This window comes from Streptomyces sp. C36, assembly GCF_040932295.1.
GTDB classification, from domain to species: domain Bacteria; phylum Actinomycetota; class Actinomycetes; order Streptomycetales; family Streptomycetaceae; genus Streptomyces; species Streptomyces triculaminicus.
In genome coordinates this window covers 629,888-743,344 of sequence record NZ_JBFQGI010000003.1, presented here as the reverse complement: position 1 = coordinate 743,344, position 113,457 = coordinate 629,888, and the positions used below count along the sequence as shown (strand labels likewise).

Here is a 113,457-nt window from a genome sequence, read left to right as displayed (position 1 = left end):
ACGGCGGCCTCGCCGATCTCGTCGGGCTCGGCGAGGCGCCCGGCGGGCACGGTCCGGGCGACGGCGGCGACGCCGTGTGCGTCGCCGTAGTGCGCGGCGGCGGACTCGGTGCGCACCATGCCCAGGACGAGCGTGTTGACGCGTACGGCCGGGGCCCATTCCACGGCCATGGTGCGCGCGAGGTTCTCCAGGCCGGCCTTGGCCGCGCCGTAGGCGGCGGTGCCGGGCGAGGGGCGGGTGCCGCTCACGCTGCCGACCATCAGGACGCAGCCGCCCCCTCGCCGGCCGCGCATGAGCCGGTGAGCGGCGAGCGAGGCCGTCAGCGCCGCGGTGAGGTTGAGGTCGATGACGCGCAGGTGGCGCTCGGGGTCCGCCTCGTCGAGCCGCCGGTGGGGCGTGCCGCCGGCGTTGTTCACCAGCACGTCCAGCCTTCCGTGGTCTCCGGCCACCTGGTCGAAGAGGGCCTGGACGGCGGCGGGTTCGCGCAGGTCCACCGGCAGGAAGCGGGCCGTGCGGCCGGCCGCCGCGACCGGCCGTCCGGGCGGCCTGCGGGCGCAGACGACGACCTCCGTGCCGGCGCGCAGGAACGCGCGGGCGATGCCCGCGCCGACGCCGCGGGTGCCGCCGGTGACGACGGCGACGCGGCCGTCCGGGCCTGGTGCGCTGACCACTTCGGGTACCTCCCGCGGCCGTGGGTCCGCTGCTACCGTCGCACCTAACAAACGTTTGGTGGAAAGGTAGCCGATGAGCGTCTCCACCGCACGCCCCGAACCGGGCATCGCCGTCGTCACCGTCGACTTCCCGCCGGTCAACGCCCTTCCCGTGCGCGGCTGGTACGAACTGGCCGAGGCCGTCGACGCCGCGGGCGGCGACGCCGGCACCCGCTGCGTGGTCCTCGCCGCCGCCGGGCGCGGCTTCAACGCCGGTGTGGACATCAAGGAACTGCAGCGCGTGCCCGGCCACCGGGCCCTGGTCGGCGCCAACCACGGCTGCTCCGCCGCCTTCTCCGCCGTCTACGACTGCGAGGTCCCGGTCGTGGCCGCCGTGCAGGGCTTCTGCCTCGGCGGCGGTGTCGGCCTGGCCGGCAACGCCGACGCGGTCGTCGCCTCCGACGACGCCACGTTCGGTCTGCCCGAGCTGGACCGGGGCGCCCTGGGCGCCGCCACCCACCTGGCCCGGCTCGTCCCCCAGCACCTGATGCGCACGCTCTACTACACCTCCCGCACCGTCACCGCCCGCGAACTGCACCGGCACGGCGCGGTGTGGCGGGTGGTGCCGCGCGGGGAGCTGATGGCGGCGGCCCTGGTGCTGGCCCGGGAGATCGCGGCCAAGGACGGGTCGTTGCTGCGGCTGGCCAAGGCCGCGCTCAACGGCATCGACCCCGTCGACGTCCGCCGCAGCTACCGCTACGAGCAGGGCTTCACCTTCGAGGCGAGCCTGACCGGCGTCGCCGACCGCCACCGCGACGCGTTCGTCTCCGGCGGAACGGCGACGACCGGAACGGCGACCACCGGCACAGCGACCACCGGAACGGCCACGACCGGCACGGCCACGACCGGCACGGCGCCGGGGAGCACGGGAAGGGAGCGGTCGTGACCGCCGACAAGACGATGACCGCCGACGAGGCCGTCGGCCGGCTGGAGAGCGGCATGACGATAGGCATCGGCGGCTGGGGCTCGCGCCGCAAGCCGATGGCGCTGGTCCGGGCCCTCCTCCGCTCGGACCTCACCGATCTGACCGTGGTCTCCTACGGCGGCCCGGACGTGGGCCTGCTGGCGGCGGCCGGGCGGATCCGCAAGCTCGTCGCCTCCTTCGCCACCCTCGACTCGATCCCCCTCGAACCGCACTTCCGCGCGGCCCGGCAGCGCGGCGAGCTGGAGCTGATGGAGCTGGACGAGGCCATGTTCATGTGGGGGCTCACGGCCGCCGCCCACCGGCTGCCGTTCCTGCCGGTGCGGGCCGGGCTGGGCTCGGACGTGATGCGGGTCAACCCCACGCTGCGGACGGTCACCTCGCCGTACGCGGACGGCGAGGAGCTGGTGGCCGTCCCCGCGCTCACCCTCGACGCGGCCCTCGTCCACCTCAACCGCGCCGACGCGCACGGCAACGCCCAGTACCTGGGCCCGGACCCGTACTTCGACGACCTCTTCTGCGAGGCCGCGCGCGAGGCGTACGTCTCCTGCGAACGCGTCGTGGACACCGAGGAGTTCGCGGCGGCCGGCGGCCCCCAGACGCTGCTGGTGCAGCGGCACTGCGTCACGGGCGTCGTCGAGGCGCCGGGCGGCGCCCATTTCACCTCCTGCGCGCCGGACTACGGACGGGACGAGGCCTTCCAGGCGGCGTACGCCAAGGCCGCGGCCGACCCGGACGCCTGGCGGGAGTTCGCGGAGCGCTTCCTGTCCGGGGACGAGGAGGGCTACCGCGCCGCGGTCGCCGACAGCGTGCGGGAGGCGTCGTGAGCACCGCCGTGGCGACCAGGGCCGAGGTGTGCGTGGTGGCCTGCGCGGAGGCCTGGCGCGGCGACGGCGAGATCCTGGCGAGCCCGATGGGCGGCGTGGTGCCCACGGCCGGCGCCCGGCTGGCCAAGCTCACCTTCGCGCCGGACCTGCTGCTGACGGACGGCGAGGCGATGCTGGCCGCCGACGTCCCCGCGCTGGGGGCGAGGCCGCGGGTGATCGAGGGCTGGCTGCCCTACCGCCGCCACCTGGCGCTGGTCACCGGCGGGAGGCGGCACGTGATGATGGGCGCGAGCCAGCTGGACCGGCACGGCAACCAGAACATCAGCTGCGTCGGCGACTGGCGCCGCCCGGCCCGTCAGCTGATCGGCGTGCGCGGCGCGCCCGCCAACACGCTCAACCACCCGACCAGTTACTGGATCCCCCGGCACTCCCCCCGCGTCCTGGTCGAGCGCGTCGACATGGTCAGCGGCGTCGGCTACGACCGGGCGGCGGCCGCCGGCCCCTCCGCCGCCCGCTTCCACCGCATCCCGCGCGTCGTCACCGACCTCGCCGTGCTCGACTTCGAGACCCCCGACCGGACGATGCGCGTGCGCTCCCTGCACCCCGGCGTCACCGCCGAGGAGGTGCGGGCGGCCACGGGGTTCCCGTTGGACGTCCCCTCGGACGTCCAGCGCACCCGCGACCCCACGGCCGCCGAACTGCGCCTGATCCGCGAGGTCCTCGACCCGGCCGCGCTGCGCGACCGCGAGGTGCCGGCGTGAGGACCGCGCTGACCGAGCTGGTGGGCGTCCGGTACCCGGTCGTGCAGACCGGCATGGGCTGGGTGGCCGGACCCCGCCTGGTGACCGCGGCGGCCGAGGCGGGAGCGCTCGGCATCCTGGGGTCCGCGACCATGTCCCCCGACCGGCTGCGGGCGGCCGTGCGCGAGGTGCGCTCGCGCACGGACCGCCCGTTCGGGGTGAACCTGCGGGCGGACGCGGGCGACGCCGCCGAGCGCGTACGGATCCTCGTCGAGGAGGGGGTGCGGGTCGCGTCGTTCGCGCTGGCGCCCTCCCGGGAGCTGATCGCCCGGCTCAAGGACGCCGGGGTCCTCGTCATCCCGTCGGTCGGGGCCCGGCGGCACGCCGAGAAGGTCGAGGCCTGGGGCGCGGACGCGCTCGTCGTGCAGGGCGGCGAGGGCGGCGGGCACACCGGGCGGGTGGCGACGTCGGTGCTGGTCCCCCAGGTGGTGGACGCGGTCGGGATCCCCGTCGTGGCCGCCGGCGGCTTCCGCGACGGGCGCGGCCTGGTCGCGGCCCTCGCCTACGGCGCCTGCGGCATCGCCATGGGAACCCGCTTCCTGCTCACCTCCGACAGCACCGTCCCGGCGGCGGTGAAGGCCGCCTACCTCGCCGCGTCCGTCACGGACGTCACCGTCACCACCAAGGTCGACGGCCTCCCGCACCGCGTGCTGCGCACACCGTTCGTCGCCTCGCTCGAGCGTACGGGCCGCGTGGGCACGCTGCTGCGGGCCCTGCGGCACGCCGCCGCCTTCCGCCGGCTCTCGGGCATGAGCACGCGGCGCATGCTGCGCGACGGCCTGGCCCTGCGGCGCGGCACGGACCTGGGCTGGGGCCGGGTCCTGCTGGCGGCGAACACGCCGGTGCTGCTCAGGGCCGCGATGGTGGAGGGCCGCACCGACCTCGGCGTGATGTCCGCCGGGCAGGTGGCGGGGGTGATCGAGGACCTGCCCTCGTGCGCCGAGCTGCTCGAGTCGATCATGGCGGAGGCGCACGGGACGCTGCGCCGCCTGGCCGCCCCGTAGGCCTCCGCCGCTCAGATCCGTTCGATGATCGTGACGTTGGCCTGGCCGCCGCCCTGGCACATCACCTGCAGGCCGTAGCGGCCGCCGGTGCGCTCCAGTTCGTGCAGGAGCGTGGTCATCAGCCGGGCGCCGCTCGCGCCCAGCGGGTGGCCGAGGGAGATCGCGCCGCCGTTGACGTTGACCCGGCCGGGGTCGGCGCCGGTCTCGTGGGTCCAGGCCAGCACCACGGAGGCGAACGCCTCGTTGATCTCGACGAGGTCGATGTCGTCGAGCGTCATGCCGGCCCTCTTCAGCGCGTACGCGGTCGCGGGGATCGGCGCGGTCAGCATGCGGATGGGGTCCTCGCCGCGGACGGACAGGTGGTGGATCCGGGCGCGCGGGGTCAGGCCGTGGTCCCGCACGGCGCGCTCGCCCGCCAGCAGCAGGACGGCGGCGCCGTCGGATATCTGGGAGGAGAGGGCGGCCGTCAGCCGCCCGCCGGACACGACGGGCTCGAGGGCGGCCATCCTGTCCAGGGTGGTGTCCCGGCGCGGCCCCTCGTCGGCGGTCATGCCGCCGTAGGGGGCGATCTCGCGGTCGAAGCGGCCCTCGTCGGCGGCGCGCACCGCCCTTCTGTGCGAGGCGAGGGCGAACTCCTCCATCCGCCCTCGGGTGATCCCCCATTTGTGGGCGATGAGTTCGGCGCCGTGGAACTGGTCGACGGGCCGGTCGCCGTAGCGTTCCCGCCAGCCGCGGGAGCCCGCGAACGGGCCCTGTGCCAGGCCCAGCGGCTCGGTGGCCCGGCGGGCGGCGTAGGCGATGGGGATCTGCGACATGTTCTGCACCCCGCCCGCCACGACGAGGTCCTGGGTGCCGGAGAGCACGGCCTGGGCGGCGAAGTGGACGGCCTGCTGGCCCGAACCGCACTGCCGGTCGACGGTGACGCCGGGCACCTCCTCCGGCAGGCCCGCCGCCAGCCAGCTCGTGCGGGCGATGTCGCCGGCCTGCGGCCCGACCGCGTCGAGGCAGCCGAGGACGACGTCCTCCACCGCGGCCGGGTCCACGCCCGTGCGGTCCATCAGCGCCCGCAGCACGTGCGCACCCAGGTCGGCCGGGTGGACGGCGCTCAGGCCGCCGCCCCGCCTGCCGACGGGTGTGCGGACCGCTTCGACGATGTATGCCTCGGCCATGGCCTGCTCCTCGGTGCTCGGTTCGTACGGCTCCGGGTTCGTGCGGCTCTTGGTGCGCGCGGTTTCGGGTGCGTAAGGCTCTAGATGCGCGCGGCTCTAGGTGCGTACGGCGATCCCGTCCAGGACCATCGACAGGTACTGCCGGGCGATCTCCTCGGGGCTGTGCGCGCCGCCCGGCCGGTACCACGACGCCGCCACCCACACCGTGTCGCGCACGAAGCGGTAGGCGAGGCGGACGTCGAGGTCGGCGCGGAACGTCCCGTCGGCGACGCCGCGTTCGAGCGTGCCCAGCCATGCCCGCTCGAACTTCCGCTGGGACTCGGCGAGGTAGCCGAAGCGTGGCCTGCCGGCGAGGTCCTTGGCCTCCCGCTGGTAGATGGCGACGGCCGCGCGGTGCCGGTCGATCTCCCGGAAGGACTCGGTGACCAGCGCCTCGAGGGTCTCGCGGGGCCCGAGCCGGGCGGCGAGCACGGCGTCGTAGCCGGCCCAGAGCTCGTCGAGGAAGGTGGAGAGGATCTCGTCCAGCATCGACTCCTTGGAGTCGAAGTGGTAGTAGAGGCTGCCCGCGAGCAGGCCGGCGGCGTCGGCGATGCGACGGACGGTGGTGGCGGTGTAGCCCTGCGCGGCGAACACCTCGGCCGCCGTCGCGAGCAGTTCCCCGCGCCGCCCGGGGGCCTGCTTGTCGGTGGTGGTCTTCTTGCTGATCGGCACGCTCTCATTGTCGGTCACGTTCTTTCACGATCACGCGCGCTGGCTGCTGACGGCCACGGTCTCGCCCGTCATGTACGAGGAGTAGCCGCTGGCCAGGAAGACGATGACGTTGGCGACCTCCCACGGCTCGGCCGCCCGCCCGAACGCCTCGCGCCGGGCCAGCTCGGCCAGCAGCCCGGGGGCGGCGACCCGGTCCAGGTGGGGGTGGGCGGCCAGGCTGGGCGAGACGGCGTTGACGCGTACGCCGTAGGCGGCGGCCTCCACCGCCGCGCAGCGGGTGAGCGCCATGACGCCGGCCTTGGCGGCGGCGTAGTGGGCCTGCCCGCGCTGGGCGCGCCAGCCCACGACGGAGGCGTTGTTGACGACGATCCCGCCCGCGCCGCTCGCCCGCATGCGGCGCAGGGCGGCGCGGGTGCAGCGGAACGTGCCGTGGAGCGTGACGTCGAGGACCCTGTCCCACTGCTCGTCGGTCATGTCCACGAGCTCGGCGGTGCCGCCCAGGCCGGCGTTGTTGACGAGGATGTCGAGGGGGCCGTGCCGCTCCTCGGCGAGGTCGAGGAGCGCGGCGACCTGCGTCTCGTCGGTGACGTCGCAGACCGTTCCGGCGACGCGCGCCGCGCCGAACTCCCCTGCCAGCGCGGTGACGGTGTGCGTGAGGCGGCGGGCGTGGACGTCGCCGAGGACGACACCGGCGCCCTCCTCGAGGAAGCGGCGGGCGGTGGCCCCTCCGATGCCGGTGCCGGCGGCGGCGGTGATGACCGCGGTGCGGCCGGACAGCAGCTCGTGGGCGGGGGGACGGGGCGGCGGGCCGAAGCTCTCGACGCTGCTCATGACCGTACGTTAACCTACCAAACACTTGTTAGGGAAGGATGGTTGATGACCACTGACCCTGTGAACACCGGCCCCGTGAACACCGGCCCTGCGACCGCCGACCCTGTGACCGCCGATCCCGTGGTGCGCTACGAACGCCTCGGCCCCGTCGCGACGATCACGATGAACCGGCCCCGGTACCGCAACGCCCAGAACTCCCGCATGACGTACGCCCTGGACGACGCCTTCGGCGCGGCCGCGGCCGACGACGGGGTCAGGGTGGTCGTCCTCGCCGGGGAGGGCGACCACTTCTCGGCGGGGCACGACATCGGCACACCGGAGCGGGACGCGCACCTGCCGTTCGCGCGCCGGGCGGGGCTGTGGTGGGACCACACGGCCGCGGCGGGCGCCGAGGGGCGTTTCGCCCGGGAGTCCGAGGTGTACCTGGGCATGTGCCGCCGGTGGCGCGAGCTGCCCAAGCCGGCGATCGCCCGGGTCCAGGGCGCCTGCGTGGCGGGCGGGCTGATGCTGGCGTGGGTGTGCGACCTGATCGTGGCGAGCGAGGACGCCTTCTTCGCCGACCCGGTGGTGCGGATGGGCATCCCCGGCGTCGAGTACTTCGCCCACCCGTGGGTGATGCCCCCGCGCGTGGCGAAGGAGTTCCTCTACACCGGCGACCGGATGAGCGCGCGGCGCGCGTACGAGATCGGCATGGTCAACCGCCTGGTGCCGCGCGGCGAACTGACCGAGCACACCGCCGCGTTGGCCGAGCGGGTGGCGCGCATGCCGCGCATGGGGCTGGCCCTGGCGAAGCGGGCCGTGAACCAGGCCGAGGACCTGCAGGGCCTGCACGCCGGGCTGGACTCGGCGTTCGCCCTGCACCACCTGGCGCACGCGCACAACGCGGAGACCGCCGCCGACCCGCTCGGCGGGATGGACGTGCGCGCCATGAAGGACGCCTGATGGACCCCTGCCTCCCCCCGGGCACGGAGGCCTTCCGCGCCGAGGCCCGCGCCTGGCTGGCAGGGCACGTGCCCCGCGCGCCGCTCGCGTCGCTCGAGACGGAGCGGGGCTTCGACGAGCACCGGGAGTGGGAGCGGACGCTGCACGCGGGGGGCTGGTCGGTGGTCTCCTGGCCCCGGCGCTTCGGCGGCCGGGATCGCTCGCCGGCGGAGTGGCTGGTCTTCGAGGAGGAGTACTGGGCCGCGGGCGCCCCGGCCCGGGTGTCGCAGAACGGCGTATGCCTCCTCGCCCCCACGCTCTTCGAGCACGGCACGGACGAGCAGCGCGAGCGGATCCTGCCGCCGATGGCGAGCGGGGAGACCGTCTGGGCGCAGGCGTGGTCCGAGCCCGGGGCGGGCTCGGACCTCGCCGCGCTGCGGTCGGCGGCCCGGCGCACCGCGGGCGGCTGGCTGCTGAGCGGGCACAAGACGTGGTCGTCGCGGGCGGCCTTCGCCGATCGGGCGTTCGGGCTGTTCCGCAGCCATCCCGCCGGTCCGCGGCCGCAGGACGGGCTGACGTACGCGATGTTCCCGCTGGACACCGACGGCGTGACCGTGCGGCCGATCGGCCGCCTCGACGGCAAGCCGGCCTTCGCCGAGATCTTCCTCGACGACGTCTTCGTGCCGGACGCCGACATCGTCGGCGAGCCGGGCCGGGGCTGGCGCGTCGCGATGAGCACGGCGGGCAGCGAGCGCGGCCTGACCCTGCGCGCCCCCGGCCGCTTCGTCGCCGCCGCCCGGCGGCTCGTGGCGCTGTGGCGTACGGCCGCCGACCCCGGGGACACGGCCCTGCGCGACCGCGTCGCGGACGCGGTGATCCGCGCGCGTGCCTACCAGTTGTACGGCTACGCGCTGGCCGCCCGGCCGGCGGCGGGCGCGACCGCGGCGGAGGCGAGCCTGACCAAGGTCTTCTGGTCCGAGCTGGACCTCGCGCTCCACGAGACGGCCCTGGACCTGCTGGGCCCGCACGGGGAGCTCGCGGACACGGCGGACGAGGCCCCGCGGGGCGGCGGCTGGGCGGAGGGCTGGACCTTCGCCCTCGCCGGGCCGGTGTACGCCGGGACGAACGAGATCCAGCGCGACGTCATCGCGGAGCGGCTGCTGGGGCTGCCGAGGGGACGTCGGGCCGGCGCCGGGCCGGCGGAAGCCGCCCCCCGGCGACGTGGCGCCCCGGGTGGCGGCTTCCGCGTCCCCGCCGGGTTCCCGCTGGATGCCGGCCAGGCGGACTTCTCGCGCACGCTGGACCGGATGTTCGCGGCGTCCGGCACGGCGGCCGCGGTACGGGCCTGGGCGCGCGGCGAGCGGAAGCCGGGGCTCGCGCTGTGGGAACGGGCGGCCGGGGCCGGGGTGTTCGCCCTGGCCGTGCCCGAGGCGTACGGCGGCGTCGGGCCGCTGCCGGTGGAACTGGGCGCGGCCTTCGTGGAGTTGGGCCGTCACTGCGTGCCGGGTCCGCTGGTGGAGACGGTCGCGGCCGCCGTCCTGCTGAGCGGGCTCGCGGAGTCGGGAGAGGCGGCGCCGGCGAAGCGGTGGCTGCCGAGCCTGTGCGCGGGCGACGCGATCGCCACGCTGACGCCGCCGGGCGGAGGCCCGTACGTGCTGGACCCGGACGCGGCGCGGCTGGTGTTCACCGTCACCGGCGACGGGGACGCGCTGCGCCTCGCGGATGACCACGGCCCCGTACAGCCCTCCCTCGACCCCGCCAGGCGGCTCGCCCGGCCGCACGGAGGCGGGGAGCTCGTCGCCGCGGGACCCGCCATGCGAAAGGCGGTGGAGCACGCCGCCGCGTGGGCGGCGTACGCGACGGCCGCCCAGGCCCTCGGGGTGGGGCTGGCGCTGCTGGAGAAGGCGGTCTCCTATGCCGGGGAGCGCCGGCAGTTCGGGGTGGCGATCGGGTCGTTCCAGGCGGTCAAGCACCGGCTGGCAGACACGCTGATCGGCCTGGAGTTCGCCGGACCGCTGCTGCACGGCGCCGCGCGGGCCCTCGCCGCGGGCGACAGCCCGCACGACGGGCCGGCCGGCGACCTGGCCGACGTGGCGGCCGCCAAGGCCGCCGCCTGCGACGCCGCGTACGCGGCCGCGCGCACCGCGCTGCAGGTCCACGGCGCGATCGGCTACACGAGCGAGCTCGATCTGTCGCTGTGGATCGGCAAGGCCAGGGCGCTGAGGACGGCATGGGGGACGCCGGCGGAGTGCCGGAGCAAACTGTTTCACATATAAAACACCTGCTAACGTTCTGGCCATGCCGAAGCTGTCGAAGCCCCTGCCCGCCCGGCCCCTGCCCTTGCCCCTGCGCGGCCTCGTGCGGCTGCGGCCGGCCGCCGACATCTGGCACAAGGCGGCCTTCAGCGCGGCCGTGGCGATGGCGGTGCCCGACCTCGTCCTGCTCGCGCTCGGCCGCCTCGACCTGGTGCTCTACACCGCCGCCGGCGCCCTGTGCGCCCTGTACGGGCACGACCGGCCGTACGCCGCGCGCGCCCGTACCGTGGCCTGGGTGGTGCTGGCGACCGTCGCGGGCGTGGGCGCCGCCCTGACCGGCGCCGCGCTCCTCCCCTCCGCCCCGCTGCTCGTCCTGGGTGCCGCGCTGCTGGCCGCCGTGCACAAGGTGGTGTGCGACGCGACCCGGATCGGGCCGCCCGGCAACGTCGTGCTCACCTTCGTCACCTCGAGCGCCTTCTTCGTCCCCCAGCGGATCGGCGAGGTGCCCGGCCATCTCGGCCTCGTCCTGGCGGCCGGGGCGCTCGCCTGGCTGGTCTGCATGGCGCCCGCGCTGGTGCGGCCGTACGGGCCGGAGCGGATCGCCGCCGCCCGCGCGCTGGAGGCGGCGGCCGGCCTGCTGCGCGCGGAGGCCGCCGACGCGGCGCCGGCCCGCCACGCCACGGCCGCCGCGGTGAGCGCGGCCCGGCGGGCGCTCGGCGGCGACACCACGTCGCGCGACGCACTGCGGCGGGCGGTGGCCCGCGCGGACGCCGCCCTGACGGCCGGACCGGCCGACCCGGCCGAGGCCGAGCGGCTGCTGGCCCAGGCGCGCGGGTTGCGCGGCGGGGGCGCCCTCGGCGCCCGGCTGCGCGCCCACGCCCATCTGGCCCCCGCCGGCGTACGCGTGGCCACGGGCGCGACGCTGGCCGGGTGGGCCTCGCTCGCGCTCGGCAGCCACCACCCCTACTGGGCCGTGGTGACCGCGGCCGCGGTGGTCCAGGCGAACACCACCGCGACATGGCAGCGCGCGGTGCAGCGCGCGCTCGGCAACCTGCTCGGCCTGCTGCTCTTCACGGCCGTGCTCCCCCTCGCCCGGTCGGGAGAGGTCGCGCTGGTGCTCCTGACCCTCCTCCTGCAGATCGGCGCCGAGGCGTTCATCGCCCGGAACTACTGGCTGGGCAGCGTGTGCGTCACCCCGATGGCCCTACTGCTGGGCGAGTTCGGCGGCCCGCACCCGGCCGGGGCGCTGGTCGCCGACCGCTGGACGGACACCCTGGTGGGGGTGGCGCTGGGACTGGCGGTGTGCGCGCTGGTCACCAACCGGCGGGCGGCCGGGCGGGTCCACGAGGCCCTCGGGCGGGCGACGGCCGCGCGGGCGGCCGCCGAGGCCGCGGCGGCCGGCCCGTGCTCCGCCGACGAGGCCCGAGCGGCGCGGGACCGGCTGGGCGCCGCGCTGCTCGCGCTGCGGGAGGCCGTGGACGTCGCGGCGGGCGAGTGGTGGCAGGCCGCGTGGCCGCGGCGGCGGGCGGCCGAGGAGGAACGGGAGGGCTACCGGGCGCTGGCGGCGCTCGGCGCCGGGGCCCGTCCGGCCGCGGACGACGCCGCGCCCCCGCACGGGCGGGGGGCCCGGCGGCCTCTTCACGCCGCGGACGGCAGAATCTGAGGCGGACCGTCGTACGAACCGGAGAGGACCGACACCGTGGCCGAGGACATCGTCGCGCGCGTGCTGCGCCAGTGGCAGCAGGTCCATCCCGGGCTCGACACCGCGCCGATGGCCGTGATCGGCAGGCTCAACCGCTGCGCCGCGCTGCTGCAGCAGGCGGCCGACGCGCCGCTGGTGCGGGAGGGGCTCACGCGGGCCGAGTTCGACATCCTGGGGACGCTGCGCCGCACGGGCCGTGAGCTGACGCCCGGCCAGATCGCACGGGAGACCTTCGCGTCGGGGGCGGCGGTCACCAAGCGGCTGCGGGTGCTGGAGGAGCGGGAGCTCGTCACCCGCCGCCCCGACGACCGCGACCGGCGGATGGCCCACCTCTCGCTCACGGACGCCGGCCGCGAGATGATCGACCGGCTCATCCCCGACCAGCTCGCCTACGAGCAGGCGCTGCTCGCCGGCCTCGGCCAGGACCGCCAGGACGAGCTCGCGGGCACCCTCGCCGAGCTGCTGGTCCTCCTCGAGGGCCGGCTCGGCGGCCTCCAGCCCTGAGCCGCCCGCCCGTACGGGCACGAACCCAACCAGAGAGCCGCATACCCCGCCGGGTATGCGGCTCTCGGTGTTCCCTCCCTCGCCGCGGACACACCCCGGGGGCATAACATCCCTGAGATACTCCCTAGGGGTATAGTCGGCGCCCGACCGGCCCTCCCACTCGAGGTGATCGCCGGAGCCGCCATGGAGTTCTCCTCCGTCTTCGTCGTCGGCAACAGCCTCCGCCGGCGCCGCTACTCCCCCGCCCACTGAGCCCGCGCGGCCGGCTCGCACAGCCCGGGCGTCGTGAAAAGGGCCGTAGGTGGCATATTCCTGCCACCGACGGCCCTTGAGCGACGGCTTCCGCCGCAAGAGGCTGGGACCATGAATGATCTTCTTCGTACCGGTGTCGTGCTTCCCGCTACGGACCGCCGCCCGCCCCACAGCGTGCTGGTGATCGGCACTCACCCCGCGGACATCGCCCTGCACGCCGGCGGCACCCTCGCGCGGTGGGTCGAGCGCGGCACCCGCGCGACCTACTGCGTCCTCACCGGCCCGGACGGCGAGGACGGCACGCCCGCGGAGCTCCGCCGGGCCGGGCAGCGCCTGGCCGCGAAGCTCTGCGGCGTCACGGACGTGCGCTTCCTCGGCCGCGGGGAGCTGGCCGCGGTGGTCCGGGACCTACGCCCCGGGCGGGTGCTCGCGCCGGGGACGGATCCGCTGGAGGAGTGGGCGGAGCTCGAGGCCGTCCCGGAGCTGTGGCTGACGGACGCCCCCGAACCCAACCAGTACACGGACGTCACGGCCGTCCTGGAGCGCAAGCTGGACGCGCTGCGGTCGGACGCCGCCTGGGCCGCGTCCGGTGCGGACCCCGAGGAGCGGCTGCGCGAGCGGCTCGCCGCGCACGCCCGGGCGGGCGGGCTGCCGCAGGGGCGCCTCGCCGAGGCGTTCCAGGTCCTGCGGCCCGTACGGCGCAGGCCCTGACCCGGCGCGGTCAGGGCGCGGAGGTCGGCATGGCCGGGGCCACCGCGGGGGCGTTGTACTTCTTGTCGCACAGCAGGTCCGGGATCTTCTTCCCCGCGCCGACGAGGTCCACCCGGACCTGCTCCGGCCTCAGGCCGCCGGGCACGGTGTTGTGGGCCGCCGTGCACACCAGCTGGGCGCGGGCGACGGGCGAGAGCCGGGTCACGTCCAGGGGCAGGGTGACGGTGACCCTGCCCACGGCGGAGAGGACCTCGAAGCGGCCGCCGATCCGGGGCAGTTCGGAGTAGAGGCCGCGCATCTTCTCGGCCTCGTTGGGGCCGGCCAGCAGCAGCGGCACCGCCTCCTCGGCGCTGACCTCCGCGTCGGCCGGGCGGTTGACCATCTGGACGCCGCCCGGGAAGCCGAAGTAGAGCCGGACCTCCGGGGTCTTCACGCCCGGCCGCCTGACGCCCTGGGCCGGCTGGCCCACCTCCACGACCTCGGTCGGCTCGATGCCGCAGGCGGCCAGCGGCGCGGCGAGCGACCCCAGCAGCAGCGCGGCGGCCGCCGCGCGTCGTGCCTTCACTTCTCGTCGCCTCCTCGCCGCAGCGGGAGGTCGACGGTGAACACCGCTCCGCCCCCGGCCATGTTGGCCGCCCGCACGGTGCCGTCGTGCAGGCGTACGTTCTCCATGGTGATGGCGAGGCCGAGGCCGCTGCCCTCCGAGCGGACGCGGGCGGCGTCCGCCTTGAAGAACCGCTCGAAGACGTGCGGCAGCACCTCGGGGTCGATGCCCTCGCCCCGGTCCGCGATCTCGATCAGCAGCCGCTCGCCCTCGCCGTGCGGCCTGACCCGGACCGCGACGCTCACCGGCTCCCCACCGTGGCGCAGCGCGTTGCCGACGAGGTTGGCGACCACGACGTCGATGCGGCGCGGGTCCAGCCGGGCCCGTACGTCCTCGGGCAGGTCGGCCCGCACCTTGTCCTGCCAGCCGCGGGCCTGGAGGGTCTTGCGGACGGTCTCGGCGACGTCGACCTCGTCCAGGTGCAGGGCGGCGGCGCCCGCGTCGAAGCGGGAGATCTCCATCAGGTCCTCGACCATGCGGGCGAGCTTGCCGGTCTCCTGGCTGATGAGGCGGACGGCGTAGGCGGTGTCGGGGTCGAGGGTGGCGGCGTCCTCGTCGAGGACGTCGACGACGGCGGTCATGGCGGCGAGCGGGGTGCGCAGTTCGTGGGAGACGTCGGCGGCGAAGCGCCGGGAGTTGGCCTCCATGCGGCGCAGTTCGGCCACGTTCTCCTCCAGGGCGGCCGCCATGTCGTTGAAGGTGCGCGAGAGGTCGGCGAGTTCGTCGCGCCCGGTCACCTTCAGCCGGGTGTCGAGCCGGCCGTCGGTGATCTGCTGGGTGGCGCGGCGCAGCTCGCGCACGGGCCGCAGCACGCCGCGCGCGGCGACCAGGGCGGGCACCACGGCCAGCGCGATGGCCGGCAGGGCCCCGCGCTGGGCGGCCTTCACCAGCGCCGAGACGTTGACCTCGTCCTCGCGCAGCGGCACATGGGCGTAGACCTCGAGGCCGGACATCTGGCCGCCGTCGCCGCTGAAGGCCACGGGCAGGCCGATGACGAGCCACGGCTTGCCGGCGCTGTCGACGCGCTGGAAGGACGCGATGCCGGCGCGCACCTTCGTGCGCACGCCGTCGGGAACCGTCCTGCCCACCGCCCGGGTGCCGGGGACGACGGGCTCGTCGCGGTAGCGGGCCTGGACGACCCAGTGCTGGGCCTGGCCGGCCCGGTCGAGGTTCTGGGTGAACTTGACCAGGTCGCCGGTCCGCGGCGGGAAGGTCAGTTCGGGGGCCTGGGAGTTGACCTGGGCCCGCAGCTGCTGCACGGCCGTGTCCTGGGTGCGCTTGAGGATCGCGGTACGGGCCTCGCGGAAGGTCAGGGCGGCGGTGGTCAGCGCGCTGAGCGCGGCGACCAGCAGGAACGCCACGACGAGCCGGGCGCGCAGCCCGCGGGCGAGGGTGCGCAGGGCGGGGCGGCGCCAGGTGGGCCGGCGCAGGGCGGGGCGGCGCAGGGCGGGGCGTCGTATCGCCGGGCGGCGCAGGACCGGTCGTCTCACCGTCGTTCCGCTAGCTCTGGACGGGGCCGAAGCGGTAGCCGAAGCCGCGCACGGTCTGGATGTACTTGGGGGAGCGGGTGGACTCCTCGACCTTGGTGCGCAGCCGCATCACGCAGGCGTCGACCAGGCGGGCGTCGCCGTGGTAGCTGTGCTCCCAGACGTGCTCGAGGAGTTGCTGGCGGCTGAAGACCCGGCCGGGGGTGGCGGACAGGTACAGCAGGAGCTTCATCTCGGAGGGGGCGAGCGCGAGGTCCTGGCCGTGCTTGGAGACAAGGAGGCCGGCGCGGTCGATGGTGAGGTCGCCGTGCGACTCGGCCGCGGCCGGGACGAGCGCCGGGTCCGGGCCGCCGTCGACGGGCGCCGCGCGGCGCAGCACGGCGCGGATGCGGGCCTCGAGGACCTCGCCGCGGGCGGGCTTGACGATGTAGTCGTCGGCCCCGGCTTCCAGGCCGAGGACGACGTCGATGTCGTCGCCGCGGGCGGTGAGCATGATGATGGGGATCTGCTGGGTGGCCCGGATGCGGCGGCAGACCTCGAAGCCGCTCAGGTCGGGCAGCATCAGGTCGAGCAGCACCAGGTCGGGACGGAAGGCGTCCAGGGCCGCCAGCCCGGCTCCGCCGGTGGGCGCGGCCTCGACTTCGTGGCCGCGGCGGCGCAGGGTGAGGGTGACCCCATCCCGTACGGCCCGGTCGTCCTCGATCAGAAGCACGCGTGACATGCGAACAGTATCGGTCGTTCGAACACACGAATGCGCCCGGAGCGGTCGGAGCGGGGGAACTGTCACCGACTTCTCATATTCCCCACCAGCCCCAACACCCCCTCAGCCACCGATGTGCCGCAGGAGCAGGGACCGGAAGTCCCGGTCGAAGGCCTCATAGCGCAGGCGCAGCCGGTCGCCGGGCCAGTCGGCGGGCAGCAGGGCGGGGGGCAGGACAGGGTCGGACAGCAGGTGGCGCAGCACGGCGGCGGAGACGGTGAAGCGCCCCGCCAGGCCGCCGGGCCGGTCCGGCGGCGCCTCGAGCGCCGCCTCCAGGGCCCGGGCCCGGCGGGCCCAGCCGGCCAGGTCCCACAGGGCGGCGGCGAGGGTCGCGGGGTCGCCTTCGGGGGCTCCGGCGAGCAGGGTGCACTGCTCGGTGACGACCGCGGGCCGCCCGTCGCGCACCAGGTTCGCGGGCCGCAGCCAGCAGCCCTCGCGCAGCTCGGCCAGGCGCAGCGCCGCCATGGCCTGGCGCAGCGCGGCACGGTCGGGGGCGGCGCGCCGCTCGGGGGTGACCACGGCGATCTCCCAGGAGCCGTCCCAGGGGCGGGTGCGCGGGGCGCGGCTGTCGTCCTGGCGGGCCTGGCGGGCGAGGAGGCGGTCGGTGAGCCGGTACGCGCCGTCGCGCTGCTCCAGGTCCCCGGCGGCCACCATCCGGGTCAGCGCGGTGCGGACGGTGCCCTCGGCGGTGCCGAACAACTCGCCGACGCGCACCAGCGCACGGGCGGGCAGCGCGGGCGGGTGGTGGCCCAGCAGGGTCGAGAGCACGACCGAGCGTGCGGTCAGCGGCCGCAGGGTGAGCGGTTCGGGCGCTTGTGTGTCATCCATGGCTGACGAAACCCTATCCATTACAGTCTCGCATCACGCATCATGAAACTGTAATACCGACCGCATGCCCGCCGCCGTACCCGCCCGGAGGTCGCCGTGAGCCCCACGCACGACGTGTTCAACCAGGCCCCGCCCCTGACCGGCTTCTCCACCGCCGACGACCCCGCCCTGCTCGAGGCCCTGCGGCGCGACGGCGGCGGCTGGGGCGAGGCCGAGGTCCGCGAGCTGGGCGCGCGGGCCGGCTCGCCCGAGGTGCAGGACTGGGCCCGCATGGCGGAGGCCAACCCGCCCGTGCTCCACACCCACGACCGGTTCGGCCACCGCCTCGACGAGGTCGAGTTCCACCCGGCCTGGCACCAACTGATGGCCGCCGCCGTGGAGAGCGGGCAGCACGCGGCCCCCTGGACCGAGGCCCGCCCGGGCGGACACCTGGTGCGGGCGGCGAAGTTCTACGCCTGGGCGCAGGCGGAGGCCGGCCACGGCTGCCCCGTCTCCATGACCTACGCCGCCGTGCCCGCCCTGCGCGCCCAGCCGGAACTCGCCGCCGCCTACGAGCCGCTGCTGGCCTCCCGCACGTACGACTACGGCCTGCGCCCCCCGCTGGGGAAGCGCGGCCTGATCGCGGGCATGTCGATGACGGAGAAGCAGGGCGGCTCGGACGTACGGGCCAACACCACGACGGCCGTGCCGACGGGCGACGGCACGTACGTGATCACCGGGCACAAGTGGTTCACGTCCGCGCCGATGAGCGACGTCTTCCTGGTCCTGGCGCAGACCGAGCAGGGGCTGACGTGCTTCCTGATGCCGCGGGTGCTGCCCGACGGCACCCGCAACGCCATCCGGCTGCAGCGGCTGAAGGACAAGCTCGGCAACCGCTCCAACGCCTCGTCGGAGGTCGAGTACGAGCAGGCCGTGGCCTGGCCCGTCGGCGAACCGGGCCGCGGGGTGCGCACGATCGTCGAGATGGTCAACATGACCCGGCTCGACTGCGTGATCGGTTCGGCCGCGGGCATGCGCGCCGGGCTGCGGCAGGCGCTGCACCACACCGCGCACCGCCGGGCGTTCGGCGCCGAGCTGATCGACCAGCCGCTGATGCGCAACGTCCTGGCGGACCTGGCCGTCGAGTCGGAGGCCGCGACGGTGCTGGCGATGCGGCTCGCCGCCGCGCTGGACCGCTCGGAGGCGGGGGACGCCGCGGAGGCGGCGCTGCGCCGCCTCGGCCTGGCGGCGGGCAAGTACTGGGTGTGCAAGCGCGGCAGCGCGCACGCCGCCGAGGCCCTCGAGTGCCTGGGCGGCAACGGCTACGTGGAGGACTCCGGCATGCCCCGGCTCTACCGGGAGGCGCCCCTGCTGTCGATCTGGGAGGGCTCCGGCAACGTCGCCGCGCTGGACGTGCTCAGGGTGCTGACCAGGGAACCGGACGCCCTGGAGGCCTACTTCGCCGAGGTCGGCCTGGCCTCCGGGGCGGACCCACGCCTCGACGCCGCCGCCGCGCACCTGCGCGATCTGCTGGGCACGCTCTCCGACCCCCGCCGGGCCCAGCTCGCGGCCCGCCGCGTGGCCGAGCGGCTCACGCTCGTGCTCCAGGGCAGCCTGCTGGTGCGCCACAGCACCCCGGCGGTCGCGGACGCGTTCTGCGCCTCACGGCTCGGCGGGGACTGGGGACAGGCGTTCGGCACGCTGCCCGGCGGCACGGACCTGGGCGCGGTGCTGGAGCGGGCGAGGACCGAGGACGCCAAGGCCGGAGCGTGACAGGGACGTCGGCGTCCTGACGACAGGACCGACGTCAACACGTGACGCGTCTTCATCCCATCGAGGGAATTGGGCCGGATGGGTGAGTGAGGCGGCCGCGAGGATCGCAAGATCCCCGTCGTGACGGGATGGCTTCGGGCGGCAGGCACCGGTTTCGCGGCCTTGGCCGCCGTGCTGGCGACGGCGGGCGCGGCGCACGCCGCCCCGGCGCCGCCACTCCCCCTGCCGGGCGGCGTCCGGGCCTCGGCGAGCGCCGTGGTGCGACTGAACCCCCTGTACGTGTGCGTGACCGCCGACGCGCGGGCCCTCGGCGGCGCGGTGACCGCGCACGCCCGTCTCCTCTGCCCGCCCGCGGGGGCCCCCGCGCCGCCCGCACCGGCGCCACCCGCGCCCGCTCCTCCCGCTCCGGCACCGCCCGCGCCGGGCGCCCCACCGGCGCCCGCGCCGCCCGCTCCCGCGCCCCCGGCCCCCGCGCCCCCCGCGCCCCCCGCGCCGGCACCACCCGCACCTGGAGCACCTCCCGCCCCGGCACCACCGGCGCCCGCGCCTCCCGCACCTGGGGCACCACCGGCCCCGGCTCCGGCCCCGCCCGCGCCTGCCCCGCCCGCTCCCGCACCACCGGCACCACCCGCCCCCGCGCCACCCGCGCCCGCACCGCCGCCCGCCCCTGCCCCGCCGGCGCCCGCGCCCCCGGCGCCTCCCGCGCCCCCCGCGCCCGGGCCCGTACCGCCGCCCGGCGCCCCCGCGCCGAACCCTCCGCCGGCCGCACCTCCGGCCGCTCCCCCGCAGGCGCGCCCCGCACCACCGGCAGAGGCACCGGCACCCGCGCCCGCACCGGCTCCGGCGCCGGGAGAGCGTTCCACGCCGCCGTCGCCCTCGCCGACCCCGCCCCGGGCCTCGTCCCCGCCCGTCCGCGTGCGCGCGCTGCCGCGTACGTACCGCCAGCCGGTGTCCGAACCCGTCGTCCGTGGCACGTCCGTGGTCACGTTCACGCTCATGCTCACGGCGCCGGCCGTTCTGACGGCCGCGTTGCTGCGGCCGCGCGGCAGCGGTCGTCGCGGCCGCTGACGCCCGCCGTCACCCCGCCCCTGTCACCCCGCCCCGTGCTCGATCCCGGAGGTTCCCTTGTCCGAGTGGCTGGTTCTGGCCATCGCCATGGCCGCGGCCTGTGCCGTCGTCCTGACCATCACCGTGCTCAGGGAACGCAGGCTCGGCGATGACGACGACCCGAGCGAGACGCCCGACGTCATCGAGTACATGACGATGATGGTCGGCGTGGTCTATGCCATCGTGCTGGGCCTGGCCATCGCCGGGGTGTGGGAGGCCCGCAACGCCGCGCAGGACACCGTGCGCGTCGAGGCGCAGGCCTTGCACGAGGTCACCGAGCGGGTGCGGGTCTACGCGCCCGAGGCCCGTGACCGCACGCGCAAGGACGTCGAGGCCTATGTGAACTACGTGCTCGACGAGGAATGGCCCGTGGTCCTCGAGGAGGGTGAACTGACCGACAAGGGCACCGAGCTGCTGGAGAAGGTGCGGGAGGACGTCACCTCGTACCGGCCGCGCGACGACTTCGAGAGCCAGTCCTACCAGCCGCTGGTGGACCAGGTAGGCGCCGCGGACGCGGCCCGCACCTCGCGGGGCCTGGCGGCCGGGCCCACGATGCCGGGCGTGGTGTGGTTCGGGCTGATCGGCGGGGCGCTGGTGTGCGTGGGGCTGATCTTCACGCTGCAAATCAGGCGGTCACCGCGAGAACTGCTGCTGGCGGGCGTCTACAGCGCAATGATCGCCTTTCTCCTCTTCCTCATCTGGGACTTCAACTCGCCGTTCGGGCACTCCGTGGCGGACTCCACGGGCCCGTTCAGCGATCTGTTCTCCACCTGACGGGCAGGTGGGTGAGCCCGTTCTGGAAGTTGGACGTCAGCCGGACCGGTTCGCCCGCCCGCTCCAGGCCGGGCAGCCGGTCCACGGCCGCGCGCAGCATGGCGCGCGTCTGCGTGCGCGCGAGGTGGGCGCCCAGGCAGAAGTGCGGCCCGAAGCCGAAGCTGAGGTGGTCGTTGGGGGTGCGGGTGATGTCGAAGCGGTCGGGGTCGTCGAAGACGCGCTCGTCGCGGTTGGCCGAGACGTGGTAGACGACGACCTTCTCGCCGCGCCGGACGTGCCGGCCGCCGAGCTCGGTGTCGCGGGTGGCGGTGCGCCGGAAGTTCATCACGGGCGGCCAGTGGCGCAGCGTCTCCTCCACCGCCGACGCGGTCAGCTCCGGCCGCCGACGCAGCGCCTCGTACTGCCCAGGATGGTCGAGGAGCGTCAGCAGGGCGCCGGGGACGCCGTTGCGCAGCGTCTCGTTCCCGGCCACCGCGAAGAGGAAGAACATGTTCTCGAACTCGGCTCGGCTCAGGCCTCCTTCGCGCATGCGGGCCATGACGCTGCCGGGGCGGGGCCGGTCGGCGAGCGCGTGGGCGTAGGCGAACATGTCGGCCAGCGCCTCGCGTGAGCGCGGGTTGAGGGGCGTGCCGTCGGCCCTGACCGGCGACGCGGGCCGTTCGGCGAGGGCCGCGCGGCCCATGGGGGTGAGCTCCGCCGGGTCGGCGGTGTGCGAGGCGGCGTGCTCGGGGTCCTGGTAGCCGATGACGCGGTTCGACCAGTCGACGAGCAGCCGCCGGTCCTGCTCCGGCACGCCCATCACCTGGGCGAGGGTCCACACGGGCAGGTCGGCGGCAAGCTCCACGAAGTCGGCGGCGCCTTGACGGGCGACGGCGCCGACGAGGGCGTGGGCGCGGGCCTCGACCACCGCCTCCAGCTCGCGCACGGCGCGCGGGGTGAAGGCGGCGGCAACGATGCGGCGCTGACGGGCGTGGGCGGGCGGGTCCTGGTTGAGCATCATCGCCCGCACGAAGTCCAGGTCACCGGGGGTGTCCGGGTCGCGGATCTGGGTGGCGCCCAGGTGGGAGGAGAAGAGGCCGGGGGTGCGCAGGACGTGTTTGACGTCGGCGTGCCGGAAGACGGCCCAGTAGCCGGGGCCGGCGGGCCAGGGGCCGACCGCCGGTTCCGGGACGCGGCACACGGGGCTGGTTTCGCGCAGCTCGCGGAAGAGGGCGTGGGGGACGCCCCGGGCGTAGGCCGCGGGGTCGAACACGGCGGCGGGGTCGTGTGCGGTCACGGGCCGGACCGTACGTCCTCCCCTGGCGGGGGCGTCAAGGGCTGGCCACAATGTGTGCGTGACCAGGAGTCCGCTTCGTCCCCCTGCGGGGGACGCGTTCCGGCCCGGCCCGCGCATCCCCCGGATTGACCGGTTCCAGTCTGGCTCCGCGACGCTCCGACTGGGCGCGGCCTTTTGGGGGTACGGAGCAACGGACAGGAGGTAGCAAGCGTGACCGAATGCTTTGCTGACAAGGAAGGCCTCACGAGGCCGGTCGGCGAGTCGGAAGCCGACGCGTACGTGCGGGGCATCTGCTTCAAGACCGGGCCGCCCCGCCTTCTGGGTGCCGAGCTCGAATGGCTCGTCCACGACGCGCACGACCCGACGCGCCCCGTCGCCCCGCACCGTCTGGCCACGGCCGCCGAGCGAGTGGGTGCGCTGCCGCTCCGCTCGGTGTTCACGGTCGAGCCCGGCGGCCAGCTGGAGTTCAGCTCCCAGCCCGCGCGGTCCCTCACCGAATGCGTCGAGGACCTCTCCGCCGACCTCGCCCTGGCCCGCCCGGTCCTGCGGGAGCTGGACCTGGTCCTCGCGGGGTACGGCAAGGAGCCGTGGTGCGAACCCCCGCGCGTGCGGAGCAACTCCCGCTACAACGCCATGGAGATCTACTACGACCGGATCAACGGCGCCGGGCGCAACGTGATGTGCCGTACCGCGTCGGTGCAGGTCTGCGTGGACGCCGGGGAGGAGGATCCCGGGCCGCAGTGGTACCGGCGGCGCTGGCGGCTGGCCCACCAGCTGGGCGCGGTGCTCTCCGCCGCCTTCGCCAACTCCCCGCTGCACCTGGGCCGCCCCAGCGGCTGGCGCTCCAGCCGGCAGGCCTGCTACGCGCGCATGGATCCCGGCCGCACCCTGGCCCCGGTCGACGACCTCGACCCGCGGGCCGCCTGGGCGGAGTACGCGCTCGACGCCAATGTGATGTTCATACGGTCCGAGGGTGAGCCATGGGCCGTACAGCGGGGGCTGGCCCTGCGCCAGTGGACCCGCACGGGCCTGCCCCGGCCGGCCACCACCGACGACGTGGCCTACCACCTGACCACGCTGTTCCCACCGATAAGGCCGCGCGGCCATCTCGAGCTGCGCATGATCGACGCGCAGCCCGGGGACGACGGCTGGATCGTCCCGCTCGCCGTGACCGCCGCGCTCTTCGACGACCCCTCGGCGGCGGAGACCGCCCTGCTGGCCGTCAAGGGCCTGGGGGACATGCCGAGCGCGCAGCCGCCGCCGCGCAACGCCCTGTGGCGCAGGGCGGCCCGGCACGGCATGAGCGACCCCGAGCTGCACGCCGCGGCCGCGGTGTGCTTCGCGGCGGCCCGCGAGGCGCTGCCCCGGCTCGGTGCGCGACGGGCGGTGCTCGACGCCGTCGACGAGTTCACCGCCCGGTACGTCGACCGGGGCCGGTGCCCCGCGGACGATCTGCTCGACAGGGTCACGGGCGGGGAGGTCCGTCCATGACCGCAGCCCCGATGCCGGACCCCGGCGGGCTTCGGGAGCGCGCCGCGAGCGCCCTGATCGGCGCTCGCGAGCGTACCCGCCTGCTGACCGGCTGTGTCGACGAGCGCGAGCTGACCGCCCAGCACTCGCCGCTGATGTCCCCCCTGGTGTGGGACCTCGGGCACATCGGCAACCAGGAGGAGCAGTGGCTGCTGCGCGCGGTGGCCGGGCAGGAGCCGCTGCGCCCCGCGATCGACTCCGTGTACGACGCCTTCGAGCATCCGCGCGCCGAGCGGCCGTCCCTGCCGCTGCTGACGCCGAAGGAGGCGCGGGCGTACGTAGCGGACGTCCGTAGCAGGGTCCTGGACGTCCTGGACGCCGCGCCGGCCGACGGCGACGGCGGCCCGCTGACGCAGTCCTGCTTCGCGTTCGGCATGATCGCCCAGCACGAGCAGCAGCACGACGAGACCATGCTGATCACCCATCAGCTGCGCCGGGGCCCGGCCGCCCTCACCGCCCCCGAGCCGCCGCCCGCCGCGCCGGACACCGCCCTGCTGCCAGCGGAGATCCTCGTCGAGGGCGGGCCGTTCACGATGGGGACGTCCACCGAGCCCTGGGCGCTGGACAACGAACGCCCCGCCCACCCCTGCTTCGTCCCCTCCTTCTTCATCGACACGCTGCCGGTCAGCAACGGCGCCTACCTGCGCTTCATCCAGGACGGCGGCTACGAGGACCCGCGCTGGTGGCACCCGGAGGGCTGGGACCAGGTGCGCCGGCACTCCCTCGCCGCGCCGCTGTTCTGGCGGCGCGAGGGCAGCACGTGGACGCGCCGGCGGTTCGGCGTCGAGGAGCCCGTGCCCGAGGCCGAGCCGGTGCTGCACGTCAGCTGGTACGAGGCCGAGGCGTACGCGGCCTGGGCGGGGCGGCGGCTGCCGACGGAGGCGGAGTGGGAGAAGGCGGCCCGCCACGACCCGGTCTCCGGCCGCTCGCTGCGCTACCCGTGGGGCGACGAGGACCCCACCCCCGAGCACGCCAACCTCGGCCAGCGGCACCTTCGCCCGGCGCCCGTCGGCGCCTACGCGCGCGGCGCCTCGCGGCGGGGGGTGCGGCAGCTGATCGGGGACGTGTGGGAGTGGACGGCCAGCGACTTCCTGCCGTATCCGGGCTTTCGCGCCTTCCCCTACCGCGAGTACTCCGAGGTCTTCTTCGGCCCCGGGCACAAGGTCCTGCGCGGCGGGTCCTTCGCCGTGGACCCGGTGGCCTGCCGGGGGACGTTCCGCAACTGGGACCTGCCGGTCCGGCGGCAGATCTTCTCCGGCTTCCGCACCGCACGCGACGCGGAACCGACCTGATGTGCCGTCATATCGCGGTCCTGGGGCCGGACGCCCCGCTCGCCGAGACCCTGGTGGAGCCTCCGCACTCCCTCGTCCACCAGTCCTGGGCGCCGCGCAGCATGGCGAGCGGCACGGTCAACGCGGACGGCTTCGGCGTCGGCTGGTACGCCCCGGGGGATCCGGTGCCCGCGCGGTACCGCCGGGCCGGGCCCATCTGGGGCGACGAGTCGTTCGCCGACATCGCCCGGGTCGTCAGGTCCCGGGCGCTGATCGCGGCGGTCCGCGACGCCACCCTCGGCGGCGCGGACGGGGAGGCCGCCGCGGCCCCCTTCGCGAGCGGCCCCTGGCTGTTCAGCCACAACGGCGCGCTGGCGGGCTGGCCGGACTCGGCGGCGCCGCTGGCCACCCTGCTGCCACCCGAGGCGCTGCTGCGGCTGACGGCGCGCAGCGACTCCGCGTTCGTCTGGGCGCTGGTGGAGCGGCGGCTGCGGGCCGGCGAGGGCCTCGGCCCGGCGCTGGCCGGGGCCGTGACGACGCTGGCCCAGGCCGCGCCCGGCTCGCGCCTGAACCTGCTGCTGACCGACGGTGCCGCCATCGCCGCCACGACCTGGGGCGACTCCCTGTGGTACCTCGCGGGCGGCGGCCGGGGCCGCACGGTCGTGGCCTCCGAGCCGTACGACGACGACCCCCGCTGGAGACAGGTCCCCGACCGCAGCCTCCTGACCGCCGACCGCTCGGGCGTCGGCGTCCGTCCCCTGGCGCCGCCACACGCCCCGCCGCCGCGCCGTGCCCCGCATCCCCCGGAATTCCCGCGCAAGGAGCCCGTTCAGTGAGCCCGTTCGTCCTCACCCGCACCCTTCCCCTCGACGCGACGGCCGCCGCGCTGCGCGCGGACGTCTCCGAGGGCCTGGCCCGCTCGCCCAAGGTGCTCCCGCCGAAGTGGTTCTACGACGCCCGGGGCAGCGAGCTGTTCGACGAGATCACCCTGCTGCCCGAGTACTACCCCACCCGCGCCGAGCGCGAGATCCTCATCGCGCGCGCCGGCGACATCGCCGCCGCCACCCGTGCCCGCACGCTGGTGGAGCTGGGCTCCGGCTCCTCGGACAAGACCCGTCATCTGATCGAGGCCCTGTCCGGCCTGGAGTGCTACGTTCCGGTCGATGTCAGCGAGAGCGCCCTGCGCGGCGCCGCCGCGACACTGCTGGCCGAGCACCCGGCGCTGACCGTGCACGCCCTCGTCGCCGACTTCCAGTACGGCCTCGCCCTGCCCGCGGACCTCCCCGGGCCGCGCCTGGTCGCCTTCCTCGGCGGCACCATCGGCAACCTCCTCCCACCCGAGCGGGCCACCTTCCTGGCCGGCCTGCGCTCCCGCCTCTCCCCCGGCGACGCGCTCCTGCTGGGCACCGACCTGGTCAAGGACCCGAGCGTGCTCGTACCGGCCTACGACGACGCGGCGGGCGTCACCGCCGCCTTCAACAAGAACGTCCTCTCCGTCATCAACCGCGAACTGGGCGCCGACTTCGACCCTGACGACTTCGACCACGTGGCGCTGTGGGACGCCCGGCGGGAATGGATCGAAATGCGGCTGCGGGCCCGCGTGCCCGTGGTGGCGAAGATCCCCGCGCTGGACCTCGCGGCGCACTTCGAGGCGGGCGAGGAGCTGCGCACGGAGGTCTCCGCGAAGTTCCGCCAGGAGGGCGTACGGCGCGAACTCGCCGCCGCCGGACTGGAGCTCACCCACTGGTGGACCGACGCGCAGGGCCGCTTCGCGCTGTCCCTGTCGGTGCCGGCACCGCATCCGTTCCACGCCGGTTAGCCTCCCTGAGTGAACGAGGACACCCACAGCGGCAGCCTGCCGACCGGCTTCGAGCGCGGCACCGACGGCCCCAAGGTCATCGTCGTCGGTGTCGACGGCTCCGACACCTCCTGGCGGGCCACCGCCTACGCCGCGGGCCTGGCCCGCCGCCAGAACGCCCTGCTCGCGATCGTCTACGTCCAGCCGGTCCTCCCCGGCAGCGTCGCCCTGGGCGCCCCCGTGGCCGAGGTCACCGAGGAGGTCGCCGAGGAACTGCTGACCGAGATCCGCGAGACCGCCGAACAGCTGCGCGGCATCTTCGAGGTGCGCTGGCGCTTCCACACCTTCCGGGGCGACCCCTACGCGGGCCTGGTCCGCGCGGCCGACGACCTCAAGGCCGACGCCGTCATCGTCGGCGCCTCCGAACAGGCGGGCCACCGCATCGTCGGCTCGGTGGCGGTACGGCTGGTGAAGGCGGGCCGCTGGCCGGTGACGGTGGTGCCGTAGTTCCGGACACGGCGGGCCGCCCTCCGGCGTCATCCGAACGAGTGACGCTGGGGCGCCGGGGTGATGGGTAGTTTGCCGGACATGACGGAGCGGGCCGAGCCTCAACGGCCCTGCCTAGGCCAGGTTTTGGGTCATTACGTTGACGGGGGGGGCGACCACCCATCCGGTGCGGTGTCTCGTCAGCGTGCTCCGCCGGCTCGGAAGTGGACTTGCGCGACGCTCTTGTGACTTTCCGGAATCACATGGCAGCCGACTGCCGTAGTAGTCGGCCAGTGAACGGTGAAGGGGATGACGATGAGCACTGCCCAGGCGGCAACCACAGACGGCGAGCACCCCGCCCCTCCGATCAGCACGGTCGCGGGGACCGGGGTCGCGGGATTCAAAGGGGACAACGAGCCTGCGGTCAAGGCCGAGTTGAACCGCCCGTACGGAATCGCGGTGGACAGCACCGGCACCCTCTACGTCTCCGACTTCAACAACCACCGGGTCCGGAAGATCACCACCGACGGGAGGATCAGCACGGTCGCGGGGACCGGGGTCGCGGGATTCAGCGGGGACAGTGGCCCTGCCGTCTCGGCCCAGTTGAGCTACCCGCGCGAGCTGGCGGTGGATGACGCAGGCACCGTCTACTTCGTCGACCAAGGCAACCACCGGGTCCGGAAAGTCGCGGCGGACGGCAAGATCAGCACGGTCGCCGGCACGGGCAGCGCGGGCTTCGGCGGCGACGGCGGCCCCGCCACCGCCGCCCGGTTGAGCACCCCGGTGGGGGTGGCGGTGGACAGCACCGGCATCCTCTACATCGCCGACTACGGCAATCACCGGGTTCGCAGGATCACGACCGATGGGAAGATCAGCACGGTCGCGGGGACCGGGTCCGCGGGCTTCGCGGGAGACGGCGGTCAGGCGCTTTCAGCCCAGCTGAACTGCCCGTTCGGAGTGGCGGTGGATGGCGCGGGCGACCTCTACGTCGCCGACTACGGCAACCACCGGGTCCGGAAGGTCACGGCGGACGGCAAGATCAGCACGATCGCCGGCACGGGCACCGCAGGATTCAGCGGTGACGACGGCCCGGCCGCCTCAGCCCGGCTGAACTACCCGGTAGGAGTGGTGGTGGACAGCACCGGCACCCTCTACATCGCCGACTACAGCAACCACCGGGTCCGGAAGGTCGCGGCCGACGGCAAGATCAGCACGATCGCCGGCACGGGCACCGCGGGCTTCGGCGGTGACGACGGCCCGGCCGCTTCGGCCCAGCTGAACTACCCGTTCGGACTCGCTGTGGACTGCGTCGACACCCTCTACATCGCCGACCATGTCAACAACCGGGTTCGGAAGGTCGCGTCGGCGAAGCTGGCCGGGCTGCCCGAGTCAGGCGCGGTGGTCTCCTGGGCCAACGTCCGGAGCAGGCTGCGGATGGGGGTTCTGCGGGAGTCCACCAAGGACGGGGCCGAGATCCACCAGCTGCTCGCCGCCTCCAGGGATCACCAGCGGTGGCGGCTGGTCGCGGCGGGTCAGGACAACGGCGACGTCCTGTACAGGATCGAGAACGTGCGCAGCGGCAAGGTCCTGGAGGTCGTCGGAGCGCAGGAGAGGGCCGGGGCGATGGTCGCGCAGCGCGCCTACGAGGGTGCTGACGCGCGCCACCAGCAGTGGCGGCTGATCCCGGTGGGCTCGGTGGCCGACACCCCTCGGGTGTACGAGATCGCGAACGGGAACAGCGGTCTGCTCCTGCGGGTCGACACCAACGCCCGTACGGTGATCAAGCAGCACGGGGCGGAGGGCGACCACCGGGACCGGCAGTGGCAGCTGCTCCCCGTATAACGCACGGGGGGTCAGGGGCGACAGCGCCCCTGACCCCCCGGAACCCGGTCCTTACTCGGAACGGGACGGTTTCTCGGCGGTCGCCTTGGGTGCCTGGGTTTCGGGCGCCTTGGGGGCTTCGGGGGCCTTGGGGGCCTTGGCGTAATCGCTTTTCTTCGGCTTGCTCTCCAGGTCCTCGTTCTTCTGAAGGTCAGGGTGCCCCGTCACCGTCGCACTCGACTTCCGCATGCCGTCGGTCGCCGCCGTGGACACCGAGCCGGGATCCCCGGCGTACTGCGCCTGTTCACCGGCCGACGCCTGGGTGGTCCGGATGAAGGAGCCGAGGAAGCCAAGGACGGCCCGTGCTTCGGGGGACTGTTCCTGCACGACCTTCGCCCGGGAGGAAGCCCCGTGGATGGCGCTGGTGAACAGGCTCGTGGTCTTGTCGTCGTATGTGTAGTCGTCGGCGTCCTCGAAGTCGACATCCTCCCCCGGCTGCGGCTTTTCGCCATCGGTGGTCACCGAGAAGAGCCGCGCGCCCTTGCCCGCGAAGCCGAAGATGTTGTCGAACACCATGGTCGTCACCCCTGGTCGTCGTCCGCCCGGTCAAGGCTGCTTGTGCAGGGCTCGTTGGCTGTCGGTCAGGCTCTCGCCGTCGAACATCGTGTGGTGGACCTCCAGGGCGGAAACGACCTCGGCCAGCCCCTTCATGCGGAAGCCGCCGCCCGCCAGGTCGATGTCGCCGATGTCACGGCACACCAACCGGTCGAGGCCGGGGTGGTCCCCGGACTGCGGAGGAGACAGGACCGCCACCGGCACGTCGTACATCACCGCGATGAACCCGGAGAAGGTCACCGGGATCTCGTAGCAGTACTGCTTGCGGCAACGCCGCTGCGTGGCGATGGTCTGTACGCGGGAGCTCGGCGGGACCTGGCCGGAAATCTGCGATCGCGAGGTCCAGCTGGTGTTCAGGGAGCCGCCGACGGAGGCCGTGATCCCCAGCATCAACTGGGCGTTGAGCGTCGCGGTGCCGGTGGCGCTGCCCGTGGTCGTGAAGCCCACCGAGTTCGTCAACGCGTTCGCCGCGGAGTTCGTCATCGCGTTCCGCATGCCCATCTCGGTGGCGTTGGCGTTGTCCACCCCGACATTGTCCTTGCTGTTCTTGTTGGTCACCGTGTTCGTGTTCCTGCACGACATCTCGTTCTGGAGCTGCGTCTGAAGCTGCGTCTGGAGGTCCATCCGGAGCTGGTTCTGCAACTGCAACTGGAGCTGCGCGCTGACGCTGCCGCCGAAGGTGAGCTGGGCCGTTCCCTGGAGCGACCACGTGATGCCGTTCGACACGGTGAAATCGACCGATTCGGTGAAGGTCATCGGGGACGTCTGACTGCGGTTGGCGTAGGCGCGCGAGGAGCACGTGTCGGGCGGGGGCTGGCTGATGTCGCACCGCTCCTCGATCAGCGGCTCCCCGAGGTTCATATAGGCGATCCAGCCCAGCTGGAATGCGGATCCGGGGAACACGCCGAAGCTCGACTTGTTCACGGAGAACCCGACGGGCTTGTGCCGCACACCGTAGTCGTCGACGTAGACCAGGTTGGGGTGGTCCAGGATGGACCGCCAGGTCTGCTCGATGTTGAGTTCCCGCAGGTTCTTCTTCGTCAGCGGCTGGCGCTTGGCCCGGTCCAGGTTGTACGCGTTGGAAGACATTCCCCGCCCTCGACTAATCTGGCCGAATTTCGCTCGGTGAATGCAGAGCAAGAATCTGCGCGCGTTTTCCGAAGGTGAAGCTAGCACGGGCTCCGGCACCCGGGAAGGCATTTCCGCATTATGTGCTCAATCGAGTGACAAGGCTCGATGACCGCCCCAACTCTCCTGGGTTAAAGGTAACTTGGGGCTGACGGTTACTCGATCGACGGCTTTCGAAGTCGTATCGATCGAATGCGGTTGAGCGTGCGGCATTTCCGCATGAAAGGCCATTGCATTGAGCGTCCGACCCATTGTTCTCCACGTTCGGGAGAGGTGAGGTTCCGCGATGTATACCCAAGAGCGCACGACCATGGCGAATTTGGTGGTCGGCGGCCCGGTGGCGGTGAACAGCTATGACAACGCCATCGTGGCGGCTCTGGTCGAGAATCGGCCGGTCATGCTCGTCCACGCCTTCAACGGCGGCTACCTGCGGCCCGCCGAACTGAAGGAGGACAGCCACGACAAGGGGGTCAAACTGGCCACCGCGCTCGACCCGGCCACCAAGGACGCGCAGGGCCACCTCTGGCACATCACCCCCGCCGGCTTCTTCGGACAGCGACCGCTGTACTTCATCGAGAGCGCCGCGGGCCAGGTGTCGCCCAAACCCGCCGGTGCGGGCGGGGTCGACGACGGGCGCGGCGACGACGGCGCGCCGAAGCCGCAGCGCAGGCGTATCACCGTCCACCAGGAGGCCCCCAAGAGCACGGCCGACGCCGTCCAGGTCGGCCTCCCCGACAAGGTGGGTGACAAGTGGCGTGGTAAGAACGGCGCGATCGAGGACACCCAGCTCTGGGTCGTCACAGTGACGCCGTGGGGCGGGATCACCTTCGTGCCGATCACCCACCCCGACGCCATCCTCGGGTTCAAGGACCACGCGGTGGCGACCGACAGCGAGGTGCGACTCACCTACAACTGGGGCGGGGACTTCACCGGAACGGTCATCAACACGTTCTACCCGCGGCTGCCCAACGAGTGGAGCGTGCCGTACCACCACGTCTTCACGTGATCCGCGACGTGATCCACGACGTGATCCGCGGCCACCGTCGCACCGCACCCGTCCCGAGTCGACGCCCCAACCGCCCGGAAGAGGCATCACGATGTCCGTGCCCACGGAAGAAATGAAGCTGGAGATCGTCCACGCCGCCACGGGGAAGACCCTCGCCACCAAGGCCGCGCCGAGCGCGGACGGGGCGCTCGTCGTCCGCGACTTCCCCGATGGCGGCCCGAGCCCGGATCAGTGGCAGCTCTCACCCGTGCCGGCCGCGCAGGACGGCCCGGCATATGTGATCCGCAACGCGGTCGGCGGCAAGGTGCTCGACAACCCCGCCGCCGCGAACCGCGGTGTCCGCCAGTGGGACGCCGCCGCAGGCAAGAAGGGCCAGCAGTGGTACGTCGTCCCCGTCGAGGGCGAAGCGGGCCTCTACTTCATCGAGGGCGCGACCGACGGCGCCGTTCTCGACCTCGACGACCCCGGCGCGGACGACACCCGGGTCGTCCTGCGCGAGTACGACGACAGCGCGGAGAGCCAGCGGTGGCGGTTCGTCCCGGCCGAGCCCGAGCGCACCAGCGACCTGGCGCTGCACTGGGCACCACTGAGTCACTGGAACGGCCGCCGGTCCTGGCGGCTGGACCGCTCGGCCGCGCTGCGGCCGGTACCCGACGCGACGCCCTCCTTCAGCGACGTGCTGCTGGTCCTCAAGCGGTTCGGGAGCGATCAGGATGCCGGTAGGTGGGAGATCGACGGGGCCAACCCCTCTCCCGGCGGGCAACCGGGCTGGTGGGCCGGGCTCGGTGCGCGGTTCCTCGCCGACACCACGGGAACAGGGCGGGCGGACATCGTAGGACTCAAGCCCGCGAAGGGCACTGTGACGTCCTTCGGCAAAGGCGACGGCACGTTCGACGACGCCGAGCGCGTCCTGCACCAGGGCGCGCCCTCCCCGAGCCCCGCGGACCTGTGGACCGTCGTGGACACGACGGGCGACGGCAAGCCCGACGTCGTCGTGCTGGCCGCCGACGGTGTCCGGGTGTCCTCTCACGACGATGCCGGGACGTTCGCGCCCACGGGCGGCAAGCAGGTCCTCAAGGCGTTCGGACACGGCCCGCAGGCCGGTGGGTGGCTTGCCGACAAGCACCCCCGCTTCCTGGCCGACACCACCGGTGACGGCAGGCTCGACATCGTCGGCTTCCACGACGACGGCGTCTGGGTATCACTCCAGGACGAGGAGGGAAAGTTCGCACCGATCGCCGACGAACCGGTCCTCCGGGCGTTCGGCCACGACGAGGCAGCGGGTGGCTGGCTTGCCGACAAGCACCCTCGCTTCCTCGCCGACACCACCGGTGACGGCAGGCTCGACATCATCGGCTTCCACGACGACGGCGTCTGGGTATCACTCCAGGACGAGGAAGGCACCTTCGCCGACCCTCTGTACATCCTTGACGACTTCGGGACCGAGCGAGGGTGGAGCTCGGTCGAGGAGTACCCCCGGTTCCCGGTCAGGACCACCGATGGCGGGGCAGTGGACATCGTCGGGTTCGGCCCACAGGGCGTCGTCCTCTCACGCGGGCGCGGCGACGGCACGTTCGAGCCCCCGAAGCTCGTCCTGAACGACTTCGGGCTCGCCCAGGGGTGGACGAGCGGGAAGCACCTTCGCCTCCTCGCCGACGTCACCGGCGACGGAAACCCGGACGTCGTCGGCTTCGGCGACGAGGGGGTCTGGGTGTCGCACAGCCGCGGCGACGGCCGGTTCGAGCAGGCCCAGCTGGTGTGCCGCGGGTTCGGGTACAACGAGAACGCGGGCGGCTGGCGGGTCGACCGCCACCCCCGTTTCCTCGCCGACATCACCGGTGACGGACGCGTCGACATCGTCGGCTTCGGTGGCCCCGGCGTGTACGTGGCCCGAAACCTCTTCCGCCGCTTCAGGACCCGATGACCCCCGGAGGACCGCCCGCTTCGTACAACACGCCCCGGCCCCCGCCCGGCCCACCCGCCTCGCGCACCCGCGGCCGGTGCGGCACGGTGGGCTCATGTCCAACCACACCTACCGTGTGACCGAGATCGTCGGCTCGTCCCCGGACAGCGTCGATCAAGCCATCCGCAACGGCATCGAGCGGGCCTCCCGCACGCTCCGCGAACTCGACTGGTTCGAGGTCACCCAGATCAGGGGGCACCTCGTCGACGGAGGGATCGGCCACTACCAAGTGGGACTGAAGGTCGGCTTCCGGCTGGAGGACGGCGAATAGGGGCCGCCGGGCGGCTCAACCGGGCCGCGTGGGGGAACAGTTGTACCCTCACGCACGTTCACGTCTCATGCTGAGTCTGCTGACAGGCCCCGCCCTGGCGCTCCTGATCGTCGTTCCGCTGTTCCTCCTGGCCGCCGCCCGGAAGAGCGCCCGGCTGGCGCAGGACCAGGGGTGGCTGCCGGGGCGGCCGGCCGGGCGCGGGTCCGGCGCACGCGGGGTCGGGGCGACGGCCACGGAGGAACTGCACGCCCTGATCTATCCGAGCAAGCGGGTCCAGTTGGAGCAACGCCGGATCGAGCTGGTCCTGCGGGACGACGAACAGGACGGCGCCCCGAAGAGGACCGGCATCGATCTCGACTCGGGAACCGCCCGCATCGGCGGGCGGAGGGGTGGCAGCGGGGCGTGAACCGACAGCGCGCCGTCGCTCAGACCGCCGTCCGCTCCACGGGTATCCACAGTTCCGCGTCCGCCTGTGCCCCGTCCTGCGACAGCCGGGTGCGCAGGATCTCGGGGCCCTGGCGGCTGCGGTAGGGGTTGGACGGGAACCACTGGGTGAAGACGTCCCGCCACAGGTACTGCAGCGCCTGCGGGAACGGCCCCGAGCTCTCGAAGACGGCCCACATGCCGGCCGGGACGGTGAGCGTGTCCATGTCCTCGGGCGCGGCGGCGCGGGTCACTACACCGTGGTAGTAGTCGAGTTCGGTTCCTTCGGCGCGGCTTTCGTCCAGCTGGTCGCTCACCGAGACGATCCCCTCGGGCTCCTGGTCGGACAGGCTGTGGATGCGCCGCAGCGTCTCCCGCCCGAGGCCGCGGATGAAGTCCGCGATGGCCGGGTTGACCCCCTCGTGCACGAGGGGGACGCGCGCCTTCCTGCCGACCACACGGAACTCTTCCTTCTCCACGATCCGGTATCGCATGCTGCCGCTCCCTTCGACGGTGAGACGAAAGGACAGCCGTGGCTGGGAGCGCAGCGGCGCACCGGACCGTCTGGCCTCGCCGGGGCCGACGCCGTGCATCCCACGGAACGCACGCGCGAACGCCTCCCCCGAGGTGTAGCCGTAGCGCACCGCGACCTCCAGCAGCGTCCGCTCCCCGGCCAGCACCTCGGCCCCGGCGACGGTCAGCCGCCTGCGCCGGACGTACTCCGACAGCGGCATCCCCGCCAGCGCGGAGAACAGCCGCCGGAAGTGGTACTCCGACGTCGTCGCGATCCGCGCCAGGTCGGCCGCCTCGATCCGCTGATCGAGCCGGCCCTCGATGTGCTCCATCGCCTGGTTGAGCCGCTCCAGCACCGCGGCCTCCTTCCCTTTCGATCACTCACGTTAGGAAGGACCCACCCTGCCGCACCCGACATCCTGTGTCCGGTCCGGTCGGGTCGGGTCGGGTCGGGTACGGACTCACGCGTGCGCCTCGCGCAGGTGTACGCCCATACGGGTGGCGGTGGCGCACATCTCCCGCACGTCGACCAATCGGCCACCTCGAGGCGGCGTGCGACACCTGGGGCAAGGCGGTGGAGATCTATCCGCAGGTCCAGTCGGGCCAGTGCGACGAGCGCATGTCGGAGATGTTCACGCGCCTCAAGCCCCACCTCAAGAACCCCACCGCGCGCCATCTCCACGAGCGCGCCCGCGAGGTCGTGCCCGTGAAGCAGCCGGCCTGACGGCCTGGGTAGAGTCGACGGCGCCGCACCACCTGGACGAAGGAACCGCCCGGCCATGCTCCTGCGCGAACTCGCCGCCGTCGGGCCGTTCTTCGCCCTGCGCGTCGGCGATGCCCCCGACGACGTCCCCGACGCCGCGGAGGACTATCTTCCGATCGGAGCGGAGGCCATGCGGCTGCGCGTCGCGACCGTGGCCGCGCGGCTGGGGACGACGGACCGGCGCGTGGCCGCGTCCATCGCCTTCCAGGGCATCGCGGGGCGCCTGCTGTCCATCGGTCTCGGCTCGGCGGTGCTCCTCGGGGAGGTGCCGGACCTGACCGCCGGCGGGGGCCTGCGCTGGCATCCGGCCCGCACCGCCCCCGACGACCTCTGGCTCCCCGCGGCGGCCACGGCCCCGCCCGCCACGCCGGCCGCACAGCTCGCGGACGGCGTCCTGCACGGGCTGCTCGTCCCGCTGCACCGGGCCACCCGCGCGGTCACCCCGGTATCCGCCCGGCTGCTGTGGGGCAACGCCGGCTCCTCCCTCGCGGGCTCGCTGCGCGTCCTGTACTCCTGGTGTCACGAGCGGGGCCGGCCGCAGGACGCCGACCGGGCGCTCGCCCTGGCCCGGGCCCTGTTCGAGGACCCGCTGCTGCGCGACACCGGGACGCTGGCCGCCGGCCCGGGTGGCGTCTCCTTCGAACGCGGCACCTGCTGCCTGTACTACCGGGTGCCCGGCGGCGGCCTGTGCGGCGACTGCGTGCTGCGTCACCCGCCCCGCTCCCGCTGAGCGGCGGCGGCCTCCGGCGGCCACACGCCGGGGACGAGCACCCCCAGCACATACGCCTTCGCCACCAGCGCCGTACGGTTGGGCACCCGCCAGCGGCGGGTGAGCCGCGCGAGGTGGTAGTTGACGCCGTCCACGGTCAGCCCGACCGCCTTGCCGATGGCCGCCGTCGTCGCCCCCGCCGCCGCCAGCGCCAGGATCCTGCCCTCCACCTCGCTGACCTCCGCCGCCGGCTCCGGGGGCGGCGCCTCGGCCCGTACCCGCAGCACGGCCAGCAGCATGGGGTAGGCCAGCGACGCGACGCTCACCGGGTCCACCAGCAGCTCACCTGCCCGCTCGGCGCCGCCCGCGCCCGCCTGCCAGCGGACGTCGATGGTGTAGCGGGACCGCCGGCCCAGCCGTAGGGCCTCGGTGAGCCGGCCGAGCTGGGCGGCGGCGCTGTGGCTGGGCCGGAAGAGGTCCAGCAGGTTGCGGCCACGTACCTGCCCCGGCACCGTGCCCCACTCGGCCGCCATGGCGGGGTTGGCCACCGTCACCTCACCGTTGGCCGTGCAGACCGCGACGGGGATGGGGAGCCGGTCGAGGAGCACCAGGAAGTAGTTGCGCCACGCGAAGTACTCCTCGCTGTTCACGGTGCCGCCCCCTCGCTCGTACAGTGCGCGGCACGGACGCAAGAGCGACGCGCCGCGCACCACTGCACAATCATGCAGTGATCGCGCCGGGCGGCCCGGCGCGGGGCGGCCACGCTGGACGCATGAACCACGCGACTTCGGAACAGATGGCGACCGTCCCCCTCGTGGACGTCTCGGCCGTCGGCGCCACCGACACCCCCCTTCAGCAGGCGATGCGGCTGGCCCGCCGGCACGGGCCCGTCTTCCGGCGGCGGCTGCACGGCACGGACCGGCTCTTCGTCACCTCGCTCGACCTCGTCACCGAACTCGCCGACGAGGAACGCTTCACCAAGCACGTCGGCCCGGCCCTGGAGAACGTCCGCGAGTTCACCGCCGACGGGCTCTTCACCGCCTACAACCACGAGCCCAACTGGGCCAAGGCGCACGACATCCTGATGCCCGCCTTCGCCCTGACCTCGATGCGCGCCTACCACCCGGCCATGTTCACGGTCGCCCGCCGTCTCATCGACGCGTGGGACGCCCGCCTGGCCCGGGGCTCGGCCGTCGACGTCCCCGAGGACATGACGCGCATGACGCTCGACACCATCGGCCTGGCCGGATTCGGCTACGACTTCGAGTCGTTCGCCCGGGGCGAGGAGCACCACCCCTTCGTCTCCGCCATGGTCCGCTGCCTGGACTGGAGCATGAACCAGCTGGGGCGCGAGCCCGAGGGCGACTACGCGGCCGAGGACGCGGCCTTCCGTGCGGACGCCGCCTTCCTCGCGACCGTCGTGGACGACGTCATCGGCGCCCGTACGGCCTCCGGTGACACCCGGACCGACGACCTCCTCGGCCTGATGCTGGGCGCCCCCCACCCGGCCGACGGCACGACCCTGGACGCCGCCAACATCCGCAACCAGGTCATCACCTTCCTCATCGCCGGGCACGAGACCACTTCCGGCGCCCTGTCCTTCGCCCTCCACTACCTGCTGAAGGACCCCGTCGCCCTCCGCCTGGCCCAGCGCGAGACCGACGAGCTGTGGGGCGACGAGGCAGACCCCGAGCCGGCGTTCGAGGACATCGGGCGGCTGCGCTGGATCCGGCAGGTCCTCAACGAGGCGCTGCGGCTGTGGCCCACGGCCGCGGCCTTCACCCGCGAGGCGCGTGAGGACACCCTGCTCGGCGGCCGCATCCCGCTGCGTGCCGGTGAGGGCGTCACCGTCCTCACCCCGATGCTCCACCGCGACCCGGCCTGGGGCGACAACCCCGAGCTGTTCGACCCCACGCGCTTCGCGCCCGAGGCGGAGGCGGCCCGCTCCCCGCACGCCTACAAGCCCTTCGGCACCGGCGAGCGCGCCTGCATCGGACGGCAGTTCGCCCTGCACGAGGCCACCATGCTCCTCGGCCTGCTGGTCCATCGCTACCGCTTCGTCGACAGCGCCGACTACCGGCTGCGCATCAAGGAGACCCTCACCCTCAAGCCCGACGGCTTCACGCTCACGCTGGCCCGCCGCACCTCCGCCGACCGGCTCGCCCTGCGCGCCGCGCTGCCCGGCACCCCGCGCGCGAGCGCCGAGGCCACGGCCGGGCCCGCGCTGCCCGCCCGTGCCCGCCAGGGCACCGGCCTGCTGATCCTGCACGGCTCCAACTACGGCACCTGCCGCGACCTGGCCCACGGCCTCGCCGGCGAGGCCGCCCGGCTCGGCTTCGACACCACGGTCGCGCCGCTGGACGAACGCGCCGGAGCTCTGCCCGCCGACGCGCCCGTGGTCGTGGTCGCCGCCTCCTACAACGGCCGCCCCACCGACGACGCCGCCCGCTTCGCGCAGTGGGCCGAGCACACCGCCCCGCCCGGCGCGGCCGACGGCGTCCCCTACGCCGTGCTCGGCATCGGCGACCGCAACTGGGCGGCCACCTACCAGCGCGTCCCCACCCTCCTCGACGAGCGCCTCGAGGCCCTCGGCGGCACCCGGCTGCTGCCCCGCGCCGAGGCCGACGCCTCGGGCGATCTCACGGGTACGGTCGAGGAGTTCACCCGTGACCTGCGCCGGGCCCTGCTGGAGCGCTACGGCGACCCGGCGACCGCCGGCGCGACCGACCCCGCCGACGCCCCCGACGACGGCCCGGCGTACACCGTCACCGAGGTCACCGGCGGCGGCCCGCTCGCCGCCCTGGCCGCCCGCCACGGCCTGACGGCCATGACGGTCACCGAGGCGTACGACCTCACCGCCCCCGGCCACCCGCGCACCAAGCGCTTCCTGCGCCTCGCACTGCCCGAGGGCACCGGCTACCGCACCGCCGACCACCTGACGGTGCTGCCCGTCAACGACCCCGCCCTCGTCGACCGCGCGGCCCGCCTCTTCGGCACGGACCCCGGCACGGTCCTCACCGTCGCGGCCCGCCGCGCCGGACACGACGCCATACCGGTCGACGGCCCCCTGACCGTCCGCGAACTCCTCGCCCACCACCTGGAGCTGAACCGCCGCCCCACCGCCCGGCAGCTGCGCGCCCTGGCGGACCGCAACCCCTGCCCGCCCGAGCAGGCCGCCCTGCGCGCCCTGGGCGCCGACGACCCGCGCACGACGCTGGAGATCGTCGAGGACCACCCCGCCCTGCGCGGCGCGCTCGGCCCGGCCGCCCTGCTCGAGCTGCTGCCGCCGATGCGCCCCCGGCACTACTCCATCTCCTCCTCCCCGGGCACCGACCCGCGCCACGCCGACCTGATGGTCTCCGTCCTCGACGCCCCCGCCCGCTCCGGCCGCGGCCGCTTCCTGGGCACGGCCTCGCACCACCTCGCCGGACTGCGCCCGGGCGACACCGTCCTCGCCCGCGTCCAGCCGTGCCGCGAGGCGTTCCGCGTCACCGGCCACGAGCGGACCCCCGTCGTCATGGTCGCCGCCGGCACGGGACTGGCCCCCTTCCGCGGCACGGTGGCCGACCGCGTCGCGCTCGCCGCGGCGGGCACCGCCCTCGCGCCGGCCCTGCTGTACTTCGGCTGCGACGCGCCCGACGCCGACTTCCTGCACTCCGCCGAACTGCACGCGGCCCAGGACGCCGGCGCCCTCTCGCTGCGCCCGGCGTTCAGCACCACAGGCGGCCCCGGCGGCCCCTTCGTCCAGCACCGCATGGCGGCCGAGGGCGACGAGCTGTGGTCCCTGCTGGAGTCGGGGGCGCGGGTGTACGTCTGCGGTGACGGCGCCCGCATGGCCCCGGGCGTACGGGCCGCCCTGCGCGATCTGTACGCCCGCCGGACCGGCGCCGACGCCCGCGCGGCCGACGCCTGGCTGCGCGAACTGACCGACGAGGGCCGCTACGTCGAGGACGTGTACGCGGCGGGCTGAGCCCCGCCCCGCCCCGGGCCCCTGCCGCTCCATCAACTCCCGTACCCTGCTCATCGTTCGTAACAGCAGTGACAGGGGAGCGGTGGGGGCCATGCGTACGGCCATACGGAGAACGATGACAGCGGTCGTGGCGGCGGCCGCCGCCCTGGCCGTACCGGCGGCCCCGGCGGGGGCCGAGCCCTCGCCGTCGTACGCCGCCACGACCTCGGTCGGCGTCCACAACGCCTACGACCGGGCCAAGTACCCCTACCTCGCCGACGCCCTCGACTCCGGCGCCGGCCTGCTCGAACTGGACGTGTGGACCAACGGCTTCGGCGGCCGGGCCTTCCGCGTCTCGCACGCCAAGCCGCTGAGCAACGACAACAACTGCGAGGGCGCCACCTCCCCCGCCCGGCTGCGCACCGGGAAGCGCGACCAGCCGCTGTCCGGCTGCCTCGCCGACATCCGGGCCTGGCACGACGCCAACCCCGGCCACCGGCCGGTCCTGCTCAAGGTCGAGATGAAGGACGGCTTCAACGCCGACAGCGGACGCGGCCCCGCCGAACTGGACGCCCTGCTCACCGCGAAACTCGGCGACGCCCTCTACCGCCCTGCCGACCTCGTGGGCGGACACGCCTCCCTGGACGAGGCGGTACGGGCCGGCGGCTGGCCCGCCCGGTCCGCGCTCGCCGGCAAGTTCGTCGTCGAGCTCATCCCCGGCACGGTGGAGGAGCGCAACCCGGCGGACCGGCTGTGGACCGACCGCGAATACGCCACCCACCTGCGCGACCTCGCCGCCGCCGGCCGGCTCCGCCAGGCCGCCGCCTTCCCCGCCGTCCACGGCGCCGTCCCCGGCGACCCCCGCACGCGCTACGCCGACACCACCATCCGTCCCTGGTTCGTCCTCTTCGACGGCGACGCGGCCACGTACGCCAAGGGCGGCATCGACACCGGCTGGTACGACAGCCGCCACTACCTCGTCGTCATGACGGACGCCCACAAGGTCCCGCCCGCCATCGACATCACCCACCCGACCGAGGCCCAGGCCCGCGAGCGCGTCACCCTCATGGCCCGCACCCACGCCAGCTTCGCCACCGCCGACTGGTACCCCCTGCCGCGGGTGCTGTCGACGGTGGTCCCGCGCGGCTGACCGCCGTCGGGCCGACGGACCGGGCGGGTGGCGTCCCCCGAACAGGTGACGCCGCCCGCTCCCCCGGCTGTCCGGAACACCACGCCCACCATCCGACGCATCCTTGACTCCCCCCACGCCCCGGGCGAGCCTCTGCGCTGACAGGACGTCAGCCGAGGGGCGTGGCCGCATGAGACGACGGACCGTACACCCACTGCCGCGCCGCACCGGCGCGGCCGCACTCGCCCTCCTGGCGGTGCTGGGCTCCACCGCGCTCGCGCCGCCGGCGCCCGCCGCGCCGGCCGCGCCCACCGACGGCCTCACCCACCTGGTCAACCCCTTCATCGGCACCCAGAACGAGGGCAACACCTTCCCCGGCGCCGCCGTGCCCTTCGGCATGGTGCAGTTCTCCCCCGACACCGGCCACAACACCGGCTACGACTACAAGGACGACCGCATCCGCGGCTTCAGCACCGTGCACCTGTCCGGCGTGGGCTGCCGCATCGGCGGCGACCTGCCCGTGCTGCCCACCACGGGCGAAGTGGAGAGCACCGACAACGCCCGGTACGCCGCGGCCTTCAGCCACCGCGACGAGACCGCCCGGCCCGGCTACTACCGGGTGCGGCTCGGCTCGTACGGCGGGATCACGGCCGAGCTCAGCGCGACCGCCCGCACCGGCCGGCAGCGCTACACCTTCCCCGCCACCGAGCGGGCCAACGTCCTCTTCAACACCGGCCAGTCGCTGCACAAAACGGTCTCCAGCAGCGTCCAGATCGTCGACGACCGCACCGTCCGCACCACCATCACCGGCCGTGGCTTCTGCCAGGACACCCGCCCGTACACCCTGCACACCCTCACCCGCTTCGACCGGCCGTTCTCCTCCTTCGGCACCTGGAACGACGACGGCCTGAACCGGGGCTCGCGGTCCTCCACCTCGCTCACCCACAACGGCGCCTGGGTGCGCTTCGACACCACCCGTGACCGGGTCGTGGAGGCCAGCACCGCCATCAGCTACGTCGACGCGGCGGGCGCGGCCGCCAACCTGCGGGAGGAGGAGGCGGGCTTCGACCGTACGGCCGAGGCGGCGCGCGAGGCGTGGGAGCGGCGGCTGGGCGACGTGGCGGTCCGCGGCGGCGGCCGGACGCTGCGCCGGACGTTCTACTCCTCCCTCTACCGCTCCTTCCTCGCCCCCAACGTCGGCAGCGACGTCGACGGCCGCTACACCGGCTGGGACCAGCGCATCCACCGCGCCAAGGGCTTCACGTACTACCAGAACTGGTCGCTGTGGGACACCTACCGCACCCAGGCCCAGCTGCTGGCCCTGCTGGCACCGCGCGAGTCGCGGGACATGGCACTGTCGGTGCTACGGATCGACGCGGACGCCGGATGGCTGCCCAAGTGGGGCTACGGCCCGGTCGAGACCAACATCATGACCGGTGACCCGGTGACGCCGTACCTCACCAACGCCTTCCAGCACGGACTGCTCACGGGCCACGAGGAGGAGGCCTACCGCGTGCTGAAGAGGAACGCGGACGGCGTGCCGCCGTCCGTCTCCCCCTTCGTCGGCCGGGAGGGCAACGCCGAGTACCTCCGCGACGGCTACGTCCCCTATCTGCCCGACCGGACCCGGCGCAAGCCCGGCGACTCCGACTTCCACGAGGGCGCCTCGGCCACCTTGGAGTACGCGCTGGCCGACGGGGTGCTCGCCCGGATGGCCCGGGATCTGGGACACCGCGCCGACGCCGAGCGCTACACGGCCCGCTCCCGCAACTACCGGCTGCTCTTCGACCGGAAGACGGGCTTCTTCCGGCCCCGGGGCGCCGACGGCGCGTTCACCGGGCCGACCGACCCCTCCCGCAGCCCGGGCTTCCACGAGGGCACCGCCTGGCAGTACCAGTGGCTGGCGCCCCAGGACCTGCCGGGCCTGGTACGGCTGCTGGGCGGCCGGGAGGCGACGGAGAAGCGGCTGGACTCCTTCTTCGCCTACGACAGGCTGCTCGACGACCCGGAGCGCACCGCGCGCCGGGTGTGGGTCAACGGCCCGTACGACTACTACAACGCCGACAAGTACAACCCGCAGAACGAGCCGGACCTCATCGCCCCGTACACCTATCTCTCCACCGGCCGCCCGTGGAAGACCACGGACGTGGTGCACGCCGCGCTCACGCTCTTCACGGACTCGCCGACCGGGATGACCGGCAACGACGACCTGGGCACGATGTCGGCGTGGATGGTGCTCTCGGCCATCGGCGTGTACCCCGTGCAGCCGGGCGCGGACGTGTGGGGCCTGAGCACGCCCGTCTTCGACCGGGTCGACCTGCGGCTGGACCGGCGGTGGTACCCCAAGGGCCACTTCACGGTCAGCGCCCCGGGCACCTCGGACCGGGACCGCTATGTGCGATCGGTGCGCCTGGACGGGGCGGCGCACGAGCGTACGTACCTGACGACCGACGCCATCCGCCGGAGCGAGCGGCTTCAGTTCACGGTCGGGCCGAAGCCTTCCGAGTGGGGAACGGGCGCCCGGTCCGTGCCACCTGCCATCGGCTGATCCACGCGGCCGAGCCGGGGCGGCGCCTTCCGTCGTCGCCCCGGCTCGGCCATGATGGGCGGGATTCGCGGCCATTTGTCCAGGGGCGACTCGCCCTCAGAGCCGACGAGAGGACACGCCATGGCAGATCTCGGGACGGGACAGGGCGTATGGCGCCGCAAACCGATCGAGACGATCGAGGAGGCGGAGGAGACCGAGGCGCACGGTGAGCGTCTGACCCGCACCCTCGGTCTGTGGCAGCTGACCGCCATCGGTGTCGGCGGCATCATCGGCGCGGGCATCTTCAGCCTCGCGGGCACCATCGCCAACGGCGTGGCGGGGCCGGCCGTCCTCATCTCCTTCCTCATCGCGGGCGTGGCGAGCGCGGCGGCGGCCTTCTCGTACGCGGAGTTCGCGGGCCTCATCCCCCGGGCGGGGTCGGCCTACACCTACGGCTACGCGGTGCTCGGCGAGCTGGGCGGCTGGTTCATCGGCTGGGACCTGCTGCTGGAGTACACGGCGATCGTGGCCGTCGTGGCCATCGGCATCTCCGGCTACATCAACTTCCTGCTCGGGGAGACGAACGCCCATCTGCCCGCCTGGATGCTGGGCGCGCCCGGGACGGGCGAGGGGCACCGGTTCGACCTCTTCGCCGCGGTGCTGTGCCTGCTGATCGCCTATCTGCTGACCCTGGGCATCAAGAACGCGGCCCGGTTCGAGACCGTGGTCGTGGTGCTGAAGATCCTGGTGGTGGCCCTGGTGGTCGTCGTGGGCTTCTTCCACATCGACACCGCCAACTACACCCCCTTCTTCCCCTTCGGCGTCAGCGGCGCCTTCACCGGAGCGGCGACGGTCTTCTTCGCGGTGTTCGGCTACGACGCCATGTCGACGGCGGCCGAGGAGTCCAAGGACGCCCAGCGGCACATGCCCCGCGCGATCATGTACTCGCTCGCCATCTCGATGGTGCTCTACGTCCTGGCCTGCCTGGTGCTGACGGGCATGCAGCCCTATACGGAGATCGACAAGGCGAGCGGCTTCTCCACCGCCTTCAAGGCGGTGGGCCTGAGCGGCATCGCGGACATCATCGCGGTCGGCGCCATCATCGGCATTCTCACCGTGATGTTCACGTTCATGCTGGGCGTGACCCGGGTGTGGTTCGCCATGAGCCGCGACGGGCTGCTGCCGAAGTGGTTCGCCCACACCCACCCCACGCGGCACGTGCCGACCCGGGTGACCTGGATCGTCGGCGTGGCGTCGGCGCTGATCGCGGGCTTCGTGCCGATCGGCGAGGCGGCGGAGCTGACCAACATCGGCATTCTGCTGGCCTTCGCCGTGGTGTGCAGCGCCGTGATCGTGCTGCGCTACCGGCGGCCGGACCTGCCGCGCTCGTTCCGCTGCCCGGGCATGCCGGTCGTCCCCGCCATCGGGGTGGCCGCGTCGATCTGGCTGATCACATATCTGGCGTGGCAGACGTGGGTGCGGTTCGCGGTCTGGTTCGTGATCGGGCTGGTCGTGTACTTCGCCTACTCCTACAAGCACTCGGAGTTGTCCCACGCCGACGCCCGGGGCATCCCGCGGGACTAGCCCCTGCACGTCAGCCGGCGAACCGCGGCACCACCAGACCGGACTCGTACGCGATCACCACCGCGTGGGTCCGGTTCTGTGCGCCGAGCTTGGTCAGCACGTTCCCGACGTGCGTCTTGACCGTCTCCAGGCTCACCGTGAGCGTCTCCGCGATCTCCGGGTTGGACAGGCCGGTGGCCATCAGGCGCAGCACCTCCTCCTCCCGCCCCGTCAGCGCCGCCGCCGGCAACGCCTCGGCGGAGTCCAGGGGGCGGGCGGCGACCATCCGGCGCAGTGCCGCGGGGAAGAGGATCGCCTCCCCCTCCGCCACCACCCGCACCGCCTCCGCGATCCGCCGGACCGGGAACCGCTTGAGCACGAACCCGCTGGCTCCCGCGCCGAGCGCGGCGGTGACGTAGTCGTCGTTCTCGAAGGTGGTGATCACCACGACCTTCGGCGGTTCGGCCGACTCGGCCAGCAGCTGCCGGGTGGCCTCGATCCCGTTGCGACGCGGCATCCGCACATCCATGAGGACCACGTCCGGCCGGAGCCGCCGCGCCTGTTCGACCGCCTCGATGCCGTCGGCGGCCTCCCCGACCACCGCGATCCCCGGCTGTGCCGCGAGCAGCATGCGCAAACCGCTGCGGGTCACCTCGTCGTCGTCCGCGATCAGGAGCGTGACGGGGGTGCCGGGGGAGCTGGTGGAGCTGGTGCCGGTCGTCACGGCCGCGCTCGTGTCGGAGCCGATCATGCCGACAACCGTACCGGCAGCCGGACCGCCAACCGCCAGTGCCGCGGCCCGTGCGGACCGGCCTCCATCTCACCGTGCAGCAGCCGCACGCGCTCGGCCAGCCCCGGCAGGCCGTGCCCGGACGTCGGGAAGGCACCCCGGCCCGCACCCGTGCTCGTACCCGCGTCCGTCCCCGCGCCCGGCCCCGCCCCGGTCCGGTTGACCACGCCGATCTCCAGCCCGTCCGGCGCGGCCGCCACGCGGACCTCGATCGGACCGCCCGCCCCGTGCCGCAAAGCGTTCGTCAACCCCTCCTGCAGGATCCGGTACGCCGCCCGGGAGAGCGTCCCCTGCACCTGCGTCAGCTCTCCCGACAGCTCCTGCTCCACCACCGCGCCCGCGTGCCGCACCCGGTTCAGCAGCTCGGGCAGGTCGGCCAGGGTCCGGGTGGGCGCCGTCTCGGCCTTCTCCGACTCCTGCTCGCGCAGCACGCCCAGCACATAGTCCAGGTCCTCCAGCGCGGCCCGGGACGACTCCTCGATGCTGCGCAGGGTGGCCCGCGCCGCCACCGGGTCGGCGGTGAGCACCTCGCCCGCCACCGCCGCCTGGATCGTGGTCGCCGTCAGCGTGTGCCCGATCGAGTCGTGCAACTCGTGGGCCAGCCGGTTGCGTTCGGCCAGCGCCCGCTCCCGCTCGGCCGCCAGCGCGAGCCGCTCGGCCGACGACGGCCCCAGCAGCCTGGGCGCCGCCCACCGCAGAACGTTCGTCACCGCCACGCACACCGTCGCCGCCGACAGCAGGCAGCCGAACGCCGCCGCCCAGCTCCCCCAGCCGTCCTGCACCCGCACCGTCCGGCCGAACAGGCTCAGCCCCGCCTCGGCACCGAGCGGGAGGGTCAGGGCCGCGAGGAACAGCATCCCGCTCACCAGCGCCCCGGCCCACCCCAGCGCCACGTGCAGCAGCAGCCAGAGAGGAGTCCGCCAACGGCCGGCGCCCGCGGGCCGGCATTCGGCCACGGGATCCGGCAACGGCTCCCCCAGCATCCGGCGGGCGCACACGATCAGCACCCGCCGCGTGGTGCCGGCCAGCCCGACCAGGCCGATCAGCACGGCCCAGACCAGCAGGGTCGGAGCGATCCGCACGTCATCGGTGGAGGACGGCCCCGCCAGCGCCGGCAGGGCCGCGAAAGGCAGCAGCAGAAGGCTCGCCAGCGCGCCGCAACAGGCGAACAGCGCACCCGAATACGAGGAGACGCGCAGCAGCGGCCGCATTCTCTTGATCATAATCGGCCAGTATGGCCGGGTGGCCCGCCTGTGACCTCCCCCGATCGGGGGAGTGTTTTCTCCCGCCTTCCCGCGATGCGCACCCGGGGCCCCGGAAATCAGAATCGTGTCCGACCGGTTGACCGACCGGCTGCCTCTCCCCGGTAAGGACGAGCATCATCGTGCGCAACAGACGAATCGCACCTCTTCTGACGGCCGGCATCGCGGCGGTGGCTTCCCTTTCGGCTCTGACCCCCGCGACGGCCTTTCCCACGTCCGGGGCGCCCACTGCCGAGGACCCCCTGCGGCAGTACACGCAGCAGCGGCTGACGTGGCAGCGCTGCGACGCGAACGGACCCGCCGCCTTTCAGTGCGCGACGGTCAAGGTGCCACTGGACTACGGCGATCCCGGCGGCAAGAAGCTCGACATCGCGGTATCCCGGCTGAAGGCGAGCAGCGCCAAGGACCGTCGCGGCGTTCTGCTGATGAACCCCGGCGGCCCCGGTGCGCCGGGTCTGAATCTGCCCGTCGACCCGATGATGAAGTTGTCCGCGGAAGTGAAACGGCGGTACGACCTCATCGGGTTCGACGTGAGAGGTGCCGGGCAGAGCTCTCCCGTCAGCTGCGGCCTGACCCCCGAGGAACAGGACGAACGCCCCTACAAGGCCGAGACCTTCACGAAGGACGTGGAGCGGGCACGTGCGTTCGCCGAGAAGTGCCAGGCCAAGGCCGGAGACAAGCTGCCGCACCTCACCACCCGCAACAACGCTCGCGACATGGATGTCATCCGTGCCGCGCTGGGCGAGAAGAAGATCTCCTACCTGGGGATCTCCTACGGCACCTACCTCGGCGCCGTCTATATGCAGATGTTCCCCCAGCAGGCCGACCGGTTCGTACTGGACAGTGCGACCGACCCCACGCGGATATACCGGGGAATGTTCCAGGACATGGCGAAGGCGGCCGAACAGGCTTTCACTCGATGGACCGAATGGACCGCCCGGCGACATACGACATACGGACTGGGCGACACCCCGGCCAAGGTCCGCGAGACCTTCCGGGATCTGATCGCGCGGGCGAACCGCAAGCCCATCCGTTTCGAGGGGCGGACCCTCACCGGTGACGGCATCCGCGCCGACAACCGCACGTTCTTCCACGTCCGGAAAGCCGCCGAATGGATCGCCGGGCTGAAGAACGCGGCCGAGGGCGAGAACGCTGCCGAGGGCAGGAACCCGGACCCGTCCGGCACGCCCGCTCAGGCCCAGGAGCCCGACGACAACTACGCCTCGATCGCCTGGTCCGTCATGTGCGCCGACACCCGCACCTGGTCGCACGACCCCGAGCAGTACCGCCGCGAAGCGATACGCGACAAGGACCGGTACCCGCTGTACGGCGACTTCGCGGCCACCATCACGCCGTGTGCCTTCTGGAAGCAGGGCAGCGAGCCGCAGACCACGATAGACAACAAGGCCGGTGCACTGATCGTGCAGAACGAGTGGGACTCCCAGACACCCCTCTTCGCCGGCCAGGGCATGCACCGGGCCCTGCGCGGCTCCCGGATGGTCACCGTCGTCGGCGGGGAGGGCCACGGCGCCCTCGGCGCCGACACCGATTCCTGCGCGGACAGGAACGCCACGGCCTACCTGACCACGGGCAGGCTCCCGGCCGAGGACCTGACCTGCCGGGCGCCGGGCGGACAGTAGGCCTCGCCCCCGGCGGCGGATCCCGGCGGGCTCACTTCAGCAGGCGGGACAGCCGCCGGTCGGCCAGCGGCTTTCCGCCCGTCTGGCAGGTGGGGCAGTACTGCAGCGAGGAGTCGCTGAAGGACACCTCGCGGATGGTGTCGCCGCAGACCGGGCAGGGCTCCCCGGTGCGGCCGTGCACCCTGAGCCCGGTCTTCTTCTCGCCCTTCAGCTCGGCGGCCGCGTGCCCGCGCGAGCGCTCGACGGCCTCGCGCAGCGTCGTCTCCAGCGCCTCGTGGAGGCCGGCGGCCTCGGCGTCGGTGAGGGTGGCGGCGAGCTTGAAGGGGGACATGCGGGCGGCGTGGAGGATCTCGTCGGAGTAGGCGTTGCCGATGCCGGCGATCACGCTCTGGTCGCGCAGCACTCCCTTGATCTGGCGGCGTTCACCGCGCAGCAGGCCGGTGAAGGCCTCGAGGGTGAAGCCGGGCGCGAGCGGGTCCGGGCCCAGCCGGGCGATGCCGGGCACCTCCGACGGCTCGCGCACGCAGTACACGGCCAGCCGCTTGCGGGTGCCGGCCTCGGTGAGGTCGAAGCCCTCGCCGCCCGCCAGCCGCACCCGCAGAGCCAGCGGCCCCTTGCCGGGGGCCGGGGGCGTCTCGGGCAGGCTCTCGCGCCAGCGCAGCCAGCCGGCGCGGGCGAGGTGGAAGACCAGGTGCGGGCCGTCGTCCGTGGCCAGGTCCAGGAACTTGCCGTGCCGCCGCACGGCGGTGACCGTGCGCCCTTCGAGGAGGGACAGTGGCGGGTCGTAGGTCTTGAGGACGCTCACGGCGGCGGGCAGGACGCGTTCGACCGTACGGCCGAGAAGGTGCTCGGTCAGGAATCCGGCGAGGGCCTCGACCTCCGGCAGCTCCGGCATGGCTCCAGTCTGCCGCAGCGGGCGGCGGCGGCAACTCAGTGGACGCGGGCGTCCCAGTCGATGCGGTAGCCGGTGAGCCAGTCGGCGGTGCCGGCGGTGTCCCGCGCCATGTCGAGCGCGACGCCGGCGTCGCGCTCGCGCCGCTCCTCGGCGGTCCGGGCGACGCGTCCGGCCATGGCGGCGCTCAGGGCGACGACCCGTTCGACGCGCTCGCGCCGCAGTCGCTCGTACGCGGCGAAGGCCCGCCCGGTGTCGGGCAGGTCGCGCAGGCAGCGGGCGAGCACGACGCCGTCCTCGATGGCCATGGAGGCGCCCTGGGCGGCGTTGGGCGCGGTGGCGTGGGCGGCGTCTCCCACCAGGACCGTGCGGTGGTCGTGCCAGACGGGGACGGAGGGGATGTCGAAGACGTTCAGGCCGACGATGTCGTCGCCGGTGGCGGCGGCGAGGGCGGCGGCGGGCGTGCCGTCGTCGGCGAACGCCTCGACGACGTGGCGGCGCCACCGGGCGGGGGTGCGGGCGGCGAGCTCTGCCGCGGACAGCTCCGCGCCGGGGACGTTGGCGAACCAGTAGGTGGTGCCGTCGGGTCCGGTGGTGCAGCCGAAGAAGCCCCGCCGCCCGTACATCATCCGGTAGGTGCCGGGCGGGACGCGGTGGCCGGTGTCGCGGGTGCGGCCGGAGACGGTGAACTGTCCGGTGTGGCGGGGGCCGGGCGCGGCGGGGTCGAGCAGGGCGCGGGTGCGGGAGTGGATGCCGTCGGCGCCGACGATCAGGTCGCCCTCGGCCCGGGTGCCGTCCGCGAAGAACGCCGTGACCGTCCCGTGCGGGTTGACCGCGGTGTCGACGAGACGCTTGCCGTGGACGACGGGGATGCCGCGCCGGACGGCCTCCTCGCGCAGGGCGCGGTGGAGGGCGGCGCGCGGCAGGGTGCGCGGGGTCGGCCCGTCGGCGGGACCGGCGATGGGCCGGGAGCCGAGCGTGGCGCCGGTGTCGCCGAGGAACTCGACGGCCTCGGAGGGGAAGGAGCAGGCGCGCACCGGCCGGTCGGCGTCGATGGCCGCCAGCGCCGACAGCCCGTTGGCGAACAGGATCAGGAACGCGCCGGCGTCGTCGGCGCCGGCGGGGTAGGCCTCGTGGACGGTGGCGTCGATGCCCGCCCGTTGGAGGGCCATCGCGGTGACGGGTCCGGCGATGCCACCGCCGACGATCAGGGCATGGGCCATGGCGTTCCGCTCCGTCCCGGTGCGTGGGAGGCGATCGGCCGGCCGACCGGTCGCCGAACCGTTCGATCGCACATCTGCCCATGACGTAATCAGAAGGAGTGCCCGCCCGTCCAGAGTCGGGTACGGGCGACGCGGACCGGCCCGGCGCTAGGGGTCCTCGCGCAGCGCCCGCGCCAGGTACGGCGCCGTGGCGCTCCCGGTGGCCCGCGCCACCTCGTGGGGAGAACCGGCCGCCACCACGCGTCCGCCCTCCGCTCCCCCGCCGGGCCCGAGGTCGACGACGTGGTCCGCGCCGGCCACCACGGCCATGTCGTGCTCGACGACCACCACGGAGTTGCCCGCCTCGACCAGCCCGTGCAGCTGGCGCAGCAGCACCTCGGTGTCGGCCGGGTGCAGGCCGGTCGTGGGCTCGTCCAGGACGTAGAGGGTGTGGCCGCGGTGGGTGCGCTGGAGTTCGGCGGCGAGCTTGATGCGCTGCGCCTCGCCCCCGGACAGCTCGGTGGCCGGCTGGCCCAGGCGCAGATAGCCCAGGCCGACGTCGCGCAGGGTGCGCAGGCCGCGCGCGGCGGCGGGCACGTCGGCGAGGAAGCCGGCGGCCGCGTCCACGGTCAGGTCCAGGACGTCGGCGATGCTCGCGCCCCGGTAGGTCACCTCCAGCGTCTCGGGGTTGTAGCGGGCGCCGTGGCAGGCGGTGCACGGCGCGTACGTACCGGGCAGGAAGAGCAGCTCGAGGGCGACGAAGCCCTCGCCCTGGCAGACCTCGCACCGCCCGGCCGGCACGTTGAAGGAGAACCGGCCGACGCCGTAGCCGCGGGCGCGGGCCTCGTCGGTGGCCGCGAAGACCTTGCGCACGGCGTCGAACAGGCCCGTGTAGGTGGCGAGGTTGGAGCGCGGCGTCCGGCCGATCGGCTTCTGGTCGACGCGCACGAGCCGGCCGACCGCCGCGAGGCCCTCCGCCCGCCACAGCGTCTCCCCACCGTCCAGGTGCGTCGCGACGGTGTCCGCGAGTACCTCGCCGACCAGCGTCGACTTGCCCGAGCCCGACACTCCCGTCACGGCGGTGAAGACGCCCAGGGGCAGGTCCAGGTCGAGGTCGCGGAGGTTGTGCCGGCTGACGCCGCGCAGCCGCAGCACGCCGGAGGGTTCGCGGGGCGTACGGGCGCGAGGGGCCTGTCCGCCGGGGAAGACGAAGCGGCGGGTCGCGGAGTCCGCCACGTGCTCCAGCCCGTCGACGGGACCGCTGTAGAGGACCCGCCCGCCGTGCTCCCCGGCCGCGGGCCCGACGTCGACGATCCAGTCGGCGCGGCGCACGACGTCCATGTGGTGCTCGACCACGAACAGCGAGTTGCCGGCCGCCTTGAGCCGGTCGAGGACGGTCAGCAGCGCGGCGCTGTCGGCCGGGTGCAGCCCGGCGGACGGCTCGTCCAGGACGTAGACCACGCCGAACAGCCCGGAGCGCAACTGGGTGGCGAGCCGCAGCCGCTGCAGCTCGCCGGCGGACAGGGTGGGGGTGGGGCGGTCCACGCCGAGGTAGCCCAGGCCGAGTTCGGTGAGCACCTCGATGCGGGCCAGCAGGTCGCGCGCGAGCGGGGCGGCCGCGCCCTCGCCGCCGGTCTCCCGCAGCGTGGCGGCCAGCGCGGTCAGCGGCAGGGCGGTCAGCTCGGCGATGGTGCGCCCGGCGAACGTGACGGCCAGCGCCTCGTCCCGCAGCCGCCGCCCGCCGCAGCGCGGGCAGGGCCCGCTGACCAGGTGCCGCTCGGCCCGGGCCCGCAGCGCGGCGCTCTTGGAGTCGGCGAAGGTGTGCAGGACGTAGCGGCGGGCGCTCATGTACGTGCCCTTGTACGGCCGCTGGATGCGCTCCGCCTCCCGCACCGGGTGCACGGTGACGACGGGCTGCTCGTCGGTGAACAGGATCCAGTCGCGCTCCTCCTGGGGCAGCTCTCGCCACGGCCGGTCGACGTCGTGGCCGAGGGCGTCGAGGATGTCGCGGAGGTTCTTGCCCTGCCAGGCGCCCGGCCAGGCGGTGATCGCGCCCTCGCGGATGGACAGCGAGGGGTCGGGAACGAGCGATTCCTCCGTCACGCGGTGCACCTGGCCCAGGCCGTGGCACTCGGGGCAGGCCCCGGCGGCGGTGTTGGGCGAGAAGGCGTCGGAGTCCAGCCGCGGCGCGCCCTCGGGGTAGGTGCCGGCCCGGGAGAAGAGCATGCGCAGGGAGTTGGAGAGCGTGGTGACCGTGCCGACGGAGGACCTCGAGGTGGGCGCCGACCGTCGCTGCTCGAGCGCGACGGCGGGCGGCAGCCCGGAGATCTCCTCGACCGTGGGCGCGCCGGCCTGGTGGATCAGCCGGCGCGCGTAGGGGGCGACGGACTCGAAGTACCGCCGCTGCGCCTCGGCGTAGACGGTGCCGAAGGCCAGCGAACTCTTGCCGGAGCCGGACACTCCGGTGAAGACGACGAGCGCGTCGCGGGGAATGTCGACGTCGACGGACCGGAGGTTGTGCGTCCGTGCTCCGCGCACGCGGACGTAGGGGTCGTGCATGCGCACGATCCTAAGGACCACCGCCACGGACGGGTGATCACGACCCGACGCGCTGACGTGATCAGAGGGTGTGCGCCACGATGCACCCTCTGGCAGAGCGAGACACCGCGGAAGTGGACGGGATGCCCATGTCCGACACTGACACCGACACCGGCGCCGACCCCCTCCTGCGGATCGCCGCCGCGATCGACCGTGAGCGCGATCCGTCCTCCCGGCCCTGCCTGACCTGCGGCGGCCCGACCCGGGTGGTGGTCAGGGAGCAGCCGTCCGGCGCCGGCGCGCCCGTCATCAGCGTGGGCAAGGAGTGCGCGATCGGGAGCTGCGCGCGTCCATGAGCCGGTACGCGGCCGCTTGACCGGGCGTCAGCCCTTCGCGCCGTGCTTCTTCCCTTCCGTTTTTCCTTTCCCTGCAGAGATCTTGACTGACCGTCGGCCGGGCGACGAGAGTCTGGCGACACCCCGCGGGTGATGGACGCGTCAGGCAAGGCGGTGCTACGAGTGCAGGGGACGACGAGAGAGGGCTGACCGCCATGGGAGATCCGGCAGCAGACGCACAGCACGGCCCCCAGAAGCCGGAACCGGTGGTACCGGGCCAACGGGTGGCGTTCGTACGCCGCATCGGTCTGTTCCAGGCCACGGCCATCAACATGAGCCAGATGTGCGGCATCGGCCCGTTCATCACCATCCCTCTGATGGTCGAGGTGTTCGGTGGCCCGCAGGCCGTCATCGGCTTCCTCGCGGGAGCCCTCGTGGCACTGGCCGACGGGCTGGTCTGGGCCGAGCTCGGGGCGGCGATGCCGGGCGCGGGCGGCAGCTACGTCTATCTGAGACAGGCCTTCCAGTACCGCACCGGGAAGCTGATGCCCTTCCTGTTCGTCTGGACCGCCATGCTGTTCATCCCCCTCGCCATGGCCAGCGGCGTGTACGGCTTCGTCCAGTACCTCGGCTTCCTCTGGCCGGACATGACGCCAACTCAGGGAGATGTGACGGGGCTGGCCCTGATCGTGCTGGTCGTCGCCCTGCTGTGGCGCCGGGTGGAGAACATCGCGCGCATCACCGCCGTGCTCTGGGGCGTGATGATCCTCTGCGCCGCGCTGGTCATCATCGCCGCCTTCACCCACTTCGACGCGGACCTGGCCTTCACCTACCCCGACGGCGCCTTCGACCTCTCGAAGTCCACCTTCTGGATCGGCTTCGCGGCGGGCCTGACCATCGGCGTCTACGACTACGGCGGCTACGGGACCGCCGCCTACCTGGGAGCCGAGATCAAGAACCCCGGGCGCACCCTGCCCCGGGCCATCGTCTTCTCGATCCTCGGCATCATGGCGATCTACCTGCTGCTCCAGATCGGCATCCTGGGCGTGGTCGACTGGCACGAGATGCTGGAGAAGGACTCGACGGCCTACACCGCGGTGGTCTCCGTCATGCTGGAGCGGACCTGGGGCGGCACGGCGGCCCGGATCATCACCGGGCTGATCCTCGTCACCACCTTCGCCTCGCTCTTCACCGGGCTCCTCGGCGGCTCCCGCGTGCCCCACGACGCCGCCCGGGAGAAGGTGTTCTTCCGCTCCTTCGCCACCCTCCACCCCCGGCACCGCTTCCCGGTGTGGCCCCTGCTGTCGATGGGGGTCATCGCCTGCGTCGGCTTCCTGATCGGCCGCCACAGCAGCCTGGCCGCGATCATCCAGCTGCTGATGGCGGTCATGGTGATCGTGCAGGCGCTGGCCCAGATCGCGGCCGTGACCGTGCTGCGCCGCCGCCAGCCGGGGTTGCGGCGCCCGTACCGCATGTGGCTGTATCCGCTGCCCGGCCTGGTGGCGCTGGCGGGCTGGCTCGTCATCTACGGCTACGCGGACGAGAGCTCACCGGGGCAGCACCCCATCGAGTGGTCGCTGGCCTGGGTCGGGGCGGGCTGTGTGGCGTTCGTGCTGTGGGCGGCGTACGAGAAGGTGTGGCCGTTCGGGCCGCGTGAGATCAGTGAGGAATACCTCCACGGCGCGGGGCGCGACGAACCGTCGGACATCGATCCCGACGGCGAGGCGGACCCCGGAGCCCGGGAGGCCACGCCCGCCTGACGGGGCGTCGGCCGCCCGGCCGCCCCCGGCCCGGGCTCCGCGGGCGGGTCCGAACGGTGATAAAACGGCACCCATGCCCTTGACCAGTGCCGCTCCACCGCCCACCCCCGCCGCCAAGCCGCGCAAGCTGCTGTGGCACCGCCTGATATTCGGGCTCTGGTACCGGCCCGTCGAGGTGCTCGACGAGGCCCGGGACCGGGGCGTGTGGGGCGCCGCCGCGTTCCTGTCCCTGCTGTGCGGGGCGCTGGGGACGCTGGCGAAGGACTCCTTCTGGGGGCAGTGGGACGTCAGTCCCGTGCTCGCGCTGGAGGCGATGGCGATCTGGTCGGTGGTGATGATGCTCGCCAGCCTGCTGCTGGGGACCGTCACCCACGCCATCGCGCGCCGGCTGGGCGGCAATGGTCGGTTCTCGCCGACCGCGAGCCTGTTCGTCGTCCTGTTCTGGACGAGCGACCTGCCCCGGCTGGCCCTCGACACCTGCCTGCCCGCGGGGTCGGTGCCGGTGCGGGCCGCGGCGTCGGTGACGGCGGCCTTCGGGTGCGCGCTCGCGGTCCTGCTGATACGTGGTCAGCACCATCTGCCGACCCACAGGGCCGTGGCGGCGGTGAGCATCCAGATGCTGGCGGCCGTCGCCCTGCTGAAGTTCCCGCCCGGCAGCGGCTGAGCCCGCGCGCACGGCGCCGGGACGGCGAAGGCCCGCCCGGTGCGACGGGGGATGCACACCGGGCGGGCTCGAGGACAGTTCTACCTCATCAACGGTGGGTTATGCACCAAAAACCTGTTCGGACCCGTGATTACCACCGGACGGGGAGCGAAATCAGGCCACGTGCACGAATCGCCGGACGCCACCTCAGCGCATCCCTCGGAACGTCGAGTTCCAGATTTTTGAAGCGCTCGAGCAGCGCCGCGAGGGCCGTCTCCGTCTCCATCCGGGCCAGCGGAGCGCCCAGGCAGTAGTGGATGCCGTGGCCCAGCGCCAGGTGCCCCGAGCGCTCCCGCCGCAGGTCGAGGCGGTCGGGGTCGGGAAAGTGCCGGGGGTCGCGGTTGGCCGAGGCGATCGACAGCAGCACCGTCTCACCGGCCGGGACGCGCACGCCGCCGATCTCCATGTCCTCCAGCGGAAAGCGGCGGATCGCCAGCGGAATCGGCCCGTCCCACCGGCCGATCTCCTCCACGGCCGCTCCGAGTCCGTCCGGATTCGCTCGCAGCTCGCTCAGCAGCCGGGGGTGGTCCAGCAGGGCGAGCACCGCGTTGGCGATGAGGTGGACGGTGTTCTCGTAGCCGGCGAACAGGATGAGGAACGCCAGCGACGTCAGTTCGTCCTCGGACAGCGCGTCCTCGCCGTCCCGCACCGCGATCAGGTCGGAGAGCAGGTCGTCGCCGGGCTCTGCGCGCTTGGCGCGGATCAGGCCGGTGAAGTAGCCCATCAGCCCGGCGACCGCCTCCTTCATCAGGTGCGGCCGCTCGCGGTCCGGAGTGACCAGCGCGTCCGTCCAGGCCCGGAAGTCCTGCCGGGCGTGGGGCGGGACGCCCAGGAGGTCGCAGATGACGATGATCGGCAGCGGCCCCGCGTAGCTCTCGAGCAGGTCCGTACGGCGCTCGTCGCCCGCCTCGACGGCGTCCAGCAGCTCGTCGGCGACCCGGCGCACCGGAACCCGGAGCCTGTCGACGCGGCCGGGCGTGAACGCCTTCACCACCAGGGCGCGCACCCGGGTGTGGTCGGGCGGGTCCATGTTGAGCAGGTTGGCGTCCAGCGCGGGCGGCAGCGAGAAGCCGCTGTAGTTGCCGGGCAGGGCGTGGCGCCGGTCCAGCGAGAGCCGGGGGTCGGCCAGCGCCCGGCGTACGTCGTCGTAGCGGGTCACCAGCCAGGCGGGTCGGCCGTCGGGGCCGGTGACACGGTGCACGGAGCCGGCCTCGCGGAGCCGGGCGTAGGTGCCGTACGGGTCTTCTATCAGCGCGGTGACGTCGATGGGCTGCATGGCATCCGACTCTAGAGGGCGGGCGGGTGACGGGGCGTTCGCACCGGCGCCGTCCGCGCGGGGTGTTCGCACCGGCGGCGCCGGAGCCGGGCAGATCCTCGATCTGTCCGGCTCCGGCGCCGGCCGGTGTCGCAGGCGGCCTTGACCCCCGTCCAGGGCCGCCTCGTCCGGTCCGCGACGCGCCGTCAGGGACGGCGCGCCGCGGTGATCTCGCGTAGTTCGGTGAGCACGGCGTCGACCAGCGGGTGGTGATAGACGTCCGCGACGCGTGCCAGGTGCTCGTGCTCCTCGGCCGGGTCGGCGCTGACGGTCATCACCACGTTGTCGGCGTGCGGTGCGGCCAGATGGCCGGTCTGCTGGTTGGCCAGGCCCCGGCGCAGGGCGGCGGCCTCGACCACGGCGGCCGCCCGGCGCTCGTCGAGCGCGGCGGCGGCCGCCTTCTCGCGGGCGATGTCCAGGGCGGAGGCCTCCACATGGCGCCGGACGCCGCGCTGGATGTCGCGGATCTCGGCCATCTGCCGGTTGGCCCGCCACTCCAGGTCGGCCAGGGGCCAGCGGGACGTCCAGCGGGAGGTCTCGATGGTGACCTCGGGGGCGTGGGCGGTGACCTCCTGCCACAGCGGGTCGAGGCGGCGCAGCCGGCGCCAGGCGGCCGCCCGGGGGCCGACGGCGGGCAGTGAGAACCCGAGCAGGACCAGCAGCGCGGCCACCGAGGCGCTCATCGGCGCCACGCCGTTGGAGAGCCAGTACACATCCGTCCCGGACCAGCTCAGGACGAAGCCCACCAGCTTGCAGGTGCAGTAGACCAGGCCCAGCCAGCAGCCCGCCGCGAGCGTGCGCAGGCCCTTGGCGAGCCAGGAGCGGCCCAGCTGGGCGGCGTAGCGCGGGCAGAGGTAGCCCAGGCCCGCGAGGCTGGTGCCGAAGATGGCCAGATACAGCACCAGGAAGGCGACGACTCCGGGCGCGTGGGCATAGGCGGTGCTGAAGTCGCGGGGGTGTTCCACGGCGTCGGGGCGGCCGACGGCGAAGCACACGATCGCGGTCGTCCAGGCCACCGCCACGGCGGCCATCGCGTACCGCGAGCGCGCGGCCGCCCGGGCTCGGGCCGCCTCGTCGCCGTGGCTGGTCCAGCGCAGCAGCAGGACGGTCGCGCCGGAGGCGAACAGCACCACGGCGGAGTAGAGGAAGACCATGGCGAGGTTCGCCACGCCCGTCAGCCGGTCGAACGCGCGGTAGACGCTGGGCGCGGAGAACAGGAAGACGATCGGGACGCCCGAGGTCATCAGGGCGGTCAGGCCCAGGTCGACGTTGTCGCGGTCGCGGAACCAGGCGCGGGCCTTGTAGCCCACGATGGCCCAGGTGACGGCGGAGAAGGTCAGGTAGAGGACGTCAAACACCGGTGGCGCCCCCTTCCCTCAGCCGCTGGCGTACGTGCTGCAGCGCGGGGCCCAGGGAGGCGGCGAGCGCGGCGGCCTGGCCCTCCAGCTCGGCCTCCTGGCCGGGCGGCGGCGGGACCACCTTCGCCATCAGCAGGGTGCCGAGGATCTCCGTCTCGCGCTCGGTGAGGTTGTCGTAGCAGTGGTGCCGGGCCAGGCCCATGGTCAGGCCCATGCGGCGCATGGCGGTCGCCACGTCGACGGAGGGCGTCCACACCTTGAGGGCGTCCTCGGTGACCGTGGGGTCCTGGTCGTGCCCCAGCAGCAGATGGCCGATCTCGTGCAGCACGATGTGCACCTGGTGCCAGGGGGAGGTCTTCTGCTCGTAGACGACCCAGTACGCGTCGTCGGTGGTGGCGGTCATTCCGGAGACGACGCCGTCCAGGCTCATCGGCACCAGGTGGATGGGCCGGCCCACGCGTGCCGCGACGGCGTCGCACATGCCCTGCAGATCGGTCGACGCGGGCAGTGCGAGCTCGTGGATGAGCTGCTTGCACCGGCGCCGTATCCGCCCCACGCGCATGCTTGCACCGTCCTCGTCCTCGGTACGCCGCCAGTAAGTGAAGAGCCGGTCCTCCGCCGCGACGGTCACGGGCGCTCCTCACCTCCCGCACCGGGCGGGTCGGACGGAAGGTTCATCTGCTGCCGGAACTGCGAAATGATCGTGGTGAGGCTGTCCTGCACCTCCGGCGGGAGGCCCACCGAGCGCAGCGCGATGGCCCGCACGCGCTGGTCCCGCATGGCGACGAGGAAACGGACCTCCTCCTCCACCCGTTCCGCCTGCGAGTCCGACAGATCGCCCATCAGATAGCCGACGGGCACGGCGAAGAACTTCGCCAGCGCCCGCAGCACGTCCGGGCTGGGGTTCGCGCGCTTGCCGTTGCGCAGCATCGACAGGTACTGCTCGGTGAGGCCGACCTCGCCGTACTCCGCGCCGTTGCTGATCTCCTCGGCCACGTGCCCGTTGGTGTACGGCGCGCCCGGCGGGTGCATGTTCGCGAACAGGTAGTTGAGCCGCTGCGCGAGCGGGCTGCCCGCGTCACCTGCCGAACCCGGCCTGTCCCCCCCGACTGCCATCTGCCCCGTCCTTCGAGCGCGCCCTGTGATGTCACACGGCTTAACGAACTCTCACGGCCAGTTAAGCTCGAATCCGGCCGCGAAGGCATCCTGTCATGGAGGAACGCCGAGCACTAGCCCGTTGCTGGTAACAAGCACATGAAGGACTTAACCACTGGTTGAGCCGGTCGAGTCGGTTGGGCCGGCCGGCCTCAGTGCGGGTGCACGGTGATGTCCCGGCCCTGGTACAGGGTCTGCACCCGGGCCTCCCCGGAGACGCTGTTGACGACCGTGCTGTTGTCGACGCTCGCGTACACGGCCCTCGCCGACTCCTCCCACCGGCGGTACTCCGCCGCGAACGCCTCGTCCTGGAAGGCGCGCCCGAACAGCAGCGCGGCCAGCGCCTGGTTCTGCGGCCCGCTGGCCGGGTCGAGCGGCAGCGCGGCCGCCGCGCCGTCCGCCTCCTGGCGGCCGCGCCCGAAGGCGCGTCGCGCGAGGTCGGCGAGCGACCCCCACGCCTGCCGTCCCGCTTCCGTACCCACCGACCCGGCGGCCGCCGTGACCGCCGTCGTGATCGCCTCGAGAGACAACGGATCGACCATCTGCCAACTCCCCACCCATGGACCGCACGGCCCGGACGCCACACTGCCGCCTCAGGCTATGGCACGCTCACCTCGTACGTCCCTGTCATGTCGTCCGCGCACCAGGGAGGAACCGTTCATGTGGTTCAAGAGGCTCAAGTGGTTCGCGCACAGATGGTTCGCGCAAGCGCACAGATGGTTCGCGCACAGACCCACCGTCCTGCGCGGCGGTGTCCTCGTCCTTCTCGCCGGGCTCCTCACGGCGACCACCGTGGTCCCGGCCGCCTCGGCGGTGCCGGCCGCCGTGTCCGCCGACGCGTACTGGACCGCCGAACGCATGCGGGCCGCGCTGCCCGCCGCCGACGCGATGCGGCGGAGCGCCTCCAAGCCGTCGTCCGATCCGGTGCCGCCCAGCCACCCCTTCGACGGCCTGCCCCAAGTGGGCACGTTCTTCTGGACCGACGGCCAGAACTCCGGCCGTTTCTGCGGCGGCACGGTGGTGCGCAGCCCGCACCGCGACCTCGTCGTCAGCGCCGCGCACTGCCTGCGCTCGCCCGACCCGAAGAAGCACCTGTCGTTCGTGCCGCAGTACCACGACGGCCTCAAGCCCCACGGCGTCTTCCCCGTCGAGCTCATCTACATCGACCAGCGCTACTACGACCTGGGCACCGACGGCGGCGCGCGCTGGGACTTCGCCGTGGTCCGGCTCGGTGACCGCGCCGACGGAACGCCCGTGCAGCGCGCGGTCGGCGGCTTCGACCTGGCGGTCCGCCCGGGCTACGACCACGGGGACGTACGCCTGATCGGCTACCCGGGCAGCAGCGACGCCACCCACCCCAAGCCGCTCGACTGCCGCTCCTCCACCCACCGTTACACCAGCACCGACCCCAAGGCACCGGGCGACTTCCTGGAGATCGCCTGCGCGGGCTACATCGGGGGCACCTCGGGCGGCCCGTTCCTGGTGCGCGGCCTGACCGGCTACCTGGTGATCGGCGTCATCGGCGGCTACCACACCGGCGGTGACACCCCGGACATCTCCTACAGCTCGTACTTCAACGACGACCTGCTCGACCTGTACCTGAGCGCCGTCGACGGCGACGACCCGGCCGGCCGCTGACACGGACACCGGCACGACGAAGGCCGCATCCCGCGGTGCGGGATGCGGCCTTTTACATCCTATTACGTCCTGCTCCGTCCCGATGGGTCGGCTAGCGGCGGTGCGGGTGCCGCGTCAGGGTGTAGCCGCCGACCGCCGCGAGCGCGCAGAGCACCGCGCCGCCCACGGTCCAGCCCCAGCGGCCCGACCACCAGCCGCCGTTCCAGCCGCCGTCCGGCTCGGCGACGGCCGCCGCGTGCAGCGGCGCGCCGAGCGCGCCGCCCTCGGCACGGGCCCCGCCCGCGTCCTCGGCGCTCACCCGCACCTCCGCCTTCACCGGCAGCCCGAGGTCCCGGTCGGGGACGTCGACGACGGTGAGACGGATGTAGTACGCCCCGGGGAGCGGGTCGTTGGCCCAGCGCTCGGACCACGGCCGTACGGTCCGCAGCGTGCAGCTGAGGGCCACCGTGGTGTCCTGCTCGGACGCCCGCGCGGTCCGGTCCCCCGTGGTGCACGCCTGGCGGCGGCGCAGCCCGTCGAAGACGTCGAGCTGCCAGGTGGCGGCGCCGTGCCGCGCCGAGGCCTCGGGCAGGTTCACCGTCGCCTTGACGGTCGCCCGCTGCCCGGCGCCGGCCGGGAACTGCCAGTACAGGTAGTCACCCGTGGACGCGTCGGCCGTGGCCTTCTCGTCCTGCTTGATCGCCACCGCGGTACGGAAGGCGGTGCCGGCCTCGGTGGGCGCCTGGTCGTCGGCCGTGGCGGCCGACGCGGAGCCCATCAGGGCTGCTGCCGCCAGCGCGAGCGCGGTCAGCGCACGTGTCGTGCGTCGCATCAGTTCTCCCTCCACACCGCGACCCGCCAGCGGGCCAGCCAGCCCCACAGCAGTCCGGCGAGCAGCCCGGTCACACCCAGCACGGCCAGCAGGATCCAGCCCCGGCCCAGGCCGAACGCGGCCAGGTCGGAGGGGTTGTCGGGAGCCTTCACCACATCGACGGCCAGCTCGAGGGGAAGCCCCGGGTCGCGCTTGACGGAGGCGGGAGCGGAGAAGGAGTGGGAGACCTCGAGGCAGACGGTCCTGGGCTCCTTGTCGTCCTCCTTCGCCTTCCACACCGGAAGCCTCAGCCCGGACGCCATCACATCGGTACGCCCGCTGCCCGCGTCCGAACCGCGCACCAGCTCCTGCCCGCTCTCGCCCACCGCGCGCACCAGGACCCCGTAGTCCCGGTCCACCGCGCGGTCGGCGCCCACGCTCACGGACGCCCGCAGCTCCTGGCCCGGCTTCACCGTGACCCGGTACCAGCGGTGCTCGCCGAACGTCGCACGGTCCGTCCAGATCCCCGCGCCGATCCCGGGCGCCGTCGAGCACGCGTTCGCGCCCTGGACGGGCCTGGGCGTCTCGACGGGCGTGTCCGCCCGGCGCACCAGCTGCTTGATGCGACCGGAGAGCTCCTTGGTGTGCCGCACGGTGGTGTACGTGCCACCGGTCGCCTCGGCGATGCAGCTGAGCTGCTCACGGGTCTTGTCGTCCTGGGTCAGGCCCAGCGTGTCGACCGTCAGGTGCGTGCCCTTGGCCGCCAGTTCCCGCGCCACGTCGCACGGGTCGGGCATCCCGCAGGAGTCCTCACCGTCGGTGATGAGCACGATCCGGCGCGTACCGCCGTCCGTCCCCAGATCCTGGTCCGCGCCGCGCAGGGCGTACCCGATCGGCGTCCAGCCGGTCGGCCGCAGCGTGGCCACGGCCGTCTTGGCCTCGGTCCGGTCGACCTTCCCGACGGGGTAGAGCTGCTTGCTGTCCCGGCAGCCGGTCTCCTTGTCGTCGCCCGCGTAATTGGCGCCGAGGGTACGGATGCCGAGCCGGACGTTGTCCGGCACCGCGTCGATGACCTCGTTGAACGCCTGCTGCGCGGCCGCCATCCGCGACTGCCCGTCCACGTCCCGGGCCCGCATCGACCCGCTGACGTCCAGCACCAGCTCGACTTTCGGGGATTCCTTCGCCGGCCCGTCGGCGGCACTCGCCGGCACGACACCCGCGGCCAGGGCGGCGAGCAGGGCACAGGCCCCCACCGCCAGCCGTTTTGTGATGATCATCCGAGGATCCTAGTGATCCCGGGTGGCGGACCCAAATGGCCGGAGCGGGCCTGCCCCGCTCCGGCCGGGCGTCCTGTCTACTCCCCGCCCTCCAGGTCGCCCTCCGTCTCGAGGAAGACCTGCCGCAGCGCCTCGAGGGTCTCGGCGTCCGGCTTGGCCCACATGCCGCGGCTCTCGGCCTCGAGGAGGCGTTCGGCGATGCCGTGCAGGGCCCAGGGGTTGGCCTCCTGGAGGAAGGCGCGGTTCTCCGGGTCCAGGGCGTAGGTCTGGGCGAGCTTGTCGTACATCCAGTCGGGGACGACGCCGGTGGTGGCGTCGTAGCCGAACAAGTAGTCCACGGTCGCGGCGAGTTCGAAGGCGCCCTTGTAGCCGTGGCGGCGCATGGCCTCGATCCAGCGGGGGTTGACCACACGGGCGCGGAAGACGCGGGAGGTCTCCTCGACCAGGGTGCGGGTGCGGATCGTCTCGGGGCGGGTGGAGTCGCCGATGTACGCGGCGGGGGCGGTGCCCTTGAGGGCCTTGACGGTGGCGACCATGCCGCCGTGGTACTGGAAGTAGTCGTCGGAGTCGGCGATGTCGTGTTCGCGGGTGTCGGTGTTCTTGGCCGCGACCGCGATGCGCTTGTAGGCCGTCTCCATGTCCTCGCGGGCCGGGCGGCCCTCGAGGCCGCGGCCGTAAGCGTAGCCGCCCCAGACGGTGTAGACCTCGGCGAGGTCGGCGTCGGTGCGCCAGTCGCGGCTGTCGATGAGCTGGAGCAGGCCCGCGCCGTAGGTGCCGGGGCGGGAGCCGAAGATGCGGGTGGTGGCGCGGCGTTCGTCGCCGTGGGCGGCGAGGTCGGCCTGGGCGTGGGCACGGACGTAGTTCTGCTCGGCGGGCTCGTCGAGCGAGGCCACCAGGCGCACGGCGTCGTCCAGGAGGCCGATGACGTGCGGGAACGCGTCGCGGAAGAAGCCGCTGATGCGCAGGGTGACGTCGATGCGGGGGCGGCCCAGTTCCTCGAGGGCGACGGGCTCGAGGCCCGTCACGCGTCGCGACGCCTCGTCCCACACCGGGCGGACGCCCAGCAGGGCCAGCGCCTCCGCCACGTCGTCGCCGGCCGTGCGCATGGCGCTGGTGCCCCACAGGGACAGGCCCACCGACTCGGGCCAGCCGCCCTCGTCGGTGCGGTAGCGCTCGAGCAGCGAGTCGGCGAGGGCCTGGCCGGTCTCCCAGGCGAGGCGGCTGGGGACGGCCTTGGGGTCGACGGAGTAGAAGTTGCGGCCCGTCGGAAGGACGTTGACCAGGCCGCGCAGCGGGGAGCCGGAGGGGCCCGCGGGGACGAAGCCGCCGGACAGCGCCTTGACGGCGTGGTCGAGTTCGGCGGTCGTGCCTGCCAGGCGGGGGACCACTTCGCGGGCGGCGAAGTCGAGGATGGCCGCGACGGCGTCGGCCTTCGCGGGGTCGGTGCCCACGACACCGGTGCCCACGACAGCCGGGATCGCCGCCGGGTCCCAGCCCGCCGCCTCCATGGCCTCCACCAGGGCGCGGGCCTCGGCCTCCGCCTCGTCCGCCGTCGTGCGCGTGGCCGCCGACTCGTCCAGGCCGAGTGCCTCGCGCAGGCCCGGCAGGGCCGTCGTGCCGCCCCAGATCTGGCGGGCGCGCAGGATCGACAGGACGAGGTTCACCCGCGCCTCGCCGGTGGGGGCGTCGCCCAGGACGTGCAGACCGTCGCGGATCTGGGCGTCCTTGACCTCGCACAGCCAGCCGTCGACGTGCAGCAGGAAGTCGTCGAAGCCGTCGTCGTCCGGGCGCTCCTCCAGGCCGAGGTCGTGGTCGAGGCGGGCGGCCTGGATCAGGGTCCAGATCTGGGCGCGGATCGCCGGCAGCTTGGCCGGGTCCATGGCGGAGATCTGGGCGTACTCGTCGAGGTGCTGTTCCAGGCGCGTGATGTCGCCGTAGGACTCGGCGCGGGCCATGGGCGGCACGAGGTGGTCGACGAGGGTGGCGTGGGCGCGGCGCTTGGCCTGGGTGCCCTCGCCGGGGTCGTTGACGAGGAAGGGGTAGACCAGCGGCAGGTCGCCGAGGGCGGCGTCGGGGCCGCAGGCGGCGGACAGGCCGGCGTTCTTGCCGGGCAGCCACTCGAGGTTGCCGTGCTTGCCCAGGTGCACCATCGCGTCGGCGCCGAAGCCGCCGTCCTCGCGGGAGGCCGCGATCCAGCGGTAGGCGGCGAGGTAGTGGTGGGAGGGCGGCAGGTCGGGGTCGTGGTAGATGGCGATGGGGTTCTCGCCGAAGCCGCGCGGCGGCTGGATGAGGATCAGCAGGTTGCCGCGGCGCAGGGCGGCCAGGACGATGTCGCCGTCCGGGTCGCCCTCGGCGGTACGGCTGCGGTCGAGGAACATCTCGCCGGGCGCCGGGCCCCAGTGCTCCTCGACGGCCTCGCGCAGCTCGGCGGGCAACTGCGCGTACCAGCGCTTGTAGTCGGCGGCCGGGATACGGACCGGGTTGCTGGCCAGCTGCTCCTCGGTGAGCCAGTCCTGGTCGTGGCCGCCGGCCTCGATGAGGGCGTAGATGAGCTCGTCGCCGTCGCCGGAGGCGAGGCCGGGCACGGCCTCGTCGCCGAAGTCGTAGCCCTCCTCGCGCAGTCGGCGCAGCAGGGCGACGGCACTGGCGGGGGTGTCGAGGCCGACGGCGTTGCCGATGCGGGAGTGCTTGGTGGGGTAGGCGGACAGGACGAGGGCGATCCGCTTGTCGGCGGCCGGGATGTGGCGCAGCCGGGCGTGGCGCACGGCGATGCCGGCCACGCGGGCGGCGCGCTCCATGTCGGCGACATAGGCGGGCAGGCCGTCCTCGTCGACCTCCTTGAAGGAGAACGGAACGGTGATGATGCGGCCGTCGAACTCGGGCACGGCGACCTGGGTGGCGGCGTCGAGCGGCGAGAGCCCCTCGTCGTTCTCCTCCCACGCGCTGCGCGGCCCGGTCAGGCACAGCGCCTGCAGGATCGGTACGTCGAGCGCGGCGAGGGCGCCGGCGTCCCAGGACTCGTCGTCGCCGCCGGCGGAGGCCTCGGCGGGGCGGGTGCCGCCGGCCGCGAGGACGGTGGTGACGATGGCGTCGGCGCCGCGCAGGGCGTCGATCAGTTCGGGTTCGGGGGCGCGCAGGGAGGCGACGTACAGCGGCAGCGCGCGGCCTCCGGCGTCCTCGATCGCCCCGCACAGGGCCTCGACGAAGGCGGTGTTGCCGCTCATGTGGTGCGCGCGGTAGTAGAGCACCGCGACGAGCGGGCCGCTCGCGCCGGGCTTGGGGGTGCGCTCCAGCTCGCCCCAGGCGGGGGCGGCGGCCGGGGGCTCGAAGCCGTGGCCGGTGAGCAGCACGGTGTCCGAGAGGAAGCGGGCGAGCTGCTCGAGGTTGGCCGGGCCGCCGTGGGCGAGGTAGGCGTGGGCCTCGGCGGCGATGCCGACGGGGACCGTGGAGGCCTCCATCAGCTGGGCGTCGGGTGCCTGTTCGCCGGTGAGGACGACGACGGGCCGCGGGCCGGCGAGCAGCAGGTCCAGGCCCTCCTGCCAGGCGCGGAGGCCGCCGAGGAGGCGTACGACGACGAGGTCGGTGCCCTCCAGGAGCGCCGGGAGCTCGTCCAGCGCGAGCCGGGCGGGGTTGGCGAGCCGGTAGGACACCGGGCCGCCGGCCGCGCGGGCGCTGAGCAGGTCGGTGTCGGAGGTCGACAGGAGAAGGATCACGCGGCGCTCCCGAGTGCGAGTGCTTCGAGGGTCGCCCGGGGTGCGCGGCACCGGAACGTGCGCATGCTGCGGCTGGCCTTCCTCGGGGTCCGCGCCCCGGGCGGTGGGAAGACGGCGGGAGTTCCTGACTCGCCCGGCATCGCTGCCGTGCTCACAGTGGCGGGACCGTGCCGGAGTCTCACCGGCTTCCTCCCCTGTCGCCGTCTCTGGCGTCCGGCGGACCCATGGCTCCGCCGATGAGCCATAGTAGCGAGCGGAACCCCGATGACCAGCGCGTGTTCCGTTCTCCCGCCCCTGCCGCCCGGAGCCGGCGAACCGGGGCGGGCGGGGCCGCGGAGAGGTGCCCCTCGGTATGCTCGCGGCCATGTCCGCCACCCCCACGTCCGGCCGCGAGAGCGGTGACCGCTGCCCCGGCGCGCTGCGGCTGCACGCCGCGGACGACGGGGCGCTGGCGCGCGTCCGGCTGCCCGGCGGTCTGCTGACGTCCGTTCAGGCCGAGGTGCTGGCCGGCCTGGCCGAGGAGCTGGGCGACGGCCGTCTCGACATCACCTCGCGCGGCAACGTCCAGCTGCGCGGCCTGCCGGACGCCTGCGGCGCGGCCCTGGGAGGGCGGCTGCGCGCGGCCGGGCTGCTGCCGTCGGACCGTCACGAGCGGATCCGCAACGTGGTGGCGTCGCCGCTGTGCGGGCTGGACGGGCGGGATGACGGGCGGACCGACGCGCGCGTGGATGTGCAGGCCTGGGCGCGCGCCCTGGACGGGCTTCTGTGCGCCGGAGAAGGCGCAGGAGAAGGCGCAGGAGAAGGCGCAGGAGAAGGCGCAGGAGAAGACGAAGCAGGAACAAGCGACTTGTCGGGATTGTCGGGCCGTTTCCTCTTCGGTCTCGACGACGGCCGCGGCGACATCGTGGCTCTGGCGCCCGATGTGACGTTGATCGCAGAGCGGGACGGCCGGCACGCCCTGCTGTGCTTCGGCACCGCCGGCCCCGCCGTGCGCCTCGCCTCCGGCGACGCCCCTCGCGCGGCCCTCCTCGCCGCGCGGGCGTTCCTCGCGGCACGGCGCGCGAGCGGCGTCGGGGCCTGGCGCGTACGCGACCTCGCCCCCGAACAGCGGCCGTCCCCCGAGCGGTTGGCCGAGCGGCTCGCCGCCGCCGGGATCGCCTGCTCGCTCGTACCGCGCCTCACGCTCCCCCACGGCCCGGCGCCCCCGCCGGGCGCGGTGCACGGCCGGGACGGGCGGTGGGCGCTGTCCCTGGCGGCGCCCCTGGGACGGCTGACCGTGGGCCAGTGGCGTCTGGTCGCCGGTGCCGCCGCCCAGGACGGCGACGGCGAACTGCGTGTGACACCCTGGCGCGGCATCGTCGTGCCGGGGCTGACGGCCGTGGCGGGCGCCGCCCACCGCACGGCGTTCGCCGACGCGGGCCTGGTCGTCTCCCCCGACTCCCCCTGGCACGGGGCCGGCGCCTGCGCGGGCCGTCCCGGGTGCGCGAAGTCCCTCGCGGACGTACGGGCCGACGCGGCCGCCTGCCTCACCGGGACGCTCCCTGGCGGGGCGGACGTCCTGCCGGTGTACTGGTCCGGGTGCGAGCGGCGCTGCGGGCACCCCGGCGGCCGGTGGGTCGACGTGCTCGCCACGGACGAGGGCTACCGGCTCGCCGTGCGGGACGATGCGGCGCGAGGACCGGCGACGGCGAGGACGGTGCCGGCGCGAGAGATGGCCGACGCGGTGGCGGCGGCCCGTACCACGACATGAACGAGGGCCAAGTGTTCGACTACGACAAGGACGGCGCGTCCATCTACCGCCAGTCCTTCGCCACCATCCGGGCCGAGGCCGACCTCGGCGGGCTGCCCGCCGACGTCAGCCGGGTCGCGGTCCGCATGATCCACGCCTGTGGGATGACGGACCTCGTCAAGGACCTGGCGTACTCCCCCGGCGTGGTGGCGAAGGCGCGCGCCGCGCTGCTCGCCGGCGCGCCCATCCTCTGCGACGCGAACATGGTCGCCTCGGGAGTGACCCGCAAGCGGCTGCCCGCGGACAACGAGGTGCTGTGCACGCTCGCCGATCCGGCGGTTCCGGATCTGGCGGCGCGCATGGGCACGACCCGCAGCGCCGCCGCCCTGGAGCTGTGGCACGAGAAGCTGGACGGCGCCGTCGTCGCGGTGGGCAACGCGCCGACCGCGCTGTTCCGCCTGCTGGAGATGGTGGCGGAGGGCGCGCCCCGCCCGGCGGCCGTGCTCGGCATCCCGGTCGGCTTCATCGGCGCCGCCGAGTCCAAGGACGCGCTGGCCGACAGCCCGCTGGGGCTGGAGTACCTGGTGGTGCGGGGGCGGCGGGGCGGCAGCGCCATGGCCGCGGCCGCGATCAACGCGATAGCGAGCGAGGAAGAGTGAGCGAGCAGCACCCGCGGACCGAGCGGCGTCCGCAGACCGACCGGCACCCGCGGACGACGGGCCGGCTGTACGGGGTGGGGCTCGGCCCCGGCGACCCGTCACTGATGACCCTGCGGGCCGTCGAGACCATCGCCGCGGCCGACGTCGTCGCCTACCACAGCGCCCGGCACGGCCGCAGCATCGCGCGCTCGATCGCCGAACGCCACCTGCGCCCGGACCACATCGAGGAGCGGCTGGTCTACCCGGTCACCACGGAGACCACCGACCACCCCGGCGGCTACCGGGCCGCGATGGAGGAGTTCTACGAGGAGGCCGCGGCCCGGCTGGCCGCGCACCTGGACGCCGGGCGCACCGTGGCCGTCCTCGCCGAGGGCGACCCGCTCTTCTACAGCTCGTACATGCACATGCACAAGCGGCTCGCCCACCGCTACCCCACGGAGGTCGTGCCCGGGGTCACCTCGGTGAGCGCCGCGGCCGCCCGCCTCGGGGAACCGCTCGTCGAGGCCGAGGAGGTGCTCACCATCCTGCCGGGCACCCTGCCCGAGGAGGAGCTCGCGGCCCGGCTCGCCGCCACCGACTCGGCGGTCGTGATGAAACTCGGCCGCACGTTCCCGGCGGTGCGGGGCGCGCTGGAACGGGCGGGCCGGCTGGAGGAGGCGCGGTACGTCGAACGCGCCACGATGAGCGGTGAGCGCACGGGCCGGCTGGCGGACATCGACCCGGAGTCGGTGCCGTACTTCTCGGTGGCGGTGCTGCCGAGCCGCGTCGGCACCGAGCCGGAGCCCGCGGCCTCCGGCGAGGTCGTGGTCGTCGGGCTCGGCCCGGCGGGCCCGCTGTGGCTCACCCCGGAGGCGCGCGGCGCGCTGGCGGCGGCGCAGGACGTCGTCGGCTACAGCACCTACGTGGACCGGGTGCCCGTACGCCCCGGCCAGCGCCGCCACCCCTCCGACAACAAAGTGGAGTCCGAGCGCGCCGAGTTCGCCCTCGACCTCGCCCGCCAGGGCCGCCGGGTCGCGGTGGTCTCGTCGGGCGACCCGGGCGTCTTCGCCATGGCCACGGCCGTCCTGGAGGTCGCCTCCGAGGACCCCTACCGCGAGATCCCGGTGCGCGTGGTCCCCGGCATGACGGCCGCCCACGCGGCCGCCGCCCGGGCGGGCGCCCCCCTCGGCCACGACTACGCCGTCGTCTCCCTCTCCGACCGCCTCAAGCCCTGGGAGGTCATCGCCGAACGGCTGCGCGCCGCGGCGGCCGCGGACCTGGTCCTCGCCCTCTACAACCCCGGCTCCCGCTCCCGCCTCTGGCAGGTCGGCAAGGCCCGCGAGCTCCTCCTCGAGCACCGCACCCCGGAAACCCCCGTGGTCCTCGCCCGCGACGTGGGCGGCCCCGAGGAGTCCGTACGCGTCGTCCGCCTCGGCGAACTCGACCCCGCACAGGTCGACATGCGCACCCTGCTGATCGTGGGCTCCACGCAGACCCGGGCGGTACGACGAGGCGCATCCGGCACGGAAGAGATCGCCTGGACCCCCCGCCGCTACCCCGAGCGCTGACGCGCGACCCCGCCCCCTTCGGCACGGCGCCCGCCGTGCCCCGTCCCCGTCCCCGGCAAGCGCATCCGCCCGGGGGCGGGGCATCGCGTGGGGGGGCGGGGGGCGACCGGGCCCTACGCGCGCGAGGGGCGTGCGTGTCAGCGCAGACCGAGCAGCATCACGTCATGGAGGTCCGCGCCCTCCCACGGGCGCGCCTCGCCGATCTTGCAGTATCCCCACGCCCGGTAGGCGGCCGATGCCGCCTTGCTGTCCGGGTGGACGTTGAGCAGCACGCGCTCCGCCTCGATGCCGTCGACCAGTGCCTCGTGCAAGCGGCGCGCGACGCCCTGCCGGCGCCACGGCCCGCGCACAGCGAGCTCCATGAGCCCGAAGGTGCGGTGCCCGTCTTCCCGCCGCATGTCGTCGGACACGGGGTCGGTCAGTTGGTCCCACCACCCCGTGTCGGGCCCGAGCGGGTAGCCGTACGCCATGCCGACCGGCTCGCCGCCCTCGGCATGGGCGAGAACGGCACGAAAGGTGCCTTTGCGGGTCTGAGAGCGGAAGCGCCGGAAGGTGGCTGCCACGTCGTCCGCGGTCTCGTTGTACGGCGGTTCCGCGAACGCCTCGGCGTATACCAGCCTGAACGCCTCCTCGACCCGAGCGGCGGCAGAGCCGTCCATGCGTTCCACCGTGATGGCCCCTTGCTGCGTCACGTAGTGCCTCCTCGGACGGTCTCACGGATGCGCTCGCCGCACTCACGGGCCGCGATGCTGTCGACCCGGGCCACGGCCCGCTGGAACCCTCGGATCTTGCCCAGCAGCCGCGGAGAGGCGATACCGCCGGACGCGTCGAGAGCAGCGCCCATCTCCGCGCAAGCTTCGTCGACCTCCCCGGCGGCGAGAAGTACATCTGCGAGCTTCACGCGGTACGAGGCGCTGTTGCGAGCCAGGTCGCCGCCGATGCCGCGCACGGCGGCGCGCAGGAACGGCACGGCCTGTTTCGGCTGCTCGGCCCGTACGTACATGTCCGCCGTCGCGTAGTCGACCTCGAACGGGCCGACGAACCGGGCCCACTTCGGCACCTCGGCATCCGTGTCCGCGCGCCCCTGTTGTCTGACGGCCCGACTCAGTGCGCGGCGCGCCCCGGACAGGTCTCCGGCGTGGGTCGCGACGTTCGCATCACGCAGCGCGATCACAAGGTGCACCGTGTGACCGGCGCCCGCGCGCGTGGCGAGCCGGTACGCGTTCTCGACCGCGCTCGCCGCCTCCCATGCTCGCTCCGCCTTGATCGCGAGAAGCACCAGCGTCTCGAGCACGGAAATCTGTAGCACCGGATCATCGACAAGTTGCGCCGCGGCGAGCGCTTCCATGCAGGCGGCGCGCCCCTGATCAATACGACCACCGTCGTAGCCATACCAAGCCCGGTGGCCATGCAGCTCGGCAAGCATCGTCTGCAACTCGCGACCAATGCGGCTGGTGCACGAGGCAGCGCCGAGAGCGTCCGTAATCTCACCATCGATACGGCCCGCCTGCGCCATAGCCGGCACGCTGCCCGCCGTATGGTCCGTCTGGTACAGGCCGTCGAGCCTCGACCGCAGGCGGGTGATGTCGGACATGCCGAACCGCGGCCCCGGTCGAACAGGAACAAGGGTCGCTGCGGCGAGTGCCCCAGCGTCGGCGACGAACGTTCTCCGCTTCACCTCTCCAGCGTCGCTGATCGGCATAGCAACCGTCACACGGCGCTTCGGGACGTCGAACCCCATCTCGGCCAGCGGCACGCCGAACATGGCTTCCAGCACAGCCTGCTGACCCGGGTGCGGCAGAGGCGGCGGCGTTTCTCGTTCCCACCGGCGCAGTTGTCGCTCACTGAGAGAAGCAACGACCCCGAGGCGCGCCGCCTCCTCGATGAGCGCCGCCACGAACGACGCTTGTGTGTACCCGGCGGCCCGGCGTAACCGGGTCAGTTTGCTGATCGTCCTGCCCGCCATGCGCTCTCCTCGCGACCGCGGATTTCCTCCACACCGTACTTACTTGGATTAGTGCCGAGCATGAAAACGTCCGCCTGAACGTCCGGTCCCTCGACGCCCACAGCGCCCGCTCGAGCAGTGAACTGGTGGTGCACCACTTCGAGCTACGCAGAGAGGGGGCAAGACCTGAGCAAGTCCGTACGAGCGCACGCCGGACGGCCGGCGCAGGCTATCGGTGACCACATCAAGGGTCTGCCGCAGTGGCACCGGCGGGGTGAGCACGACATCACCGCGCGCTCGCCGTCGCTTCAGCTGTTGAGGCGGGAGAGGACACCGAATCGTGAATACTCGTGTCGCTGCGCCCTGGTTCGCCGGACCGAGTCCGCTCGGAGAAAGCGGCTTCCGTACCGGCGTCGGCTGGCACCTGAATGAGGTGGCCCGCGGCTGCGGCGCCGAGGTCACAACCGCGCGCCTCGACAGCCGCACCGAGGTCATCCCCGAGGCTCACCTGCCTATCGAGTGGGCCGCGTAGGCCGTGCGTAGCCCCGGGCTGCTCCGCGCCGTACAGGACGTAATCGGCAACGCCGTGGCCGTTGAGAACACCTTTCTCATGGTCAAGTGGCCGGGACGCGAGTTCCTGGTGCCCTGGCACCACCCCACGTCGGTCCGAAGGTTCGCTACGTCGCGCCCGGGCGCCGTCCGGGCGCGCGGCGACTACAGCCCCAGCCTGTACCCGCTCACCGGATCGGGCTGGTAGCCCAACAAGGCTCCAATGGGAAAGAGAGGAGCACCAACCGTGACCATCCTCGAGACCGGCGCACCGCCGATCACCCGTGTGCGCGTCCTCACCGGCGACGACGCCGACCCCGCCCGCAGGGGCAGCAAGACGGTCATCGCGTTCAGTGACTGTCGCTACCACTGCCCCGACGCCGCCACTGTCGAACGGTGTGTCGAGCACCTGCGCGCCAGCGACGAGCGGCTTCGTTCCCGTCCTGAAGAGCAGATGCTGTGGGACTGGCAGTGCACCTACTTCGAAGCCGACACCGACAACACCAACGGCGGTGGGACAGTCATCCTCGGCGTCTCCTGGTACGACCGGGCGTTCTTCGACGACCGCCGCGACGCCTGGTTCGGGGCCATGCACACCCGCATCTACACGGAGATCGGCGTGCCCCTTGAGGACGTCACCGTGGAGCACTGGCTCGCCCTCGAGGTGGCCCAGTGGAAGGCCGAGCCGCAGTCCGCGTAGCGGCTCGGCGCCAGCCTCCTGAACGGCCAGCCTCCCCGTAAGGCCCTCGGCCCCGCCGCGTCTGCACCCCGTGGCGGGACCGAGGCACGTACCCCGCTACTCCGCGACCACCGTGCGCCCACGGGCCGCCGTTTGCGCAGGCAGAGCCGCGTCCGGACGCAACACCTGAGAGGCGACGAGCAGCGCGCCGAGAGCCGAGCCGGCCACGATGACCCCGCCCACCACGAATGCCCCACGTGGCGAGGCGTCGACCAGGAACGGCAGCAGCAGCATTCCGGCCGTGCCACCGGCACGGATCAGGGTCTGATCCACGGACATGAGTCGCAGGCGCTCGGCGGGGGCGAATGCGCCAAGGCGCGCCCGCAAGGTGACGCTTGTAGCGGGGGTGACCAGACCGGTCACCCCGGCGAGCAGCACCAGCACGGGCAGACTCCGCACCAGCCCCATGCACGCCGTCGCTACGCCTTGAACCATCCACGCCGCGCAGTAGATGCCCATCCAGCCGCTCGAGCGCCGATTGCCGGCAAGAGGATTGCCCAGCAGCGCCCCGACACCCACAGCCGCGGTCACAAGCCCGTAGACGGCCGCCCCGGCGCCGTACCGGGTGGCGAGCAGCGCCGGCATGCCGACTGCCGTCACGGCCGAGCAGAACAGCGCGACGCCGTGCAGCCCGATCGCAAGTCCGACGCGGGGATGCGTGCGAATCGTCGGCCACGCTCGGGCCGACGGTCGCGCCCCGCCGGACCGCTCCGCCCCCTCACCCCCGGCCGCCATGGCGTACCGCCGCGCCAGCCAGCCGAGCGCCACCGCGGACACCGCGAATGTCACCCCGTTCAGTGCGAAGAGCTGCACCTCGGAGACAACGAGCAGCAGCAGACCGATACTCGCCGGCCCCGCGATCCGGGCAACGCGTCCCGTGAGGTCGAACAGTCCCGTGACCTGTTGCACCCGCGCCGGCTCGACGAGATCCGGCACCAGGGCGCCGAGGTTCGGATCGAACAGCGCCCCGAGGGTGCCGAGCAGCAACACCCCGACGAGTAGAAGCGCTACGCCCGGCGCATCCGGTGACCACAGGAAGGGCAACGTGACCGCGACCAGCGCCCGCGCCGCGTCGACCCACGCCAGCCGCCCGAATGTCGAGAACCGTGCGACCGCATGGCGCCCGGCGGTGCCGAGCACGACGTATGGAAGCGACTCGACGACCGCGACCAGCCCCATGAGCGAGGCCGATCCGGTCGCGGCATAGACGACCCACATCACCGCGAGCGCGTACAGCCGATCCCCGAGCACGGAGAGGCTCTGCGCGAGCCACAGCACCAGTACAGACCGCTGCCGAAGCAGCCGCAGGTAGCTCACGTACCCTCCGAGCCGAGGCGTAGAGACCGGAAGCGCTCGCCCCGGTGGAACCGGCGGCCACCCTAGGCACCCCTGGGCGCATCGGGCCCGCTGTTCCCCGACACCTCACACGAATGCGGCAGGGCCCGCGCGACACAGATCGGCCCCGCCGTGCGACCGATGCCGCAGGGCAGGAACGAGGGGCCATCCCCCTGTGCCCCGAGGGCACACCCAGGGCACAACAACCCGATCATCCGATCTTCACTCATTCGTGGGCTGCTCATCCGGCTCGAACTGCCGCGGCTACTCCTGGTGGGATGCTCCCTGCCACCTGTTCGATCACTGGGGGGCATCTTGTCGCAGCAACCGCTCGCCGAGCCGAAGGGCGGCAAAAAATGGAAGAAGGGCTGTGGTGGCTGCGCGGTCGCCGCAGCACTGATCGCGGTCATCCTCGTTGTCGCCGCGATCGCGTCGTCGGGGGGCGGCAAGGAATCTGCCGGAAAAACGGGCTCCGATTCCCGCGGTAGTGCCTCCGACGCCCCGGCGGCCACCAAGCCGCGGACGGTCTTGTCCGAGTCGGGCAACGGGATCAAATCGACTGCGAAGTTCACTGTCTCCGGCGACTGGGACCTTCGCTACACATTCGACTGCTCGTCGTTCGGCAACTCGGGAAACTTCATCGTGTCGGAGGGCCAAGCGCTGGGCGCCGTGCTGGTGAATGCGCTGGCGGCGAAGGGCGACGATGTGACCCACCTGCACGACGGCGGCACCAAGCACTTGGAGATCAACTCAGAGTGCTCCTGGACCGTGCAGGTCGTCGACCTTCCCTGACGGGGAACGGGAGCGGATGGCGGGCTCCGCGGCCCGTCCTCAGCCCAGGGTCCGGGTCAGCCACTCCACCGCCTCCGCCGGCCCGGTGGCCACGGGTACCCCGGAGGGGGTGGGCGGGCGCTGGACGACGACCACCGGGATGCCCGCCTCGCGGGCGGCCGTCAGCTTTGCCGACGTCGCGGCCGCTCCGCTGTCCTTCGTCACCAGGACGTCGATGCGGTGGCGGCGCAGCAGGTCGGCCTCTCCTTCGGGGGTGAACGGGCCGCGGTCGAGCAGGATTTCCGTGCGGGGCGGCATCGGGGGTTCGGGGGCGTCGACGGAGCGGACCAGGAACCACCTATCCTCGAGGTGCGCGAAGGCCGCCAGGCCCATCCTGCCCGTGGTCAGGAAGACGCGTTCCCCCAGTGCGGGCAGCGCGTCCGCCGCCTCGGCCAGGGAGCCGACCGGGTGCCAGTCGTCGCCCGGGCCCGCGACCCAGCCGGGCCTGCGCACGGCCAGCAGGGGGACGCGGACGGCGGCGGCCGCCCGCGCGGCGTTGAAACTGATCGTGCCGGCGAAAGGATGGGTGGCGTCGATGAGCGCGTCCACCTGCTGCTCGCGCAGCCACCGGGCGAGGCCCTCGGGCCCCCCGAACCCTCCGATCCGCACCCGCCCCGCCGGCAGCCGCGGCTCGGCGACGCGTCCGGCGAGCGAGCTGGTCACGCGCAGCGCGGGGTCGGCCGCCAGGTCGGCCGCGAGGCGGCGCGCCTCGGTCGTGCCGCCCAGGATCAGGATGTGGCGCACGGCGCCGTTCACGATCTGCCGCCCTTCCGTCGTCGTCCGGTCGGCCCAGCCTACGGGCGGGGGCGGCCGTGGCTGACGCCGAGGCCGTCGGCGGGCGCACCGCCCAGCTCAAGCACACCGGAATGCGCCACGGCTGGACCACGGGCGCCTGTGCGACCGCCGCCACCACGGCCGCCTACACCGCGCTGCTGACCGGCGAGTTCCCCGACCCGGTGACGATCACGCTGCCCAAGGGGCAGACCCCGGCCTTCGCGCTCGCCGCCGAGGAGAAGAGCGCCGGGCGGGCCATGGCCGCCATCGTCAAGGACGCCGGGGACGACCCGGACGTCACGCACGGCGCACTGATCCGCGCCACGCTGCGGCTCCTGCCGGCCGGCTCCGGCGTGGTCTTCCGGGCGGGCCCCGGGGTGGGCACGGTCACCCGGCCGGGGCTGCCGCTGGACGTCGGCGAGCCCGCGATCAATCCGGTGCCGCGGCAGATGATGCGCGACCACGTGGCCGAGGTCGCCGCCCGGCACGGCGGCACCGGCGACGTCGAGATCGAGGTGTCGGTCGACCACGGCGAGGAGATCGCCCGCTCCACCTGGAACCCGCGCCTGGGCATCCTGGGCGGCATCTCCATCCTGGGCACGACGGGCATCGTGGTGCCCTACTCCTGCTCGGCGTGGATCGACAGCATCCGCCGCGGCGTGGACGTCGCCCGGGCGGCCGGGCGCCGCCATGTCGCGGGCTGCACGGGCTCGACGTCCGAGAAGGTCGCGGTCGCCGTGCACGGGCTGCCCGAGGACGCGCTGCTGGACATGGGGGACTTCGCGGGGGCGGTGCTGAAGTACATCCGCCGGCACCCCGTGGACCGGCTCACCGTCGCCGGCGGCTTCGCCAAGCTCTCCAAGCTGGCGGCCGGTCATCTTGATCTGCACTCGGCCCGATCCCAGGTGGACAAGGCGTTCCTCGCCTCCCTGGCCCGCCGGGGCGGGGGTGACGACGGCCTCGCGGCCGCCGTCACCGACGCCAACACGGGCCTGGAGGCCCTGCGTCTGTGCGAGGCGGCGGGCGTCCCGCTCGGCGATCTCGTCGCCGCCACCGCCCGGGACGAGGCCCTGGCGGTGCTGCGCGGGGCGCCCGTCGCGGTCGACGTCATCTGCGTCGACCGCGCGGGCGTGATCGTGGGCCGCGCGGACCCACGGGGGCCTTGACCCCTACCGGTTCACCGGGCCGAGCGAGGCCCGGGCCGCCGTCGGCGCCGTCGTGCCGCAGAACGCCCCCTCGAAGACGTTCTCGAAGGGTGCGCTCTGCTGGAGCCAGTCACCGTTGATGTTGAAGGCGAGCGCGGTGTTGCCGTCGCGGGTCGTGGCGGCCCCTGACAGCGAGCCCCACACGACGCCGTCGTGGCCCCAGACGGTCGTCCCGCAGGACAGTGCGCGGGACATGATGCCGAGGCCGTAACCGAAGTGCTGGCCGGTCGGCACCGCCGTGAGCATCTCGTTCAACTGCGCGGCCGGCAGCACCCTGCCCTGCATCAGCGCGGCGTAGAAGCGGTTGAGGTCGCCGGAGGTGCTGACGATCTCGCCCGTGGCGCCGGACCAGGAGGGACGGTAGTAGGTGGCGTCGTAGATCTCCTTCACGGGGGTGGAGAAGAAGAGCTTCGAGTAGCCGACCGGATGCGTGCCCGGCAGGGCCGGGTCGGTGCCGGGGAAACGGGTCTCCGTCAGGCCCAGCGGCTTGACGATGCGGCGGTCGATCTCGCTCGCGTAGGAGTTCCCGGTGACCTTCTCGATGACCATGCCGGCCAGGACGAAGCCCGTGTTGGAGTAGCTCCAGCCCTTGCCCGGTTCGAAGTCGGGCTTCTGGCCGAGCCCGATGGCCACGATGTCCTGCGGCGTCATGACGTCGTAACGGTGCCGGTAGAAACCGGAGCCGTTCATCGCCGCGTCCCACTCCTCGGTCGACACCATGTCGTGAATGCCGCTGGTGTGATTGAGGAGTTGACGGACCGATATTTTGTTTCCGTCGTAGCCGTTGCCCTGCACCACTCCGGGCAGCCAGCGCTCGACCGAGTCGTCCAGGCGCAGCCTGCCCTCGGACTCCAGCTGCAGCAGCGTGGTGGCGACGAAGGTCTTGGTGATGCTGCCGGCCCTGAAGTGGTCGGCGGTGGTGCGTCGTTGCTTGGTGTACGTGTCCGCGTAGCCCGATTTGCCGAACCAACTGGAGGCCGACGTACGGATTTCCGCGCCCACACCCGGCATCCCGGCGGCGACGAGGCCGTCGAGGGCCTGCTGCGTCGCGGTACGGGAAGCCGTTTCCCCCGCCGGCGTCGCGGCCGAGGCCGGACCCGCCGCGAGGACACCGCCGGCGACGGCCAACGCCGCCGTTAACGCGACAAGCCTGCCACGCATCCGCGATGTGTACTTCGACATGAACATCCCCTTAGGAAATGTGCGGCCCTGGCCCTGCCACCGCTACATGATCTTCCGGGGGAACCCTCACGACAAGGGGTCTGCGGCATGACCAGGCACACATCCGTGGGCCGTTTACCGCCCTAATTCCGCACTGTCCGACCGCAGTTGTCCCGGTCCCGGGTCGCCGAGTACAGGAAGCTGTCGGGGAACTGCCCGGCGGCCAGCGTGCGGCCGACGAGGATCACCGCGGTGCGCACCACGCCCGCCGTCCGCATCTGTTCCGCGATGTCGGCGAGGGTGCCGCGCAGGACGATCTCGTCCGGGCGGCTGGCCATCGCGACGACCGCCGCCGGGCAGTCCGGCCCGTAGTGCGGGAGCAGTTCGGCGACGACCCGGTCCGCGTGGCGGGCGGCCAGGTGGAGGACGATCAGGGCGCCGCTGCGGCCGAGGGTGGCCAGGTCCTCGCCGGGGGGCATGGGGGTGGCCCGCTGGGCCACGCGGGTGAGGATGACCGTCTGGCCGACGGTGGGGACGGTCAGCTCGCGGCCGAGGGCCGCGGCCGCGGCCGCGAAGGCGGGGACGCCGGGCACGATCTCGTACGGGATGCCGTGCTCGTCCAGGCGGCGCATCTGCTCGGCCACGGCGCTGTAGACCGAGGGGTCGCCGGAGTGCAGGCGGGCGACGTCCTGGCCGGACGCGTGGGCCCGGACGAACTCGGCGGTGATCTCGTCGAGGTTCAGGTGGGCGGTGTCGACGAGGCGGGCGTCCGGCGGGCACTCGGCGAGGAGTTCGGCCGGTACGAGGCTGCCGGCGTAGAGGCAGACGCCGCAGCGGGCCAGGGTCCGGGCGCCGCGGACCGTGATGAGGTCGGCCGCGCCGGGGCCGGCGCCGATGAAGTACACGGTCATGGGGTCTCCTCCGGTGAGTGCGGTTGGGGTGTGTCGTGGGCCGGGGGGGCGCCGTCACCGTTTGGACACCGACCACTGCGTCACCGGCATCGCCTGGCGCCACCCCGTGAAGCCCCCGACCGGGACGGCGTGGGCCACCGCCAGACGCGTCAGCTCGCCGCCGTATCGGCGGTACCAGTCCGTCAGCAATGCCTCGGATTCCAGCGTGACCGTGTTCGCCACCAGGCGGCCGCCGGAGGGCAGTGCCTGCCAGCACGCGTCGAGCAGGCCCGGTGCCGTGAGGCCGCCGCCGATGAAGATCGCGTCCGGAGTGGGCAGGTCCGCCAGGGCCTCGGGCGCGCGGCCCGTCACCACGCGCAGCGCCGGCACACCCAGGGCGTCCGCGTTGCGGGCGATGCGCCCGGCACGTACGGCGTCACGTTCGACCGTGACGGCCCGGCACGAGGGGTGCGCCCGCATCCACTCGATGCCGATCGAGCCGGAGCCACCGCCCACGTCCCACAGCAGCTCGCCGGGGGCGGGCGCGAGCGCGGCGAGCGTCGCGGCGCGTACGTGGCGCTTCGTCAGCTGGCCGTCGTGGTCGAACGCCTCGTCCGGCAGGCCTGGGGTGAGGGCCGTGCGCAGGGCGCCCGGCTCTCGGCGGCAATCGATCGCGATGACGTTGAGCGCGTCGACGGGCGCGTCCCGCCAGTCCGCCGCCGTGCCCTCGACGCGCGCTTCGCGCCCGCCGCCCAGTTGTTCCAGTACGACCATCCGGCTCGGCCCGTAGCCGCGCTCGCGCAGCCGCGCCGCCACCTCCGCGGGCGTATCCGCGCCGGCGCTGAGCACCAGCAGCCGACGGCCCTCGTGCAGCGCCGCGGCCAGGGCACCCAGCGGGCGGCCCACGAGGCTGATCACGTCGGTGTCGTGGAGGGGCCAGCCCAGGCGGGCGCAGGCGTACGAGACGGACGAGGGGTGCGGCAGGACGCGCAGCCGGTCGGCGCCGAGGATCTCGGCGAGGGTGCGGCCGATGCCGTGGAACATGGGGTCGCCGCTGGCCAGGACGCAGACGCGGCGCCCGGCGTGCTCCGACAGCAGGCCCGGGACCGCCGGGCGCAGCGGGGACGGCCAGGCGACGCGCTCGGCCGGGCAGTCGGCGGGCAGCAGGTCCAGCTGGCGGGGGCCGCCGATGATCACTTCGGCCGCGCGCAGCGCCTCCCGGGAGGTGGGGGCCAGGCCGGGCCAGCCGTCGGCGCCGATGCCTACGACCGTCACGGGGGCAGGGCTCACGGGGCGTACCTCGGAATTCGCGGTGTACGGGGGCATCGGAACTCTACTGACCTGCGGAGACGGCACGACTCCCGGGACCTTGTTGCATAAGATGTGCAATTACTAGAGGAAGGCAGGAGGCGTGCTCGTGAGGCGTTCACCGGTGGTGCTGGGTATCGAGTCGTCCTGCGACGAGACCGGCGCGGGTCTCGTCCGGGACGGGAAACTGCTGGGCCACGCCGTGGCCTCGAGCATGGACGAGCACGCCCGGTACGGGGGTGTCGTCCCGGAGATCGCCGCTCGGGCGCATGTCCACGCCGCCGCACCCGTGGTGCGGGCCGCGTTGGACGACGCGGGGATCGCCATGCGCGACATCGACGCCGTCGCCGTCACCACCGGGCCCGGGCTCTCCGGTGCTCTGCAGGTCGGCGTCGCCGCGGCGAAGGGAGTGGCCTATTCGTTGGGTGTCCCTCTTTACGGTGTGCATCATCTCGCCGGGCACGTGGCCGCCGACACGCTGGAGCACGGGCCGTTGCCGAATCCCTGCATGGTGCTGATCGTCTCCGGTGGGCACACCTCGCTGCTGCTCGTGCGGGATCTGGCGCGGGATCCGATCGTCCATCTCGGGGACACCCTCGACGACGCGGCCGGTGAGTGCTTCGACAAGGTGGCCCGCGTCTTCGGGCTGCCCTATCCCGGCGGTCCCGCCGTCGACCGGGCGGCTCGTGAAGGGGATCCGCGGGCGGTGGCCTTCCCGCGGCCGCTGACCGGGCCACGCGACGATCCTTACGCCTTCTCCTTCTCGGGGCTGAAGACCGCCGCCGCCCGGTGGGCCGAGGGGCATCGCGCGGCCGGGCGTGAGCTGCCCATCGCGGACGGGGCCGCCTCGCTGCAGGAGGCCGTGGCGGACGTGCTGACGCGCAAGGCCGTCGGCGCGTGCCGGGAGCACGGCGTGGGCACGCTGGTCGTGGTCGGCGGCGTGGCCGCGAACTCGCGGGTGCGGGCGCTGGCGCAGGAGCGCTGCGATGCTGCGGGCATCGAGCTGCGCGTCCCGCCGCTGCGGCTGTGCACCGACAACGGCGCGATGATCGCCGCCGTCGGCGACCTGCTGGTGCGGGCGGGAGTCGAACCCGCGCCGCTCGACGTGTCCATCGATCCGTCCGCGCCCTTGGAATTCGCGACGCTTCACCCCGTGGCCCGCACCGTCCGCGTCGCCTGATCGGAGTCCCCTGTGCGTACCGCCGACATCCGCAGCCGCTTCCTCGACTTCTTCGCCGCGCGCGGTCACACCGTGGTGCCCAGCGCGCCGCTGCCGACGCCCGACCCGACGCTGCTGTTCGTCAACGCGGGCATGGTCCCCTTCAAGCCGTACCTGACGGGCGAGGCGTCCCCGCCGTGGCCGCGCGCGACCAGTGTGCAGAAGTGCGTGCGGACGCTGGACATCGAGGAGGTCGGCAGGACCACCCGGCACGGTTCGTTCTTCCAGATGAACGGGAATTTCTCGTTCGGGGACTACTTCAAGGAGGAGGCCATCGCCTTCGCCTGGGAGTTGTCCGTCTCCGCCGTCGAGGACGGTGGGTACGGGCTCGATCCCGGGCGGATCTGGGCCACCGTCCATCATTCCGACGACGAGGCCGCCTCGCTGTGGCGGCGCGTCGCGGGGCTGCCCGAGGAGCGGATCGTCCGCCGGGGCGACGAGGACAACTTCTGGTCCATGGGCGTTCCCGGGCCGTGCGGTCCCTGCTCGGAGCTGTACTACGACCGGGGGCCGGCCCTCGGCCGCGCGGGCGGGCCGGCCGTGGACGAGGACCGGTACATGGAGTTCTGGAACCTCGTCTTCATGCAGTACGAGCGGGGCGAGGGTGCCGGCAAGAGCGGCTATCCGATCCTGGGCGAGCTGCCGCGCCGCAACATCGACACCGGCATGGGCCTGGAGCGCATGGCCACCCTGTTGCAGGGTGTCGACAATCTGTACGAGATCGACGAGACGCGGCCCGTGCTCGACCGGGCGGCGGAACTGACCGGTGTGCGGTACGGGACCGATCATGTGGCGGACGTGCGGCTGCGGGTCGTGGCCGACCATGTGCGCACCGCCCTGATGCTGCTCGCCGACGGCACCGCGCCCGGCAACGAGGGGCGCGGGTACGTGCTGCGGCGCGTTCTGCGCCGGGCCGTGCGGTCGGTGCGGCTGCTGGGGTACCAGGACCCCGCGCTTCCGGAGCTGCTGCCCGCCGCCCGGGACTGTATGAAGCACAGCTATCCGGAGGTGGCCGAGGAGTTCGACCGCATCTCCCAGCAGGCCTACGCCGAGGAGGACGCCTTCCGGTCGACGCTGCGGCAGGGGACGACCGTGCTGGACACGGCCGTGGCCGAGGTCAAGGCACGCGGCGGTCACCTGCTGCCGGGCAGGCAGGCGTTCCTGCTGCACGACACCTACGGCTTCCCCATCGACCTGACCCTGGAGATGGCCGAGGAGCAGGGCGTCGAGGTCGACCGTGAGGGTTTCACCGCCCTGATGACCGAGCAGCGCGAGCGGGCCCGCGCGGACGCCCGGGCCCGTAAGTCGGGCGGCGCGCTCGACACGTCCGTGCTGCGGCCGGTGCTCGACGCCCACGGGCCGACGGACTGGCGGGCCTACGACGCGCTGGAGACGGAGTCGCGGGTGCTGGCCCTGCTGGGGCCGGCCGGTCCGGTGCCGTCGGTACGCACCGGAGAGATCGCCACCGCCGTGCTGGACCGCACGCCCTTCTACGCCGAGTCGGGCGGCCAGGACAGCGACGCGGGCGCGCTGACCGGTGCGTCGGTGGAGGCCGAGGTGCTGGACGTGCAGCGACCCCTGCCGGGGCTGGTGGTCCATCAGGTCCGGGTGATGGCGGGCGAGTTGGCGGTGGGCGATGCCGTACGGGCGGCCGTCGACCCGGAGTGGCGGCTGGGCGCCCGCCAGGCGCACTCGGGCACCCATGTGCTGCACGCCGCGCTACGGCAGGTGCTCGGCCCGACGGCCCTGCAGGCCGGTTCGTACAACCGGCCCGGCTATCTGCGGCTGGACTTCCCCTGGCGCGGCGCGCTCGGGCCGGCCGCGCGCGGCGAGGTCGAGGAGGCGGCCAACCGCGCCCTGCGCCGGGACCTGCCGGTGGACGTGCGGTGGATGTCGCTGCCCGAGGCCAAGGAGCTGGGCGCGCTGGCGCTGTTCGGCGAGACGTACGGCGAGCGGGTGCGCGTGGTCGAGATCGGCGGGGCGTGGTCGCGCGAGCTGTGCGGCGGCACGCACGTCGCGCACGCGGCCCAGGTGGGTGTGGTGGCGCTGACGGCGGAGTCGTCGGTGGGGGCCGGGATGCGGCGGCTGGAGGCCGCTACGGGCTTCGAGGGCTTCGGTTACCTGGCGCGCGAGCGCGACCTGGTCTCCCGGCTGGCGGAACAGCTCCAGGCGCCGCGCGCGGGGCTGCCGGAGCGGGTCGCGGTGCTGCTGGAGCGGCTGAAGGCCGCCGACCGGCGGGCGGAGGAGCTGCGGCGGCGGACCGCCCTGGCCCACGCGGCGGAGCTCGCCGCGGCGGCGGCCGACGTACAGGGCACGCTCGTGGTCACGGCCACGGCGGACGAGGACCCGCGCGCCCTGGCCCTGGCGGTCCGCGACCGCCTCCCGGCCGGGCGGCGCGGGGTGGTGGCGGTCGGCTCGGCGACGGGCGACCGGGCCACGGTGGTGATCGCGGCGACCCCGGCGGCGGGGCTCTCCGCGGCGGGGCTGGTGAAGGCGCTCCTCGGCGGCCGGGGCGGCGGCACGGCGGAGGTGGCGCAGGGCGGCGGCGTACCGGCGGCGGAGCTGTCGGCGGTGCTGGGACGGGTGGCGGGGCTGGTTCCCTGACCCGCCCGGGCCGGGAGCCGGGGCTCCGCCCGGGCCCCCGGTCCTCGGGGTTACCAGTTCGCCTTGCCGTAGTCCTTCAGGAAGCATCCGTACAGGTCCTCCCCCTCCTCGCCCCGCACGATCGGGTCGTAGACGCGCGCCGCGCCGTCGACCAGGTCGAGGGGGGCGTGGAAGCCCTCCTCGGCCAGCCGCAGCTTGTCGTAGTGCGGGCGCTCGTCGGTGATCCAGCCGGTGTCGACCGAGGTCATGAGGATCTTGTCGGCCTCGAACATCTCCTGGCCGCTGGTCCGGGTCACCATGTTCATCGCGGCCTTGGCGGCGTTGGTGTTCGGGTGCCCCGCGCCCTTGTAGCCGCGGCTGAACACGCCCTCCATGGCGGAGACGTTCACCACGTACGCGCGACCGCTGGCCGCCCGCCGTGCCGCCTCGGCCATCGCCGGACGCAGCGCGCTGATCAGGATGAACGGCGAGGTGTAGTTGCACAGCTGGGTTTCGAGCAGCTCCACCGGGGAGATCTGGTCGATGGTCTGCACCCAGGTGTTGGTCTCGACGACGTCCGGCAGCAGGCCGCCGGCGTCGATGGCGGTGCCGTCGAGGTGCCGTTCGAGGCTGGCGTTGCCCGCGACCAGGGCGAGGTCGGCGACCTTCTGGGCGTCCAGGCCGCTCGTGCCCAGCGGCAGCGCCGCCAGGCCGTCGACCGCGCCGGAGTTGAAGGCGCCGATGACGTGGTGGGCGGGCAGCTCTCCGGCGGGCAGCGGGGCGCCCTCGCCCTCGACCAGCGCGGCGTACGCGCTGGGCAGCCGGCGCACGGTCTGGGTGGCGTTGTTGATCAGGATGTCCAGCGGGCCGGCCTCGGCGACCTGCTCGGCGAGCGCGACGGCCTGGGCCGGGTCGCGCAGGTCGATGCCGACGACCTCCAGACGGTGCATCCAGTCCGCCGAGTCCTCCATCGCCTTGAAACGGCGGATGGCGTCCTTGGGGAAGCGGGTGGTGATCGTGGTGTGGGCACCGTCGCGCAGCAGCCGCAGCGCGATGTACATGCCGATCTTGGCCCGGCCGCCGGTGAGCAGCGCGCGCTTGCCCGCGAGGTCGGCGCGGGCGTCGCGCCTGGCGCGGTTCTCGGTCGCGCAGCCCGGGCAGAGCTGGTGGTAGAAGTAGTCGACCTCGACGTACCGCGTCTTGCAGACGTAGCAGGAGCGCGGGCGCTGGAGTATCCCGGCGATCCGGCCGGCCTCGGTGATCGAGGACGGCAGGATGCCCTCGGTCTCGTCGTCGATGCGCTCGGCGGAGCCGGTGGCGGTGGCCTCGGTGACCTGCTTGTCGTGGGCGGTCTTGGCGGCGCGGCGCTCCTGGCGGCGGCGCTGCTTCACCGTCCGGTAGATCCCGGCGGTGGCGCGGCGGACCGCGATCGCGTCGGGGTGGTCGACCGGGAGCCGGTCGAGTTCCTCCAGGACGCTCAGGCAGATCGCCATGCGATCCGGGGCTATGCCCGGGGTGTCCGTGTCCGACGGGTGGCCTGCACCGTCGAGGTGTTCTTCAGTGACGGTCATGACCGCTGTCGTTTCCCAGTCCGCTTGTCAGACAAATGTTCCAGGAAACTGTACGTAGACGAACCCGGCAGCGCCAAACCCATGATCGTTCCGGTCCGGGGGGCGGTCGCCCGCGCGGCCTGGGACGGCCTTTCGCGGCGGTCGGCCGGAGCCGCGTGAGGCGGTGCGAAAGTGCCGGAATATGATTTTTCAACTCCCGTACATTACATCCGACTTATTGACCTTTCCGGGTTAATTACGTGGCATCAGGCCCATATTGGCCCATCTCCTACTGAAACGGCGGCCACAATTGCCTCTCAACACCCCTTAGAAAGGTTTAGCCATGTCGCGTATCGCCAAGGCAGCCGTCCTGACCGCCGCCGTCGGCACGACCCTCACCGGTGCCGCCGGTCTCGCCGTCGCCGACTCCGGCGCGCAGGGTGCGGCTGTGGGCTCCCCCGGCGTCATCTCCGGCAACGTCATCCAGGTGCCGATCCACATCCCGATCAACCTCTGCGGGAACACGATCAACATCGTCGCCCTGCTGAACCCGACGTTCGGCAACACCTGCATCAACAACTGACCTTCGCCCCACCCTGAGCGCGCGCGTCAACAGCCGGACCGCGCGCCGCGTGGGAAAGGGGTCACAGTCAGCCGCCGGACCCCTCTCCCGTGCGTTCGTGGCGCCCACCGACCTCCTGGTGGGCGCCACTGCCGTGTCCGCCCCCGGCCGCCGGGTCGGCCTCGCCGCCCTCGGGGCCGGAGCGCTGGTCGTGCTGGGCGCCCGGCAGGTCGGGGATCTCGACGATCGGCGGCAGGTCGGGGGTCAGGTGCGAGTGGTTGGACTCCATGGTTCGGCCCTGCCTTGCTGTGGGAGGTGGCGCGGGCGCCGCGATGCCGCCCGTGAGGGGGATCAGGCAGCCGCGAGCAGCTGCCGGCGCAGCCGGGCGCAGGTGCGGCTGAGGATGCGGGAGATCTGCATCTGGGAGACGCCGAGGCGGGCGCCGATCTGCTGCTGGGTGAGGTTGCCGAAGAAACGCCAGTACAGGACGTACTTCTCCCGCTCGGGCAGCGCGTCCAGGAGCGGCTTGAGGGACTGCCGGTCGATCACCAGCTCCAGCGCCCGGTCGCAGCGGCCGAGGGTGTCGGCGAGCGGGAGCTCGTCCGAGCCGGCCACCGTGTGGTCGAGGGAGAGCGTGTGGTGCACGCCGTCGGCGTCCAGTCCGCGCCGCACCTCCTCCTCCGACAGGCCCGTCTCCGCCGCCAGCTCGGCCACGGTGACGTCGGAGCCCGCGCCGAGCTGCTCCAGGCGGGCCGCCGCGGCGCGCACGGCGGCTCGTAGTTCCTGGTCCCTGCGGGGGATGTGGAGGGACCACACATGATCGCGGACGTGCCGTTTGAGCTCGCCGTTGATGGTGGGGATGGCGAACGACTCGAAGGCGTGGCCGAGCCGTGGGTCGTAGCGGTCCACGGCGTGCACCAGGGCCAGCGCGGCCACCTGGCGCAGGTCCGCCGGGCTCTCGCCGCATTTGCGGAAGCGCATGCTGACCCGCTCGGCCATCGGCAGCCAGGCGGCGATCACGTCCTGCCGCAGCCGGTCGCGCTCCGGTCCGGGGGGAAGGGCCGACAGGCGGGTGAAGACTTCCGCGGTGTCGGCCGTCCCGCCGTCGTCGCCTCGGGCGTCGCGGGCGGATGGGCGGGGCGTCGGCTCAGCCATGGTCACGGTGGTCCCCTCGCTCGTGCGTCAAGGAGTCGCCTGCCGGCCGGAGGACCTTCCGGGGCGTGCGGGTGCCCTCGCGTCCCGTCCGCGAACGGGGAAGGGGCGCCGCTGGGCCGGGCCGGCCGGGGTCGGCCACGGTGGTCTCAGCATGCCTCCGGCCCACGCTTCCCGCGACTCGGAGCGGCCGTCCGGTGACGTGGCGTGATGCCCGGCGGAACGCCCCGGTGGGGCGGGGCCGGGGGCGGTCGGGGCCGCCCGGGATGAGAGGCTGCCGGAGCGGGGGAAGGGGCCGGTGGTCCTGGTGCGCGAGGACGACGCGGCGACGTTCTGACGGGTGAGGGGCGTATGTACGACGTACTGGTGGTGGGCTCGGCCAACGCCGATCTGACGGTCCGGGTGGACCGGCGGCCGGGGCCGGGCGAGACCGTGCTCGGCACGGACCTGGTGGAGTCGGCCGGCGGCAAGGGCGCCAACCAGGCCGCGGCGGCGGCCCGCCTCGGGGCCCGTACGGCCCTGCTGGCCCGGGTCGGTGACGACGCGTTCGGCGAGCTGCTGCTGGACGCCCAGCGGGACGCGGGCACCGAGCTGCGGCACGTCCTGGTGGAGAAGGGGGCCCGCACGGGCACCGCGATGATCGTGGTCGGCCCGGACGGCGACAACTCCATCGTCGTCTCCCCCGGCGCCAACGCGGCCCTCTCCCCCGCCGACGTCACGGCCGCCCGCGAGGTGATCGCCGCCTCGGCCGTCCTCTCGCTCCAGCTCGAGGTGCCCGAGCGGACCGTACGGGCGGCGGTCGCCGTCGCCGCGGAGACGGGCACCCGCGTCGTCCTCAATCCCTCGCCGGCGCCGGAGGTGCTCGATCCGGTCCTGCTGGCCGCGGCCGACCCGCTCGTCGTCAACGAGCACGAGGCCCGGCGGCTGTCGGGCCTCCCGGACGGCGCCCCGGGGCGGTGGGCCGCCGCACTGCGGGACCTCGGCGCCCGGTCGGTCGTGGTCACCCTCGGCGCGCAGGGCGCGCTGGCCCTGGACGCGGACGCCGCCGAGCCGGCGTCGGTGCCGGGCGTCGAGGTCGAGGTGGTGGACACCACCGGCGCCGGGGACGCCTTCACCGGCGCGCTGGCCGCCCGGCTGGCCCGGGGCGCCTCCCTGGCGGAGGCGGCCCGCTTCGCGGTGCGGGTGGGGGCGGCGTCGGTGACGCGGGAGGGCGCGCAGCCGTCGTATCCGACGACCGAGGAGCTGTGAGCGGCCCCAGGGCGTGTCCGATGGGTCGGTGCGGGCCCTAGCGCCCGGGGCCGGTGACCGACCCGTCGTCAGCGCACCGTCTGCCGTGGGACGAGGTCCAGCGCCTCCTTGGCGCCGGCGCCCCGCTCGGCGAGTGCCGCGAGCTCGCCGGCGGCCCGCTCCTCGCCCAGGGTCGCGGCGGCCCGCAGGTGGCGCCGGGCCTGTCCGAGGCGGTGCAGCGTCAGATGGAGGCGGCCCAGGGACAGATGGGCCTCGGCCGCCGGTCCCGTGGCGCCCGGTCCCTCGGCCGCGCGCAGCGCGTCGCGCAGCGCCTGCTCCGCCTCGTCGAAGAAGCCGTCGTCCGCCAGGCCGCGGCCCACCGTCAGCAGGGCCTCGCACACCGTCCGGCGCCGTGCCTCGAGGCGGGCCGCCGCGGTCTCGGTCAGCCGGCCGCCCACGCCCTCCAGGGCGGGCCCGCTCCACAGGTCCAGCGCGCCGCCGTAGAGGACACCGGCCCGGCGTGCCTCGCCGCGCGCGGCGGCGCGGTCGGCGGCGGCGACCAGGTCGTCGAACTCGCGGACGTCGAAGCCGGCCCGCTCGGTGCACAGCCGGTACCCCGAGCGCGTGCCGGCGATGAGCGTGCCGCTGTGCCCGGCGGCCCGGAAGGCCTTGCGCAGGGCCACGACGTCCAGCGCGACCCTCGCCCGCGCGGAGAGCGGGGCCCGCTCGCCCCAGACCGCGTCGACCAGGGTGGCGACGGGCACCACGCGGCCCCGGGCCAGGACGAGCAGCGAGAGGATGACGCGCTGTCTGCGGCCGGTGACGGTGACGCGTTCGTCGCCGACGCTCGCCGAGACCGGTCCGAGGAGGCTGAAGGAGACCGCGTCGGGGTGGACGCCCATGATGGTCACGGCATTCCCCCGGCCCGGCGGTCGAGTTCGCTCGCGAAGCGCAGCCAGGCCTCGGCGCTGTGCCGGGCCGCCTGGGCCACGGCGGCGTGGCGGTGCGGTGGCACGGCGTCGACGAGCCGGCGCCATCGCTCGCCGCCCATGCCGTGGACGCTGAGCAGGTTGAGCAGGGCCCGGCCACCTTCGGTGAAGCGGAGCGAGGGGTCGGAACGCAGCGTCCGCAGGAGCGGTTCGGTGCTCACCGCGGCGGCAGCGGTGGCCACGGGCCCGGGAACGCCGGCCCGCTGCGTGGTGTTGGCGGCCTTCGCGGCCGCGGTGACGGTCCGTACGGCGGGCTCGGTGGGTGTGCCCCGGGTCTCGGCGTCGCGCAGCTTCTTCGGCACCGGGTCGAGTCCCTGGAGCAGCCGCATGCGGACGTCGCGGGCGGTGCCGACGGCGATGCCGGCCATGCCCGCGATCTCGCGGAGGCTGGCCTGCGGCCTGGCGGCGATGAGGGCGCCGGCGCGGCGGCGGCCCTCGGCGGCGTTGAGCGGCCGGACACGGCCGTCGCGGCCGGTGCGGGCGGGCGGCTGCGGGCCGGTGTCGCCCGACCGCCGGCGCACGGCGGCCACCGTGCTGGCGGCGAGGCCCGTCGCCGAGGCGATCAGGCGGTCCGACCAGTGCGGATGGCTGCGGATGATGCGCTCGGCGGCGGCCGACCGGTCGGCCTGCGAGAGCGGCAGCCCGTGCAGGATGTTCGCCCTGACCGCGTAGACGAACGCGTCGTCGGGACTGCCGTCGAAGAACCGGACCGCGATCCGCTCATCCCCCCGTAGACGAGCGGCTCGCAGCCGGTGCATGCCGTCGACGACCCGCAGGGTGGTGCGGTGCACGACGATGGCAGGCAGGGATACGTCCAGTGCGGCGAGCGTCTGGACGTGCCGGAGGTCCTCGCCTGCCACCCGCGGGGAGTCCGCGGGTAACAGCGCGTCGGGAGAAAGCAAGGCGAACTGCTGCTGCTTCGGTTCCGGAACCGTCACGGCACCCCCTCCAGATGGACCTCCGGCCACGGCGGATCGCGCACTCGGGGGAGGCGGGCGTCTGGAACCCTCCTCCTCCAACTGGTGACCGATCGCCCTCGCGGGCCATCCAACACCAGTCGATCCGCCGACAGACAGGAAGCTAAGTACCGACCCCCACCTCTGTCAACCGCATTGGATGCGCGGGCACATGGGCCCGCACGGGGCCCCTTAAGCTAGATTGACGGCAGGAGGGAGGTGCGATCATGAACGACCCCGACGCTTCGGCGGAGCCCACGCTGGCCGACAAACTCAACCACCTGTTCCGCACGGTGGTTCCGGCCGGCCGGGAGCCGTACAGCACGGAAGAAGTGGCACGCGCGATCACCGCGGGAGGCGTCCCGATCTCCGGCAGCTACATCTGGCTGCTGCGCAAGGGTCAGCGAAACAATCCGACACTGCGGCATGTGGAGGCGCTGGCGAAGTTCTTCGGCGTGCCTCCGGCCTATTTCTTCGACGACCAGGTGACGGCGGCGGTCAATGCCGACCTGCGTCTCCTGGTGGCTCTCAAGGACACCCAGGTGCAGCGCGTCGCACTCCGCGCGGCCGGGCTGTCCCCCGAGAGCCTGCACTCGATCAACGAAGTGATCGAGCGGGTCCGCGAGTTGGAAGGACTTCCCACGAACCGGACCCGTCCGCCCGACAGAAACCCCTAGCCACTACGGGGGACCCGTGAAATTCAAGAGGTTGCACCAGCGAAGTCTGGAGCTGGTTCGCGGCCTGGACATTCCATCGCCGTTCGACGTCTGGGAACTTTCCCGGAGGGTGGCCGAACGGCATGGCCGACCGATTCATCTGGAGCCCGTCCGACTTCCCGTGGACGGGCCCTGCGGATTATGGATCTCCGCACCGGATGTAGATTACATCTTTTACGAACACGACACCAGTCCGCTGCATCAGGAACACATCATCGCCCACGAGTTGGGGCACGTCGTCTGCGGCCACAAGGAAAACGCGGTCCTGGGTGAGGAAACGTCACGCCTCCTGCTGCCCACGCTCGATCCGGCCATGGTCCAGGGCGTGCTGCAGCGCACGTACTACACCTCGGCCGAAGAACAGGAGGCCGAGATGGTCGCTTCGCTGATCCTCCAGGAGGCCAACCGGCAACCGCTGGAACGCAACTGGTCCGTCCCCCGCGAGGCCGCGGAGACGGTCGAGCGGCTGGACCGGTCCCTGCGCGGCGCCTTTTCGGACGAGACGTGATCACTTTCCTGCACTCCCTCGGAGCCGTCGTCGCCTGGGCGGGCCTTTTCTACAAGCTGCGCACGCTGCGGAAGAACCCCGGGGATCCCGCCCTGGCCGCCCTGTGCGCCGTCTTCGCGCTCTCGGGGATGAGCTTCTTCGTCTCCCTGCCCCCGGTGTGGGCACGCCTGGACGAACTCACCGGCATACCGAACATCGCGGCACTCGTCGCGCAGAGCTGTGTGCTGTCACTGGTCGTCGGACAGCAGGTGGTCCTGACGTACTGGGCGCGCCCGCCCGAGCGGGCGCGCCGGCTGGTGCGCTGGCAGCTGACGTTCTGCGCCCTGTCCCTGGCCGCGCTCGTCGGGCTCTTCTGTCTGCTCACCCCGACCGTGCAGCGGCTGAAGGGATTCACCCTCTATTACGTCCACGACCCCTACTACATCGCTTATCTCTCCCTGTACATCGGCGTCTATCTCATCGGCGAGGCCAATGTCTTCCGCGTCTGCTGGGGCTATTCCCGGGTGGCGGGGCGGACCTGGCTCCGCCGGGGGCTGCGGGTCATCGCCGTCGGCGCGTTCGTCACCCTCGGCTACGGCTTGGTCAGGGCCGGGAACATCCTGGGCACGGTCTTCGACTTCGACCTCCGCGCCTGGGAGGACGTGGCCTGGCTGTGCGGCGACCTCGGCTCCGCGCTCACCCTGGTGGGCTGGACGCTGCCGGGCTGGGGGCCGCGCGTGGCCGCGGCCGGCCACTGGGTGACGGCCTACCGCCGCCACCGCCGGCTGTATCCGCTGTGGGCCGCCCTGCACGCGGCGGTTCCCACGATCGCCCTGGCCCCGGCCCGCGGCGCCTTCGCCGACCGGCTGGCGCTGCGGCAGATGGAGTTCCGCCTCTACCGCCGGGTCATCGAGATCCGGGACGGGCAGCTCGCCCTGCGCGCCCACCACGACCCGGCGACGGCGGAACGGGCCCGGCACGAGGCCCTCGCCGCCGGAATGCCGGAGGACGACGTACGCGCCCACGTCGAGGCGGTCCGCATCAGGTCGGCCCTGGCGGGCAAGGCCGAGGGCCGGGCGGCGGCCGCCGACGGCACGACGCCGGCCGGTCCTCCCGTCGCCCGCAACGACCTGTCCGACGAGGCGGTGTGGCTGGTGCGCGTGGCCACCGCGTTCGCCGCCCTGCCCGCGCCCGCGGCGCACGGCGGCGGCGACGGAGCCGAAGACGGCAGCGGCGACGACGGCGTTCAAGTGGAGGTGATGCGACGCCAGTCGGCCGGTGGCGGTTGATAGCGTCCTGGGGTGAGCAGCAGTCGATACGGAAGGGCCACCGTGCCAGTACCAGTTGATGTGCACCACGAACTCGCCACCGCGCCCAACGGCAAGTTCATCGATGTCTACCGGCCCGGCACACACCCGACGCCGCTGGCGACGGTGCTGCTCTGGCACGGCATCGGCCCCGACGAGCGGGACGTCCTGGAGCCGCTGGCCCGGACGGTCGCCGGCCTGGGGGCGCTGGTCTTCGTCCCCGACTGGCGCTCCGACGCCCCCGACGGCGGCCGGGCGCACCTGCTGGCCTCGCTGGAGTACGCCCGTGCGCACGCGGCCGCGCTGGGCGGCGACGCCGGGCGCATGGTCCTGGCCGGCTGGTCGGCGGGGGCCTCCGCGGCGATGGGCGTGGCCCTCAACCCCGCGGTGGCGGACGGCTGGCGGCCGGCGGCCGTCGTGGGCATCGCCTCGCGCTACGACCGCCCGGCGCGCACCACGGGCACTCCCCCGCTGGCCGACCTGGCCGTCGGCGGGCCGTCCGATCCGCTGCCGGTCCCGGTCAGCCTGGTGCACGGCACGGCGGACGAGCTGATGGACACCACGTGCTCACGTGAGTTGCTGGAGGCCCTCATCACGCACCGCTGGCCGGCTCGGCTGGAGGAGGTGCGGGCGAACCACGCGGGCGCCATCGGCGCGGAGTACGACCCGGCGCTGGACCGCTGCCGGGCGAGCGAGGACGAGCTGATCCGGGCGGCCGCCGAGCTGACGGCCCGTACGATCGCCGAGGCCGCCGGGGTCCCGGCGGCCTGAGGCGGAAGGGCTCGAGCGGCGGGCGTCAGCCCGCCACGCGGTCCCCGCGCGAGAGGCCGGAGCCGTCGGGGACCGCGGCCGGGTCGCCGCCGAGGTGGGCCACGGCGTTGTGCTCGTCGACGAACACGACGCGGGGCTCGAAGGTGCGGGCCTCGGCGTCGTCCATCGAGCCGTAGGCGATGACGATGACCAGGTCACCGGGGCTGATCAGGCGGGCGGCGGCGCCGTTGATGCCGATCACGCCGGTGCCCCGGGGGCCTTCGATGACGTAGGTCGACAGCCGGGCGCCGTTGTTGATGTCGACGATGTCGACCTTCTCGCCGGGCAGCAGGTCGGCGGCTTCCATCAGGTCCGCGTCGACGGTCAGCGATCCCACGTAGTGCAGGTCGGCCTGGGTCACGGTGGCGCGATGGATCTTGGACTTCATCATGGTGCGATACATGGTGTGGTCATTTTATGTGCCCGGCGGGGGTGAGCCCAGGGCGGTGCCCGGTGAGGTCGGGCACTACCGCCCGCCGGGCGGCACCCGCGCGATGAGCAGGGCGACGTCGTCCTGGTCGTTGTCCGCGCGCAGCTCGCGCAGCAGCAGGTCGCAGGTGGACTCGAGGTCCAGGTCCCGCCCGTCGAGCAGGCGGAGGAGCTCCTCGAGGCGGGCGTCGATGGCCTCGTCGCGGTTCTCGACCAGGCCGTCGGTGTAGAGGACCAGCCGATCGCCCGGGGTGAGCGGCACCGCGACGCTCTCGAAGGGCACGCCGCCGACCCCGAGCGGGGCGCCGGTGGGCAGGTCGACCAGCGCCGGGCGCGCTCCGGGGCGTACCAGGACGGGCGGGAGGTGGCCGGCGTTGGCGAAGCAGCAGCGGTCGCGGCCGGGGTCGTAGACGGCGTAGAGGCAGGTGGCGATCGTCTGGTCCAGGCCACTGGCGGTGCGGTCGAGGTGGCGCAGCACCTGGGCGGGGTCGAGGTCCAGCCCGGAGAGCGTACGGGCGGCGGTGCGCAGCTGGCCCATGGCCGCGGCGGCGTTGATGCCGCTGCCCATGACGTCCCCGACGACCAGGGCGCTGGTGTCGCCGGCCTGGGGGATGACGTCGAACCAGTCGCCGCCGACCTGGACGGCGGCGCCCGCGGGCTGGTAGCGGTAGGCGACTTCCAGCCCCACCAGGTTCTGGGGCGGCTTGGGCAGCAGGTCGCGCTGGAGGGTGAGGGCGGTGGCGCGCTCGCGCTGGTACCAGCGGGCGTTGTCGATGCAGACCGCGGCGCGGGCGGCGAGCTCCCCGGCGAGGACGACGTCGTCCTCGCCGAAGGGCTCGGGATTGCGGGTGCGCTTGAGGTCCAGGGCGCCCAGTACCTCTCCGCGGGCGATCAGCGGCACGGCCATGTAGGAGTGCAGCCCGGCGCGGCCCAGGAGCTCGGCCGCCGCCGCGTCGCGGGCGATGCGCGGCAGGTCCTCGGGGGTGACGTGGGGCAGGTGGACGGGGTGGCCGGTGGTCACGCAGCGGGCGACGAGCCGGTCCGCGTCGTATTTGGCGATCTCCCCCGGCGGGTCGGCGGCGCGCACGGCGTCGGTGGCGTCGGCCGAGGCGACGGCCAGCGCCCGGAAGACGGCGGCGCGGTCGCCGGCCGGGGCGGAGTTGCCGTGCAGGGCGGTGTCGAGGACGTCGACGGCGGCCACGTCGGCGAGGACCGGGACGACGACCTCGGCCAGTTCCCGGGCGGTCTGGTCGAGGTCGAGGGTGGTGCCGATGAGTACGGAGGCGTCGGCGATCAGGGCCAGTCTGCGGCGTGCCTCGGTGACCGTGCGGTGCCGGTCGGTGACGTCGACGTCCGAGGTGGCCAGGCCCATGGGGCGGCCGGCGGGGTCCTCCAGCCGGTAGAAGGAGACCAGGCGGGCGCGCTCGCCGGCGGCCGGGTCGGCCGTGGGGCCGACGACGAACTGGTCCACCAGTGGGATTCCGGTGGCCATGACCTCCCGCATGGAGTCCTCCATGGCCCGGGCGTCGCGGTCGCCCAGGAAGGACAGCGCCTCCCGGACCGGGCGCATGAGGTAGGAGCGGGCGGGCCGGCCGTGGATGCGCTCGAGCGCGGGGTTGACCATGACGTAGCGCAGGCCGGCGTCCAGGACGGCCAGCCCGATCGGGGACTGGGCCACCAGGCGGAGGGAGAGGGCCAGGTCGCGCTCGACGTCGCGCACGATCTGCTGGTCGGTGGCCATGCCGAGGGCGTAGACGTCGCCGTCCTTGTCCTCCAGGCGCATGTTGCGGAACTCCAGCGGCCGCAGGCTGCCGTCCTTGTGCCGGGCGGGGAAGACCCCGGCCCACATGCCGCCGCCGCCCATGACCTTGGCGAAGAGCTCCAGGACCTCCTGCCGGTTGTCCTCGTCCACCAGCAGCCGGGCCGCGTAGTGGCCCAGCGCCTCCGGGGCGGTCCAGCCGAACAGCTCCTCGGCCTGCGGGCTCCACAGCACGATCCGGCCGTCCTGGTCCAGCACCACGGCGGCCACCCTGAGCACGTCGAGCAGCCCGCCGGCCTCGTACGGGGCCGCCCTGACCCGGCCCGGGTCCGGCCGGAATGCGTCCGTGGTGCCCATTCGAGGTCCTCCCGCTCGGGGTGGTGCGGCGGCCTCGCGCCGGAACGTGCCGGTCCGGTTCCTCAGTGCCTTTCTCGCCCGTTACGCCGCAGCGTCTTCCATGTTCTCTCCGAACCCGCCCGGTGCGCAGCCCGCGGCGGCGGTCCGAACGCCATTGGTGGTGTGATGCGGCCTCCCGCGCGCCCCCGAGGCGCGGGTCACTGGACCGGCGTGGCAGGGGGGAGGGACAGGGCGAACCAGACGGTCTTGCCGGTGCCGCTGCCCGTGGCGTGGTGGCCCCACCGGGCGGCGATCTGCTCGACGAGCCACATGCCGCGGCCCCCCTCGCTGTCCGGGCCGGCCTCGGCGCACGCCGGCAGGCAGCCGCCGGCGTCGCTGACCTGGGCGACGAGCTGGTCCGCCGTCCGGCGCAGGACCAGCTCCACCTCGCCCGCGCCCTCCGGCACGTGCACCACGGCATTGGTGACCAGCTCGGACAGCAGGAGGACGGCGTCGGCCACCAGGTCGTGGAGCCCCCATTCGGCCAGGAGGGCGCCGGCGAACCTGCGGGCGGCCGCCACGGAACGCGGCGAGGAGGGCAGCGTCACCATCCCGGCCGGGGGCGGACCCGGCGTCCGGGCCGGCCAGAGGCCGGGAGCGCTGTGCGAGCAGGAGAGCAGCCCCTGGCCCCATGGGCCGGGGAGCCGCCGTGGGCCGGGGGCCCGGTCCGCGAGGGCATCGGAGGCGCTGGTGATGGCGTCGGCCGTATGCGTGGGACTCACGATGTCATGACTGAATGCAGGCATGTGGCTCTGGTGCGCTCGAGGGGGTGCGAAGGAATTCCGGCCGATCTCTCGTCCGGTCCGCCGGTGCGGTCGGCTCTCGTGCTGCCCGGTCCGCCGGTCTTCGCAAGGAATTCCCCCCACATTCGCTCGGTTTCCGCCACAGGTCCAGACCCTATGAGTGACTCCTGATGCGCGCAGTGCGATATTCGCAGGTGACCGGGGGTGCGTTCGGCGTAAAGTCGCTGTGAGCGACGACACGATCCGGCCATGTCGCGGTGCGCGGGGGCGGCCCGCCGACCGCCCCCGCACCCGGCCTCGCCCGTCAGGTCTTGGGGCACTCCTTCCACGCCAGGTGGTAGATGGTGTTGAGGCTGCCGTCGGTGGAGTCCATGGTCATGAAGCTGGTGGTTCTGTTGGGGTCGGAGGTGCCGGCGTTGACCCGCAGCTCGGTGTTGATGTTGAAGTTCCGCAGCTCGCCACAGGGGTGCCAGACCAGCGCGGCGATCGGGACGCTGTCGGTGGCCTGCCAGTTGTCCGCGTAGTTGCCTCTGAAGGTGTGGCTGCTGGGGGTGGTGACCGGCGAGCCCTGGAAGTAGTACGACGCCTTCTCGGTGCCCGAGGCGCCGGGCTCGAGCTTGGCGTAGCCGCGGTAGTCGGCCGCGGCGATCGCGTAGGTGAAGCCCTGCGGCACGTGCACGTTCAGGTTCAGCTGGCAGTTCTTGCGGAAGTCGGTGGGCTTGGAGCCGACGCCCACCTGGGCGAGGTAGTCGCTGTAGGTGACGGTGAAGGCCGTGTTGTCGGGCGAGACCGCGACGGCGGCGGTCCCGGCCCGGCAACCCGAGCCGTTGACGGTGGCGACCTCGATGACGATCTTGTCCGGCGGCGGGTTGGTGATGACCGACGGGTTGTGCGTGGACAGCGGCGCGGCGAGCAACGCGGTGATCGCGCCTGCGGTGAGCAGTCCGGCGGGCATGGTGCTCCAATCGGTTGTCTACGGGCCTCGAGGCCCGCGGGGAAAGACAAGGACACGTGGTCCCGCGCCCGTTGGCGACGGCTGTTCCCCCGAGCGGAAGGGGAGGGCGGCGGAACCGGCGGTGCCGGGCGAGCCGGGAGGGTCCGCGGGCGGCGGCCGTGGTCGCCGGCGACATGGTCATAGAGGGTCATGCCCATGCCAACCCAGGGGCTCCCCGCAGCCCGTGGGACTGGGAGCGTTCGCATGGTAGGCGGCGCGAGGGGGGTTGGCCAGACTTCGCGCCACGGGCCGCCGCGGGGGCCGCCGGCGGCCCTGGCCGGAACCCGTCTGCGGAACGTCAGGTTCAGTCACGGCGGAACGTCAGGGTCAGTCGCGGCGCGGCAGCGCCTCGAACACCGCGTCCGGACAGTCCTCCCGCTCCCCGCCGCCGGGAAGCGCCCCGCCCTCAGCGGGCCTTGCGGACCGCCGTGTCGCGGAAGGAGCAGTAGGCGGCCGCCGGGTCCGTGTAATACAGCCAGGGCAGGGCCCCCACATGGCCGTCGATCATGCGGAACTGCTCGAGCGCCTCCGCGTGGCGCTTCTGCCGCACCAGGAAGTACGCCAGCAGATGGCGGACCTCCGCCAGCCGCGGGTGCGTGGGCGGCGCCATCGCGATGTCGGCGAGGACCGCGTCGACGTACGACCTCGGCCCCGCCTCGCGGTAGTCCGCCTCCGACGCGTCGTCGTCGTGGTGCTCGTACCACAGCACCAGCCGCAGGGCGGACAGCAGCGTCCCCTGCGGGGCGGCGGCGATCGCCGCCTCCACGAACTCCCGTGCCAGCGCCTCCGAGCCGCGCCACTTCTCGCACCAGTACTGCAGGGCGCTGTAGTGCGCCGTGTAGTGGTGGGGCGCCCGGGCGGTGATCTCGCCCCACAGCTCGCGCATCGCGTCGTGCGGGTAGCCGAGGCCGAGCGCCGCCCAGACCTCGGTGATCCAGGGGGTCGGGTCCTCGGGGTTGAGTGCCTTGGCGCGTTCGATCTCGGCGCGGGAGCGCTGGAGCACCCGGTCGAAGCCCTCGAACTGCTCCCGGCTGGTGCTGTCCGCCCGGGCGCCGCCGCGCACCTCCCAGGCGAGGAAGACGGTGGACCTCGCGCGCACGACGGCCGCGTCGGGGTCGTCGGGGCGCGCGGCCTCCCAGGCCGTCAGCCAGGCGTCGTCCTCGGCCGCCGCGCGCGCGACCTCGCCGACGAGCGCGGAGCGGCGCTCCCAGTTCGGGCCGGCGGTCGCGAGGGCACGCGCGGCGGGTTCCCACTCGCCGGCCCGTACCGAGGCGCTCAGGGCGTCCAGTTCGGCGTCGCGCCGGGCGCGCTCGGTGTTCTGAGCGCTCTCCGGCAGGAAGCCGAGGGCGAAGGCTCCTTCGGAGAGCGCGGAGGGCGAGGCCGACCGGGTCCCGGCGGACGCGCCGCGGCGGGACCTGAACCAGAGGTACACGAGCAAGGCGATGACGAAGAGGGGCAGCAGCAGTCGTCCCACAGGTGTTCCGTTCGTTTCTTCAGAAGGAGGCGGGGTGGAGCGCCCGGGGCAGCAGCAGCCGCAGGGGCCGCGTGTCCGGCGTGTCGGCGACCGCGGCCTCCAGGGCCTCGTTCAGCCGGTCCCGGTAGTCGTCCGACAGGTCGAGCCGCGCGCCGTCGGACCAGGACATCTCCCAGCGGGCCAGCCCGGCGTCGACGAGTTCCAGGATCACCAGCTCCGCCAGGCCGGACCTCAGCCGAGGGCGGAGGAACTCGCGTGCCGCCCGGCCGCTCGCCCGGCTCGCCTCCTCGGACTTGGGCAGCGCGTCGGCGACGCGCCACAGCGCCCCGCCGTCGGCCGCGTCCAGCAGCGCGCGCAGGGTGGCGTCGCCGCCGAGGACCTGCCGCACGGCCTCCCGCAGCGGTTCGGCGCCGGCGGCGCACTCGGCCCGCCGGCCCAGGTGGAGCAGTTCCGGCCAGTCCACGCGGCGCATCGCCAGCGTCTCCGCGGTGAGCGTGGCGTCCTCCAGCTCGCCGAGCACGCGCTCGGGCTCGCGCAGCAGCGCCATCGCGGGCCCGGAGGACGCCGGGTCGCCGCGCCCGTCGTCGGGCAGCGCCTCGATCAGGCGGATCCGTTCGGCGGTCGGCGGGTGGGCGTCGTAGGGGGAGGTCTCCTCCCGCGGCGGCTCGGCGCGCAGCCCGGCCAGTTCCTCCTGCCGGCCCGGCTCGGCGAGCAGCCGGGCCAGGCCGCCGTAGAACTGCCCGCGCGGCGGCATCAGTCCGGCCGCGACGCCCGCCGTGGCGTAGGTGCGCAGGTAGAAGGCGTGCGCGGCGTCCAGTGCGACGGTCTCGCGGAGGGCGGAGGCCGCGGCGTCGCGGCCGGCGATCCGCACGGACACGCGGTCGGCGGCCAGTTCCTGGCGCCGGGCGACGCTTTGGCTGGAGCGCAGGTAGAACTTCGCGTAGGCGACGAACACCTTGGCCGTCTGGCGGTGGCCGAACCCCGCGCCGGCGGTGTCCACGGCCTTGGCCTTCCTGCCCTTGGCCACGGCCTTGGCGGCCTTCTTCTCCTGCCGGGTCCGCTCCTTGTCCACCCGCTGGTCGGCCTGCTCGTGGTAGGCGCGCACGGTACGGGTGACGGCGAGCCGGCCGCGCCAGGTGATGGCGGACAGCCGGGTGTCGGCGTTGCCGTAGTGGCCGAACTCGTGGCCGAGGACGGCCATCAGCTGCGCCCGGGTGATGCCGGCCAGGAGCGGGACGCCGAGACGGAGCCGGCGGCGGCCCGGCATCAGGCCGAGCATCCGGGCGTCCTCGCCGACGGCCGCGTTGACGGCGCCGGTGAGCCGGATCTCGTCCGGGGCCCTCGTCCCGGCCGCCTCGGCCGCCTGCCGCACGACGGCCCACAGCTCCGGCTGGCTCGCCTTGCTGACCCGCAGTCCGTCCTTGCCGTCGTCCTGCGGGGGACGGAGGAAGAACGACGCCCTGACGACCGGGAGCGCCAGCAGCGCGAGGATGAAGTCGATCTTCAGCGCGGCGACGCCGGGCGCCCAGTGATGGACGGCGAGCGCGGTCCCGGCGAACACGCCGAGCACGAGGAGGCACAGCAGGTAGAAGCCGGCGAGCAGAAGAAGAGCGCGCGACGCACGCAGGAAAACGCCCATGGGGCAGGGGCCCTCGCATGGTGAGGAGATGGGTCGAACGGGCAGTGAGCCGGGCAATCATGCAGTACGGCTGTTCGAGCCAGCAAGCCGATTACCTGTCGGCCGGACGGGCCGTCACCCCACGACAGGCTTGACACGCCCCTGTCAATATGCAGCGTCCCGTGGCACCCTGCTCACCGCACCCTCGCATCCGCTCCACTCGTCTGCCCGGACCGCCGCCACCGCGCGGTCCGGCCCCCACACGGCCGCGTGCGGTCCGCGCGGCCTCGGCAGAAGGAGTACGCGTGAGACGAACCCGCCGTACGATCGCCGGCGTCCTGCTGGCAGCCGGCGCCCTGGTCGCCGCGGGCGCCCAGGCCGTCCCGGCCGGCGCCGCCCCGGCCCCCTCCCCCTCCCTCCTCACGGCCCACACCGCCGCCGCCTCGGCGACGGCCCAGCAACGGGTCAGGGACTTCTGGACGCCCGAGCGGATGCGCTCGGCCACCCCCCTGGACCTCGTCACCGTCTCCGCCGGCGCGCCCTCCGCCCCCCGGTCCGCCGGCCGGGCGACGACCGTCGCGCCCACCGCGCCGAGCACGCACGTCAGGTCCTTCCCGCAGGCCGGCGGGCCGTGGACCGGCGGCGGCGCGGTGGTGAAGACCTCGGGCCGGGTGTTCTTCAGCTTCCAGGGCCGCACCGCCTCCTGCTCGGCCGACGCGGTCACCAGCCGCAACGCCAGCACCGTCGTCACCGCCGGACACTGCGTCAAGTACCAGGGCAGCTGGCACACCGACTGGACGTTCGCCCCCGGCTACCACGACGGCCAGGCGCCCTACGGCACCTGGTCCGCGGCCAAGACCCTCTCCACGCCCCAGTGGGTGGCCAGTGAGGACATCAACTACGACGTCGGCTTCGCCGTCGTCGGCCGGCTGGACGGCAAGAGCCTGACCGACGTGACCGGGGCGCAGGGCCTGTCCTTCAACGGCGGCTACAACAAGGCCATGTACGCCTTCGGCTTCCCCGCCGCCGCGCCGTACGACGGCACCAGGCTCATCCACTGCAGCGGGAACTCCTCCAAGGACTTCCTGCTCACCAAGGACCACGGCCTGGGCTGCAACATGACGGGCGGCTCCAGCGGCGGCCCCTGGTTCACGTCGTTCGACGAGGCCACCGGCACCGGCCTGCAGGCCTCGGTGAACAGCTTCGGCTACACCTTCCTGCCCAACAGGATGTTCGGCCCGTATTTCGGCGACGAGGTCAAGAGCGTCTACGACCAGGCGCAGGTCGCCTGACGACGCCGTCGCCCGACGACGCCCACCGCACGGCGACACGAGACCCCGGGACGCCTCACGCGTCCGCGCGTCCCGGGGGCACGGCCGCCGGGGCCCTTCAGGTCCTGACGGACCGCAGGATGACGAACTTCGGGTCGGAGGCGACCACGTCGCAGTTGCCGAACAGGCGGCGCAGCTTGACGTGGTAGCCGAGGTGACGGTTGCCGATGACCCACAGCTCGCCGCCCGTGCGCAGTGCCCTGCGCGAGCCGGTGAACATCCGCCAGGCGGTGGCGTCCGTCGTCGCCTGGTGGGAGTGGAAGGGCGGGTTGTTCAGCACCAGGTCGACGCTGCCGGGCTCGACGGCCGACAGGGCGTCGCCCACCAGGAACTCGGCCGTCCGCTCGGGGCCGGCGTTCGCCCGGAACGTGGCCTCCGCGGAGGCCACCGCCTGGTAGGACTCGTCGATGAACACCGGCACGGCGGCGGGGTTGGCGAGGGCCGCGGCCGTGCCGACGACGCCGTTGCCGCAGCCCAGGTCGACGATCCGCTCGGGGCCCCGGCGGCGCGGAAGGTTGCGCAGGAGGAAGCGGGTGCCGATGTCCAGGCGCTCGGCGCAGAAGATGCCGGCGTGGTTGGTGACGGTCAGACCCGAGCCGGCCCCGGCGTCGTCGGGCAGCCGGTAGGTGCGCGGCCAGGGGCTCGCCTCCCGCGCGAGGCCCGGGTCGGGCGTGCAGAAGATGAGCCGGGCCTTCTTCTTCGCCAGCGAGGTGCGGGTCGGGCCGAGGAGGCGCTCGAAGAGCCGCAGCGTCGAGGTGTGGATCTCGGTGACCCTGCCGGTGCCGATGACGACGGTGCCGGCGTGCACGGAGGGCGCCAGGCGGTGCAGCTGGTCCTCGAGGAGGGCCAGGCTCTTGGGCACGTGGACCAGCAGCACGTCGATGCGGGGCGGCGGGGTGTCGCGGGTGGACAGCAGCCGCACCGCCTCCGGGTCGGCGCCGTTGCGGGCCAGGTTGGCCCGGGTGGCCTCGCGGGCGAGGTGGGAGTCGGTGATCTGCGTGGGCCGGTGCGCGGCGAGCGCGGTGACGAGCGCCCCCCACCGGTCGCCCAGCACGACCACGGTGCCCGACAGGTCCACCGGTTCGCCGTCGGTCCCGGCGAGGTGCGCGAGCAGGTATTCGTCGGCGGCGTCCCAGGCGCGCAGCTGGTCGCGGGGGTCCTCGGGGAAGCGGGTGAGGGCGATCTCGCCGAAGGGCGTCGTCAGGCAGTTCATCGTGCCCTCAGGCTAACCGAGGCCCCCGCGCCCCTCGCACATCGCCGGGCGCCGCGGATCAGGCCGCGCCGCGGACCGCCCGGTGCACCGACGTCTTCATCGTCGTGACGAAGGCGTCGCGGGCGGCGGGGGCGAGGGCCTCCAGCGACAGGTAGGGGTTGAGGTCCTCGAGCTCGACCAGCAGCAGGCCGCCCTCCGGGGTGCGGCAGGCGTCCACGCGCTGGATGCCGTGCTCGATGTCGTTCCAGTCGACGAACCGCTGGGCGAAGGCCAGGTCCTGGGCGGTGGGCTCGTACGGCACCAGCTCCCAGCGCCGGTCCGGGCGGGGGGCGTGGAGCGCGTACTGGAACGCGTGGTCGACGAAGTAGAACGACACCTCGTACCGGAAGTCGATGCGCGGCTGCACCAGGACGTCGTCGTACGCCAGGTCCGCGAGCCGGTCCCGGGAGACGAATTCCAGGCCGATGGAGTCCGCGCCGAGCCGGGGCTTGACGACGTACTCGGCCGCCTCCGGCAGCCTCTCGAGGTCCTGCGGGCGGCCGGCGGTAGGGATGACGGGGAAGCCGGCGGCGGTCAGGTCGAGGAGGTACTGCTTGCCGGCCATGTCGGCCTTGCCCGACAGCTGGTTGTACACCAGCACGCCGCGCTCGGCGGCGCGCTCGCGGAAGGCGTCGTAGGCGGCCTGGTAGTGCAGCACGGGGCCGCTGTTGCGCACGACGACGACGTCGAAGTCCTCCATCAGGGCCACGGCGTCCAGGGGGTGACAGAGCGCCACGTCGAAGTCCTCGCGGAGCCGGGAGCTCAGGTAGATGTCCTCGTCGCAGTACCGGCGCCCCTTGGCCTCGAAGGCCAGGTCAGTGACGTACAGAACGCGGGACTGGGCGGTGCTCATGATTTCTCCGGTGGATCGGCGATCCCCCAAAACTACCTGCATCCGTCACGCACCGTGTCGTCGGGGCGTCCGACGTCGTTGGTCGCTGCGAGGGCCGCCGGCCCCGTCCGTTCGACGTCGAGACCAAGGATCCGTGATGCGACCGTTCCGCAACGCCGTTGTCGCCACCCTCGGGGCACTCCTCCTCGCCACCGCGCTGCCCGCGGGCAGCGCGGCCGCCAAGGACGGCGGATTCGCCTGGGTGGGCCCCAAGGGCAAGCCCTACTTCGTCCACCAGCTGCCGCCGAACAAGTGCATGTCCATGGAGCAGGAGGCCCGCGGCGCGCAGAACTACATGAGCAAGCCGCTCGCCGTCTACTCGGAGAAGAACTGCAAGGGCAAGGAGCTGCGCCTCGGCCCCCGCAGGGAGGCCCCGAAGAACTCCCCCTTCAAGAGCCTGAGGTACGACCCGCGTTGACGCGGGACCGTTCGGCGGCCCGGCCCGGCGCGATGGGTTACGCGCCGGGCCGGGCCGCGTCCGGGCCTCGTACGACCGGGACTTACGCGACCGGGACTTACGCGGCAGGGACTCACACGACCGGGACTCACGCGGCCGGGCCGGGGAGACCGCCGGGTCAGGAGGCCGCGAGGGCGGCCAGGCGCTGGTCGATCATGTCGGCGGTGGCGTGGCCGACGGCCAGGACGGCGGGCCCGCGCCGGGCGTCGACGGCGAGCAGGGTGGGGAAGCCCTCGACGCCCAGCCCGCGGGAGTGCCGGAAGTCCGCCGCGGCGGCGGCCCGGGCGGCCGGGGACGAGAAGGCGGTGACGACGGCGTCGGCGTCCAGCCCGGCCCGCTCGGCGATCACGCGGTACGTGGCGGGGTCCGACAGGCTCAGCCCGTCGCGGTAGAACGCCGTCTGCAGCGCCTCGGCCAGCTCCGCGGCCCGCGCGGGGGCGGCCTGCCGCAGGGCGGCCATGCCGCGGGCGGCGGCCTCGGAGTCCATGACGAAGGAGCCGTCCGCGATCAGCCGGTCGTAGGCCGCGCCGAACTCCACGCCCGTCATCTCGGCGATCTTGGCGTTGGCGCCCTGGACATAGCCGAACTCGCGGATCGGCACGCGGCGCGCCCCGGTGAAGAGTCCGCCGGAGACGACCTCCACGGGAAGGCCGGGGTGCCGGCGGGCGGTCTCGGCCAGCGTGGGGGCGAACCCGTACGACCAGCCGCAGTAGGCATCGAAGACGTAGACGAGCTTCATGGGGGGCGTCTCCTCCGGGAGCGGGGCGGTGCCCGCGGGGACGCGAGCGGTACACCTGACACAACAGTGTCTGCCGTGTCAGATATTTCCGTCGTCCGAAAGTTTTTTCCTCCCGGAGGTCGCCACCCCCTGCTTCGGCTACTTCAGCTTGTACTCGCAGGGCTTCGGCAGCGCGCCGTCCTGGTTGTCCGCGACCTTCTTCCCGTCGACGGAGATGACGCACGACGCGGCCTTGAGCATGCCGTCGGAGCCCTTGACGGAGCCGGGCGCCACGGACACCAGGCTTCCGACCTTGATCTCGGCGCCCTTCAGGGTGACCTTGGCGGTCTTCTTCCACGGCAGGGACACCTGCTCGGCGCCGTTGTCGTCGCCCAGGTTGTAGTAGACCTGCGTCGAGCCCTCGCCGCCCGCCACCTCGATGGTGACCTCGCGCGTCGGGCCCACGGCCGGGCCGTCCGCCTTCGCGTCGCCCTTCGGCTTCGCGGACGGCGCGGCGGTGGCGGCGTTCTTCGCGCCGCCGTCCCCGCGGCCGTCCCCGCTCTTGGCGCCCCCGCCGCAGCCGGCCAGCAGGACGGCGGTCACGGCCAGGGCCATCGCGGTGGCTGACTTGCGCATGTTTCCCCTCACGAACGACAACCGGCCCGGATGATCGCCCGGGCCGACCGGGATCATAACGAGCCCGGGTCGCACCCTCCCCATGCGGCACCGGCCGGCCCGCTCGGGCCCGGTGAGCGGCGAGGGGTCGCGGCTCGTACGAGCCGCGACCCCTTGATGTCGTATGCCTCCGCGCTGCGGGCGGTCAGGCGGCGACCGCTCCGGCGGTCTCGGACCGGCGCGGTGCGGGGACCGGACGCTCGGCCCCGGTCACGGGGTCCGGGCCCGGCAGCCCGTCCCGGTGGGCCTGGACGCCGGCGCGTACCGCCCAGAAGTAGAAGCCGACGGCCGACAGGGCGACCAGGGCGATGTCCACTCCGCCCGGGATCACGCCGTGGCCGCCGAACTCGGTGCTGCCGAGCGCGGACAGCAGCGCCAGCCACAGCAGGAAGGCGGGCATCCACCAGGCCGGGGCGAACTGCCGGCGCAGGCTCCCCGCGCCTCGGCGGCGCAGCACGAGCGCGGCGATGGGCACGGAGACCAGGGTGAGCAGGGCGACCTTGCCGGTGTTGGGCCACTTCGACCAGTACAGGGCGCAGGCGGCGAAGGCGAAGGTGATGGGGCAGAGGACCTTCGCGGCGGGCAGCCGGAAGGGGCGGGGCAGGTCCGGCTTGGTCCGGCGGAAGACGCCGACCGCGATCGGGCCCATGAGGTAGGAGACGACCATCGCGGCGGAGACGACGCTCGCCAGGGCCTCCCAGCTGTGGCCGACGGTCAGCAGCAGGAGGACGGAGAAGCCGAGGTTGAGCCACATGGCAGGGCGGGCGACGCCGTAGCGGGGGTGGACCTCGGCGATCTTCTTGGGGAAGAAGCCGGTCTCGGCGAGGTTCTGGGCCAGGTAGGCGGCCGAGGCGACGTTGCCGATGTTGGCGCCGTTCGGCGAGATGAAGGCGCCGAACTGGAGCATGGTGACGACCCAGTGCAGCATCAGCAGCTTGGCGAGGTCGGCGAAGGGCGAGGCGAAGTTCACGCCGCTCCAGCCGCCGGCCTCGGCGAGCCGCTCCGGCGGCACGGCGCCCAGGAAGGCAACCTGCAGGGCGAGGTAGATGACCAGGCCGAGGGAGAGCGCGCCGACGAGGGCGAGCGGGATGGCACGGCCGGGGTTCTTGGCGGCGCCGCCGAGGTTGACGACGGCCTGGAAGCCGTTGAAGGCGAAGACGACGCCCGAGGCGCTGACGGCGGTGAGCACGGCGGACCAGCCGTTGGGGGCGAAGCCGCCGTGGGCGGTGAAGTTGCCGGTGTGGAAGCCGGAGGCGATGAGTGCGCCGACCGCGAGCACCGGGATGGCGAACTTGACCAGCGTCAGCAGGTTGTTGGCGCGCGCCAGCAGCTCGACCGACCAGTAGCAGGCCAGCCACAGGGCGACGGTCAGGAGCAGGGCCATGCCCATGCCGGTGCCGGTCAGCCGGCCGTCGGAGACCAGGTCGCGGGCCCAGCCGAAGCTCCACGAGGACATGTACTGCGTGCCGGCGATGGCCTCGATGGGGATCAGCGAGGCGGTCGCGATCCACACCGCCCAGCCGGTGATGAAGCCCAGCACCGGGCCGTGCGAGAGGGAACCGAAGCGGGCCATGGCCCCCGGCAGCGGGTAGGCGGCGCCGACCTCCGCGTACGACATGGCGATCATGCCGATGAAGACGGCGCCGATCACCCAGGCGACCAGCGCGGCGGGGCCGGCGACCTGGGCGGCCTGTCCCGCGCCGAACAGCCAGCCGGAGCCGAATATGGACCCCAGGCCGATCATGATCAAGGCGAAGAGGCTGAGGCCCTTCCGAGGGGCCGCGCTCAGATCCACGAGGTGTTTTCCGTTCTGCCTGGAGACCAAGACGGGAAGCCGTCGCCTGCCGGGCCGGGCGGAGGTCGACCGCCCGCAGGGCGCACCGGCACCGAACGCGTGGGTTTCGCCGGAAACGGCCGCCGGGAACGGACACCGGGCACGGCCGAGGACACAGGAGCGACGCCCGACATACTACGACAACCGCAGGTAACCACCTGAACGGAGCCCGCCGTGACCGGCCGCCGCCCCGTGGCTCGCCGCGCCTTCCGGTATCAGCCGTGGGTCAGAGCGGCGTCAGAGCGGGCTGGCAAGTTATCCCTTGTCAACGGCATGGGAGACCGAGCCGATGCCTCGGTCCACCATCGAGGCAGGGAGTTCCACTTGCGCACCGATTACAAGATCGTGATCATAGGCGCCGGCATGGCGGGGCTCGCCATGGCGGCACGTCTGAAGCTGTCCGGCGAGACCTCGTTCGTCGTCCTGGAGAAGGCCGACTCCATCGGAGGCACCTGGCGCGACAACACCTATCCCGGAGCCGCGTGCGACGTTCAGTCGCACCTGTACTGGTTCTCCTTCGGCGAGCAGCCGGACTGGAGCCGCGTCTATGCCACGCAGCCGGAGATCCTCCACAACATCGAGCTGTTCGCCGAGCACCACCACCTGCACGAGGACATCCGCTTCGGCACGGAGGTCACCACCGCCTCCTGGAAGGAGGAGGACCGCACCTGGGTGGTGCGCACCGGCACGGGGAGCGAGATCACCGCCGAGGTGCTGGTGACCGCCTGGGGGCAGCTCAACCAGCCCTCGTACGGCGAGATGGAGGGACGGGAGACCTTCACGGGGCTGTCCGTCCACACCGCCCGCTGGCCCGAGGACCTCGACCTGACGGGCAAGCGCGTCGCCTGCGTCGGCAGCGGCGCCAGCGCCGTGCAGCTCGTCCCCGCGATCGCCGGGCGGACGGAGCACCTGACCGTCTTCCAGCGGTCGCCCAACTACCTGCTGCCCCGGATGGACCGCGCCCTCGGCGACGAGGAGCGGCAGGACCTGCTGAACGACCCGGTCGGCTACACCTCGCTGCGCGACTCGCTCTACCACGAGCGCGACCGGTGGGCGGACGGGCTGTCTCTGGATGCCAACCCCGTCCGCGACGAGTTCCAGCAGATCTCGCTGAACCACCTCGAGCAGCAGGTCCCCGACCCGGAACTGCGCGAACGCCTGCGGCCCACCTACGAGTTCGGCTGCAAGCGGGTCCTCATCACGGACGACTACTACCCCGCCCTGCTGCGCGACAACGTCGACCTGGTCGACACGGCCGTCGAGCGGATCGAGCCGGAGGGCGTACGGACCGCGGACGGGCGCCTGCACGAGGTCGACGTGATCGCCTACGCCACCGGCTTCAAGTCGCTGCTGGTGGCCGGCGGAGTGGAGATCTCCGGGCGCGGCGGCCGCACGCTGCGCGACGCCTGGCAGCAGGGGCCGGAGGCGTACCTCGGCACGACCGTCAGCGGATTCCCCAACATGTTCATGCTCTACGGGCCCAACACCAACCTCGGGCACCACTCCATCCTCTTCATGGTCGAGTCGCAGATCGACTACGCGGTCCGGGCGATCGAGGCGCTGGCGGAGCACTCCGCCGCCGCCTTCGACATCCGCCCCGAGGTGATGGCGGAGCACAACGACAGGCTGCAGGAGCAGCTCACGCGGACGGCGTTCGCGGGCAGCTGCACCAGCTGGTACAAGACGCCCATGGGTAAGATCGTCAACAACTGGCCGGGCAGTATCGAGGACTACCGGCAGGCGACCAAGGACTTCACCGTCGCCGACTACGAGATCCTGCGCACGCCGTAGCGCGTACGGCGCCGCCTCCCGCCCGGCGCACACGCGAAAGGCCCGGCCGCACCTCCTGGGTGCGGCCGGGCCTTTGTCGTGCGGGCCTTTGTCGTGCGGGCCTTGTCGCGCGGGCCGGTCAGCCGGTCGCGGCCGCCTTGGCGAGCAGCTCCTCCCGTACGCCGCGCCGCAGGATCTTCCCGCTGGGGTTGCGCGGCAGCAGCTCCGCGAAGTCGTACGTCGTCGGGATCTTGAAGTCCGCGATCTGGCCCTTGAGGAAGACCAGCAGCTCCCGGACGGTCACCCGGGACTCGGGCGCGAGCACCAGCCGCGCGTGCACCGACTCGCCCCAGCGCTCGTGGGGCAGGCCGATCACCGCCGCCTCGGCCACGGCCGGGTGCCGGGTGAGGGCGTTCTCGATCTCGGTCGGGTAGACGTTCTCGCCGGCCACGATGATCATGTCGTTGACGCGGTCGTTGACGTAGAGGTAGCCGTCCTCGTCGAGGTACCCGGCGTCGCCCATGTGGATCCAGCCGTCCACCACGGTCTTGGCGGTGGCCTCCGGCAGGCCCCAGTAGTCCACCATCCGGGCGGGCGTGCTGACGCAGATCTCCCCGGTCTCGCCGGGCGGCAGCTCCCGCCCCTGCCGGTCGACGATCTTCACCTTGATGCCCGGGTACGGCCGGCCCGCGGCCCGGAGCCGGGGGCTGCCGGGGACGTGGTCGGCGGGCGGCAGGCAGACCGCGAAGTTGCCGGTCTCGCTGCTTCCGTAGATCTGCAGGAAGTCGCAGTTCATCCGCTCCAGGCAGCGCGCCAGGAGGGTCTCGGTGATCGGCGAGCCGCCGTAGACCACCTTGCGCAGGGAGTTCAGGGCGCCCCGGGCCGCGGACGGCTCGGCGAGCATCATCTGCAGCATGGCCGGCGCCACGATGGCGGTGGTGATGCCCAGGCCCTCGATCAGACGGACCGCGTCGGAGCTGATGAACATGGGCATGGAGACCACGGTGACGCCGGCGTTGAAGCCCTGCATGGCGTACGAGAGCCCGCCGATGTGGAAGCCGGGCAGGCCGAGGAGGCTCTTGTCGCCCTCCTTCCAGTCGAGCCAGTCCAGGCCGTGGGAGTCCATGGCCTCGGCCACGTTGAAG

98 protein-coding genes, 1 tRNA gene, 2 pseudogenes and 1 riboswitch (2 of these 102 only partly in view) are annotated in these 113,457 nt (G+C 73.4%); of the genes and pseudogenes, 50 read left to right on the top strand and 51 right to left on the bottom strand.

Going from position 1 to position 113,457, the window contains the following annotated elements; all coding sequences use genetic code 11:
- On the bottom strand, positions 1 to 671 hold the 5' portion of the coding sequence (locus AB4K12_RS13075) for an SDR family oxidoreductase (protein WP_368434356.1). It extends 115 nt beyond the left edge of the window; only the first 671 of its 786 coding nucleotides appear in the window; its start codon is at positions 669 to 671; the stop codon falls past the left edge of the window.
- 73 nt (positions 672 to 744) lie between these two features.
- Between AB4K12_RS13075 and AB4K12_RS13070 the strand changes: the two genes are divergently transcribed.
- Genes AB4K12_RS13070 through AB4K12_RS13055 form a run of 4 tightly spaced genes read left to right on the top strand, consistent with a single transcriptional unit; the run spans position 745 to position 4,263 of the window.
- The gene (locus tag AB4K12_RS13070) at positions 745 to 1,596 is read left to right on the top strand and encodes an enoyl-CoA hydratase family protein (protein ID WP_368434355.1); all 852 of its coding nucleotides are present in this window, start codon (positions 745 to 747) and stop codon (positions 1,594 to 1,596) included.
- A 14-nt stretch (positions 1,597 to 1,610) separates the two neighbouring features.
- Positions 1,611 to 2,459: a CoA transferase subunit A gene (locus AB4K12_RS13065; RefSeq protein WP_368434462.1), complete on the top strand. Its 849-nt coding sequence runs from the start codon at positions 1,611 to 1,613 to the stop codon at positions 2,457 to 2,459.
- Positions 2,456 to 3,220 (top strand): CoA-transferase subunit beta, encoded by a 765-nt coding sequence (locus AB4K12_RS13060; protein ID WP_368434354.1) that lies wholly within the window; start codon positions 2,456 to 2,458, stop codon positions 3,218 to 3,220. Before AB4K12_RS13065 ends, AB4K12_RS13060 begins: the two co-directional genes overlap by 4 nt.
- On the top strand, positions 3,217 to 4,263 hold the full coding sequence (locus tag AB4K12_RS13055; RefSeq protein ID WP_368434353.1) for an NAD(P)H-dependent flavin oxidoreductase: 1,047 nt from the start codon (positions 3,217 to 3,219) through the stop codon (positions 4,261 to 4,263). The genes AB4K12_RS13060 and AB4K12_RS13055 overlap by 4 nt, the downstream gene beginning before the upstream one ends.
- A gap of 11 nt (positions 4,264 to 4,274) precedes the next feature.
- Here AB4K12_RS13055 and AB4K12_RS13050 read toward each other — a convergent pair whose 3' ends face one another.
- The 3 genes from AB4K12_RS13050 to AB4K12_RS13040 all read right to left on the bottom strand — a co-directional run bounded on the left by AB4K12_RS13050 (position 4,275) and on the right by AB4K12_RS13040 (position 6,974).
- A complete protein-coding gene (locus tag AB4K12_RS13050; RefSeq protein ID WP_368434352.1) occupies positions 4,275 to 5,432 on the bottom strand; it encodes an acetyl-CoA C-acetyltransferase in 1,158 nt (385 codons plus the stop codon).
- Between the two features lie 96 nt (positions 5,433 to 5,528).
- A complete protein-coding gene (locus tag AB4K12_RS13045; protein WP_086570683.1) occupies positions 5,529 to 6,143 on the bottom strand; it encodes a TetR/AcrR family transcriptional regulator in 615 nt (204 codons plus the stop codon).
- 30 nt (positions 6,144 to 6,173) lie between these two features.
- Positions 6,174 to 6,974, bottom strand: a complete 801-nt coding sequence (locus tag AB4K12_RS13040; protein ID WP_368434351.1) for an SDR family oxidoreductase — start codon at positions 6,972 to 6,974, stop codon at positions 6,174 to 6,176.
- A 45-nt stretch (positions 6,975 to 7,019) separates the two neighbouring features.
- Here AB4K12_RS13040 and AB4K12_RS13035 point away from each other — a divergent pair, with 45 nt between their 5' ends.
- The 6 genes and pseudogenes from AB4K12_RS13035 to AB4K12_RS13010 all read left to right on the top strand — a co-directional run bounded on the left by AB4K12_RS13035 (position 7,020) and on the right by AB4K12_RS13010 (position 13,319).
- Entirely contained in the window at positions 7,020 to 7,916 is an 897-nt protein-coding gene (locus tag AB4K12_RS13035; RefSeq protein ID WP_368434350.1) for an enoyl-CoA hydratase, read from the top strand.
- A pseudogene (locus AB4K12_RS13030) lies at positions 7,916 to 9,079 on the top strand (acyl-CoA dehydrogenase family protein); the annotation flags it as partial. The gene AB4K12_RS13035 and the pseudogene AB4K12_RS13030, both read left to right, overlap by 1 nt.
- A 123-nt stretch (positions 9,080 to 9,202) precedes the next feature.
- Positions 9,203 to 10,171, top strand: coding sequence for an acyl-CoA dehydrogenase family protein (locus tag AB4K12_RS13025; RefSeq protein WP_368434461.1), 969 nt, complete (start codon positions 9,203 to 9,205; stop codon positions 10,169 to 10,171).
- A gap of 22 nt (positions 10,172 to 10,193) precedes the next feature.
- On the top strand, positions 10,194 to 11,813 hold the full coding sequence (locus tag AB4K12_RS13020) for an FUSC family protein (protein ID WP_368434349.1): 1,620 nt from the start codon (positions 10,194 to 10,196) through the stop codon (positions 11,811 to 11,813).
- A 36-nt stretch (positions 11,814 to 11,849) separates the two neighbouring features.
- A complete protein-coding gene (locus AB4K12_RS13015) occupies positions 11,850 to 12,356 on the top strand; it encodes a MarR family transcriptional regulator (protein ID WP_362252746.1) in 507 nt (168 codons plus the stop codon).
- A gap of 363 nt (positions 12,357 to 12,719) precedes the next feature.
- The gene (locus tag AB4K12_RS13010; RefSeq protein ID WP_368434348.1) at positions 12,720 to 13,319 is read left to right on the top strand and encodes a PIG-L deacetylase family protein; all 600 of its coding nucleotides are present in this window, start codon (positions 12,720 to 12,722) and stop codon (positions 13,317 to 13,319) included.
- 10 nt (positions 13,320 to 13,329) lie between these two features.
- Here AB4K12_RS13010 and AB4K12_RS13005 read toward each other — a convergent pair whose 3' ends face one another.
- The 4 genes from AB4K12_RS13005 to AB4K12_RS12990 all read right to left on the bottom strand — a co-directional run bounded on the left by AB4K12_RS13005 (position 13,330) and on the right by AB4K12_RS12990 (position 16,998).
- Entirely contained in the window at positions 13,330 to 13,884 is a 555-nt protein-coding gene (locus tag AB4K12_RS13005; RefSeq protein WP_368434347.1) for a hypothetical protein, read from the bottom strand.
- Entirely contained in the window at positions 13,881 to 15,353 is a 1,473-nt protein-coding gene (locus tag AB4K12_RS13000) for an ATP-binding protein (protein ID WP_368434460.1), read from the bottom strand. The genes AB4K12_RS13005 and AB4K12_RS13000 overlap by 4 nt, the downstream gene beginning before the upstream one ends.
- A gap of 70 nt (positions 15,354 to 15,423) precedes the next feature.
- Positions 15,424 to 16,131, bottom strand: a complete 708-nt coding sequence (locus tag AB4K12_RS12995) for a response regulator transcription factor (RefSeq protein WP_086572478.1) — start codon at positions 16,129 to 16,131, stop codon at positions 15,424 to 15,426.
- Between the two features lie 102 nt (positions 16,132 to 16,233).
- Positions 16,234 to 16,998, bottom strand: coding sequence for a PaaX family transcriptional regulator C-terminal domain-containing protein (locus AB4K12_RS12990; RefSeq protein WP_368434346.1), 765 nt, complete (start codon positions 16,996 to 16,998; stop codon positions 16,234 to 16,236).
- A 96-nt stretch (positions 16,999 to 17,094) separates the two neighbouring features.
- Here AB4K12_RS12990 and AB4K12_RS12985 point away from each other — a divergent pair, with 96 nt between their 5' ends.
- A complete protein-coding gene (locus AB4K12_RS12985; RefSeq protein WP_368434345.1) occupies positions 17,095 to 18,750 on the top strand; it encodes an acyl-CoA dehydrogenase family protein in 1,656 nt (551 codons plus the stop codon).
- A 1,125-nt stretch (positions 18,751 to 19,875) separates the two neighbouring features.
- A complete protein-coding gene (locus AB4K12_RS12980) occupies positions 19,876 to 20,631 on the top strand; it encodes a hypothetical protein (RefSeq protein WP_368434344.1) in 756 nt (251 codons plus the stop codon).
- Here AB4K12_RS12980 and AB4K12_RS12975 read toward each other — a convergent pair.
- Positions 20,609 to 21,907, bottom strand: a complete 1,299-nt coding sequence (locus AB4K12_RS12975) for a cytochrome P450 (RefSeq protein ID WP_368434343.1) — start codon at positions 21,905 to 21,907, stop codon at positions 20,609 to 20,611. The two genes, AB4K12_RS12980 and AB4K12_RS12975, sit on opposite strands and share 23 nt — an antisense overlap.
- A gap of 210 nt (positions 21,908 to 22,117) precedes the next feature.
- Here AB4K12_RS12975 and egtA point away from each other — a divergent pair, with 210 nt between their 5' ends.
- The 6 genes from egtA to AB4K12_RS12945 all read left to right on the top strand — a co-directional run bounded on the left by egtA (position 22,118) and on the right by AB4K12_RS12945 (position 28,834).
- On the top strand, positions 22,118 to 23,398 hold the full coding sequence (egtA, locus tag AB4K12_RS12970) for an ergothioneine biosynthesis glutamate--cysteine ligase EgtA (RefSeq protein WP_368434342.1): 1,281 nt from the start codon (positions 22,118 to 22,120) through the stop codon (positions 23,396 to 23,398).
- Positions 23,395 to 24,729 (top strand): ergothioneine biosynthesis protein EgtB, encoded by a 1,335-nt coding sequence (egtB, locus tag AB4K12_RS12965; RefSeq protein WP_368434341.1) that lies wholly within the window; start codon positions 23,395 to 23,397, stop codon positions 24,727 to 24,729. The genes egtA and egtB overlap by 4 nt, the downstream gene beginning before the upstream one ends.
- On the top strand, positions 24,729 to 25,544 hold the full coding sequence (gene egtC, locus AB4K12_RS12960) for an ergothioneine biosynthesis protein EgtC (RefSeq protein ID WP_368434340.1): 816 nt from the start codon (positions 24,729 to 24,731) through the stop codon (positions 25,542 to 25,544). The genes egtB and egtC overlap by 1 nt, the downstream gene beginning before the upstream one ends.
- A complete protein-coding gene (gene egtD, locus AB4K12_RS12955; protein ID WP_368434339.1) occupies positions 25,541 to 26,527 on the top strand; it encodes an L-histidine N(alpha)-methyltransferase in 987 nt (328 codons plus the stop codon). The genes egtC and egtD overlap by 4 nt, the downstream gene beginning before the upstream one ends.
- Positions 26,528 to 26,536: 9 nt before the next feature.
- Entirely contained in the window at positions 26,537 to 27,013 is a 477-nt protein-coding gene (locus AB4K12_RS12950) for a universal stress protein (RefSeq protein ID WP_368434338.1), read from the top strand.
- 294 nt (positions 27,014 to 27,307) lie between these two features.
- Entirely contained in the window at positions 27,308 to 28,834 is a 1,527-nt protein-coding gene (locus AB4K12_RS12945; RefSeq protein WP_368434337.1) for an RICIN domain-containing protein, read from the top strand.
- A gap of 51 nt (positions 28,835 to 28,885) precedes the next feature.
- Here AB4K12_RS12945 and AB4K12_RS12940 read toward each other — a convergent pair whose 3' ends face one another.
- Together AB4K12_RS12940 and AB4K12_RS12935 are read right to left on the bottom strand one after the other, a co-directional pair.
- The gene (locus AB4K12_RS12940) at positions 28,886 to 29,389 is read right to left on the bottom strand and encodes a hypothetical protein (protein ID WP_368434336.1); all 504 of its coding nucleotides are present in this window, start codon (positions 29,387 to 29,389) and stop codon (positions 28,886 to 28,888) included.
- A 30-nt stretch (positions 29,390 to 29,419) separates the two neighbouring features.
- Complete coding sequence (locus AB4K12_RS12935) at positions 29,420 to 30,517, bottom strand: hypothetical protein (RefSeq protein ID WP_368434335.1); 1,098 nt, start codon at positions 30,515 to 30,517, stop codon at positions 29,420 to 29,422.
- A gap of 325 nt (positions 30,518 to 30,842) precedes the next feature.
- Between AB4K12_RS12935 and AB4K12_RS12930 the strand changes: the two genes are divergently transcribed.
- The 4 genes from AB4K12_RS12930 (at position 30,843) to AB4K12_RS12915 (ending at position 34,202) form a co-directional block, all read left to right on the top strand.
- Positions 30,843 to 31,562, top strand: coding sequence for a hypothetical protein (locus AB4K12_RS12930; RefSeq protein ID WP_368434334.1), 720 nt, complete (start codon positions 30,843 to 30,845; stop codon positions 31,560 to 31,562).
- Between the two features lie 91 nt (positions 31,563 to 31,653).
- Positions 31,654 to 33,486, top strand: coding sequence for an FG-GAP-like repeat-containing protein (locus tag AB4K12_RS12925; protein WP_368434333.1), 1,833 nt, complete (start codon positions 31,654 to 31,656; stop codon positions 33,484 to 33,486).
- A gap of 94 nt (positions 33,487 to 33,580) precedes the next feature.
- Entirely contained in the window at positions 33,581 to 33,796 is a 216-nt protein-coding gene (locus AB4K12_RS12920; RefSeq protein ID WP_368434332.1) for a dodecin, read from the top strand.
- A gap of 67 nt (positions 33,797 to 33,863) precedes the next feature.
- On the top strand, positions 33,864 to 34,202 hold the full coding sequence (locus AB4K12_RS12915; RefSeq protein WP_368434331.1) for a DUF6191 domain-containing protein: 339 nt from the start codon (positions 33,864 to 33,866) through the stop codon (positions 34,200 to 34,202).
- A gap of 19 nt (positions 34,203 to 34,221) precedes the next feature.
- On the opposite strand, the gene AB4K12_RS12910 is transcribed toward AB4K12_RS12915, so the two are convergent.
- Complete coding sequence (locus tag AB4K12_RS12910) at positions 34,222 to 35,088, bottom strand: GyrI-like domain-containing protein (RefSeq protein ID WP_368434330.1); 867 nt, start codon at positions 35,086 to 35,088, stop codon at positions 34,222 to 34,224.
- A gap of 218 nt (positions 35,089 to 35,306) precedes the next feature.
- Here AB4K12_RS12910 and AB4K12_RS12905 point away from each other — a divergent pair, with 218 nt between their 5' ends.
- Together AB4K12_RS12905 and AB4K12_RS12900 are read left to right on the top strand one after the other, a co-directional pair.
- A complete protein-coding gene (locus AB4K12_RS12905; RefSeq protein ID WP_368434329.1) occupies positions 35,307 to 35,456 on the top strand; it encodes a hypothetical protein in 150 nt (49 codons plus the stop codon).
- A 55-nt stretch (positions 35,457 to 35,511) separates the two neighbouring features.
- A complete protein-coding gene (locus AB4K12_RS12900) occupies positions 35,512 to 36,225 on the top strand; it encodes a (2Fe-2S)-binding protein (protein ID WP_368434328.1) in 714 nt (237 codons plus the stop codon).
- Here the strand turns inward: AB4K12_RS12900 and AB4K12_RS12895 are convergent.
- The gene (locus AB4K12_RS12895; protein ID WP_368434327.1) at positions 36,204 to 36,854 is read right to left on the bottom strand and encodes a PAS domain-containing protein; all 651 of its coding nucleotides are present in this window, start codon (positions 36,852 to 36,854) and stop codon (positions 36,204 to 36,206) included. The genes AB4K12_RS12900 and AB4K12_RS12895 overlap by 22 nt on opposite strands.
- Positions 36,855 to 36,976: 122 nt before the next feature.
- Here AB4K12_RS12895 and AB4K12_RS12890 point away from each other — a divergent pair, with 122 nt between their 5' ends.
- The 4 genes from AB4K12_RS12890 to AB4K12_RS12875 all read left to right on the top strand — a co-directional run bounded on the left by AB4K12_RS12890 (position 36,977) and on the right by AB4K12_RS12875 (position 45,393).
- Positions 36,977 to 40,174 carry a bifunctional cytochrome P450/NADPH--P450 reductase gene (locus AB4K12_RS12890; protein WP_368434326.1) on the top strand — a complete coding sequence of 1,066 codons (3,198 nt, stop codon included), beginning with the start codon at positions 36,977 to 36,979 and terminating at the stop codon, positions 40,172 to 40,174.
- A 115-nt stretch (positions 40,175 to 40,289) separates the two neighbouring features.
- The gene (locus AB4K12_RS12885) at positions 40,290 to 41,303 is read left to right on the top strand and encodes a phosphatidylinositol-specific phospholipase C domain-containing protein (protein WP_368434325.1); all 1,014 of its coding nucleotides are present in this window, start codon (positions 40,290 to 40,292) and stop codon (positions 41,301 to 41,303) included.
- 169 nt (positions 41,304 to 41,472) lie between these two features.
- The gene (locus AB4K12_RS12880; protein ID WP_368434324.1) at positions 41,473 to 43,830 is read left to right on the top strand and encodes a GH92 family glycosyl hydrolase; all 2,358 of its coding nucleotides are present in this window, start codon (positions 41,473 to 41,475) and stop codon (positions 43,828 to 43,830) included.
- A 120-nt stretch (positions 43,831 to 43,950) separates the two neighbouring features.
- A complete protein-coding gene (locus AB4K12_RS12875) occupies positions 43,951 to 45,393 on the top strand; it encodes an amino acid permease (RefSeq protein WP_368434323.1) in 1,443 nt (480 codons plus the stop codon).
- A gap of 10 nt (positions 45,394 to 45,403) precedes the next feature.
- Here the strand turns inward: AB4K12_RS12875 and AB4K12_RS12870 are convergent, their stop codons facing one another.
- Together AB4K12_RS12870 and AB4K12_RS12865 are read right to left on the bottom strand one after the other, a co-directional pair.
- On the bottom strand, positions 45,404 to 46,123 hold the full coding sequence (locus AB4K12_RS12870; protein WP_368434322.1) for a response regulator: 720 nt from the start codon (positions 46,121 to 46,123) through the stop codon (positions 45,404 to 45,406).
- Positions 46,120 to 47,385: a sensor histidine kinase gene (locus AB4K12_RS12865; RefSeq protein ID WP_368434321.1), complete on the bottom strand. Its 1,266-nt coding sequence runs from the start codon at positions 47,383 to 47,385 to the stop codon at positions 46,120 to 46,122. The genes AB4K12_RS12870 and AB4K12_RS12865 overlap by 4 nt, the downstream gene beginning before the upstream one ends.
- Positions 47,386 to 47,546: 161 nt before the next feature.
- On the opposite strand from AB4K12_RS12865, the gene AB4K12_RS12860 reads away from it, so the two are divergent.
- Entirely contained in the window at positions 47,547 to 49,064 is a 1,518-nt protein-coding gene (locus tag AB4K12_RS12860) for an alpha/beta hydrolase (RefSeq protein WP_368434320.1), read from the top strand.
- 31 nt (positions 49,065 to 49,095) lie between these two features.
- On the opposite strand, the gene AB4K12_RS12855 is transcribed toward AB4K12_RS12860, so the two are convergent.
- The 3 genes from AB4K12_RS12855 to AB4K12_RS12845 all read right to left on the bottom strand — a co-directional run bounded on the left by AB4K12_RS12855 (position 49,096) and on the right by AB4K12_RS12845 (position 53,717).
- Positions 49,096 to 49,959, bottom strand: a complete 864-nt coding sequence (locus AB4K12_RS12855; protein WP_368434319.1) for an Fpg/Nei family DNA glycosylase — start codon at positions 49,957 to 49,959, stop codon at positions 49,096 to 49,098.
- A 35-nt stretch (positions 49,960 to 49,994) separates the two neighbouring features.
- The gene (locus AB4K12_RS12850; RefSeq protein WP_368434318.1) at positions 49,995 to 51,179 is read right to left on the bottom strand and encodes an FAD-dependent monooxygenase; all 1,185 of its coding nucleotides are present in this window, start codon (positions 51,177 to 51,179) and stop codon (positions 49,995 to 49,997) included.
- Positions 51,180 to 51,326: 147 nt separating this feature from the next.
- Positions 51,327 to 53,717: an ABC transporter gene (locus AB4K12_RS12845; RefSeq protein WP_368434317.1), complete on the bottom strand. Its 2,391-nt coding sequence runs from the start codon at positions 53,715 to 53,717 to the stop codon at positions 51,327 to 51,329.
- 128 nt (positions 53,718 to 53,845) lie between these two features.
- Here AB4K12_RS12845 and AB4K12_RS12840 point away from each other — a divergent pair, with 128 nt between their 5' ends.
- From AB4K12_RS12840 to AB4K12_RS12830, 3 genes are all read left to right on the top strand, one after another.
- Entirely contained in the window at positions 53,846 to 54,052 is a 207-nt protein-coding gene (locus AB4K12_RS12840; RefSeq protein WP_368434316.1) for a hypothetical protein, read from the top strand.
- A gap of 245 nt (positions 54,053 to 54,297) precedes the next feature.
- Positions 54,298 to 55,791 (top strand): APC family permease, encoded by a 1,494-nt coding sequence (locus tag AB4K12_RS12835; RefSeq protein WP_368434315.1) that lies wholly within the window; start codon positions 54,298 to 54,300, stop codon positions 55,789 to 55,791.
- A 73-nt stretch (positions 55,792 to 55,864) separates the two neighbouring features.
- Positions 55,865 to 56,455 carry a YIP1 family protein gene (locus tag AB4K12_RS12830; protein ID WP_086569578.1) on the top strand — a complete coding sequence of 197 codons (591 nt, stop codon included), beginning with the start codon at positions 55,865 to 55,867 and terminating at the stop codon, positions 56,453 to 56,455.
- Between the two features lie 130 nt (positions 56,456 to 56,585).
- On the opposite strand, the gene AB4K12_RS12825 is transcribed toward AB4K12_RS12830, so the two are convergent.
- The 5 genes from AB4K12_RS12825 to AB4K12_RS12805 form a co-directional block, all read right to left on the bottom strand.
- Positions 56,586 to 57,770, bottom strand: a complete 1,185-nt coding sequence (locus tag AB4K12_RS12825) for a cytochrome P450 (protein ID WP_368434314.1) — start codon at positions 57,768 to 57,770, stop codon at positions 56,586 to 56,588.
- A 185-nt stretch (positions 57,771 to 57,955) separates the two neighbouring features.
- Positions 57,956 to 59,167, bottom strand: a complete 1,212-nt coding sequence (locus tag AB4K12_RS12820; RefSeq protein WP_368434313.1) for an MAB_1171c family putative transporter — start codon at positions 59,165 to 59,167, stop codon at positions 57,956 to 57,958.
- Positions 59,160 to 59,798 carry a hypothetical protein gene (locus AB4K12_RS12815; RefSeq protein WP_368434312.1) on the bottom strand — a complete coding sequence of 213 codons (639 nt, stop codon included), beginning with the start codon at positions 59,796 to 59,798 and terminating at the stop codon, positions 59,160 to 59,162. The genes AB4K12_RS12820 and AB4K12_RS12815 overlap by 8 nt, the downstream gene beginning before the upstream one ends.
- Positions 59,795 to 60,283: a helix-turn-helix domain-containing protein gene (locus tag AB4K12_RS12810; RefSeq protein WP_086569586.1), complete on the bottom strand. Its 489-nt coding sequence runs from the start codon at positions 60,281 to 60,283 to the stop codon at positions 59,795 to 59,797. Before AB4K12_RS12810 ends, AB4K12_RS12815 begins: the two co-directional genes overlap by 4 nt.
- A gap of 191 nt (positions 60,284 to 60,474) precedes the next feature.
- Positions 60,475 to 60,864: a hypothetical protein gene (locus AB4K12_RS12805; protein ID WP_368434311.1), complete on the bottom strand. Its 390-nt coding sequence runs from the start codon at positions 60,862 to 60,864 to the stop codon at positions 60,475 to 60,477.
- Between the two features lie 118 nt (positions 60,865 to 60,982).
- On the opposite strand from AB4K12_RS12805, the gene AB4K12_RS12800 reads away from it, so the two are divergent.
- Positions 60,983 to 61,960: a serine protease gene (locus AB4K12_RS12800; RefSeq protein WP_368434310.1), complete on the top strand. Its 978-nt coding sequence runs from the start codon at positions 60,983 to 60,985 to the stop codon at positions 61,958 to 61,960.
- Positions 61,961 to 62,051: 91 nt separating this feature from the next.
- On the opposite strand, the gene AB4K12_RS12795 is transcribed toward AB4K12_RS12800, so the two are convergent.
- The 3 genes from AB4K12_RS12795 to cobN all read right to left on the bottom strand — a co-directional run bounded on the left by AB4K12_RS12795 (position 62,052) and on the right by cobN (position 67,740).
- Positions 62,052 to 62,771 (bottom strand): hypothetical protein, encoded by a 720-nt coding sequence (locus AB4K12_RS12795; protein WP_368434309.1) that lies wholly within the window; start codon positions 62,769 to 62,771, stop codon positions 62,052 to 62,054.
- A complete protein-coding gene (locus tag AB4K12_RS12790; RefSeq protein ID WP_368434308.1) occupies positions 62,771 to 64,027 on the bottom strand; it encodes a VWA domain-containing protein in 1,257 nt (418 codons plus the stop codon). The genes AB4K12_RS12795 and AB4K12_RS12790 overlap by 1 nt, the downstream gene beginning before the upstream one ends.
- 77 nt (positions 64,028 to 64,104) lie before the next feature.
- On the bottom strand, positions 64,105 to 67,740 hold the full coding sequence (cobN, locus tag AB4K12_RS12785) for a cobaltochelatase subunit CobN (RefSeq protein ID WP_368434307.1): 3,636 nt from the start codon (positions 67,738 to 67,740) through the stop codon (positions 64,105 to 64,107).
- Positions 67,741 to 67,838: 98 nt separating this feature from the next.
- Positions 67,839 to 67,990: riboswitch (cobalamin riboswitch) on the bottom strand.
- Positions 67,991 to 68,104: 114 nt separating this feature from the next.
- Between cobN and AB4K12_RS12780 the strand changes: the two genes are divergently transcribed.
- From AB4K12_RS12780 to AB4K12_RS12770, 3 genes are read left to right on the top strand one after another with little or no spacing between them, the layout of a single operon-like run.
- Positions 68,105 to 69,490, top strand: a complete 1,386-nt coding sequence (locus AB4K12_RS12780; protein ID WP_368434306.1) for a cobalamin biosynthesis protein CobG — start codon at positions 68,105 to 68,107, stop codon at positions 69,488 to 69,490.
- The gene (locus AB4K12_RS12775) at positions 69,487 to 70,128 is read left to right on the top strand and encodes a precorrin-8X methylmutase (RefSeq protein ID WP_368434305.1); all 642 of its coding nucleotides are present in this window, start codon (positions 69,487 to 69,489) and stop codon (positions 70,126 to 70,128) included. Before AB4K12_RS12780 ends, AB4K12_RS12775 begins: the two co-directional genes overlap by 4 nt.
- Positions 70,125 to 71,675, top strand: a complete 1,551-nt coding sequence (locus AB4K12_RS12770; protein ID WP_368434304.1) for a precorrin-2 C(20)-methyltransferase — start codon at positions 70,125 to 70,127, stop codon at positions 71,673 to 71,675. The genes AB4K12_RS12775 and AB4K12_RS12770 overlap by 4 nt, the downstream gene beginning before the upstream one ends.
- A 137-nt stretch (positions 71,676 to 71,812) precedes the next feature.
- Here AB4K12_RS12770 and AB4K12_RS12765 read toward each other — a convergent pair whose 3' ends face one another.
- Together AB4K12_RS12765 and AB4K12_RS12760 are read right to left on the bottom strand one after the other, a co-directional pair.
- Positions 71,813 to 72,334, bottom strand: coding sequence for a GNAT family N-acetyltransferase (locus tag AB4K12_RS12765; RefSeq protein ID WP_368434459.1), 522 nt, complete (start codon positions 72,332 to 72,334; stop codon positions 71,813 to 71,815).
- Positions 72,335 to 72,363: 29 nt separating this feature from the next.
- Positions 72,364 to 73,641: a hypothetical protein gene (locus AB4K12_RS12760; protein WP_368434303.1), complete on the bottom strand. Its 1,278-nt coding sequence runs from the start codon at positions 73,639 to 73,641 to the stop codon at positions 72,364 to 72,366.
- 775 nt (positions 73,642 to 74,416) lie between these two features.
- Between AB4K12_RS12760 and AB4K12_RS12755 the strand changes: the two genes are divergently transcribed.
- Positions 74,417 to 74,869, top strand: coding sequence for a hypothetical protein (locus AB4K12_RS12755; protein WP_368434302.1), 453 nt, complete (start codon positions 74,417 to 74,419; stop codon positions 74,867 to 74,869).
- Positions 74,870 to 74,965: 96 nt separating this feature from the next.
- Here AB4K12_RS12755 and AB4K12_RS12750 read toward each other — a convergent pair whose 3' ends face one another.
- The gene (locus AB4K12_RS12750; protein WP_368434301.1) at positions 74,966 to 76,225 is read right to left on the bottom strand and encodes an MFS transporter; all 1,260 of its coding nucleotides are present in this window, start codon (positions 76,223 to 76,225) and stop codon (positions 74,966 to 74,968) included.
- Positions 76,226 to 76,558: 333 nt separating this feature from the next.
- On the opposite strand from AB4K12_RS12750, the gene AB4K12_RS12745 reads away from it, so the two are divergent.
- Positions 76,559 to 77,035, top strand: a complete 477-nt coding sequence (locus AB4K12_RS12745) for a hypothetical protein (RefSeq protein ID WP_143587843.1) — start codon at positions 76,559 to 76,561, stop codon at positions 77,033 to 77,035.
- Between the two features lie 39 nt (positions 77,036 to 77,074).
- On the opposite strand, the gene AB4K12_RS12740 is transcribed toward AB4K12_RS12745, so the two are convergent.
- Entirely contained in the window at positions 77,075 to 77,833 is a 759-nt protein-coding gene (locus AB4K12_RS12740; RefSeq protein ID WP_368434458.1) for a cobalt-precorrin-6A reductase, read from the bottom strand.
- A gap of 107 nt (positions 77,834 to 77,940) precedes the next feature.
- On the opposite strand from AB4K12_RS12740, the gene AB4K12_RS12735 reads away from it, so the two are divergent.
- The gene (locus AB4K12_RS12735) at positions 77,941 to 79,014 is read left to right on the top strand and encodes a cobalt-precorrin-5B (C(1))-methyltransferase (RefSeq protein WP_368434457.1); all 1,074 of its coding nucleotides are present in this window, start codon (positions 77,941 to 77,943) and stop codon (positions 79,012 to 79,014) included.
- A 3-nt stretch (positions 79,015 to 79,017) separates the two neighbouring features.
- Here the strand turns inward: AB4K12_RS12735 and AB4K12_RS12730 are convergent, their stop codons facing one another.
- From AB4K12_RS12730 to cbiE, 3 genes are all read right to left on the bottom strand, one after another.
- Positions 79,018 to 80,235: a serine hydrolase domain-containing protein gene (locus AB4K12_RS12730; RefSeq protein WP_368434300.1), complete on the bottom strand. Its 1,218-nt coding sequence runs from the start codon at positions 80,233 to 80,235 to the stop codon at positions 79,018 to 79,020.
- 122 nt (positions 80,236 to 80,357) lie between these two features.
- Complete coding sequence (gene cobM, locus AB4K12_RS12725) at positions 80,358 to 81,125, bottom strand: precorrin-4 C(11)-methyltransferase (protein ID WP_207248374.1); 768 nt, start codon at positions 81,123 to 81,125, stop codon at positions 80,358 to 80,360.
- Between the two features lie 54 nt (positions 81,126 to 81,179).
- A complete protein-coding gene (gene cbiE, locus AB4K12_RS12720) occupies positions 81,180 to 82,430 on the bottom strand; it encodes a precorrin-6y C5,15-methyltransferase (decarboxylating) subunit CbiE (protein WP_368434299.1) in 1,251 nt (416 codons plus the stop codon).
- Positions 82,431 to 82,515: 85 nt separating this feature from the next.
- Between cbiE and tsaD the strand changes: the two are divergent.
- Positions 82,516 to 83,421, top strand: a pseudogene (gene tsaD / locus AB4K12_RS12715) (tRNA (adenosine(37)-N6)-threonylcarbamoyltransferase complex transferase subunit TsaD); the annotation flags it as partial.
- Between the two features lie 61 nt (positions 83,422 to 83,482).
- Here tsaD and AB4K12_RS12710 read toward each other — a convergent pair.
- Positions 83,483 to 83,577 (bottom strand) — tRNA-OTHER (locus AB4K12_RS12710).
- A 27-nt stretch (positions 83,578 to 83,604) separates the two neighbouring features.
- Here AB4K12_RS12710 and alaS point away from each other — a divergent pair.
- Entirely contained in the window at positions 83,605 to 86,235 is a 2,631-nt protein-coding gene (alaS, locus tag AB4K12_RS12705) for an alanine--tRNA ligase (RefSeq protein WP_368434298.1), read from the top strand.
- Between the two features lie 50 nt (positions 86,236 to 86,285).
- Here the strand turns inward: alaS and AB4K12_RS12700 are convergent, their stop codons facing one another.
- Positions 86,286 to 87,785 carry an SDR family NAD(P)-dependent oxidoreductase gene (locus tag AB4K12_RS12700; protein WP_368434297.1) on the bottom strand — a complete coding sequence of 500 codons (1,500 nt, stop codon included), beginning with the start codon at positions 87,783 to 87,785 and terminating at the stop codon, positions 86,286 to 86,288.
- 322 nt (positions 87,786 to 88,107) lie between these two features.
- Here AB4K12_RS12700 and AB4K12_RS12695 point away from each other — a divergent pair, with 322 nt between their 5' ends.
- Positions 88,108 to 88,347, top strand: coding sequence for a chaplin (locus tag AB4K12_RS12695; RefSeq protein WP_368434296.1), 240 nt, complete (start codon positions 88,108 to 88,110; stop codon positions 88,345 to 88,347).
- Positions 88,348 to 88,414: 67 nt separating this feature from the next.
- Here the strand turns inward: AB4K12_RS12695 and AB4K12_RS12690 are convergent, their stop codons facing one another.
- Both AB4K12_RS12690 and AB4K12_RS12685 read right to left on the bottom strand, forming a co-directional pair.
- A complete protein-coding gene (locus tag AB4K12_RS12690; protein ID WP_086570268.1) occupies positions 88,415 to 88,615 on the bottom strand; it encodes a hypothetical protein in 201 nt (66 codons plus the stop codon).
- A gap of 62 nt (positions 88,616 to 88,677) precedes the next feature.
- Positions 88,678 to 89,481 (bottom strand): sigma-70 family RNA polymerase sigma factor, encoded by an 804-nt coding sequence (locus tag AB4K12_RS12685; protein ID WP_368434295.1) that lies wholly within the window; start codon positions 89,479 to 89,481, stop codon positions 88,678 to 88,680.
- Between the two features lie 348 nt (positions 89,482 to 89,829).
- On the opposite strand from AB4K12_RS12685, the gene AB4K12_RS12680 reads away from it, so the two are divergent.
- Positions 89,830 to 90,726, top strand: a complete 897-nt coding sequence (locus AB4K12_RS12680; RefSeq protein WP_368434294.1) for a ribokinase — start codon at positions 89,830 to 89,832, stop codon at positions 90,724 to 90,726.
- A gap of 68 nt (positions 90,727 to 90,794) precedes the next feature.
- Here AB4K12_RS12680 and AB4K12_RS12675 read toward each other — a convergent pair whose 3' ends face one another.
- Positions 90,795 to 91,607 carry a BTAD domain-containing putative transcriptional regulator gene (locus AB4K12_RS12675; RefSeq protein WP_368434456.1) on the bottom strand — a complete coding sequence of 271 codons (813 nt, stop codon included), beginning with the start codon at positions 91,605 to 91,607 and terminating at the stop codon, positions 90,795 to 90,797.
- 5 nt (positions 91,608 to 91,612) lie between these two features.
- On the bottom strand, positions 91,613 to 92,632 hold the full coding sequence (locus AB4K12_RS12670) for a ParB/RepB/Spo0J family partition protein (RefSeq protein ID WP_368434293.1): 1,020 nt from the start codon (positions 92,630 to 92,632) through the stop codon (positions 91,613 to 91,615).
- Between the two features lie 245 nt (positions 92,633 to 92,877).
- Between AB4K12_RS12670 and AB4K12_RS12665 the strand changes: the two genes are divergently transcribed.
- From AB4K12_RS12665 to AB4K12_RS12650, 4 genes are read left to right on the top strand one after another with little or no spacing between them, the layout of a single operon-like run.
- Entirely contained in the window at positions 92,878 to 93,327 is a 450-nt protein-coding gene (locus AB4K12_RS12665; protein ID WP_086575009.1) for a helix-turn-helix domain-containing protein, read from the top strand.
- Positions 93,328 to 93,343: 16 nt separating this feature from the next.
- Positions 93,344 to 93,874 (top strand): ImmA/IrrE family metallo-endopeptidase, encoded by a 531-nt coding sequence (locus AB4K12_RS12660; RefSeq protein WP_086575007.1) that lies wholly within the window; start codon positions 93,344 to 93,346, stop codon positions 93,872 to 93,874.
- Positions 93,871 to 95,142, top strand: a complete 1,272-nt coding sequence (locus tag AB4K12_RS12655; RefSeq protein ID WP_368434292.1) for an MAB_1171c family putative transporter — start codon at positions 93,871 to 93,873, stop codon at positions 95,140 to 95,142. The genes AB4K12_RS12660 and AB4K12_RS12655 overlap by 4 nt, the downstream gene beginning before the upstream one ends.
- A gap of 42 nt (positions 95,143 to 95,184) precedes the next feature.
- Entirely contained in the window at positions 95,185 to 95,931 is a 747-nt protein-coding gene (locus AB4K12_RS12650; RefSeq protein WP_368434291.1) for an alpha/beta hydrolase, read from the top strand.
- A 25-nt stretch (positions 95,932 to 95,956) separates the two neighbouring features.
- On the opposite strand, the gene panD is transcribed toward AB4K12_RS12650, so the two are convergent.
- The 6 genes from panD to AB4K12_RS12620 all read right to left on the bottom strand — a co-directional run bounded on the left by panD (position 95,957) and on the right by AB4K12_RS12620 (position 103,404).
- Positions 95,957 to 96,373 (bottom strand): aspartate 1-decarboxylase, encoded by a 417-nt coding sequence (gene panD, locus AB4K12_RS12645; protein WP_368434290.1) that lies wholly within the window; start codon positions 96,371 to 96,373, stop codon positions 95,957 to 95,959.
- A gap of 63 nt (positions 96,374 to 96,436) precedes the next feature.
- Complete coding sequence (locus AB4K12_RS12640) at positions 96,437 to 98,515, bottom strand: SpoIIE family protein phosphatase (protein WP_368434289.1); 2,079 nt, start codon at positions 98,513 to 98,515, stop codon at positions 96,437 to 96,439.
- A 197-nt stretch (positions 98,516 to 98,712) separates the two neighbouring features.
- Positions 98,713 to 99,276 (bottom strand): ATP-binding protein, encoded by a 564-nt coding sequence (locus AB4K12_RS12635; protein ID WP_368434288.1) that lies wholly within the window; start codon positions 99,274 to 99,276, stop codon positions 98,713 to 98,715.
- 325 nt (positions 99,277 to 99,601) lie between these two features.
- Positions 99,602 to 100,252 (bottom strand): DUF4360 domain-containing protein, encoded by a 651-nt coding sequence (locus AB4K12_RS12630; protein ID WP_086571887.1) that lies wholly within the window; start codon positions 100,250 to 100,252, stop codon positions 99,602 to 99,604.
- Positions 100,253 to 100,697: 445 nt separating this feature from the next.
- Positions 100,698 to 101,765 carry a hypothetical protein gene (locus AB4K12_RS12625; RefSeq protein WP_368434287.1) on the bottom strand — a complete coding sequence of 356 codons (1,068 nt, stop codon included), beginning with the start codon at positions 101,763 to 101,765 and terminating at the stop codon, positions 100,698 to 100,700.
- Between the two features lie 19 nt (positions 101,766 to 101,784).
- Entirely contained in the window at positions 101,785 to 103,404 is a 1,620-nt protein-coding gene (locus AB4K12_RS12620; protein WP_368434286.1) for a M48 family metallopeptidase, read from the bottom strand.
- A gap of 284 nt (positions 103,405 to 103,688) precedes the next feature.
- Here AB4K12_RS12620 and AB4K12_RS12615 point away from each other — a divergent pair, with 284 nt between their 5' ends.
- Positions 103,689 to 104,675 carry a serine protease gene (locus AB4K12_RS12615; RefSeq protein ID WP_368434285.1) on the top strand — a complete coding sequence of 329 codons (987 nt, stop codon included), beginning with the start codon at positions 103,689 to 103,691 and terminating at the stop codon, positions 104,673 to 104,675.
- Positions 104,676 to 104,772: 97 nt separating this feature from the next.
- Here the strand turns inward: AB4K12_RS12615 and AB4K12_RS12610 are convergent, their stop codons facing one another.
- Both AB4K12_RS12610 and AB4K12_RS12605 read right to left on the bottom strand, forming a co-directional pair.
- Positions 104,773 to 105,927 (bottom strand): methyltransferase, encoded by a 1,155-nt coding sequence (locus AB4K12_RS12610; protein WP_368434284.1) that lies wholly within the window; start codon positions 105,925 to 105,927, stop codon positions 104,773 to 104,775.
- A gap of 58 nt (positions 105,928 to 105,985) precedes the next feature.
- Positions 105,986 to 106,819: a hypothetical protein gene (locus AB4K12_RS12605; RefSeq protein ID WP_368434283.1), complete on the bottom strand. Its 834-nt coding sequence runs from the start codon at positions 106,817 to 106,819 to the stop codon at positions 105,986 to 105,988.
- Between the two features lie 136 nt (positions 106,820 to 106,955).
- Between AB4K12_RS12605 and AB4K12_RS12600 the strand changes: the two genes are divergently transcribed.
- The gene (locus tag AB4K12_RS12600) at positions 106,956 to 107,276 is read left to right on the top strand and encodes a hypothetical protein (RefSeq protein ID WP_368434282.1); all 321 of its coding nucleotides are present in this window, start codon (positions 106,956 to 106,958) and stop codon (positions 107,274 to 107,276) included.
- A gap of 157 nt (positions 107,277 to 107,433) precedes the next feature.
- Here the strand turns inward: AB4K12_RS12600 and AB4K12_RS12595 are convergent, their stop codons facing one another.
- The 3 genes from AB4K12_RS12595 to AB4K12_RS12585 all read right to left on the bottom strand — a co-directional run bounded on the left by AB4K12_RS12595 (position 107,434) and on the right by AB4K12_RS12585 (position 110,503).
- Complete coding sequence (locus AB4K12_RS12595; RefSeq protein ID WP_368434281.1) at positions 107,434 to 108,054, bottom strand: DsbA family protein; 621 nt, start codon at positions 108,052 to 108,054, stop codon at positions 107,434 to 107,436.
- A gap of 138 nt (positions 108,055 to 108,192) precedes the next feature.
- A complete protein-coding gene (locus AB4K12_RS12590) occupies positions 108,193 to 108,669 on the bottom strand; it encodes a hypothetical protein (protein WP_368434280.1) in 477 nt (158 codons plus the stop codon).
- Positions 108,670 to 108,853: 184 nt separating this feature from the next.
- On the bottom strand, positions 108,854 to 110,503 hold the full coding sequence (locus AB4K12_RS12585) for an APC family permease (RefSeq protein ID WP_368434279.1): 1,650 nt from the start codon (positions 110,501 to 110,503) through the stop codon (positions 108,854 to 108,856).
- Positions 110,504 to 110,866: 363 nt separating this feature from the next.
- Here AB4K12_RS12585 and AB4K12_RS12580 point away from each other — a divergent pair, with 363 nt between their 5' ends.
- Positions 110,867 to 112,333: a flavin-containing monooxygenase gene (locus AB4K12_RS12580; protein WP_368434278.1), complete on the top strand. Its 1,467-nt coding sequence runs from the start codon at positions 110,867 to 110,869 to the stop codon at positions 112,331 to 112,333.
- Between the two features lie 118 nt (positions 112,334 to 112,451).
- Here the strand turns inward: AB4K12_RS12580 and AB4K12_RS12575 are convergent, their stop codons facing one another.
- Positions 112,452 to 113,457, bottom strand: partial view of a long-chain-fatty-acid--CoA ligase gene (locus AB4K12_RS12575; RefSeq protein ID WP_368434277.1) — the 3' portion only. Its footprint extends 563 nt past the window's final position; the window shows 1,006 of its 1,569 coding nt (coding positions 564-1,569); its start codon lies beyond the right edge, outside the window; it ends in the stop codon at positions 112,452 to 112,454.

Bases quoted from the DNA above. Each gene is read 5' to 3' on its own strand.
- AB4K12_RS13070 (WP_368434355.1), top strand. From the start codon at position 745: ATGAGCGTCTCCACCGCACGCCCCGAACCGGGCATCGCCGTCGTCACC.
- AB4K12_RS13065 (WP_368434462.1), top strand. From the start codon at position 1,611: ATGACCGCCGACGAGGCCGTCGGCCGGCTGGAGAGCGGCATGACGATA.
- AB4K12_RS13050 (WP_368434352.1), bottom strand. From the start codon at position 5,432: ATGGCCGAGGCATACATCGTCGAAGCGGTCCGCACACCCGTCGGCAGG.
- AB4K12_RS13040 (WP_368434351.1), bottom strand. From the start codon at position 6,974: ATGAGCAGCGTCGAGAGCTTCGGCCCGCCGCCCCGTCCCCCCGCCCAC.
- AB4K12_RS13035 (WP_368434350.1), top strand. From the start codon at position 7,020: ATGACCACTGACCCTGTGAACACCGGCCCCGTGAACACCGGCCCTGCG.
- AB4K12_RS13025 (WP_368434461.1), top strand. From the start codon at position 9,203: ATGTTCGCGGCGTCCGGCACGGCGGCCGCGGTACGGGCCTGGGCGCGC.
- AB4K12_RS13020 (WP_368434349.1), top strand. From the start codon at position 10,194: ATGCCGAAGCTGTCGAAGCCCCTGCCCGCCCGGCCCCTGCCCTTGCCC.
- AB4K12_RS13010 (WP_368434348.1), top strand. From the start codon at position 12,720: ATGAATGATCTTCTTCGTACCGGTGTCGTGCTTCCCGCTACGGACCGC.
- AB4K12_RS12995 (WP_086572478.1), bottom strand. From the start codon at position 16,131: ATGTCACGCGTGCTTCTGATCGAGGACGACCGGGCCGTACGGGATGGG.
- AB4K12_RS12990 (WP_368434346.1), bottom strand. From the start codon at position 16,998: ATGGATGACACACAAGCGCCCGAACCGCTCACCCTGCGGCCGCTGACC.
- egtB (WP_368434341.1), top strand. From the start codon at position 23,395: ATGACCGCAGCCCCGATGCCGGACCCCGGCGGGCTTCGGGAGCGCGCC.
- egtC (WP_368434340.1), top strand. From the start codon at position 24,729: ATGTGCCGTCATATCGCGGTCCTGGGGCCGGACGCCCCGCTCGCCGAG.
- AB4K12_RS12945 (WP_368434337.1), top strand. From the start codon at position 27,308: ATGAGCACTGCCCAGGCGGCAACCACAGACGGCGAGCACCCCGCCCCT.
- AB4K12_RS12940 (WP_368434336.1), bottom strand. From the start codon at position 29,389: ATGGTGTTCGACAACATCTTCGGCTTCGCGGGCAAGGGCGCGCGGCTC.
- AB4K12_RS12935 (WP_368434335.1), bottom strand. From the start codon at position 30,517: ATGTCTTCCAACGCGTACAACCTGGACCGGGCCAAGCGCCAGCCGCTG.
- AB4K12_RS12930 (WP_368434334.1), top strand. From the start codon at position 30,843: ATGTATACCCAAGAGCGCACGACCATGGCGAATTTGGTGGTCGGCGGC.
- AB4K12_RS12925 (WP_368434333.1), top strand. From the start codon at position 31,654: ATGTCCGTGCCCACGGAAGAAATGAAGCTGGAGATCGTCCACGCCGCC.
- AB4K12_RS12920 (WP_368434332.1), top strand. From the start codon at position 33,581: ATGTCCAACCACACCTACCGTGTGACCGAGATCGTCGGCTCGTCCCCG.
- AB4K12_RS12915 (WP_368434331.1), top strand. From the start codon at position 33,864: ATGCTGAGTCTGCTGACAGGCCCCGCCCTGGCGCTCCTGATCGTCGTT.
- AB4K12_RS12900 (WP_368434328.1), top strand. From the start codon at position 35,512: ATGCTCCTGCGCGAACTCGCCGCCGTCGGGCCGTTCTTCGCCCTGCGC.
- AB4K12_RS12890 (WP_368434326.1), top strand. From the start codon at position 36,977: ATGAACCACGCGACTTCGGAACAGATGGCGACCGTCCCCCTCGTGGAC.
- AB4K12_RS12885 (WP_368434325.1), top strand. From the start codon at position 40,290: ATGACAGCGGTCGTGGCGGCGGCCGCCGCCCTGGCCGTACCGGCGGCC.
- AB4K12_RS12880 (WP_368434324.1), top strand. From the start codon at position 41,473: ATGAGACGACGGACCGTACACCCACTGCCGCGCCGCACCGGCGCGGCC.
- AB4K12_RS12875 (WP_368434323.1), top strand. From the start codon at position 43,951: ATGGCAGATCTCGGGACGGGACAGGGCGTATGGCGCCGCAAACCGATC.
- AB4K12_RS12870 (WP_368434322.1), bottom strand. From the start codon at position 46,123: ATGATCGGCTCCGACACGAGCGCGGCCGTGACGACCGGCACCAGCTCC.
- AB4K12_RS12865 (WP_368434321.1), bottom strand. From the start codon at position 47,385: ATGATCAAGAGAATGCGGCCGCTGCTGCGCGTCTCCTCGTATTCGGGT.
- AB4K12_RS12855 (WP_368434319.1), bottom strand. From the start codon at position 49,959: ATGCCGGAGCTGCCGGAGGTCGAGGCCCTCGCCGGATTCCTGACCGAG.
- AB4K12_RS12850 (WP_368434318.1), bottom strand. From the start codon at position 51,179: ATGGCCCATGCCCTGATCGTCGGCGGTGGCATCGCCGGACCCGTCACC.
- AB4K12_RS12845 (WP_368434317.1), bottom strand. From the start codon at position 53,717: ATGCACGACCCCTACGTCCGCGTGCGCGGAGCACGGACGCACAACCTC.
- AB4K12_RS12840 (WP_368434316.1), top strand. From the start codon at position 53,846: ATGTCCGACACTGACACCGACACCGGCGCCGACCCCCTCCTGCGGATC.
- AB4K12_RS12830 (WP_086569578.1), top strand. From the start codon at position 55,865: ATGCCCTTGACCAGTGCCGCTCCACCGCCCACCCCCGCCGCCAAGCCG.
- AB4K12_RS12825 (WP_368434314.1), bottom strand. From the start codon at position 57,770: ATGCAGCCCATCGACGTCACCGCGCTGATAGAAGACCCGTACGGCACC.
- AB4K12_RS12810 (WP_086569586.1), bottom strand. From the start codon at position 60,283: ATGGCAGTCGGGGGGGACAGGCCGGGTTCGGCAGGTGACGCGGGCAGC.
- AB4K12_RS12805 (WP_368434311.1), bottom strand. From the start codon at position 60,864: ATGGTCGATCCGTTGTCTCTCGAGGCGATCACGACGGCGGTCACGGCG.
- AB4K12_RS12800 (WP_368434310.1), top strand. From the start codon at position 60,983: ATGTGGTTCAAGAGGCTCAAGTGGTTCGCGCACAGATGGTTCGCGCAA.
- AB4K12_RS12795 (WP_368434309.1), bottom strand. From the start codon at position 62,771: ATGCGACGCACGACACGTGCGCTGACCGCGCTCGCGCTGGCGGCAGCA.
- AB4K12_RS12790 (WP_368434308.1), bottom strand. From the start codon at position 64,027: ATGATCATCACAAAACGGCTGGCGGTGGGGGCCTGTGCCCTGCTCGCC.
- AB4K12_RS12780 (WP_368434306.1), top strand. From the start codon at position 68,105: ATGTCCGCCACCCCCACGTCCGGCCGCGAGAGCGGTGACCGCTGCCCC.
- AB4K12_RS12775 (WP_368434305.1), top strand. From the start codon at position 69,487: ATGAACGAGGGCCAAGTGTTCGACTACGACAAGGACGGCGCGTCCATC.
- AB4K12_RS12765 (WP_368434459.1), bottom strand. From the start codon at position 72,334: ATGGACGGCTCTGCCGCCGCTCGGGTCGAGGAGGCGTTCAGGCTGGTA.
- AB4K12_RS12760 (WP_368434303.1), bottom strand. From the start codon at position 73,641: ATGGCGGGCAGGACGATCAGCAAACTGACCCGGTTACGCCGGGCCGCC.
- AB4K12_RS12735 (WP_368434457.1), top strand. From the start codon at position 77,941: ATGCGCCACGGCTGGACCACGGGCGCCTGTGCGACCGCCGCCACCACG.
- AB4K12_RS12730 (WP_368434300.1), bottom strand. From the start codon at position 80,235: ATGTCGAAGTACACATCGCGGATGCGTGGCAGGCTTGTCGCGTTAACG.
- cobM (WP_207248374.1), bottom strand. From the start codon at position 81,125: ATGACCGTGTACTTCATCGGCGCCGGCCCCGGCGCGGCCGACCTCATC.
- cbiE (WP_368434299.1), bottom strand. From the start codon at position 82,430: ATGCCCCCGTACACCGCGAATTCCGAGGTACGCCCCGTGAGCCCTGCC.
- AB4K12_RS12700 (WP_368434297.1), bottom strand. From the start codon at position 87,785: ATGACCGTCACTGAAGAACACCTCGACGGTGCAGGCCACCCGTCGGAC.
- AB4K12_RS12695 (WP_368434296.1), top strand. From the start codon at position 88,108: ATGTCGCGTATCGCCAAGGCAGCCGTCCTGACCGCCGCCGTCGGCACG.
- AB4K12_RS12690 (WP_086570268.1), bottom strand. From the start codon at position 88,615: ATGGAGTCCAACCACTCGCACCTGACCCCCGACCTGCCGCCGATCGTC.
- AB4K12_RS12685 (WP_368434295.1), bottom strand. From the start codon at position 89,481: ATGGCTGAGCCGACGCCCCGCCCATCCGCCCGCGACGCCCGAGGCGAC.
- AB4K12_RS12680 (WP_368434294.1), top strand. From the start codon at position 89,830: ATGTACGACGTACTGGTGGTGGGCTCGGCCAACGCCGATCTGACGGTC.
- AB4K12_RS12675 (WP_368434456.1), bottom strand. From the start codon at position 91,607: ATGGGCGTCCACCCCGACGCGGTCTCCTTCAGCCTCCTCGGACCGGTC.
- AB4K12_RS12665 (WP_086575009.1), top strand. From the start codon at position 92,878: ATGAACGACCCCGACGCTTCGGCGGAGCCCACGCTGGCCGACAAACTC.
- panD (WP_368434290.1), bottom strand. From the start codon at position 96,373: ATGTATCGCACCATGATGAAGTCCAAGATCCATCGCGCCACCGTGACC.
- AB4K12_RS12640 (WP_368434289.1), bottom strand. From the start codon at position 98,515: ATGGGCACCACGGACGCATTCCGGCCGGACCCGGGCCGGGTCAGGGCG.
- AB4K12_RS12630 (WP_086571887.1), bottom strand. From the start codon at position 100,252: ATGCCCGCCGGACTGCTCACCGCAGGCGCGATCACCGCGTTGCTCGCC.
- AB4K12_RS12620 (WP_368434286.1), bottom strand. From the start codon at position 103,404: ATGGGCGTTTTCCTGCGTGCGTCGCGCGCTCTTCTTCTGCTCGCCGGC.
- AB4K12_RS12610 (WP_368434284.1), bottom strand. From the start codon at position 105,927: ATGAACTGCCTGACGACGCCCTTCGGCGAGATCGCCCTCACCCGCTTC.
- AB4K12_RS12605 (WP_368434283.1), bottom strand. From the start codon at position 106,819: ATGAGCACCGCCCAGTCCCGCGTTCTGTACGTCACTGACCTGGCCTTC.
- AB4K12_RS12600 (WP_368434282.1), top strand. From the start codon at position 106,956: ATGCGACCGTTCCGCAACGCCGTTGTCGCCACCCTCGGGGCACTCCTC.
- AB4K12_RS12595 (WP_368434281.1), bottom strand. From the start codon at position 108,054: ATGAAGCTCGTCTACGTCTTCGATGCCTACTGCGGCTGGTCGTACGGG.
- AB4K12_RS12590 (WP_368434280.1), bottom strand. From the start codon at position 108,669: ATGCGCAAGTCAGCCACCGCGATGGCCCTGGCCGTGACCGCCGTCCTG.